This is a genomic window from Alteraurantiacibacter aquimixticola (assembly GCF_004965515.1).
Taxonomy (GTDB): Bacteria; Pseudomonadota; Alphaproteobacteria; order Sphingomonadales; family Sphingomonadaceae; genus Alteraurantiacibacter; species Alteraurantiacibacter aquimixticola.
In genome coordinates this window covers 109306-223279 of sequence record NZ_SSHH01000004.1, presented here as the reverse complement: position 1 = coordinate 223279, position 113974 = coordinate 109306, and the positions used below count along the sequence as shown (strand labels likewise).

Sequence of the window (113974 nt, the reverse complement as noted above, 5' to 3'; positions counted from 1 at the left end):
GACAAGCTGCGGACCATCGAAGAGTTGGAAACGCGCCTCAAGCTTACCGCTCTTGGCCAGACACCCTACGTGGCAGACGAGGTTTCCGACGATCTCGACAACCGCTTCAGCCCGATCAGCGAAGCCTATTCGTCCATCCGGGCATCGCTGGAATACTATCTCGGCGATGTGAAGGGTTCGGCGATCCAGTTCACGAGCAATTCGCCCGGCGAGGGCAAGACGACCTCGGCAAGTGCGGTGGCGCAGAAGTTTGCAGCCGTTGGCTACAAGGTACTGCTGGTCGACATGGACTTGCGGCGGCCCGCACTGGCTGCCCGTTTCGGGGTCGCCAGGCCGAAAAGCGGGCTGGTCGAAGTCCTGCATGGCCATCTGCCTCTGCAGAGCGCCATCATTCCCTCCGGCAAGGAAAACCTCGATCTGCTGCTGACCGCAAAGTCTCCGGCACAGCCCGTGGAAATTCTGTCATCGGGCCTGGTCCCGGCCATGCTGGCGCAGGCCAAAATGCGTTACGATCTGGTTATCGTCGACAGCTCTCCCGTGCTTGGCATCGCGGATGCTCCGCTGCTTTCCCGCTCGGTCGATGCCGTTGTGATGATAATCGAGGCTAACCGTGGCCATATGCGCGATGTGCGCACCGCTGTGCGGCGCCTGCAGGACATGAACGCAAACATCGTCGGCGCTATTATGACGAAGTACCGGGCGCTCGAAGCGGGCGAGAGCTACAACTACCAGTACCAGTATTACTCCTACAATGCAGAAGACTGACGCCATTCCCGAACTTTCGGGAATGGCAACGAAATCGCAGAGTACGGGCACGGGTTAAGTGGCAACCATCGCCCATCTGTCGGCGGATTTCCCGGACCCGGTTGTCGAGGGCAAGACTCGAGCGATCCGCACCATCGTCGAACTCGTCGACGACCGCTTCGATCAGTCCATAATCTCGATCAATCGCCGCGCACCCGGCTTCGCTGAGCTTGCGAGATCGTTGCTCGGCGGCGGCCTGCCGATCGAAACGCTCGCCTTCCCTGCGGGTGTGGCGATGACCTATGCCGCCCCGGGCAAGGGGATCCTGCACCGCGTCATGCTCGAAAAACTCGGCGATGCGATTTGCGCGCGATTGGCCGGTGAGCGTACACCGGATCTGCTGGTGGGCCACAAGCTCACCGTGGAAGGTTTCCCGGTCGCTCGCGCAGCAAGCCGGCTCGGCAAGCCCTATGCCCTTACGATACAGGGCGATACCGATTGCAAGATACTGGCACTGCGGCCGGACCTCCAACCTGCTCTGAAACGCATCTTCCACGGGGCAGCAATGGTGACGAGTTTCGCACCCTGGTCGCTTGAGGCAGTCGAGAGCAAGCTCGGCAAGCGGCAGGGGCCGACTTTCGTCATACCTTGTCCGACGGAGCTCGATCGGCCGCTTGCGCCTGATCCATCGGGCTCCGGTCTGCTCACGGTTTTCCACCTGAAATCCCAGCGGCGCAAGAATCTCGCGACCATGGCGCGGGCCATGGATATGCTCGCCGATCGGGGCGAGGCGCAGGAACTGGCAGTCGTCGGCGGTGGATCGCCAAAGGACATGGAAGTTGCCCGCAAAGTTGCATCGCGAGCCGAACACATCTTTTTCGAGGGCCCATCGGATCGTGCTGCAATTCAGGCAAGGATGAACCGTGCGGCCGCCTTTGTGCTGCCATCACGCCGGGAAAGTTTCGGTCTCGTCTTCGTCGAAGCCCTCTTTGCCGGCTGCCCGATCATCTATCCGCGGGGTCGCGCGGTTGATGGCTACTTCGATGGTATGCCTTTTGCGGTGGCGGTCGATCCCGGCGATCCTGCGGCGTTGGCCGATGCGATCTGCGAACTCACGCGATGCCAGGCGGAAGCCAAGGCGGCATTGGCCGAATGGCAGGCGTCCGATCATGCGCGGCGGTTCACCAGACCCGCAATAGCCGAAGACTATGGCAAAGCTCTGGAACAGGCTTTGCGTTTCGCGGATTAGTCGGCAGTTTGACTCTGACGGTCGGAACGATGCGCCATGCCCAGGCTGACGGTGATCCCCAGCAAGGCATAAAACCAGACAAGAGCCGAAAGCCAGATGGCGACGGAGATGATGCCCAGCGCAAAAATGCTGTAGCTGATCGCGACGCCCATGCGCAGATGGCGATCGGCACGCGGCGAGTGCGACGCTGCGCGTCCAAGCCGGTAAACGGCAACGACGGTGGCGGCCAGCAGCAGGATCGAGGGGAGCGCTCCATACTGAATGGCGAGCCACAGCCAGTAATTGTCGACCGATTCCAGCATCCAGAAGGGTCGTTCCCAGTCGTTGTAGCCGACACCGAAAAAGGGATGGTTCCGAACCGATGCCGAACCATGGTTCCAGATCAGGATGCGGTTATACGAGCTGACCGAGTTCAGCGCCGCATAGCGAACCAGCAACACGAATGCGCCGGACTTCGTGGCGAGTTCCAAAACGAACATGACGACGGCGCAAGCCAGGACGAACAGCCGCCAGCTGATGCCGCTAATCTGCTCGGTCAGCCACGAGTAAAAGATCAGACCGAAGCCGGCCAGAAGAGCGAGCAAGGCTGCCGAACTGATGGTGAAGAAACTGCAGAGCGAGGCGATAAACCCGGTGATTTTCGGCCAGCCGCGCAATCCCGAAAGGGCATATAGCGGCAGGAAGCTACCGAAGAATATCCCCGCCAGGATCGAATGGGGGAAGGGTCCCGGCGCCCGCATGAGGCCAAGGCGTTCGACAGCACCCAGGCGCACGGGCTGGCCCGTGACTGCCGATGCGAGAGGCTGGACAATGAAGGAATGGGTAATCGACTCCAGCGCCAGCATGAGAGCGATAAAGCCCAGGGCCGGGGCAATAAGCACGAGGAAGATCCTGAAGTCTCGCGGAGACCGTATGGCGATGCGGCCGCAGAGATAGGAAATTACGATGTCGATAAATTGCGAACCGCCACCTTGAATGGCTGTTTCCACGTCCATGGTGGCGAACAGGGCAATGATGATCCACAGCCCTATCCCGCAGACCAGTGTGTCGGGCAGGGTCCACCGCAGCTGCCCGCGAATGATGGTGATGATCACCAACAGCATCACCGCGAAGAGCAGGATGCGATACGCCGGCAGGACAACCGTACCGATCTGGGCGTTGAATTGCGGTGGCAGCAAGAGCACCCAGAAAAACGCGGCCATGGCGAGCACGCGGGTAGGCAGGGCTTTCTCGCTTGTTGGCCCGGATTCGGCCAAGCTGACCGTGGAAGGAGAAGTCGGCACAGAGGCCATCGGATATCCTGCTTTGCCGCAATTGCGAGAATAGTAGCTTGACTGCCATGGAACGCAAAAAGGAAAAAACGCTTTCCTACACGGGTTTGGACCGCAAATGGCTTTGTTCCCTTATTGTTCCAAGGAGCAGATGCACATGACCAACGACCCTTTCGCCAACTACAAGGACTCCCCAATCGCCCCTTCGACGAACTGCTTCGCCGTCCAGCCAAGCGACGATGAAGGGCTGCCGGTGCCGACCAAGGCGCTTTATGTCGGCCAAGCAGGCGACGTCATGCTGCTTGCCCTGCGCTCGGCGAGCCCGGTTCTGTTCGCCAACGTACCTGCCGGTACGATTCTCGATGTGCGCGCGCAGGCGGTGCATGCGACCGGGACCACCGCGTCGGACATCGTGGGGCTCGCCTGATGGGGCGCTTCGGCTTTGGCTTTGGCGCGGGCATGGCCTTACCCCCGCTCTCGTTTGGAGGACCGCACACCGCATTTACGCCCCTGGTCTCGCCATCTCCTGATTGGGACGGCTCGCTTGCGAGTGGTTTCGACGGGACTTATGGGGCCACGCCGGAAGACCCGGTGCGCACCACCTCGAAACCGGCATGCAGGCTGATCGTCCCGCCCCGCCAATGGTTTACCGATACGCTGACGGTCGGCGTCGCAGCCTACGCGCTCTTCGAAGGCTCGCTGATGGACAATTGCGGGATCGACTTCATCCGTGTCCATTTCGAGGGCGGTACGGTCGACATCGCTGCGCCGTCTTTCCATAGCTTCGCTTCCAAACGGGGCGATGTGGTCACCTATCTTGGCTGGTGGGTGCGGCTGAAGAAGCCTGCCGGTGTTGCCGGATATGGCCATGTCTATTTCGAGGCCATACCGAAGGATGCCACGATGCAAAGCCGTGTGATCGGCCCCTTCATCTTCGCGCCGCAGGACCAGCTGCACGATGGCAGCATCACCGTGGCGGCAAGCGGCGGCGCGGACTTCACCAACATGAACGATGCGACTAACCATGCCAAGGCGCAGGGCTGGCAGAACCCGCTCATCGCCATCACCGAGGCGGGCGACTACCTGATGACCGCCGATGACAACCCGGCGTATGCGGACCAGAACGGCTACATGAACATCGAGGCACGCGTGCCCGGCGTTTCCATCAGCGGCGGCGGCGTGGCATCGCGGATAGTCCATAACAAGTCTCGGCTTCACTTCATGGGGCCGCTGCTCACCATCGACATGCGCGGGATTATCGAGATCACTGGTAGCACAGGTCCGGATAATCTTGGCTTGCATTGGCTGGACGGGATTACGTTAACTTCCACCCACCCGGATGGCCGGTTCGAATTGTTCCGTGGCGAGAAGATCGACCAGTTCGGGTGGCGAGTGGAGCGAAACAGCTGGATGACGGAATGCACCGTGTCCAACCTCGCCGGGGCAGGTGGCGATTGCACGCTGGTGCGCGGCTGTACCTTCGAAGCGATCACTTATGATATCGTTTCGGGTGCGAAATGCGTGATCGATAACGTGGTGAACGACCACGCCGATACGTTCTGGGGCACCAATCATGCGGTATTCACCGCCAGCTATACCGGCGCGGAGGCCACTGCGACCTTGCGCCGGAACGGCGGTGCTGGCGGCGACGACATCTATTACTATGCGAACTGGGGCGCCAATGAGGCGGTGTTCCACACCGGTGGCAGCACTGATTATTACAACGGCAATGTCGGGGACGGCTACAGCGTTCAGGACGTGGTGGACTGGCTCAACACCTTGCCGGGCTGGAGCGCAGCGAGCAACAACTCCACGGTAGCCGATTATGTCGCCGGTCGCGTGTCGGCCACTACAGGTGCAGGATCACAGGGCTTTGCCGCAGTCGATATGAAAGATGTGACGCACCAGTTTTACATCCAGTGGTCGCGTCATTCGGATTTCTACCAGATTGCCAGCAATGGCTTCCAGAACGGGGTCTTCACCGGCAACCTTGTCAATGGAGCCAATGTGCAGTCAGTATTCTTGGGGCCTGCCGGTGGCGGGCTGATAGCCGACTGCTTCTTCATCAATGATATTTACCATACCGTGGCCGCTGGCGATAAGAAGAGCCAGTGGGGCAAGGCCAATTGCCAATTCTCCCATGTCGTCGCGATGCACAACACATGGACCAATCAGTCCGTGTCGATCCGCATGGACAGCGTCAACATGGACCTCGACAGCTATTGCGCCTTTGCCAACAATGCCTTGCCAGGCCTCGGCTATGCCGGTGCTGGCCCCGATCCTGACATGGTGCCGCGCGACAACCACGTGCATGGAGCGGGTGCCATCCCAGGCGGTTTGGAAACCACCAGTGGCGGCGATGAAGCGACCTTGTTCGCCGACGTTACGGCAGGCGATTTCACCCCTGCGGCGCAATTGGAGGCTAGCCCCAAGGCCCCCCGCTTCGCCTGGGATCGTAACCGACAGCTGCGTGCGGAAGTAGACGCCGTAGGCGCGCTCAAGGGTGTGATCGTCACGCCGGGCGCGTTTGCATTTGCCGCCGCGGCAGATGCCGAACTGGATACCGTCTATGTCAGCAACGCCGTGACGCTTGCGGGCATGGTCGCGCCAGGCCAGCTGTTCGTGACCGGCGGCGAATACCGCGTCAATGGCGGAGCATGGTCCTCGGCCAACACCACCGCGGACAATGGCGATACCGTGGAATTGCGAGTGACATCGAGCGACGCGAGCGAGGCAACGGTGACTGCAAGGCTGACTGTCGGCACGGTGAGCGAGGACTTCACTGTAACCACGAAGTTCGTCGCCAACCAAATGACGAGCTATGCCGCCACGCTGGGCTGGTGGGATTACACCAGGCCGCAGGACATGACGGCAGGCGACGGCGGTGCCGTAGTTCAGGGGGACAGCGACACTGTTGCGCTGGTTCCCAACCAGATGCCGGGCGGCTTGTTCGATCTGGAGCAGACCGACCCGGCGCTGCGCCCGATCTATGACAAAGGTATCTATCATGATCCGGTATTGACGGACCGCCTTACCATGCCGTTGTCCACCTCGAAGCCCGGCAATGCGACGCTGGTATTTGTGCAGAAGAGTGGCCGCGCTGATACCGACCTGTTCGTGAACTTCGCCAGTTCGACCAGGGTCCGCGCGCAGTCTGGAAACAGCGCTGCGGTATCCCCGCCCACATCAGTGAATGGTGTGGTGCAGGCCACTCGCGGCAATCTATCGACAGCGATCAGCACGAACACCGCCAACGTCATCGTGATCGACGGGGTGAACATGGGCAGTTGGGGCGGTATGAATGTTGGTGGCAATACCAGTGCCTATCGCACCTCCGCGCAATATTGGCTTGTCGCCATGCTGAACAAGGACGCGCCCGATTACGCCGATGCGCTGGCCTATGCCACCGGCACCGAGGCGCTGCGGCAGATCGCGGTGTTGGGATTGTAGCCAGCCCTATCGGCGATCTCGCAACATAATCGCCACTTAGTCCGCCGGCCTGTGTGTGACCTCGCGTTGACTGACGACGCGAGCAGGCGAGCCCGCAGCGATAGCCATCGCGGGTATCTCGCCCTTCACAACAGCGCCGGCGGCTATAATGGCGCCATCGCCGATCCTGGCGCCCGGCAACACCACGCACCGCGTTGCCAGCCACACATCGTTGCCGATCACGATGTCGCCTTCGCTCATCGGCTGTTCGGTGACCGGCGAACCCCGGTTGTAGTTGTAGCTTGCGGCGGTCAGCATGACATCGGGCCCGAACAGCACATCGTCGCCGACAATGATCCGCCCTTTTGCGGGGCCTGCCCATAAATGGCACCGCGAACCGATGCGCACGCGATCGCCAAGGACTATCCGCTCGCCATTGGCAAAGACCGCGTCGGGGCTGATGCTCGGTTCGGCCCCTATTTTCATTACCCGCAGCTGCGACACGTGCGAGTAATTGTAATAATTGATGATCTTGAAAAGATGCATCCAGGCGCGAGGATCGAAAGCGGAGCCGACAAGGCGCATCAGGCGCGAGCGGAGATCGAGGCTTTTCTTGTATGGGAGAGGCTCTTCGCTCATCTGATCCATAACCCTTCATCTTCGCGGCGCTGGGCAAACGCAAGCAGAACCCTGCCCTTCTGCCGTTCGCTCGACGCTATGACAGGATCCCGGCGCGCCTCATCCTGCCCCTGATCCGCCGGAAGACCGAATTGCGCGCCTTGCGCGTATTCGTGTGCACGAACGGCCCGGTTGGTGCACCCTCGATGCCCAGGAATGGCGCGAGCTTCTCCCATCCATCGCCTGCCTCCAGGCGCATCACCAGCAAATCATCTGGGCGGTCAGCGAAATAATCGAGCACCGCAGCATTATGCGCTTCATAGACCGCTCGATAGCGGTCTTCATTGCCTACGGGCGCCCCGGCATCCTCACCATAAGTCAATTGCTGCATAACATGGGCATTGTCGCGAAAATGGCCGACGATAGAACGGATCCATGCGTCCGCATCGCGCAAGGTCAGAATGAACTTCGAGCCTGGGAAGGCTGCGTCGAGCTCCCGAAACATCAGCGGCCAGGGCATGTCTTCCAGCGCGTCGTATTCCCGGGCAATTTCCAGGCCGCGATCGACATAGGTTGCCTTGAGTTCGTCATAGGTCAGGTCGCGACCGAAAACGCTTTTGACCCGGTATCCCACAGATTGCAGAGCATGTTCCAGGCTCGTGGTCCCGGTCTTCTGGAACCCGATGCAAAATACCTTTTGTTTCGGCACCCGACTTTGGTCCTCGCCTCTGTTGCGGTGCAACAAGCGCCGCGCCAATCACAATCCTGAATACCCGATGGGTGCACCAAGTGATAATGATAACGCAGGAGTTTGCGAGGAAAAAGGCACGGATTTCGTGGATTTTCCGGCATAATGTGCCAAGCGCGGAATCCCCTTTGCAATCGCACAATGACTTTGGGAAATGCGGCCCGGCATGCTAGCGGGGATGTATCAGAGGGTCCCGTCCAGGAGTTGAAATGCCGGTGCCGACATTCGACGTTTCGATTGCGGCGCATTACGTACCCGCACGTATCCCATATCTTGCAAAGGTGCTTGAAGCGATTGCCGGCTGGCGGCGCGAACAGGTCACAGTCACGGTCGTCACCAACGACCTTGCCATCGCTGACGAGGATCTGATCGGGCAAGCCAAACGCAAGTTGGAAGCTGCCGGCTTCGCCCTGAAATTCGACCGGGCCCACGGCATGGACCATCCCTGGCATCTGACCTGGTGGCACAAGCGACATCTTCGCGAATGGTTCGACAGGTCCGGGACCGCACAAGACCTGTTCATGTATATCGAAGACGATATCGTCGTCGATGCGGACAATATCGCCTATTTCGAGCGCTTCCTTCCGGGCGCCAAGGCGGCTGGCTGTATCCCGGGCTTCCTGCGTTACGAGGTGCTGCCGGACGGAACGCGCATGTCGCCCGACAGCCGCGGCTACCAGCCGGTACAGGATCGCGAGAAGCTGACAGTCGACGGACAAGCCTTCGTCGCCCCGCAATTTTCTTATTGGGCGGGCTTCGTGCTCGACCGGGAACTCTGCGCGGAATATTTCGCCTCGCCATGGTCGGATATCGACGAGGCGGACACCCTGCCCCAATCGCGCAACCACTCCTGCCGTGTGCAATCCGCCTGGGCGCTTACGTTTGAAAATGTCCCGCGCGGCCTGCCTTCGCGTTACGTAGTGCCGGTGGACCAGGAGCTCGCGCCGCTGCCGGAATGCATGGTCTGGCATTCGGCCAACAACTATACCGTATCCAAGACGCACAATTTCGGTACGGTTCGCATGCAGGATATGCTGCTTGAACCTGGACCGCTCGCATCGTTGCGCCAGGCGCATTGGGATGCGCAAGCACTCGCGCGGCGGCTGGTGGACAAGGTGAAGCGAGAGCTGGGCCGATCATGAATGCTGCGACGGCTACTGTCGCGGATCCTCCGCCGCATTCGCCGCGCGTGGCGATCATTACGCGGCGTTTCGACATCCTTTCGCAGACCTTCGTACGCGATCACGTGCGGGCGTTTCCGGCAGAAGTGCTGGCACTCGTCTCAACCGCGTCTCCACCGCCGGAGTTCGCGGATATTCCCCATCTCATGCTGGCCGATCCCGTATACGATCGATCATCGCGCTTGCGCATGCAGCTCAAGAAGCGGCTTCGGTTGCGGGCCTTCGCCTATCCTCAGCGACTGACGCAGCAAAACCGCGCCGCAATCGAATCGTTCCTGAGGCGACAGGATGTCGGGACCGTCCTGGTCGAATTCGGGGACTTTGCGATGGACGTACTTCCCGCCGTCCTGGCCGCCGGTGCGCGGGCCTATGTCTACTTCCATGGCTTCGACATCTTCATCCTCACCTGGACGGCGCGCTATGAAAGCGAATTGCGCAAGCTGCTGCAGCGCATCGACGGAGCGATTATCGGGTCCGAGATGATGCGGTGCCGGCTGATCGAGCTCGGCTGCGACCCCGGTAAAATCAGCAAGATTCCTTGCGGGGTGCGAATTCCTCCGATCGAAGACATGCCCGGGCAGCGCGGAGGCCGGGCAGTGATGGTTTCGCGGATGATACCGTGGAAAGGCCCCGATCTTGCGATAAGAAGTTTCGCGAAAGCGCTGGCGTTGGTGCCAGGCGCGACGCTCGAGATCATAGGCGAAGGGCCGCTGGAACCGGATTTGCGTCAATTGGTCCGTGATCTGGAGATCGGAGACAACGTCCTGTTCAGGGGCGGACTTTCCCACGCGGATACGCTCTCTGCCATCGCGAAATCCGACATGCTGATCCAGCATAATGTCTCGATCCCGAAGAGCGGCGTCGAAACGCTGGGCCTTTCCGTGCTCGAAGCGATGGCCTATGCCAAGCCAGTCGTCGTCACCCGTCACGGATCGTTTCGCGAAACCGTACTGGACGGGGAGACGGGCTTCCTCGTAGATGAACGCGATGTCGATGCAATGGGGCAAAAAATCGCCCTCCTGCTTCAGGACAAGGAGCTTGCTCGCAAGATGGGCCAGCAGGGAAGGCGGTCCGTTGCGGAGCGGTACGAGATGAAGCGGGCGAATATGCTCCTAAGATCACTTCTGATTGGCCATGATCCAAACATGGAAGACGAGCGATGAAGTCGCATAGCGCGAACGCTCCGGCACCAGAGGTGAGCGTTGTCATCCCGGCATATCGGGCAGCGCGCTTCATCTCCAACGCCATCGATTCTGTCTTGGCTCAAGAGGGTGTGAGCTATGAAGTCATTGTGGTCGACGATGAGTGCCCGGAGAGAACCGCTGACAAGGTGACTTCAACTTACGAGGGCGACACGCGAGTGCGCGCTATTCGGCTTGATCGCAACCAAGGCCCGGCGGGTGCGAGAAATGCCGGATTTCGTGAGGCAAAAGGAGAGTGGATCGCCGTGCTCGATGCCGATGACACCTTCGATCTCGGAAGATTGGCGCGGTTGGTGAGGGCGGGTCGTGAATTCCACGCAGATCTGGTTGCGGATAATGTGCGAGTCTACGATGCCGTGGCTGAAAAATTGAGTGGCCGGAAAATAACCAGCATAAACCAGCCAGAGTGGATCGACTTACCTGCACTTCTTCGGCAGTCGCGACCGGATACTGGCCAGCTCGATTACGGTTTGCTTAAACCTTGTTTCCGAAGCCAGTTTGTTGCGAGCCTTCCGGAGCTTTATCCCACCGCAGTCAGGCATGGCGAGGATTTCCAGTTCTATGTCCGCTGCCTGGTCGCAGGAGGGCGTTTCCTGCTCTTGCCCGAGCCAGGCTATCGCTGGACGTCGCGAAATTCCGGATTTAGCCAGACAAAAACCGACTACCTTGGCATGGCGCGGGACTCCCGAGCGCTAAAGAATGCGGCAGGTATAAGTGGCAATGCAGATTATGAAAAACTGCTCGAAGAACGGGCAGAAGCTCTCTCGGATTTTTTCTATGCCAGCGCTCAAAGGGGGTTCAAGGCAAGTCTTCAGCAACGCCGGTACTTAAGAGCGATCAGGTCTCTAATAAAGCACCCATTTCTCCGCAAAAATCTGATAGCTAACCTATTTAACAAAGGATAAATTGGTGGAGCTATTTTATTACAGAGGTACCAAGCCAAATTTTGGCGACGATCTGAATGAGCTGGTGTGGCCTGCGATCCTCTCTTCCGGCGTATTCGAGATCGATGATTTGGTCATTGTAGGCATTGGCAGCATACTTTCGGAAGAGTGGATCGGGAAATTTGAGGGTTCGGGGAAGACCGTAGTCATTCTTGGGGCAGGCACGTCTTATGACTTGCCTCCGAAAGCGGTTTCGAAATGGCTTGTGAAAGCCGTCAGGGGACCTCTGACAGCGAAAGTCATCGGCATGCCCGAAGCTGCTATTACCGACGGAGCAATCCTCCTGGCTGCCAAGCCCGGATTGCTGCCTGATCGCAGCGATGGCGGGGACGTGGTCTTCATGCCGCATCATCGCAGCATCAGAAGCGCGCGGTGGGAACATATTGCCGATCGAGCGGGAATGCGCTTCGTTTCCCCGCAGCAGCCGGTGGATGATGTTCTGCAAGCCTTTGCCGGGGCGAAGCTTGTCGTCACCGAGGCGATGCACGGGGCGATCGTCGCCGATACGATGCGGATACCGTGGGTTCCGGTCATGATCTCACCCGCATTCGACGAGTTCAAGTGGCGGGACTGGACCTCGTCGATGGAAGTTCCCCTGCGGCCCGCGACCATTTCGGCCGGACACGGAACGGACGAATGGGTCTATGCCCGGATGCAGACGATCCTCTCGCGGCACGGCATCGTTCCAGAGCGAACGCTGAATGAGGCGATCGCGCAGGATGCGCTGGTCGAATATCTGAAGAAGCGCTTCGATCCTTCATTAAAAAGGGCGCTCTTGCAGTGCCGCCCAAGCCGCGCACGGCGTGTCTTCGCGAAGCTCCTGTTCCCTGCGCGCCGCCTTGCCGAAAGCAGGGCGATAGCCGATCTGAAAAAGGTCGCCGTCGGCCCGACATTCCTCAGCGATCCGAAGGTCTTCGCCGCGAAATTGCAAGCGATGAAGGAAGCGGTTGCGGAAGTGGAGGATCTCGTCCGCAACGCGCGGGTCGATAGCGGCAAGCGTATCGCATCGAAATGAGACCATCGCCCGGCAGCCATCAGCAAAGCCATGCGTAGAAACATCTATTCTGCGTTGACCGCCCAATCCGTCGTGGCTGTTGTCAGCCTTGCGGCATCGATTGCCGTGGCGCGCATGATGCAGCCGGCAGAGTTTGGCGTCTTTTCCATCGGCCTCGCCGTCATCACGCTCGTCGGCGTTCTGCAGCGCGGCGTCGGCGAATATCTGCTTTATGCCAAGGATGACCTGATTGAGACAAGGCGCAGTGTTTTCGGCTTCGCGTTTCTGGGAACGCTGATCGGTGTAGTGGCGATTTTCGCCAGCCGTCCGCTGTTGCTCGAAATCTATGAAAGCCCCGGCGTCGCCGACATCACGATGGTTCTGCCGCTGGCGATGGTGGTCATCTTGTTCACCATGCCGATCACCAACATGCTGGCCCGCGAGGAACGCTTCGTCATCATCAACGTGGCGACGGCCATTTCCACCATTGTCATGTCGGCATTGCAGGTGGGCCTGGTCTGGCTCGGTTTTAGCTATATGGGCCTCGCCTATGCCACCGTGGCGGCAGCCTTCGCGCAGCTCCTGTTCCTGATTTTTGTCGCGCCCGAGCATGTGCTGCTTCGGCCATCTTTCGCGAACATGAGGAAGATCGCCAGTTTCGGTTCGATGATGATCGGATCCAACCTGTTGCAGACCATGACAAGCCAGGCCGGTCAAATGATCATCGGGGCCATGGCCAACGTGTCGCAGGCAGCGCTCTTCGCGCGCGCCGGCACGGTTTCGCGGCTTTATAACCAGACCATACCCAGAGCGATCGATCCGCTGATTCGCGCACGTATTGGCGCCCAGCAGCGCGATGGGCTGAATGGCCTCGAGACGGTGCTCAATTCCAGCATGGTCATGCTGACCGTATCGACCGCGTTCTTCGGTTTCCTGGCCGTGGCATCGGATTTGATCGTCCCCCTGGTCTATGGCGAGCAGTGGGCCCCGGCGGCGCCAGCGATGACGATCATCGCGCTTGGGCTCATCTTCTGGCCGATCACCAGCCCTGCCACGGCCTATCTCACGGCGTGCGATCGGCTGGACGTCGTCTTGCGCAACCGGATCTTCAATCTGGCCTTGCGGGTCGTTTTGCTGATCGTGCTGGTGCCATACGGCCTGGAGGCTGCGTGTCTGGCAATCATGGCGTCGGGCTACTTCAATGCCGGGCAACTGATCTACGCGTTAAAGCGCTATTGCGATACCGATGTCGCGAAGCTGCTGCGGGCTCTCATCCGGCCGTTCTTGACCGGCGCGATACCGGTGTTGATCACCTTCGTCGCGAAGCTGGCCCTGGCGCGTTTGGGAACGGAAGGCTGGGCACTGCTCGGTGCAATTGCCGCCGTCATGTCAGGCACTTCGCTGGCGAGCCTTTTCTTGTTGAAGCATCCGCTGGCGGATGAAATCCGCACGCTTATCAAGCGGAGGTGATGCAATTCGCGCTTAGGCTTACCGCGATTGCAGGGGCCGCCACCAGTCCTCATTGTTCAGATACCATCGCAAGGTATCGGCCAGGCCCTGTTCGAAATCGTGCTGCGGCACATAGCCCAGTTCGTCGCGCGCTTTCGTCTCGTCGATCGCATAGCGCCGATCGTGGCCCTTGCGGTCCTCGACGAATGTCTTGAGCCCGGCGGTCGGCTTCCCGCTGGCGGCCGGGGCATCGGGAAAGCGTGCTGCAAGCCCGTCGATCGTCGCGAAGGCGCGGTCTACTTCGGCGCAGATGCGGTCGATCACAGCCATGTTGGGCAATTCCTCGCCGCCGCCGATATTATAGGTCTCACCGGGCTTGCCCCGGTTGAGGCATGCATCGATCCCGCGGCAGTGATCCTCGACATAAAGCCAGTCGCGCACATTCATTCCGTCGCCGTAAATGGGCAGGTGGCGGCCATGCAGCGCGTTCAGCAGGAAGAGGGGGATCAGCTTTTCCGGATATTGATAGGGCCCGTAATTGTTCGAGCAATTGCTGGTCGTGACATCCAGGCCGAAGGTGTGGTGATAGGCACGCACCAGATGGTCGGAAGAGGCCTTTGACGCCGAATAGGGCGAATTGGGCGCGTAGGGAGTAGTCTCGCTGAAGGCGGGATCCTCGGGGCCGAGCGATCCGTAGACCTCGTCGGTGGAGATATGGTGGAAGCGGTGCGGCTTGCCGCTGCCATCGTCCAGCCAGACGGAACGGGCAGCCTTCAGCAGGCTGTTGGTGCCCAGGATATTGGTGTCGATAAAGGCATCGGGCCCGCTGATCGACCGGTCCACATGGCTTTCGGCGGCGAAGTGCACGATGGTTGCGATGTCGCGCGTTCGAAGCAGCTCTTCGACCAGGGCGGTATCGCGGATATCGCCGACGACCAGTTCGGCCTGCTCGACCCCGGCAATCGTAGACCTGTTGCCGGCATAGGTCAGGCAATCGAGCACGATAAGCGCATCGCCGGGGTGACGGTCCGCCCAGTAATGGACGAAGTTCCCGCCGATAAAACCGGCACCCCCAGTGACGAGCAGATTAGCCAAACTGTGCTTCCTCTTCCAACATCCTGCGCAGGTTGACGCGCCAGTGTACGTCGCCATCCTGCAGCAGGGCACGCGTAGCGCTGCAATCGAGTAGAGAAAAGGCTGGGCGGGTGGCCGGCGTGGGATAGTCTGCCGTGGCGATGGGGCGGATGGCGATGGCCCGCTTGAGCAAGCCAAGCGCCAGCGCCTCCTCCTGGATCGCAACGGCAAAATCATACCAGCTGGCCACGCCTGCATCGCTGTGATGGAAGGTGCCGCAGGCATTCTTGTCCAGCAGGCCCCAGATCGTGCGGGCAAGGCCGGGCGCCCAGGTTGGCGCGCCGATCTGGTCGGCGACCACGGCGAGCTCTTCCCTTTCGCGCATCAGCCGCAGCATGGTGCGCACGAAATTCGCGCCTCCGGCGGAATGGATCCAGCTGGTACGGACCAGCAGGTCACCCGGGCGCAAGGCGTCCTCGCCCGCGGCCTTGGTGCGGCCATAGGCTGACAGGGGGTTGCGCGGATCGTCCGGGCGATAGGCGCGGCTGGAGGTCCCGTCGAACACGAAATCGGTCGAGACATGGACGAGCTTGCCCTGATGTTCGGCCACGAGCGTGGCGACGGCTTCGGTATTGACGGCGCTGGCGGCTGCTTCGTCGCTTTCCGCGGCGTCGACCGCGGTGAAGGCGGCCGCATTGATGACGATGTCCGGCGAAACATGCCTGACCAGCTCACGCACGGCGCGCGGATCGGTCAGATCGCAATCGGTCCGGTCGACGTATGAAACGTGAACCCCTTCCGGCGCGGTGGCGAGCAGCGCCCGGCCCAGCTGGCCAGCGGCTCCGGTGATCAGGATGTTCACAGGAAGGCCGTCACATCGGCCAATGCCTGACCGTCACGGTCCTTGCCGGAAAGGATTGGCGAGAGGCCGTCGAGAGGCCACTCTATGCCGATTTCGGGATCGTCCCAGGCCAGCGTGTGTTCGTGCTGCGGCGCGTAGGGCGCATCGCATTTGTAGAGGAAGTCGGTCCCGTCCTCCAGCGTCAGGAAGCCGTGCGCAAAGCCGCGCGGAACCCAGAACAGGCGCTTGTTCGTTGCCGACAGTTCGACGCCCACCCATTTGCCGAAAGTGGGTGAACCCTTGCGCAGATCCACCGCGACATCGAACACCGCGCCGTGAACCACTCGCACCAGCTTGCCCTGCGCGCCGGGGTCCTGGAAATGGAGGCCGCGCAAGACGCCCTTTTGCGAGCGGCTGTGATTGTCCTGCACGAAATCCACGTCGAGGCCGGCTGCGGCGAATGCGGCGCGGTTCCAGCTTTCCATGAAGAAGCCGCGATCGTCGCCATAGACATCCGGTTCGATCACCAGCGGGCCGGGGATCGCGCAAGGCTCGACCTTCATGCGTAGCCCTTACTGTGCAGGAGTTGCATCAGGTATTCGCCATAGCCCGACTTGATCAGCGGCGCGGCGATACTTTCCAGCTGAGCGTCATCGATGAAGCCCTGCCGCCAGGCGATTTCCTCTGGGCAGCAGATCTTCAGCCCCTGCCGCTCCTCGGTAATGCGGACATAGCTTGCCGCATCGAGCAGCGACTGGTGCGTACCGGTATCGAGCCAGGCAAATCCGCGGCCCATGATTTCCACAGCCAGCTGTCCCTCTTCGAGGTAGAGGCGGTTGAGGTCGGTAATCTCGAGTTCGCCGCGAGCCGAAGGCGTCAGGTCCCGTGCGCGATCGACGACTGTGCCGTCATAGAAATAGAGGCCCGTCACCGCATAATTGGACTTGGGCCGGACCGGCTTTTCCTCGATCGAGATTGCCCTGCCGTCCGGACCGAATTCGACCACGCCATAGGCGCAGGGATCGTTCACGCGATAGGCGAAGACGCTCGCGCCGCTCTCCTGCCGGTTGGCGCTTGCGAGCAATTCGGGCAGGCCGTGGCCGTAAAAGATATTGTCGCCCAGGATCAGTGCGCTGGGATGTCCGGCAAGGAAATCCGCCCCGATGTGAAAGGCTTGTGCAAGCCCGTCCGGGCTCGGCTGGACGGCGTAGGACAGCTCCACGCCGAAGGACGATCCGTCACCCAGCACCCGGCGAAAGGCCTCCTCGTCCTCGGGTGTGGTGATGACGAGTATTTCGCGGATTCCGGCGAGCATGAGCGTGCTCAGCGGGTAATAGATCATCGGCTTGTCGAAGACGGGCATCAGCTGTTTTGAAACGCCCTTGGTCAGCGGATAGAGCCGCGTTCCCGTTCCCCCAGCCAGGATGATGCCTTTGCGTGCGGTCTGCTTCACGGATTATTCCCTTTTTGCAGACAGTTTCTCATGACCGATGGTTGCATTGCAGCAATCCGGAACCGGGTCAACGGTCTTGCCCGGCTGGCGCTTGGGGTTGGACATCCGCGTCGTCGCGGCGCATTTTGCCCCTCGACCTGCTGGCGATTCATGTACGGGCGCGGAGGGTCAGGAAAAGGCGGGGACCGTTTGCGATGCAGGCCAGTCGTGACGACAGGCAAACAGGCCAATTGCCGGAAGGCTCCCGCACACCACCGGTGGCGATAGCGAATATCGATGCCTTCCTTGCGCAAGCACTGGCCGCACCCGAAAGCACCGCATCGCCTGCCTTCGACCTCGATGTTGCTGCCGATAGCGTGTGGCAACGGATCGAGTTTCACGGCATTGCCCTTGCACTGTGCGACGCGGATGCGGGGTTGCGCTCATGGCCCGAAGACCTGCGCGAAAGTGTCCTCGAAGAAGCGCGGCACCAGGTCTTGTGGGAGGAATCGCATCGCGAGGTCGTCATCGCGCTTCTCGACCGGCTCGACGAGCAGGGAATCCCCGCGCTGGTGATGAAGGGAACCGCGCTCGCCTATTCTGTCTATGACAGGCCAGCGACCAGGCGGCGTGGCGATACCGACCTGCTGGTGGCGCGGAGCGATCTGCGCAAGGCGCGACAGGTGATGGCCGCCGCCGGACTGGAGCGCATAAGCGATGCCCATTTCGGGCAGGAGGTCTGGGTCCGCGACACCGGGATCGGCTTTGTCCATGCCATCGACCTGCATTGGGAGGTCATCGGTTCCCCGTCCCTGCGCCGCCTGATCGGCCATGACGAGTGTTTCGCGCATGCCATTCCGCTTGAGCGCCTTGCGGGACACGCCCGCACGCTGGATCCGGTATTGCAGCTCCTCAGGGGAGCCATCAATCGGGAGCTGCACATCGTCCATGGTTACATCGCAGGTGCGCAGAGGCATCATGAGGGCGACCGGCTGATCTGGCGGATGGACACGCATCTGCTGGCCCCCTCGCTGACCGAGGGGCAATGGCGGGAACTGGGTCGCCTCGCCTGCGAGCGGGGCCTGGCCGGCGCGATTCTGACGTCGTTGCGCGGCGCGCAGGCGTCTTTCGGCACGACCCTTTGCGAGTCTGCCGTCGCGGATCTCGAGGCGGCACAGGGGGCCAACCCGATCGCCGACCATCTTGCCGAAACCAATGCGCTCGCGCGATTGCGGGCCGATCTGGCGGCCCTGGAAACGCCCGAAGAAAAACTGGAACTGTTCAGGGTGCGGGTATTCCCGTCGCGGTCGCAGATAGAGCGCAGATATCCGGAAGCGAGCGGCTGGCCGATGCCGTTGCAGCATCTATACAGACTGCTTTCCGCCGGGCTGCGGCTGTTCACGGGAAGGCGGGGCCGATGAAGCTGCGCTCACTCCTGCGCCGGGCTGCGCCCTATCGCGGCCAGCTGCTGGCCATCAGCTTGCTGACCGTGCTGTCGTCCGTAACGACGCTCGCCATCCCCTGGCTGGCGGGTAGCGTCCTGGGCGGCGTGGTGGAGGGCGCGACAACCGACCAGACATGGGCCATAGTGCTGCTGGTGGTGGCTCTCGTCGTCATGACGGCGCTCACCATTGCCGTATCGATCCTGTCCGCCGCCGCATCGGGCCGCGCGCTGGCGGCGTTGCGCACCGAAGCGATCGAACATGTCCAGCGCCTGCCGATGGGTTACCATCATCGCAGTCACGCCGGCGACCTGCTGTCGGTTACCACCTGGGAAGTCGTCAATCTCAGCGAGTTTCTCTCGGCCACGATGGCGAAGGCGCCATCGCAGGTACTGACGGCTATCGGGGCCGTGATCCTGCTGTTTGCCATCGAGCCGAGAGTTGCACTGTTCGTACCGCTGGTGGTGCCGGTATTCTATATCGCGCTGCGATTGATCGGACGCAGGCTGCGCCTGCTTGGCGGTCAGGCACGCGATGCCGATGCCACCCTGATCTCATTTGCCGAGACTCAGCTTGAACTGGTGCCTGCGACCAAGTCCTTCGCGATGGAGGAGCAGATGGTCGCGCGCTTCGCGCAACACGCGGAAAGCTCGCGGCAGCTGAACCTGCAACAGGCCAGGCTCAGCGCCTTGCTGGGCCCGCTCATTGCGCTTCTCGCCGCGCTCGCCGCGATCGCGGTGATCCTCCTCGCGGGAGTGGCCATGGATCCGCAGCGCAGCCCCGCCGAGCTGTTCAGCTTTCTGCTCTATGCGGCCCTGCTCACGCGTCCTGTCGGCGCCCTTGCCGACCTTTACGGACGCTACCGCTTTGCCGGCGGAACGCTGGAGAAGCTCGAGGCGGTCCTGCATGAGGAGGAAGAGCCTGGATATGCCAGCGGCGAGACTGCGATCCCGCGGGGCGATATCGTGTTCGACGCGGTGTCCTTTGCCTATCCCGGTCGCCCGGAAGTCCTCACCGATTTCAGCCTGACTATTCCGCGGGGCCAGGTGATTGCGATTACCGGGGAGAACGGCGCGGGCAAATCGACCCTCATCAGCCTGCTGTTGCAGTTCTACAGGCCCGACGCAGGCCGGATCGCGCTGGACGGGCGGGATGTCGCCAGCTTTCAGGTGCAGGCGCTGCGTCAGTCTGTCGGGGTCGTCCCGCAAAGGGCGCTGCTGTTCGCTGGATCGGTGCGCGAGAATATCTGCTTCGGCCATCCCGATGCGGGGGCAAAAGTCCTCGAGCGTGCCTTGCGGCTTGCACAGGCGACGGACTTCGTCACGGCCCTGCCGCAAGGGCTGGATACACGGATCGGCGATCACGGTGTGCGCCTCTCGGGCGGTCAGCGCCAGCGTATCGCGCTCGCCCGCGCACTGCTTGCCGATCCGCCGGTCCTGGTCTTCGATGAGGCAACCGCGATGTTCGATTCCGAGGCCGAGCAGGCATTCGTGCAGCAATGCCGGGACGCGCTTGCCGGCCGGACGGTCATCCTGATCACCCATCGTCCCGCCAGCCTCGCCCTGGCCCATCGGATTATCCGCATGGAGCATGGCCGGGTAGTCGATGATCGACCGGGTGGGCAGGCCCGGTCATAGCTTTCCCTGTAGTCAGCTGCCAGCTCGGCGCGTCACCAGTTCGTGCTCTTCCAGATCCCCGGCGAGGGCGGCAATGTCGTGCTCGATAACATCGGCGGGGGCATCGAATTCGGTGACGATTGTCCTGCAGAGACCTGCCAGCGACTGCTCGCCTGCTTCCAGCAGCTGCCAGATGCGTGCGCCGACGGCATTCAACCCGAAATAGGTCCCGCTGGCGAGATGCATCAGCACCAGCTCGCCGCCGACCTCGCGGGCGATCGCGTCTTCGGAAGCTGTCAGGATGTCACTCGCTTTCATCGCCTGTCCGTTCTTCCCGGGCATGTCGCGCCAGCCCGTCGATGATCTGCGGCAGCGCATCGTAGTCGCGCGGGTAATCCAGCCTGTAGCACCTTGTATGCAGGGCAAGGTCGCTGCAGCGGCTGAAATGCGCCTGCAATCGTGGCTTGTCTTCCACATCGAGGATGAATGCATGCTGCATCAGTTCCGCCAGCGCGTCCTGGCTGCTCACGGGCTCGATCGTCAGCGCCTCGCATTCCCCGGGGCCAAGGATGTAGATCCCGCCCAGCGGCACGGGAGCATTCGCGAAAGGCAGAAGGCGGCTCGCATCGATTTCCCGCTTGGCATCCGTCCCGGCGCAAGCCGCGGCCTCGCCGAAGAGCTGTTCCTCGCTGTCGGAGAAGAGGCGGAGCGATGGCCGGGCCGGCGCGACGAGATATGTGCCATCCTCCCGCTTGGTGAGGGCGATGACGTCCTCGGTCAGGAAGGGGTATCCGGCGCGTGCGAAGGATGCGGCGAGCGTGGTCTTGCCCCGGCGCGAAAGGCCCGCAAACGCAATCCCAGTGCCATCGACCGCGACCGCGCTTCCATGCAGGTGCAGGCGTCCCGAATGGTTGCCGATCATCGGTTCCACCGCATTGTGGAGCAGGGCCATGGCAGCTCCCTCCATGTCCTCCGCAGCCGCGAAACAGCTGACCGCAAGACTTGCCGCTTCCACCTCGAAATCCGCCCGCCCCGGGAAGCGGATGAGATAGCGGCCGTCGAGGCGATAGAATTCCGCGATCGTATCGCCATCGGGCGAGCGCCAGCGATCGAAAGGCGCGCTTGCGATGGCATGCTGCGGGCGAATGGAGATCGTCGGCTGCTCGATCACCATTTCACGCAATTGCCCAGTTCGTGCCGCAGGAACCGGCGCCATTCCTCTGCGGTTGGGAACAGGTCCGCGTGATCGGCAAGGACCGCTTCCTCTATTTCCGCTGCCGTCCGCTTGCCATCGACCAGCTTGAGAACGGCCTTGCGCGCCTCGCCAATGCGATTGAGCGATAACGGCTTTGCGGAATCGGCAACCATGTCCGCCTGGGTGAGGATCTTGCTCTTCCAGGTCGACATGCTCTGCTTCGCGCCGCCATTGGCAGGCGTGACCGACCACGCGATCATTTCGCCGTCGTCGCGAAACCGCAAGTCCACCTCGATCAGGTCCCCGGCGGCGGCATCGAACGGTTCGTTGCATGGGAGGAACACATTGTTGCGCTCGATCGCTTCGGGGGAAAGAGGCGAGTTGGTCATGCGCACGCCTTCGGCCAGCTCGCAGTCGAACCAGCCGGCCAGCCCGTCGAAGCGGCAATCGCGCTCGACTTCCAGCGTCGCAGTCATGGCGAAGTGGTCGCTATTGTCGCTGTCCAGGCGGATCGTTCCCATCCGCACGGGCTGCGAGCACAGTTCCTCGGGCTTGAAGAGCCAAGGGTGCTTGGCATTGCGCGCATAGGAGTTAAGCCAGTGATATTCCTCGCGGAAAGTCTCGCCCGTCCATCCTTGCGCCAGCTTCCGGCAGCCATCGGAAGATACGCCCGCCATGATGAGATCGATGCTGCGCGGGATCATGGCGCCGCCCGGCTTGAGCAGCCTTCGCCTGGCATCGGCCATCATCTCGCCAATACCGTAATCGAAGCCGAAATAGCCGATATGGTCGCAGATGACGACGTCGACCCTTTCGGGCAATTCCACCCGGAAAGTCGATTCACGCAGGCAGCTATAGCGATCTTCCAGCCCGGCCCGGGCGACGGTTTCCCGCGTCAGTTCGATCGCGTCCGAATAGTCTATGCCATAGACATGCGCAGCACCTGCATCGAGGCATTGCAGGCCAAGAACGCCGACGCCGCAGCCCAGGTCCGCGACCGTATCGCCCGGGCGCAAGACAGCCCCGATAGCGCGGTCATATAGCTCCGACCGGCCAGCGAGGCTGAGATATCCGTGATGTTCGTCAAGCGGGGAAACCATGATGCGTGGCTATTCCCCGCCGGGGTGAAGGCGCCGATCAGGGCATCGCCATGAAGGTGCCCATCACATCCCCGTTCGGTCCGGCACTGCCACCCGTAAGGTTGCGGACCGATCCGAACACGGTGAGTTTGGGCTGCCTGTATTCCCGGCGGGCAGAAGCCGATGCAGAATGGGTGTTATTGGCCATTGTCACCTTCCTGAAAAAATGAAGCGCCCCCGGATATCCCCAAAATCGTGAAGATCACGTAGATGGGCCATAGTGCCAGCAGCGACCTATTGTCAATTGCTGCGCTGCAATACTCCCCGATCGTCCGTTCCAGTTCCTGTGGTACGATGAGCCTCGCCAGGCTTTGGCCTTCCGGCGATCGCAGCTGCGCTATCATGGGTTCGGAAAGGCGATGGAACACCTGGTCGGTGGTTCCCTCGCTGGTCCGCAGACGCACCTTTTCAGGCAGGATTCCGGCAAGGGCATCCCGGTGCAGGCATTTGCGCACGCCGCGTCGCAGCAGCAGGTGTTCGGGCACGGCGGCCATGAATTCGATATAGGGCCTGCTGAGCATGGGATGCCTTTGCGACAGGCCATTGAGCGCGGCCTGCCGGGAATTCATGTCATACATGCTCGACCAATAGGGGTGGGCGAGCTTTTCCAGCTTCAACCGCGCCTGGCGGTCGCTGGGCAGGCTGTCGAGATAACGCTGCCGGCGATCGCGCAATTCGGCAGCGGCCGGCGCGGTCAGTTCCAGTGCCTGGCTGGGCCTGGCGCGATGAGGCACAAGGGCCTTGATCCGGCGCGCGGCGGACCGAAGGCCGGGTGAGAGCATTGGGCTGACGCCGAAATGGGTCAGCGCGCGCGCCGTCCAGTGCCAGCCGCGTGCAGCGATGTCTCCGCGTACGGTGCGCGCCAGCTTGCGCCAGTCTCCTGCGCGCAGGAATTCGAGATAGTAATAGGCCGATCCGTCAAGCCACTGGTCGCCGCCAAGCCCGTTCATGCAAGCCCGGCAGCCGTCAGCGGCGATCGCCCTCTCCTCGGTCAGTGAAATGGCACCGTTGGGCGGCAATGGCAGGTCGCAGGACTGGCGGGCATTGGCTGCAAACCATTCAAGATCGGGCAGGAAATAGGGATGCTCCGCAACCGGCACGCCCAGTTCCTCGACCACGGCATGGACATATTCGATCTCGTCCGCAGGCGTTCCAGGAGGGCCGGCCATGGTGTAGCCGCGAACCTCCGGTGCGGGCAGCGTCCCGCTATCCTGCAATCGGTGGGCCATGCAGAACAAGGCGGTGGAATCCAGCCCCCCGCTGGCCTCGACGGCGAGCGGCCGGTCGGTGCGGGCGCAGCTGCGCACGGCTTCGGCCAGCAGTTCGCGATAGTGCTCGGCATAATCGTCCTCACGCGCATAGGTCAGGCGCCGGGACGTATCGAGCTGCCAGTATTGCCCGATCCGCAGGCCGCTGCCGCTTGCTTGCAGGCTGTGCGCCTGAGGCAGCCGCATGATGCCCGACCAGACAGTCTCGTCCCTGCTGTACCACTGAAAGGTGAGAACCTCGGTGAGAAATCCGGCATTGGGCGCGGGGCGATGCGGCAGGGCGGCCAGGATTGCCACGGCATCGGTGCCCAGCAGCAGCCGCCGGCCGTCGAAATGGTAGAGCAGGGGGCGCAGGCCCTGATGGTCGCGGGCGCAGAAAAGCTCACCGGACCGACCATCCCAGAGGATGAAGGCATACTCTCCCTCCAGCCTTTGCGGACAGTCCCTGCCCCACAATTCCCAGGCGCGCAGGACAATTTCGGCATCGGAGGAATTGCGCAGCACGATCTTCCGGTCGCGGAGTTCGCGCCGCAACGCGTCGATATTGGTCAGGTAGCCGTCGAGGACGAGCCGGACGCGCCCGTCTTCGCTTGCATGCGGCTGGATGGCCTCGCGCTCTTCCGCAGTCGAATATGTCGCGCAATGGCCGAGCGCGACCGGACCCTGGGTCCAGCAGGACATGCCGTCGAGCCCGCGATATTCCATCGCACGGGCCATCTGCTCGACGGCGCCGGCTTCCGCCTCGCCGCCGCATGTCTCGAAGATGGCGACGATGCCGCTCAACGCGCTGTCCTGCCCTGCCGATCGGTCAATTGAACTTCGGGCCCGCTTCGACAGATGGCTTGAACAGGCTGCAAAAGGGTTCCATCTCGAGGCCGATCGCAACGGCCAGCAGGTGCCTCTGCTGGAAGACCGGGTCGCTTAGGCGCTCCTTCAGGGCGGGCGGGAACATGGTCTACCTCCGTGCGACGCGCGAGCGATGCGGTCGGTCAGCTGTTAGCATGGGTAATGAGCTTTCCGGCCTGTGTCATCCCGCGCAGGCCCATATCGCCATTGGTCCTTGGCCGCCGGAAGCAAAAGTGGCAGTCGGGCGGGCATGCCGCGCTGGAACTCCCCGCAAACGACCCAGGCCGAGAAGGGATGGACGCTGGCCAAGTTCGCTTGGGTGGCGACGGGAACGGGCGCGGCCTTGCTGGAGATCGCCTTCGCGCGATGGCGCCTGCGCGGCCTTGTGGGGCGCGATTTGGTCGAGGCGAACGGGCAAGCCGTAACTCGCGGGCGAAACTGCCGCGAAGCAAGGTCAGGCGATGCCGAGGCGGTGGCGAGAGTGGCCTGGCTGGTGCCAAGGGTTGCCAAGCGTGTGCCCTGGCGGGCGGACTGCCTTGTGCAGGCGCTGGCAGGCCAGCAAATGCTTCTCCGGCGCGGGATCGCCAGCGAGATCGTTATCGGCGCCGACGGCAGGCCGGATGCCGGTTTCATACCACATGCCTGGCTGCGCTATGGCGAACGCACCGTGACGGGCGGCGAGATCGGGCATTTCGAGGTGCTGCTCGACCCGGACCGGCATAAAGACTGAACTTCTGCCATTTGCTGCACTTGCACCACGGCCTTGCGGGCCATAGTGTCTCCCAAACGGCGAAGATTTCGGCAAGGGCCTTCCATTTCGATGACAGAACAGCCGCATGCGCCGGACGTCAGCATCATTGTGGTCAACTACAAGACACGCGAGTTGACCTGCGCGGCCATCGAAACGGCGATCCGCGAGACGGTGAGCAGCTACGAAATCATTCTGGTCGACAACGCCTCGGACGACGGCACGGTCGAGGAAGTCGGGCGGCGCTTTCCTCAGGTTCGCATCCTGGCCAACCGCGACAACCTCGGCTTTGCCATGGCCAACAACCAGGCGGCGGAGATTGCGCAGGGGCGCTACCTCCTGCTGCTCAACAGCGATACGGTCACGCTCGACGGTGCCATCGACAAGCTGCTTTCCTTTGCCCGCCGGACTCCTGAGGCGCGTATCTGGGGCGGGCGCACCCTGTTCGGCGATCGCACCCTGAACGAGACATCCTGCGCCGACCGGATGACCTTGCGCAGCGTATTGTTCTCGACGCTGGGCATCAGCGAACTCTTCCGCAACAGTACCTTCTTCAATCCGGAGCGCATTGCCGGCTGGAAGCGGGACAGCGAAAGGCAGGTGGATATCGTCTCCGGCTGCTTCTTCCTGATCGAGCGCGATTTCTGGAACGAGCTGGGTGGGTTCGACCCCGCTTTCTTCATGTTTGGCGAGGAGACGGACCTGTGCCTGCGGGCGGCGGACCTTGGCGCGCGGCCGCGCATAACGCCCGAGGCGACCATCATCCATTATGGCGGCAAGAGCGTTCAGTTGCGCGCCATGCGTGCAACCTATGTCTATGCCGCGCGCATGGCCATTGCCCGCCGGCATTTGCCGAAAGTGGAAGGCTGGCTGGTGAGGCAGCTGATCGCATTGCGCATCCACCTGCGCTTTGCATGGTCGCTCATGGGCGGTGAAGCGAAACGGGAACTGCGCGGCTATTGGCGCGAGATCCGGGCCAATCTTCCCGCTATCCGCTCGGGGCCGATTCCCAGGGGCGAGGGTTAGCGACGATGGTGCTGGGGCGATTGGGGCGCGGCTGGCGGAATGTCCGCAAGGTCAGGCGTGACCTGAAACACAGGCTTCTCGGGCTTCCGTGGATGCAGGTCGAGCCGCGCGACCGCTTCCTCTTTTCCTATCCCCGTTCGGGCAACACCTGGCTGCGCCACGTCGTTCACCATGTCACGCATGGCGGCAATGTCGATGCGATGGATGCGTTAGAGGATGCGCAGCCGACGATCGATGCGCTCGAATTCGGCGAACGGCTGGCGCGGATGGGTGATGGCCCGCGTTTCTTCAAGTCGCACCTGCCCGCAGCGCCCTATTTCCTGGAAGGGAAGGTGGTCTATATTGTCCGCGACGGGCGGGATGTGACGCTCTCTTATTACGATTACTTCCGGCACATCCATTCCTATCCCGGCAGTTTCGACGAATTCATGAAAAAGGCGACGACCGGGTGGATGCGCTATGGCAGCTGGCGCGACAATGTCGGTTCCTGGCTGAAGTATCGCGACCATCCCAACATGTTGCTGATCCGCTATGAGGACATGCGGCGGGAGCCGGTCGCTACCGCTGCGAGCGTATTCGCTTTTTGCGAACTTGAAGTGAGCGATGAGGACATCCGGGCGGCGGTGGATGCCAGTTCGGTCGAGAAGGTCCATGCCACGCTCAGAAGCTGGAACGGCGCGCAGGGCACGCAGTTTTCCGGCGGCGCGAGTGGCGGTGGTAAAAAGGGCTGGCGCAGCAGGATGACGGAGGAGCAGAACAGGATCTTTGTCGATCATGCCGGAGATTTGCTCGTTTCCCTTGGGTACCCTACTGAATAACAAGCAAATTTGTCATTTCTCTGCATTCCGCGATGTCTGGCTGCCCTCGCCTTGTACAATGAGTGCCTGCGCGGTCGCCGCACCGTCTGACGCAAATTTGCCTCAACTTAAGTGTTTCTTCGTAGGTTTCGTTGCATTGCTTTGTGCATTGCGGTACAAGGATTTACGTATCCGCTTTACGGAGAAGCCATCATGTTCAAGTCTGCACTTGCCTGCGTCGCAGCCGCAGGACTGGTTCTGGCCCCGGTTGCCGCATCCGCCAATACGCGCGCGGCCGACAATGCCGTCTCGCTCGCTTCCATCGCGCAGGGCATGGACCGTTCGGCTTCACCCATTGGCGAGTCCGAGAATCTCAAGGGCAAGTCGGAATGGCTGCTCGTCCTGCTCTTCGGCGGGCTTGCTGCCGCAATCGTCCTGCTGATCGAAGATGGCGAAAAAGAGGTCGAGAACGGTGCATCGCCGGGAACCGGCAGCTGAAGGCACACGAAATCATCGTGACATCACGCATTACGTGACATCGAAGATAGGGCCGCATATCAGTTGCGGCCCTTTTCTTTTGCGGCTCTATTCTTTTACGGCTGGGGCAAGCCGGCCTGCAGCCGCTAACCGCCATCGAATGAGGCCGAGATGCTAGCCAGGTCCTCGACCGGCCCGTCAAGGATAGTCCCATCCGGGTCAGCCCTGTTGCGGGAGCCGGTGGTCCATTTACAGCTCCTGCTGCTGCTTGCGGTGATGCTGGGTGGAGGCGGCCTCGCCTATGCCTTCAACAATCTCGCGATCCAGCTCTTCGCCCTGCTGCTGCTTGCGGTCCATTACCGGCTTGCACGGCGCTTTCTCGCCGAAGCGTCACGCCCACAGCTGTTGCTGGTCGGGGCAACGCTGGCATTGCCGCTGCTGCAGCTTCTGCCGCTTCCTCCCGCAATCTGGACGGCCCTGCCCGGTCGCGAGCTGGTGGAGCAATCGCGTGCGCTGGCCGGTATCGACGCGGGAAGCTGGGCACCGGTCAGCCTCGACCGGGCGCGGACGCTGGTGGCCTTTTGCGGCCTTGTCGCCCCGGCCACGATCATCGTGCTCGGGCACGGCCTGCAAGCGCAGGAGCAGCGCAGGCTGGCCGTCACGCTCTTGGGTTGTATCGCCCTCGCCCTGACTATCGGCGTGGTGCAACTGGCATCGGCCAACAGCTTCGGCCTGTTCTACCCGGTCTCCGCCAGTCCCGATATTCTCTACGCCACATTCGCCAATCGTAACTCCACCGGGCTGTTGCTGGTGACCGGCGTTATTCTGGCGATCGGATTGCCCGCCGGCGGGCGCCAGGGGCAGGGCAGGCTGGCACTGACGGCGGCGGTGGCCGCGCTGCTGGCGATAGGGGTGGTATTGACGCAGTCGCGCTCCAGCATGGTGTTGCTGCTGGTGGCGCCTGCATTCCTGCTCCTGCGCCTTGGCTGGGCGTCCTTCGCCGGGAAGGCATCGCCGGACAGGCAGCGCAAGGGAGGGGTGATCGCGGTCATCGCATTGCTGGTGGTGCTGGGCGCCATCCTTGCCTCGGCACTATATGGCGGCCGTGCGGCCGACAGCTTCGCGCGCTTCGCCGCGATGGAAACGGACCGGCCGGAGATGTGGGACGATACCGCTTACGCCGCGACCCGCTATTTCCCCGTTGGCAGCGGGATGGGGACTTTCGACGAAGTGTTCCAGGTCCACGAATCGCTCGAATATGTCTCGGCAAGGCGGGCTGGGCGGGCACATAATGATTATCTCGAACTGGCGCTGGAGGCGGGCCTTGCCGGCGCCGTCCTGCTCGGCCTCTGGCTGCTGTGGGTGGCCGCGAACACACTTCGCCAGTTCCGCCATGGTCCCGAATGGCCGGGCGTTGCGGGTGGACTGGTGGCCGGTTGCATCGCGCTGCAATCGCTCCTCGATTATCCGCTGCGGAACCAGACCATGCTCTGCGTCGCCGGACTGATGATCGTGCTGCTGGCGGCCAAGCGGGAGGCGCGGCGATGATCGGGCGCGCCATCTGGACCGCCGCGATTGCGGGTGTCGCGCTGGTTGCGGTTTTCGCACAGATCGATCGTGCCGCGCGCTTCTCTCCCGGCTGGGCCGCCGCGGTTCCCGCCCCGTTTCGCGGCTTCGCGCAATATGAGCGGGCCCGCGTCCAGATCGTTGCCGGTAATGCCGAAAGCGCCCTGGCAGAATCCCGCCAGCTTGTGCGGGTCCGGCCCATGCCGGCGGAACACCTGGCCCTGCTGGCCCGCGCGGAGCTGCTCGCCGAAAATCCCGATAACGGGCTTGCCGCGCTGGAAGCCGCTGGCGGGCGAGGCTGGCGCGAGCCGGTTTCGCAGCTGGCCATGGTCGAGGCGGCGCTCGCCAGCCGGAACTATCCCGTGGCCGCCCAGCGCATCGCCGCGCTGATCGCGGTGCGGGAGGCCGACCGTGCGCAGCTGGCGCAGCTGGTGGGCAGGCTGGCCGCCGAGGCCGAGGGGCGCGAGGCACTGGCAGGCGTGCTGGCCATTGACGGCTATTGGCACCGCGAACTCTTGCTCCGGGCCTCGTTCGCGATGACGCCGCCGCAGTTTGCCGCAATGGTCGCAAGCGTCCGTGAACAAGGCCGTGAGCTGCCATGCAGTACGTTGGGACGGATTGCCCGGCGTTTCGCCAATCAGGGGGAGGAAGGGGCGGCTGCCTCACTCCGGCAGGCGGGCTGCCGTTAGGCCAGGCCTGCCTCAGTTCTGGTCGGGAACGGTGAAGGTGCCCGACACGCGGCCGCCTTCGCCGCGGCTGCCGGCTGCATTGCCATCGACACTGGAAATGCCCGAATTGAGGTCGATCACCAGACGCCCGCCATTGAGCGAATCATTGCCCCGGCGCAGCGCCACGCCGCCCGACAGGATGATGACGCGGCGGTTGAAGTCATAGACGCCCGCCGCCCCGCTCGCCCGTTCGTTCCCGCGCGAAACCACGACATTGCCTGTGGCGTCGAGGCGCTGGATCGTCAGGCCGCCATTGCTGGTGTAGGATACGGTGGTACGGTCGGCGCGCAGCTGCAGGTTGCCCTGCTGGATCACCACACCGCCCGACAGGACGACGCGGTTCTGCCGGTCGAGGATGTCGATATGGCCGGCATCGTAGCTCACCGGCTGGTTGGAATCGAAGCCTGCGATGTTCTGCGCGCCTGCCACCGATCCGAAGGACAGCGCGGCAATGCTGCCCGCAAGGGAGCCAGCCACGAGGCCGCGCAGGGCCAGCTTGCCAAGAGTGGGACGCGTCGCGCTCATCGCGCCATGCGATAGACGATCCGGGCGGCGAGGCAAGCGCATCATTGCACCCCCGCCGGCATGCGAAGGCGAGCGGGCACCATGCGCAGTTTCGCATTGCCATCCAGCGAAAGCGTGCGTTCATGCAGGTCGGCATGCAGCTGGTCGGCCGAGAAGCTGCCCGCCGGGACGGTCCCTTCCACCGGGCCGTTGCTGTGGATCGTGCGCGTCGGCAGGTCGATCTGCACGTTGCGCGCCGTCATGCGATAGCCGTCGGCAGCGGTGAATTCGACCATGCCGGGAATCGCCACCTGCTCCTCGTCGATATTGTAGGTTCCGGTCGCAGAGCTCAGCACTGCCGGGCCTTCGGGAAGCACGATGCGGGCGACCAGCTCATGCATTTCGACGATCGGCACGCTGTCAGAGGATTGCAGCGCATCGCCCGCCGCGATCGAGAAAGGACGGCCGCGCGAATCCTCGCCGCGATACATGGCATTGTCGACGCGCAGGCGGGTATCGGTGATTTCCACCTTGTTGCGATCGAGCAGGAAGCTGATCTCCGCCGTCGGGCTCAGCGGCGTGATCAGCATCATCGCCGCCACTACGCCTACCGCTGCGGGCAGGCCCACGGCCAGCACGCGGACGATCCGGTCGAGCGGGCTGCCCGGTGCGGCGAAGGCCTGGCGGCGATTGCGGATCTGGTCGGCTTGAGCGGTCATGGCAAAATGGTGATGCGCACTGGCGGCTTACTCGTGGCTGAAGATGTCCTTGTCGATCCATCCGGCCATGTCGAGCTTCGCGCGCGTGGGCAGGAAGTCGAAACAGGCCTGCGCGATCTCCAGCCGTCCTTCGCGTTCGAGACGGGTGATCAGGATCTCGCGCATGCGGTGGAGGAAGCGGACATCGGATGCGGCATATTCGCGCTGCGCATCGGTGAGCTGGTCCGCGCCCCAGTCGCTCGACTGCTGCTGCTTGGACATCTCCTCGCCCAGAAGCTCGCTGACGAGGTTCTTGAGGCCGTGGCGATCGGTATAGGTGCGGGTCAGCTTGCTGGCGATCTTGGTGCAGAACACCGGGGCCGCCACGACGCCGAGATAGTACTCGATCGCTGCGAGGTCGAAGCGGGCATAGTGATAGAGCTTCAGCCGCGCCGGATCGGCCAGCACCGCCTTCAGGTTCGGCGCATCGTAGCTGCTGCCATTGGCGAAACGCACGAGGTGTTCATCGCCATTGCCGTCACTGATCTGCACCACGCACAGGCGGTCGCGATGGGTGACGAGGCCCATGGTCTCGGTATCGACCGCGATGGGGCCGGGAGCCAGCACATCAGCCGGCAGGTCTTCTTCGTGGAAATGTACAGCCATATGCGGAACGCCTTAGGCGCATTGGGGAAAGAGGGAAAGGGGATGCTGGCTGCCCCGCGCGCAAGGCGGTAGGAAAGCCGGCATGGCAGATAGCGTTCCCGATAGCTGGCGCGGCGCGCTCGATCCCGCCCTTGCCGCGCCCGAAGCGCGCCGGCTGGGCGGCTGGCTGCGTGCGGAGGAGGAAGCGGGCAAGCAGATCTACCCGCCGCGCGGCAGCCGCCTGCGCGCGCTGGAGCTGACCCCGCTCGACCAGGTGAAAGTCGTGATCCTGGGGCAGGACCCCTATCACGGCCCGGGGCAGGCGCATGGCCTGTCCTTCTCCGTGCCGCCCGGCGTGCGCCAGCCACCCTCGCTGGTGAACATCCTCAAGGAGCTGGAGGCCGATCTCGGCATCACCCGCCCCGATCACGGCAATCTCGAAAGCTGGGCCAAGCAGGGCGTGCTGCTCCTGAACAACGCGCTGACCGTTGAAGCCGGGCAGGCGGGATCGCACCAGATGCGCGGGTGGGAGGCGATCACCGATGCTGCGGTGCGGGCCGTGGCGGAGCGGGCTGAACCTTCGGTCTTCATCCTCTGGGGCAGCCATGCGCAGAAGAAGGCGCGGAATGTTCCCGCACTCCACAATGGCAGGCACCTCGTCATCACCTCCCCGCATCCCAGCCCGCTGTCCGCCCACCGCGGCTTCTTCGGGTCGAAACCCTTCAGCAAGGCCAACACCTTCCTCGAAGCGCAGGGGCGCGGCGCGGTCGACTGGAGCCTTTGACTCGCGCAACAGGGCTGGATTCGTTAGAATGCTAACGATATAAGGGTTTCTCCAGGAGAGGAGATGCCTGCCATGCCCATTACCGTCACCCCGCTCAGCGAGCGTTTCGGAGCCGAGATCTCCGGCGTCGACATCACGCAGCCGCTCGACGAAGCGACACAGGCGGAGATTCGCGCGGCGCAGGACAAGTGGGGCGTAACCTTCTGGCGCAATACGGGCCTAGACGATGCCAGCCACGTCGCCTTCAGCCGCATCTTCGGCAAGGTCGAGCTGGCTCCCGTGCACAAGGGCAAGGCCCCGCGTTTTTCCGAACCCGAGCTGTTCGATGCCAGCAATGTCGATGCAGAGGGCAAGATCATCGACAATCCGATGCGCCGCTTCATCAATGCGGGCAACCGGCTGTGGCATATCGACAGTTCCTATATGGACGTTCGCTCCGCCCAGGCGCTGCTGCTGTGCCATTCCTCGCCGCCGGTGAAGGCGCCCACCCAGTTCGCCGATGCGCGCAGCGCCTATGACGACTTGCCGCAGGCGATGAAGGACCGGATCGACGGGCTGCAGGCGCGTCACTGCTACTTCTACTCGCGGATGAAGGCGGGCTATCCGACCACGGAGGAAGAGCTCGATACCATGCCGCATGCGACCCAGCCGGTGGTGCTCGACCACGTGGCGAGCGTTCGCAAGTCGCTCTATCTTGGCAACCATGCGCGCGACATTGTGGGCATGGACCGCGAGGAGGGCCGCGCGCTGATCGAGGAGCTGAACGACTGGGTCACGCAGGACCGCTATGTGATCGAAGTCGACTACCAGCCCGGCGACATGAGCATCTGGGACAATCTCTGCTGCTATCACCGCGCAGGCGACTTCGACGATACCGCCTATGCCCGCGACATGCGCCGCACGACCATTCGCGAGGCTGGCGTCGAGGCGGCGGACGATCACTTCACCACCATGTTTGCAGCGTCCAAGCGCAAGGCGGAGCCTGCCACGCAGGAATGAAAGTGACGAAGTTGACACTTCGCTACCCTGCCGGACTGTCACAAACCATTGAATCTAAGCAGAAACCGCCGATATCGCGAAGTTGACACTTCCACGGACGGAAACGCGCATAACCAATTTCAAAGAGCCATTTGCCCTTTGACAGCCGCGCTACGTGTAGGACAGCATGCCTTGCATGACCGAGGAGGATGCTCGCACGGCGCTCGCCGCAAGGCTTGGGGAGCTGGACCGGCTCGACGCGATCAGCGCCGAGGGTCGCGCGCCGGTGACGCTGCAGCAGGATGCGGTCGGCCGCCTCTCCCGAATGGACGCCCCAATTCCGTCATGCCAGCGAAAGCTGGCATCTCCCTCCACTTGCGCTAACGCCCAGCCAAATGGGCGGCTGGGTCTACATCCTCACGAACAAGCGCGATGGCGTGCTCTATATCGGCGTAACCTCGGGCCTTGCCGCGCGCATGATGCAGCATCGAGCGGGCACCGGCTCGGCATTCTGCCGCAAGTATGGCCTCAAGACACTTGTCTATGCTGAACGTCATGACCGCATCGAGGATGCGATCGCCCGCGAGAAGGCGATGAAAGCCTGGAAGCGCGCTTGGAAGATCGAGCTGATCGAAAAGACCAATCCCGGATGGGATGATCTCTTCGACACATTGGTCTAGCCGCAGGCGATCCCAGCTTTTGCTGGGATGAAGAGTCATCGGTCAGAAACCCCACCTCAGGCGGACCTTGGCCTCTACCCCGCTGCCGCCAAGCGGTCCCTCGACGGCGCCGCCGAGCGCGGTTGCATCTCCATGCTCGCCCAGCTTGACCTTGATGGCGCGAGGCAGTCCTAGCGCCGCAGCCTCGGCTGCGATCTCGGCCATGCGTTCGGCATTGGCGCAGATCACGATTTCGTCGTTTCCTGCGGCATTCTCGACCTCCTCGGCCTGTTCCGGCTGGCAATCAGCCTGTGCATTGAGGTCGATCACCAAGGTGCCATCGTTACGCAGCGTCTCGCCGGGCGCATTCGCCACAACCTCGGTCGCCGGACCGAGATCGATCGGAATACGCTCGCCATCATCCATGCGCCGTTCCTCCTGTGAAGGAAGGCGCAGGATACTCTTGATTCAGAAGATCACCAAACCGCCGCTCACCGCGGCAGGTCGGTCGCCCCCATTAGCGCTTCGTCCACCGCGCGGGCGGCCTGGCGGCCTTCGCGGATGGCCCAGACGACGAGGCTCTGGCCACGGCGCATGTCGCCGCAGGCCCAGATCTGCGGATCGGAGGTGTGATAGTCCTCCGTATTCGCCTTCACATTGCCGCGTTCGTCCAGCTCCACGCCCGACTGGTCGATCATGCCGGCCTTCTTCGGGCCGACAAAGCCCATGGCGAGCAGGATCAGGTCTGCGGGCAGGGTGAATTCGCTGTCGGGCACTTCGGTCAGCTTGCCTTCGGACCAGTCGGCGCGGACGCATTTGAGGCCGGTGACCTTGCCGTCTTCGCCCACCACTTCCTTGGTCAGCACGGCCCAGTCGCGGGTCACGCCTTCCTCGTGGCTGGAGGAGGTGCGCAGCTTCATCGGCCAGTCGGGCCAGGTCAGCAGCTTGTTCTCATGCTCGGGCGGTTGCGGCATGATCTCGATTTGCGTCACGCTCTTCGCGCCCTGGCGGTTGGAGGTGCCCACACAGTCGCTGCCGGTGTCGCCACCGCCGATCACGATCACGTCCTTGCCGGTGGCGGTCAGCGTTCCGCGCGGCGCGGCGCGTTCCTCGCTATCGCCGGCATTGCGCTTGTTCTGCTGGGTCAGGAACTCCATCGCCAGGCGCACGCCGGGAAGTTCCGCGCCGGGGATCTGCAGCTGACGGGCATCTTCGGATCCGCCCGCCATCACGATGGCATCGAAGTTTTCCTTCAGGCTCTTGATCGAAACGTCCACGCCCACTTCGGTGGAGGTCTTGAGCGACACGCCTTCGGCTTCCATCTGCACCGCGCGGCGGTTGATCAGGTGCTTTTCCATCTTGAAGTCGGGAATGCCGTAGCGCATCAGCCCGCCGATCCGGTCGCTCTTCTCGAACAGCGTCACCGAATGGCCGGCGCGTGCCAACTGCTGGGCGCAGGCCATGCCCGCCGGGCCGGAGCCGACCACGGCCACGCTCTTGCCGGTCTTCTTTTCCGGCACCTGCGGTTCGATCCAGCCTTCCTTCCAGCCGCGATCGACGATGGCGCATTCGATGCTCTTGATGGTCACCGGCTGGTCGGTGATGTTGAGCGTGCAGCTCGCCTCGCACGGGGCGGGGCAGATGCGGCCGGTGAATTCGGGGAAGTTGTTGGTCGAATGCAGCACTTCCAGCGCATTCTGCCAGTCGCCCTCATAGACCAAGTGGTTCCAGTCCGGGATGATGTTGTTCACCGGACAGCCATTGTGACAATAGGGAATGCCGCAATTCATGCAGCGCGAAGCCTGCGCCTTCAGCGCATCCTCGCTGTGCGGAACCACGAATTCCTTGTAATGCTTCAGCCGTTCCTTGGGATCGTCATAGGTGCGATCCTGCCGGTCCAGTTCCAGAAAGCCCGTCTCTTTACCCATCGTATCTAAACCCTACTCAGCCGCTACCGAGGCGGCTTCTTCGCGCTCGCCTTCGAGCTGCTTCAGCGCACGCTCGTAATCGAGCGGCATGACCTTGACGAATTTCGCCAGCGCATTGTCCCAATCGTCCAGCAGCGCCGCGGCCCGGGCGGAGCCGGTGTGCAGCTTGTGCCGCTCGACCAGGATCCTGAGGCGCTGCGCATCGTGATAGAGCGGATCGCCCACGCCGAAGTCGGTGACATTGCTGGGACGCTGGGCGGGGAAGCCCAGCCCTTCGGGATCCTGCGCATTGGCATCGATCTTCACCAGCTTCACCTGTGCCATGTTGCAGCGGTCCTCGAACGAACCGTCCTCGTCATAGACATAGGCGATGCCGCCGCTCATGCCCGCGGCGAAGTTGCGGCCGGTGCTGCCCAGCACGACGACGGTGCCGCCGGTCATGTATTCGCAGCAATGGTCGCCCGCGCCCTCGACCACCGCAATGGCGCCGGAGTTGCGGACGGCGAAGCGTTCACCGCCCACGCCGCTGAAATAGGCCTCGCCCGCAATGGCGCCAAACAGCACGGTGTTGCCGACGATGATATTGCCCGCCGCCTCGCGATCGACGCTTGTCGGCTGGCGCACGATGATGCGGCCGCCCGACAGGCCCTTGCCGACATAGTCATTGGCATCGCCGACGAGGTCCAGCGTGACACCATGCGCCAGCCATGCGCCGAAGCTCTGCCCGGCAACGCCGGTCAGGTTGATGCGCAGCTGGTCGGCCTGCAAGCCGGCATGGCCGAACTTGCGGGCGATCTCACCCGACAGCATCGTGCCGACGGTGCGGTTCACATTGCGCACGGGGAAGTCGAGCACCAGCGTCTCGCCATGATCGATCGCCGGACGCGCAGCCTGGATCAGCTCGTTGTCGAGCGCGGCTTCGAGGCCGTGATCCTGCCCTTCGGTGTGATAGAGCTGCTTGCCTTCGGGCACTTCGATCTTCGTCAGCAGGCGCGACAGGTCGATGCCCGCCGCCTTCCAGTGACGGTCCACCCGGCGCATGTCGATGCGATCGACGCGGCCGATCATCTCGTCCATCGTGCGGAAGCCCATCTCCGCCATGATCTGGCGCAGTTCCTCGGCAACGAAGAAGAAGTAGTTGATCACATGCTCGGGCGTGCCGACGAAGCGCTTGCGCAGCTCCGGGTTCTGCGTGGCGACGCCGACCGGGCAGGTGTTCAGGTGACACTTGCGCATCATGATGCAGCCCGCCGCGATCAGCGGGGCGGTGGCGAAGCCGAATTCGTCCGCGCCCAGCAACGCGCCCACGGCCACGTCGCGTCCGGTGCGAAGGCCGCCATCGACCTGCACCGCGATGCGGCTCCGCAGGTCGTTGAGCAGCAGCGTCTGCTGCGTTTCCGCGAGGCCGATCTCCCACGGGGAACCGGCATGGGTGAGCGAGGTCAGCGGCGAAGCGCCGGTGCCGCCTTCGTAACCGGAAATGGTCACATGGTCGGCACGCGCCTTGGAAACGCCCGCGGCCACCGTTCCCACGCCCACTTCGGACACCAGCTTCACCGAGATACGCGATGACGGGTTGGTGTTCTTGAGGTCGTGGATCAGCTGCGCCAGATCCTCGATCGAATAGATGTCATGATGCGGCGGCGGCGAGATCAGGCCGACGCCCGGCGTCGAGTGACGCGTCGCGCCGATGACCTTGTCGACCTTGTGGCCGGGCAGCTGGCCGCCCTCGCCGGGCTTTGCGCCCTGCGCCATCTTGATCTGGATGTCGTCCGCATTGACGAGATATTCGGTCGTCACGCCGAAGCGGCCGGAGGCGACCTGCTTGATGGCAGAGCGCATGGAATCGCCATTGGCCATGGGCAGGAAACGCTTGGGATCCTCGCCGCCTTCGCCCGTATTCGACTTGCCGCCGATGCGGTTCATGGCGAGCGCCAGCGTGGTATGCGCTTCCCAGCTGATCGAACCATAGCTCATCGCCCCGGTGGCGAAGCGCTTGACGATTTCCTCGACCGGTTCGACTTCGCTGATGTCGAGCGGCTCATCCGCCTTCTTCAGTTCCATCAGGCCGCGGATCGTCAGCAGGCGTTCGGACTGCTCGTTGATCGACTTGGCGAAAGCCTCGTAATTCTCGAAGCTGTTGCCGCGCACCGCGTGCTGCAGGCTGGCGACATTGGCCGGCGTCCAGGCGTGATCCTCGCCGCGCAGGCGGTACTGGTAGATACCGCCGACATCGAGCATGTTCTTGTAGATCGGGTTGTCCGAATAGGTGAGCGCATGGCGGCGCACCACTTCGGCGGCGACCTGTTCCAGGCCGATGCCTTCGATCGTGGTGGCGGTGCCGGTGAAGTACTTCTCGATGAAGTCGGAGGACAGGCCCACCGCATCGAAGATCTGCGCGCCGCAATAGGACTGGTAGGTCGAAATGCCCATCTTGGACATGACCTTCTGGATGCCCTTGCCGACCGCCTTGATATAGTTCTTCTGCACCTGTTCGCTGGCCAGCTCAGGGTGCTTGGTGGCGCGGATATGCTCCAGTGTCTCGAAGGCGAGATAGGGGTTGATCGCTTCCGCGCCATATCCCGCCAGCGCGCAGAAGTGGTGCACTTCGCGCGCTTCGCCGGTTTCGACCACCAGGCCCGTCTGCATGCGCAGGCCCTGGCGGACGAGGTGATGGTGCACCGCCGCCGTCGCCAGCAAAGCGGGCATGGGGATGCGGTCCTTGGAGGCCGCGCGGTCGGACAGGATCAGGATGTTCTTGTCCTGCAGCACCGCCTCGGTCGCGGCCCAGCACATTTCCTTGATCGCCATCTCCAGGCCCTCGGCCCCGGTGCTGGCATCCCAGGTCATGTCCACCGTCTCGGTCCGGAAGGCGCCGTCGAGATTCTCCTCGACCGAGCGGATCTTCTCGACATCCTTGTTGGTGAGGATCGGCTGGTCGACTTCCAGGCGCTTGTGCGTGCCGGCATCGTGGCCCAGCAGGTTGGGGCGCGGGCCGATCATCGACAGCAGGCTCATCACCAGCTCCTCGCGGATCGGGTCGATCGGCGGGTTGGTGACCTGGGCGAAGTTCTGCTTGAAATAGTCGTAGAGCAGGCGGCTGCGGTTCGACAGCACGGCGATGGGCGTATCGGTGCCCATCGATCCGATCGGATCGTCGCCATTCACCGCCATCGGCTCGAGGAACTTGCCGATATCTTCCTGCGTGTAGCCGAAGGCCTGCTGGCGCTTGAGCAGCGTATCCTCGGGATCGCGAACCGCATCCTTGTCGGTCTCGATCGCCTCGATATCCTTGAGCTTGTACTGCGCCTGCTTCAGCCACTTGTCATAGGGCTGCGCGGCGGCGAGCTGGGCCTTCAGCTCCTCATCCTCGATGATGCGGCCTTCCTCGAGGTCGATCAACAGCATCTTGCCCGGCTGCAGGCGCCACTTGCGGGTGATGTCCTCTTCCTTGAACGGCAGCACGCCGCTTTCGGAAGCGAGACAGACGATATCGTCCTTCGTCACGCAGAAACGCGCAGGGCGCAGGCCGTTGCGGTCCAGCGTGGCGGCGATCTGGCGGCCATCGGTAAAGGCGACGGCTGCGGGGCCGTCCCACGGCTCCATCAGCGCGGCGTGATATTCGTAGAAAGCCCGGCGCGCCGGATCCATCAGCGGGTTGCGCGCCCAGGCTTCGGGGATCAGCATCATCATCGCATGGGCGAGGCTGAAGCCGCCCAGCAGCAGCAGTTCGAGCGCATTGTCGAGACACGCTGTGTCCGACTGGCCATGCGGCACGATCGGCCACAGCTTGTCGAGGTCCGCGCCAAGCAGGTCGCTTTCCATCGTGCGGCGGCGCGCATTCATCCAGTTCACATTGCCGCGAACCGTGTTGATTTCGCCATTATGGGCGATCAGCCGGAAGGGCTGCGCCAGCCGCCAGCTGGGGAAGGTGTTGGTGGAGAAGCGCTGGTGGACGAGGCCGAGCGCGCTCTCGCAATCGGGATCGCGCAAATCGTCGTAAAAGCTCTTCACCTGGTTCGCCAGCAGCAGGCCCTTATAGACCACGGTGCGGCTGGAGAAGCTGGGCATGTAGAGCTTCAGCAGGCCCGGCATGTCGTGCTTGACGGCCAGTTCCTTCAGCGGGTTCTGCGTCTGCTTGCGGATCACGATCAGCTTGCGCTCGAACGCGTCCTGGTCCTCGCAATTTGCGCCGCGTGCGATGAAGCACTGGCGGATCACCGGCATGGAATCGAGCACGGCCTTGCCCAGACCTTCCAGCGTGACGGGCACGTCGCGCCAGCCGATCAGCTGCTGGCCTTCTTTCTTGATGAACTTTTCGAACTGCGCGGTGATGAAATCGCGCGCCGCATCGTCCTGCGGCAGGAAGCACATGGCCACCGCATAATCGCCCGCCGGCGGCAGGGTCAGGCCTTCGCCAGCGGCCCATTTGCGATAGAGCTTGTCCGGGATCTGCATCAGCAGGCCGGCGCCGTCACCCAGCAGCGGATCAGCGCCCACCGCGCCGCGATGGTCGATATTCTCCAGAATTTGCAGCGCCTGGCTCACGATTTCGTGCGATTTGAGGCCCTTGATATGGGCAACAAAGCCCACACCGCAGTTATCGTGCTCATTGCGCGGATCGTAGAGGCCCTGGCGGGCTGGCAGCTCGGTCAACGTATCTGGTCCTGTCTCAGGCCGATGGTGAGGGGGCGCTTCGACGCCCTCTGTTGCGGGCAGCGAAACGCGACTCACCCGGCATGGGTGCATGGCGAAAATGTCGCGAATGCCCCCCCATGGCGACACGAAAGTGTTTTTGCAAGGTGGCTGGCACTGCAAAATGACCGCCAAGGGGGGAATCGGCAGGGTTTTTGGGGCTTTAGCCGCCTGCGGCCTGCCTCAAGTCCCGTATCGAGACCATATAGGGCATGTATCCTGAAATGGGAGGCCCGGCGTCAGGCACTGCGGCTCATCCGTTGCAGGTTGAGCAGGGCTTCACGCAGGGCCCGCTCGTTTTCCTCGGTGTCGCGCGGGGACGGGGCAGGGGCTGCGCCTTCGTCCTCTTCCACCGGCATGGGCGGATCGAACGGGCGCATGGGCTGTTCGACGGGCTCGCTTTCGGCTGCCTGCTTTTCGCGTTGGGAGGGAAATACCACCGCCGCCTCGGTCAGGCCCTCCTCGTCGCCGGGCTCGTCCTCGATGCGCACGACTTCCTCGGTGCGGCCGGCAAAGGGATTGCGCGGGGCGAGCAGCGAACCGAACTTGTCGTCTTCCGAAACGTCCTCGTCCCTTTCGTCAGGGTCGAAATCCGCAGGCGGATCGAAGCTGCGCGCCGGGGCGGCGGGTTCCTCTTCCGGTTTCAAGCGCGGCAGGGTGAAGGACGCGGCGATATCCGCCATCTCCTCATCCTCGTCCTCGTCCTCGTCATCCCCGACATCGAGCGAATCGAAAGCGAAGGGGACGAAGCCGTTGAGCGGGCGGAAGCCGAACTCTTCGGTGTTTTCCTCGGCCGGAGCAGGTTCGGCAGCACTGACGGGCTCTTGGTAGGTGACGGGTCCGGTGGGCTCGTCCTCGAAAGCCTCGAAGGAGGGGACGGCCAGCGGCGGGGCGGCGGCTTCCTCTTCGGTCTCGGGCTGGACCTCTTCCTCGGCCTCGAGCCAGGCGTCTTCGGCGGGTTCCTCGAAGGCTACCGGCTCTTCCGTCATGATCCCGCCATTGGCGAAATAGGCGGCCATCGCAGCCGCAGCCTCGTCGGGGGCCGCGGCATTGGGTTCGGCACTGCCAAAGGGCTCCGGCGCGGGTTCTGCCGCGGTTTCCGGGGGTGGCGGAGCGAATTGCGGGGTGGGCACGTCGGCTTCGGCCTGTGCGGCGATCATTGCGCGGCGCTTGCGGATGGAATCGCCCAGGCGCTGGGCCAGCTGGACCAGGCCAAGGTCTTCCAGTTCAGGTTTCGCCGTTTCCGGCTCGACCCAGGCGCTGTCGAATGCTGCCTCGTCAGCGGGCTCTTCGGTGAAGGTGTGGTCCGCAACAGGAAGGCCGTACGGTTCGAGGAAGGTGTCCTCCTCCGCGATGTCGACCGCTTCGGACGCGTCATCGAAAGCCACTTCCTCAATCGGCTCCGGTTCCGGCGGGGCAAATGCCTCTGCCTCGGGCTCGGCCAACTCTTCCGGTAGCTCGCTCTCGGCAGGGCCGGGCTCCGCGATCATTTCCACACTCTCCTCCGCCTCGACCGGAACGGCGGGCAGTGGCGCGGCTTCGTCGAAATCGCGGGACTGGGTTCCGGCATCGAGCGCCAGTGCGCGACGGCGGCTGCGCGGTGCGGGACCGTCGAACCCTTCGTCACCCAGTTCTTCATGGGCGGAGATCGGGGCGCGCGCATGGGAAATGGCGCGCTGGCCGTGGATCTGGCCGATACGGCGGGCGATGGTGAGGCCGGCCAGGCCGCCGAGCACGGTGAAAGCGATGGCGATCATCGCGCGGGCGGTGAAGCCCAGCGGCGGCGCGGCGGCGGAGACAATCGAGGAAATGCCGGTCTTCACCACCAGCATCTCGACCAGGGCGACGGGAACCACCAGGCTGCCGAGGCCCAGCAGCGCGGCGAACCAGAGCGCCACGATGAAGGGGAAGGCGGGATGCGTGCTGACAGGCGCCTTGCGCGGCGCGTCTTCCATCATGTCATCCTCGGCAAAAGTCGCCACTGTCGTGTCCTGTCCTGTGCCTCTGCCTGCGACTCACGCGGCTGCGCCTGCATGGCGCGTAGGGACTGGCCCTATCACCCGTTGGTAAACGGCTTGATAACGCTCGGCATTGCGTGCCCAGTCGCGATGCTCGGCCACATACTCGCGCGCGGCGCCGCGGATAGCCTCCCACTCGCCGCGCCGGTCGAGCAGGTCGGCCAGCGCAGCGGCGCAGGCGGCAGGATCATCGGGCGTGAAAAGCACGCCGGTCCTGGCGTGAGTGACAAGCTCGCGATGGCCGCCCACATCGCTTGCCGCGACCAGCTTGCCCTGCGCCATGGCCTCGAGCGGCTTCAATGGCGTCACGAGGTCGGTCAGGCGCGACTTCTTGCGCGGATAGGCCATGATGTCGGTGAGCGCGTAATAGCGATCGACATGCTCATGCGGCACGCGGCCGGTGAAGCGGATGGCGTGGCGGGCGGAGGAGGCGAGCGCCTGCGCTTCCACAGCCTCTGCCATCGGCCCGCCGCCCACCAGCAGCAGCCGCGCTTCCGGGTGGCGTTCCAGCAGGCGCGGCATGGAAGAGACGAGGTCGTCCAGCCCCTCATAGTCGTAGAAGCTGCCGATGAAGCCGATCACCGGCCCGGTGCCGAGCGACAACTCGTCCGCCAGCGCGCGGGCGAGCGCGTCCCCGCGCTCCACCGGATTGCCGAAGAGGGAGAGGTCGACGCCATTGGGCATGATGGTGATTTTCCCGGCATCAAAGCCGCGTGCGAGGAGGTCGGTGCGCAGGCCCTCGCAAATCGTCACCACGTGATCGGCCTGTCCGACGACATGGTTCTCCAGAGCGCGGGTCAGGCGGTATTTGAGCGATCCGGCGCTGCCCGTGCCATTGCCGACCGCCGCATCTTCCCAGAAGGCGCGGATTTCGTAGACGACAGGAATGCCCAGCCGCTGCCCGGCGCGCAGGGCGGCCATGCCGTCCATGGCGGGCGAATGGGCATGCAGCACGTCGGGACGCCATTCCTGCGCCAGCGCGCAGATGGCATCGGCAAGCGCCGATATCTCGCGCCATTCGCGCAGGCCTGCCGGCCCCGATATCTCGCCGCGCGTGCGATGGAAGGTGAGGCCGTCCGCCTCCTCCCGGTCCGGGCCGTCCTTGGTATGGCGCAATCCGGTAATCCCGCGCACATCCAGCCCCAGCTTCATCTGCGCATGCATGATTGCACGGGTGCGGAAGGCATAGCCGCTATGCAGCGGAAGCGAGTGATCGAGGATGTGGAGAACGCGCGTCATTGGCGGAAATCCATACGGGTACAAGCTTAACGGCGCGTCAATTCCTCGCCGGTAGGATCGCGCAGAACGCTGGCGGAAAAGCATCTCGGAAAGCCGATCTTGGTCAATTTCATCACCCTCATCCTCACGCATGGGCTGATGGCGCTCGCCGCCATCATGCTGCTGTCGCGCGATGAGCTGGATGAGGAGGGCGAGGCGGACGACAAGCCCAGGCGCAAGCCCTGGCAGCGGGCCAAGGGGGAATAGGGCGATGCTCGACCTGTTCCTGCTCGGCTTTATCGGCCTGCTGCTCGCCTGCGGGCTGAAGCGGCCCTTCATCTGGGTGCTCGCCTATATCTACATCGACATCGTTGCGCCGCAGAAGATCGGCTGGTCGATCATCCAGGCGATCCCGGTCTCGCTAATCGCCTTTCTGGCCGCCTTCGCCGGCTGGGTGCTGCTCGACGGGAAGAAGGGCAGCCGCTTCACCTTCCGCCAGGGGCTGATGCTCGCCCTGCTGCTCTATTGCGGGATGACGACGCTGACCGCCGCTTTCCCCGACAGCGCGTGGGACAAGTGGGACTGGGTGTGGAAGGCGCTGCTCTTTGCCATCTTCCTGCCGCTGACCCTGCGCACCAAGCTGCGGCTGGAGGCGGCGGTGCTGTTCATCGTGCTCGCCGTGGGTACGATCGCCATCAATGGCGGGATCAAGACGATCTTCGGCGGCGGCGGCTACGGCACGCTGAGCCTGCTGGTGGACGAGAATGCCGGCCTCTACGAAGGTTCGATCATCTCCACCGTGGCGATCTGCATCATCCCGCTGGCACTGTGGCTGGCGCGGCACGGCACCATCTTCAAGCCCGACTGGAAAGTGTGGGGCTTCACCGCCGGCCTCATCTTCGCCTGCCTGCTGATCCCGGTGGGCACGGGCGCGCGCACGGGCCTCGTCTGCATTGCCGTGCTGGGCGTGCTGCTGCTGCGCTCAGTGCGCTATCGCTTCGTCTATGCGGGAGCTGCCGCGCTGGCGATGATGGCGGCGATCCCCTTCCTGCCGCAAAGCTACCTCGAACGGATGGGCACGATCGCGGGGTATGAGAGCGACCAGTCCGCCTCCACCCGCCTTGCCGTGTGGGAATGGACGATCGGCTATGCCAAGGCCAACCCATTGGGCGGCGGCTTCGATGCCTATCGCGCCAACTCCTTCACCTACCAGACGCGCACCGTTTCGGGCGAGGGCGCCAGCCGCCAGGTCACCTACAATACGGTGACCGAGGAAGGCCGCGCCTATCACTCCTCCTATTTCGAGCTGCTGGGCGAGCAGGGCTGGATCGGCCTAGGCCTGTGGCTGTGGCTGCAGGCGCTGGGGCTGTGGCACATGGAGCGGCTGCGCTGGCGTCTCGGCAAGCTGGAGGGCGGCAAGCGAAGCTGGCAATGGGGCCTCGCCACGGCATTGCAGCAGGCGCATATCGTCTTCCTTGTCGGCGCGCTGTTCGTCGGTATCGCCTACCAGCCCTTCCTCTTCATGCTCGTGGGGCTGCAATGCGGGCTGTGGAGCTACGTCCGGCGCACCGAGGAACCAGCGAGCCGCGCGAAGTTCAAGCCCTGCGAACCCAAGCCTGAAGCGCCCGCTCCGGCCGCCTGAGGCGCCCCCTATCGACAGGATGGCCTGCTCGCGCCTAGTCTGGCGGGATGGACGCCCCTGCTTCGCTCGGTATCGTCGAGATTCTCGGCATTGCCACCAGCGCCAGCCTGCTGGCGGGCTGGCGGCTCTACCTTGTGGTGCTTGCCACGGGGATCGCGATGAACAGTGGCGTGGTGCCGCTGCCCGACCATTTGCAGAGCTTGCAGGTGCTCGCCAATCCCTGGGTGATGGGCTTCGCCGCCATCGGCGCGCTGTGCGAATTCTTCGCCGACAAGATCATGTGGCTCGATTCGATCTGGGACACGGTGCACACGCTGGTGCGCCCGGTGGGTGGTGCGTTGCTGGCGTTGGCGATCGTCGACCCGGCCGATCCGGCGCTACAGGTGGTCGCCTTCCTGCTGGGCGGAGGCGGGGCGCTGATTGCGCATGGCGGCAAGGCCAGCGCGCGTGCCGTGGTCAATACGAGCCCCGAGCCGGTCAGCAATGCCGTGGTCTCTACCGCGGAGGATGTGGCGACCGTGGGCCTGCTCTGGCTCGCCTACGAATATCCCTGGGTCGCGGCCGGGGTTGCCGTACTGGTGCTGGCGGCTTGCATCTACCTGCTGGTGCTGGCCCGGCGCATATTGCACCGGCTGTTCTGGCGCACGGGCGAGCAGACGCAGCACCCTCTGAGCGAAACTGCGGACGGCTGATCAGCGCGCGTGGGCGCGCATCCAGTCCTCAACCACAGGCGCGATCTGCTTGCGCCACTTGGAGCCGTTGAAGATGCCGTAATGCCCGACTGCGGGGGCGAGGTGGTATTTCTTCTTCTCCGTGGACAGGTGCGGGGCCAGGTCCAGTGCGGCGCGCGTCTGGCCGATGCCCGAGATATCGTCCCGCTCCCCTTCGATCGCCAGCAGCGCGGTGTCGCGAATGGCATCGGGATCGATCGCCTTGCCGCGATGGACGAACTCGCCCTTGGGCAGCGAGTGTTCCTGGAACACATGCTCGATCGTCTGCAGGTAGAATTCGGAAGTCATGTCGCAGACCGAGAGATATTCGTCATAGAACTTCTTGGTCGCGTCGGCGCTTTCCTGGTCGCCCACGGTGAGATGCTTGTACATTTCGTAGTGGCTCATCATGTGGCTTTCGAGGTTCATCGAGATGAAGCCCGCCAGCTGCAGGAAGCCGGGATAGACCTTGCGGCCCGCGCCCGGATAGTTGAGCGGCACGGTGGCGATCACATTGTTGCGGAACCAGCTCAGCGGCCGTTCCATCGCCACGTCGTTCACGCTGGTCGGGCTGGCGCGCGTATCGATCGGCCCGCCCATCATGGTGAGGCTTGAAGGGCGGCACGGATCCTTGTCCGCCCCCATCACCGCCGCGGCGGCAAAGGCGGGGACCGAAGGCTGGCACACGGCCAGCATATGCGTGTCCTCACCGATGAAGCGCAGGAAATCGATCAGGTAATCGATATAGTCGTCGAGGTCGAAATGCCCGGCGGAGACCGGCACCAGCTTCGCATCGGCCCAGTCGGTGATCCAGACTTCCTGGTTTTCCACCATGCGCGCCACCGTGCCGCGCAGCAGCGAGGCATAGTGCCCGCTCATCGGCGCGACGATCAGCAGCTTGGGCGCATCCTTGGGCAGGTCCTGCCGCTTGAAATGCCGTAGCGAGGCAAAGGGCTTTTGCAGCACCACCTCCTCGATCACCGGGTGGTCCACCCCGTCATAGCTGACGGTTTCGATGCCGAAATCGGGCTTGCCGCGCTCCTCATAGACATGGGCGAACACTTCGAGCGCACTGGCCATGGCCGGGCCCATCCCGAAATAGCCGATCGGCAGCGCCGGGTTGGACAGCATCTGTGCGCCCACCGATGCCCAGCTGCTGGCCGTGTGCATCATGGTGCGGTGCATTTCATAGGCGGAATAAAGCATTCATGTCCCCTGCGGGCGGTGCGACCCATTCGTCAAGACGCGCGGGTAGCGCGGCCCTTGCTGGCCTGGCTGGCGGCGAGTGGTCCCGCTCTTGTCCGGCCTGCCCAGAATCAGACTTTGCCCTCAAATAGGGCATCACCGTTAAGATAGGCTATGTTGCAATGCAGCAAAAGGGGTCTTGTGCCCGCTTTTTCTTCTTCCGTCGCGAAATTGGCCTTTCTCTCTCGCGAACGAATGGGCTAGGCGCTTGCGCCATGGCGACCTCGACCGATCGCGACGATGCCCCTCCGGCTCGCACCCTGGGACCCCTGCGCATGATTTGGCGCGAGGCGATGAATTATCCTGCACAGCTGGTGTTCGCCGCCATTGCGCTGATGATCACCGCCGTCGTCACCTCGCTGGCAGTGCCCTCGGCGCTGCGGCTGATCGTCGATCGCGGCTTTACCGGCGATGGCGATATCGGGCGCTGGTTTCGTTACCTGCTGATGCTGGTCGGCGCGCTGGGCGTGGGCACGGCGCTGCGCTTCTATTTCGTCAGCTGGCTGGGTGAGCGTGTGGTGGCCGATATCCGCGCCAAGGTCTATGACAACCTGCTGCGCCTTTCGCCGGGCTTCTTCGAGGAGAACAGCCCGAAGGAAATCAGCAGCCGCATGACGGCCGATACCGCGATTATCGAGCAGGTGGTGGGCACCACCGTCTCGGTCGCATTGCGCAATGTGGTGATCGCGGTGCTGGGCACGGGCTACCTCTTCTGGCTCGCCCCGCAACTGGCGATCTGGCTGCTGGCGGGCATTCCCGTGGTGATCATCCCCATCGCCGTGTTCGGCCGCAAGCTGCGCGATATCAGCAAGGACAGCCAGGACCGCGTGGCCGATGTCGGCGCGACTGTGACCGAAGTGCTCTCGGCGATGAAGATCGTCCAGGGCTTCAACCAGGAAAGGCGTGAGAGCGCCCGTTTCGGTGAGGCGGTGGAGCGTACTTTCGATACCGCGCGCGTGCGCATCCTGATCCGCGCGGTGATGACGGCGCTGCTGATCACGCTGATCTTCGGCGCGATTACCATCCTGCTGTGGCGCGGGGCGCTCATGGTGCAGCAGGGCACGATCAGCGGCGGCACCATCGCCGCCTTCATCTTCGCCGGCGTGATCGTCGCGGGCGCATTCGGCGCGTTGACCGAGGTGTTCGGCGACCTCCTGCGCGGCGCCGGCGCGGCCTCGCGCCTCAGCGAGCTGATGCAGGAAAAGCCGAGCATCGAGGCGCCCGCGCGCCCCGTCGCCCTGCCCGATCCGCCGCGCGGCAGCCTGGCCTTCCAGAAAGTCACTTTCAGCTATCCCACGCGCCCCAGCGAGAACGCCATCGAGGATTTCAACCTGACCGTGGAGCCGGGCGAGACCGTCGCCATTGTCGGCCCCTCCGGCGCGGGCAAATCGACGATCTTCCAGCTGGCGGAGCGCTTCTACGATCCGCAGGCGGGCACCATCCGCATTGACGGCGTGGCGCTGACGCAGGCCGATCCCGCCGCCATCCGCAAGCGCATGGCGCTGGTCCCGCAGGAAGGCACGCTCTTCGCTGCCAGCGCACGCGACAATTTGCGCTACGGCGCATGGGACGCGGATGAGGAGGCGATCTGGGAAGCTGCCCGCGCGGCCAATGCGGAAGAGTTCCTGCGTGCCCTGCCCGACGGGCTCGAAACCTTCCTCGGCGAAGGCGGGGCGCGGCTTTCCGGCGGCCAGCGCCAGCGCATGGCGATCGCCCGCGCGCTGCTGCGCGATGCACCGATCCTGCTGCTGGACGAGGCGACCAGCGCGCTCGATGCCGAAAGCGAGCGGCTGGTGCAGGATGCGCTCGAGCATTTGATGCAGGACCGCACGACGTTGGTCATCGCCCACCGCCTCGCCACCGTGCGCGCGGCGGACCGGATCGTGGTGATGGATGGCGGCCGCATCGTCGAGGAAGGCGATCATGGATCGCTGGTCGCGCAAGGCGGCCTCTATGCTCGCCTCGCCGCGCTGCAGTTCGACGATCGGGCTGCGGCCGATGGCATGCTTGCCACCCCGGACGTCGGACCTACTTGAGACAGCCGCCAACGGCTGATAATCGACGAAGTATCACATGTAACCGACCAGCGGCATCCAGCGGCGGGAGAGACGCGCTATGGACCGCATAGATACAACCTCGCGCACCATCCGCGTGCACCGGGACTATTACGAGGCTGAGACATGATCCGACAGACACTGGCCGCCGGCATTTCCGCGCTGGCTCTTACCATTGCGCTTCCCGCGCAGGCACAGGCAGACGATGCACAGGCCGCCGATACACCCACGATGGAGTTCGGCACCTGGGGCGTCGACACCACCCAGCTCGACCCGGCAGTCGATCCGGGCGCCGACTTCAATGCTTATGTCAACGGCAAGTGGGTGGCAGCGAACGAGATCCCGGCCGACCGCTCGCGCTACGGCGCCTTCGACATGCTGGCCGAACAATCGGTGTCAGACGTCGAGAAGCTGGTGGCGGATCTCGTCGCTTCCGATCCAGCGCCCGGCACCACGGCGCGCCGCGTGGTCGATGCCTATAACGCCTTCCTCGATACCGATGCGATCAATGCTGCGGGTCTGGCGCCGGCCTATCCCTACCTCTCCGACATCTTCGCCGCGCCCGACCTCACCTCGCTGGTCGGCCTGTTCCAGAAGCCGGGCTATCCCGCGCTGGTTTCGGTCGGTGTGACCATCGACGACAAGGATCCGGACAGCCACGCCGCTGGGGTCAACTTCGGCGGCATGGGCCTGCCCGATCGCGACTATTACCTGGTCGATTCGGAGCGCAATTTGGAAGTGCGCGCGGCCTATATGGAATACCTCACCTTCATGCTGGGCCAGGCCGGCTATGAAGATCCCGCGGAGGCTGCGCGCCACGTCTATGCCTTCGAGCACCGGGTGGCCGAGCTCGAATGGGATGGCCAGATGCTGCGCAATCCGGAGATCACCTATAACGAGCTGACGCTGGACGAACTGCGCGCGCTCGCCCCCGAATTCCCCGTCGACGTGCTGCTGGAAACCGGCGGCTTCGGCGATGTCGAACGCTTCCTGGCAACGCAGATCCTGCCCACCGACGAAGAGGTGGAAGAGCTGGGCCTGACGCAGGAACAGATGGACCTGATGGGCGGCGGCCTGCCGACCATGATGGAGCTGGTGACCGAAACCCCGCTCGCCAATCTCAAGGCCTGGATGGCGGTGCGCTTCCTTTCCGGCAATGCCGCCGTGCTGCCGAGCGAGATCGACGATGCGCAGTTCGCATTCTTCGGCAAGGTGCTGGGCGGCCAGACCGAACAGCGTCCGCGCTGGAAGCGCGCCATCGGCGAGGTCGAGGGCCTGCTGGGCGAGAGGCTGGGCGAGCTCTACGTGGCCCGCTACTTCCCGCCCGAAAGCAAGGCGCAGATGGAGGAGCTGGTCGCCAACCTCATGCGCGCGATGCGGGCCGACCTTGCGGAAAACGAATGGATGACGGAGGCGACCGTGGCCGAGGCGGTGGCGAAGCTGGAAGGCTTTACCACCCAGATCGGCTATCCGGATGAATTCGAGACCTATGATGGGCTGCAAATCACTCCCGGCACCCCGCTCGCCAACCGCATCAGCAGCACCGCTTGGGCGATCGCGGACTCGCTGTCCGAGCTCAACGAGCCGGTCGACCGCATGGAATGGCTGATGCTGCCGCAGACGGTGAATGCCTATTACATGCCGCCCTTCAACCAGATCGTCTTCCCCGCCGCGATCCTGCAGCAGCCCTTCTTCGGCCCCGATGTCGATCCGGCGGTGAATTACGGCGCCATCGGCGCGGTGATCGGGCACGAGATCGGCCATGGCTTCGACGACCAGGGCTCGCGCTATGACGGCACGGGCACGCTGCGCAACTGGTGGCAGCCGGAGGACCTCGAAGGTTTCCGCGGCGAGACCGGCAAGCTGCTGACGCTGCTGGAGAGCTATTGCATCGAGGATGGCGAGCTGTGCCTGACCAGCCGCGGCATGGGTGAGACGCTGGGCGATGTTGTCGGCCTGCAGATGGCCTATCGTGCCTATCGCCTGTCGCTCAACGGCGAGGAGGCGCCGGTGATCGACGGGCTGACCGCCGACCAGCGCTTCTTCATGGGCTATGCGCAGGTCTGGCGCGGCATGTGGCGTCCCGAGGCAAAGCGCGCGCAGATGATTTCGGGCACCCACCCGCCCAGCGACTTCCGCCTCAACAATGCCGTACGGCACGTTGACGCCTGGTATGCGGCCTTCGATGTGGGTCCGGAAGATGCGCTCTACCTGCCGCCGGAACAGCGCGTTTCTATCTGGTAACTGGGCAGGCGGCACGCTCGCCGCTTGACTTCGCGGCCACGCTTGTGGAGGTCGCCAAAGGAGGGCGGGCTGTAGTGGCCCGCCCCTTAGCTTGCCGGAGCTGCACCAACGCATGACCCTATTCCAGCAATTGCTGATCGCCGTGGTCCAGGGGATCACCGAATTCCTGCCGATCTCCTCGTCGGGACACCTGATCCTCATCCCCTATTTCACCGATTTCCCCGACCAGGGGCCGATGATCGACGTGGCGGTGCATGTGGGATCGCTGCTCGCCATCATCATCTATTTCTGGCGCGACGTGATGGGGCTGGCGCGCGGCGGTTTCGCCGCCGTCGGCATCGGCAAGGACCCGTTGCAGCGGCGCCTGTTCTGGTGGGTGGTCATCGGCACCATTCCCGCCGTGGCGCTGGGACTGTTCCTCAAGCTCGGCGGCTATCTCGACAGTTTTCGCATTACCGATCTCGTGGCGGTGAACCTCATCGTCTACGGCGTGCTGCTGGGCCTTGCGGACCGTTTCGGAAGCCAGGAGAAGAGCTTCGAGGACGTGACCTTGCGCGATGCCATCCTGGTTGGATTGGCACAGGCGCTGGCGCTGATCCCCGGCACCAGCCGCTCGGGCGCGACGATGACCGCCGCGCGCGCACTCGGCTACAAGCGCGTGGAAGCGGCGCGCTTTTCCTTCCTGCTGGCGATCCCGGCGGTGGCGGGTGCGGGCCTGCTGGCCGTGCTCGATCTGGCGGAGGCCTCGGCGCAGATGCAGTGGGATGCGCTGGTCACCGGCGTGTTCACTTTCATCGCCGCCTTTGCCACCATGGCCTTCCTGATGAACTTCCTCAAACGCGCCTCAATGATGGTGTTCGTCGCCTATCGCGTCCTGCTCGGCGCAGGATTGCTCCTGTTCTTCTGAAACAGCCGACATCGGTGGAACCGGCCCGCCCGGCCCGCGTTGTGACCTTGTTATGAGCAAGGCGTTTCACCGATGGGACTGATATTCCTGATCCTGCTGGGGGCCGTCCTTGGCTGGCTGGTGACAATTGTCGTGAGCCGCGGCCGCATGCGTGAATTGAAGCTCAACGTGTTGCTCGGCACGGGCGGTTCGCTGCTGACCGGACTGGTCATCAATCCGCTGATAGGCGTGGGTAGTCTGCTGCGCGGAACCTACAGCGTGGAGGCGCTGCTCATTTCGTTTGTCGGTTCGCTCTTGCTGCTGGTATCTGTCAATTTGTTGCGGCGCAGCGAAATGCGCTGAACCGTTTTTCGATGGGCATTCGTGTCCAACAGTCCGGGGCGGCATTTGTCGCCTCTTTTTTGAAGGGGAATTGAAATGAAGAAGATTATTGCTGCCGCTTCCGCTGCTGCCCTTGGCCTGGGCCTCGCTGCCTGTGCTTCGGAAGAAGAAGCTGCCGTCGAGGAGTCGCAGGAAGTGGCTGAAGACGTGATGGAAGAGACGGCGGACGCGATGGAAGAATCCGCTGACGCCATGGACGAAGCCGGCATGGAAGCCGAAGCTGAAACCATGGACGCCGAAGCTGACGCGATGGATGAAGCTGCCGACGCAATGTAATCGGCGGCTCCATCTGGAGCTTTTGTGAAAGGCCGGTCCCGCACGGAGCGGGGCCGGCCTTTCTCTTATGCCTATTCGCTTTCCGCCTTGGCAGGTATCGGCTCGGCGGAAGGCTCACCCGGTTCGGTCAGTGCTTCCTCGGGCAGGCGCTGGGAATCGAGCATTTCCGCCGCTTCATCCAGCGCGCGCGCTTCGCCTACGCTGACGCCGCCCGGGCCGGGGGCGTTGTCCGCCGGGCCGCAGGCTGCCAGCAGAGCGCAGGCAAAGGCTGGGGCCAGCACCCTGGCCCGCGGCAGGATCACTCGGCCGCCGCCTCGGCGTCCTCGGCCACGATCTCTTCAGCCGTTTCGGCCGCTTCCATCGCATCCATGCCTTCGCCTTCCTCGGCCAGCGCGGTCTCGTCTTCGGTGAGTGCAGCCTCGTCCTCGACCGGCATGGGCGTATCGGTCAGCGCCTGGTCGGCCGGCATTTCGACATTGTCGGCGATCGCATCCTCGGACGCGTCGGTGGTCGATCCACAGGCGGTCAGCGCCAGAGTGGCGGCGGTGAGAATGGCGATACGGGCAGTGGTCTTCATGGCTTTGTCTCTCCGGTGAATGGGTCCCGGTGAGGCGAATACCGCAGCGCGCCGGGGAAGAAAATCGCAAAAAGCCGCTGCGCCGGTTCCGCCCGCCGCCCGCCTGTGGCAGGTCAGCGCAGATGGCCTCCCACCCCGCCCCCATGTCCGATGCGCTTGAGAGTGCGCGAGAGGCGCTGCGCCGCGTCTTTGGTTTCGAGGCGTTTCGCGGGCGGCAGGCGAATGTCGTTGCGCGGGTGCTGGCGGGGCAATCGACGCTGGCGATCATGCCCACAGGCGCGGGCAAGTCGCTCACCTACCAGCTGCCCGCCACGCTGCTGGAGGGGACCTGTGTTGTCATTTCCCCGTTGATCGCGCTGATGCATGACCAGCTGCGCTCTGCGCGCGCCAATGGCATTCGCGCCGCCACACTCACCAGCGTGGACGAGGACTGGCGCGAAACGCAGGACGCTTTCAGGGCGGGCGAGCTGGACCTGCTCTATGTCGCGCCCGAACGCGCCAGCCAGCCGCATTTCCGCGAGCTGCTCTCGCAAGGGCGCATTGCGCTGTTCGCGGTGGATGAGGCGCATTGCGTCTCCGAATGGGGCCACGATTTCCGGCCCGACTATCGCATGCTGGCCCCGCTGATGGATGCCTTTGCCGATGTCCCGCGCCTGGCGCTGACGGCCACGGCGGACGAACATACGCGCAAGGATATCCTCCACCAGCTCGGGATTCCGGAAGAGGGCATGGTCGTCGCCGGCTTCGACCGGCCGAATATCCGCTATGCCATCCGTCACCGGCAGGGGTTGCAGGGCCAGCTGGAAAGGCTGCTGGAGGAGCATCCCGGCCCAGGTATCATCTACGCTCCCACGCGCCGCAAGGTGGAGGAACTGGCGGAGAAGCTCGCCGCCGCCACCGGGCGCACGGTGCTGCCCTATCACGCTGGCCTGCCGCCCGAACGGCGCGCAGGCAACCAGTCCGCTTTCGTGGCGAGCGAGGACATGGTGGTGGTCGCCACCATCGCTTTCGGCATGGGGATCGACAAGCCGGACGTGCGCTTCGTCGCCCATGCGGGCATCCCCAAATCGATCGAGGCCTATTATCAGGAGACGGGCCGCGCGGGCCGTGACGGTGATCCTGCCCAAGCGGTGATGTTCTGGAGCGCGGGCGATTTCGCGCAGGCCCGCCAGAGGCTGGGCGAAGTAGAGGAAGCGCGCCAGCAGGGCGAGCGCGCGCGACTCGATGCGCTGGCCGGATTGGTCGAGACCTCCACCTGCCGCCGTGCCGTGCTGCTCAGGCATTTCGGCGAGGATCCGCCCGAAACCTGCGGCAATTGCGACAATTGCCTCGACCCGCCGCAAGTGGTGGAGGCGACAGAGCTGGCCCGCAAGTTGCTCTCCGCCGTCTACCGCACCGGGCAGACCTACGGCTTCGGCCATGTGCAGAAGGTGCTGACGGGCGCGAGTGACGAACGGGTGGAGCAGCGCGGGCATGACCGGCTGTCGGTCTTCGGGATCGTCGAGGGCGAGGAAGCGCGCCTCCTCCAGCCGCTCGCCCGCGCCTTGCAGGCCCGCGGCGCGCTGGTGCAGACCGAACATGGCGGGCTGGCGCTGGGCGGCGATGCGCGCGACATCCTGAAAGGCGAGGCCGAGGTGACGATCACCCGCCCGCCCGAACGCCAGCAAAGGCGCGGCGGCCGCAAGGGCCGCAATTCCGCGCCCAACCCGGTCGGCGATCCGCTGTTCGATGCGCTGCGCGAACTCCGCCGCGAACTGGCGACCGAGGCGCAGGTGCCGCCCTATGTCATTTTCCACGATGCGACCCTGCGCGAGATGGCCGCGACCCGCCCCTCCTCGCTTGCCGAACTGGGCAGCATTGGCGGGATCGGGGCGAAGAAGCTCGAAGCCTATGGCGACGCCTTTCTCGGTGTGATCCGCCAGCATTGACCTCCACGCGCGTCCGGTTTCTCTTGCCCGGCCAGCCTGTTTGATATAATTATGATATCATATTTATTCGAACAGGAGGACCATATGACCCAGATCGCCACTTCGATGACCCGCAGTCGGGAAGACCCAGCCAATACGTTCAGCGGCTATCCCATGCTGCTCGTCCTGCTGGCCGTCATCGCGGTCCTGGTGATGGGAATCTTTGCTGGCATCCCGCCTGCGGGGTCGTCCAAGCTGGCCAAGATCCTGTTCGTGCTGCAGATTTTCGGATCGGGGTTCGTTGCCCTGATGGTTGCCATCGGATTCTACATGATCCAGCCCAACCAGGGTGCGGTGATTACGCTGTTCGGCGAATATCGCGGGACCGACCGCAAGGAGGGCCTGCGCTGGCGCTGGCCGTGGATGGGGCGCAACAAGGTGTCCGTGCGTGCGCACAACATTCATTCGGAACGGGTGAAGATCAACGATCTGCGCGGCAATCCGGTCGATATCGCCTGCAATGTCGTCTGGCGCGTGCAGGATACGGCGCAGGCCGTGTTCGATGTCGACGACTATCGCGAATTCGTGAACATCCAGATCGAGGCCGGCCTGCGGACCGTTGGCGCGCGCCATCCCTATGACGACATGAGCGAGGACGACCAGACCACGCTGCGCGGCAGCGCCGATGTGATCAATTCGGAGTTGCAGGCCGAATTGAACGAGCGCCTCGCGGTGGCAGGCATCGTGGTGGACGAGGCGGGTCTGACTCACCTTGCCTATGCGCAGGAAATCGCCGGCGCCATGCTCCGCCGCCAGCAGGCCGAGGCGATCATCGCCGCGCGCACCAAGATCGTGATGGGCGCGGTCAGCATGGTCGAGGACGCCCTGACCAAGCTGGGGCAGGACGGAGTTGTCGAACTGGATGACGAACGCCGTGCGGCGATGGTCTCCAACCTCATGGTCGTATTGTGCGGCGATCGCGAGGCCCAGCCTGTCGTCAATGCCGGAACGCTCTACCAGTAGGACCCATGCCCAAGGCATCGAAGAAAGCTTTCGCCCTGCGGCTCGACCCGGCGCTCCACGATGCGGTGGAGCGCCTCGCCGCAAGCGAACTTCGCTCGGTGAATGCCGAGATCGAGATGCTCTTGCGCGAAGCCCTGAAGCGGCGCGGCGTTGAGGTGCCCGTCAGCGAAAGGCCGCGGCGCGGGCGTCCGCCCAAGGCGGAGTGATAGCCGGCATTGCCCTCCCGCTCCGCCGCGCTAATCTGCGCTTTGGGGAGAGGACATCACATGCAATTCGGCATTTTCGACCATGTGGACGATAGCGGCCTGCCGCTTTCCGACCATTTCGAAGCACGGCTGCAAATGGTCGAGGCGTACGAGGAAGCGGGCTTTTCGCGCTATCACGTGGCCGAACATCACGGCACGCCGCTGGGCCATGCGCCCAGCCCGGGCCTCTGGCTCGCCGCGGTCAGCCAGCGCACCAGCCGCATCCGCTTCGGCCCGCTGGTCTACCTCCTGCCGCTCTACCACCCGCTGCGGCTGGTGGAGGAGATCGGCATGCTCGATGCGCTGTCGGGCGGGCGGCTCGAATTCGGATATGGCCGCGGCATTTCGCCGATCGAGATGGGGTTCTACGGCGTCGACAGGGCCGAACAGGCCGATCGCGCGGCGGAGGTGCTGGAGGTGGTCAGGAAAGGGCTGACGCAGGATCGCCTTTCGCACCAGGGCCGCTTCTTCACTTTCGACGATGTGCCGATGATGCAAAGGCCCGTGCAGCAGCCGCACCCGCCGCTATGGTATGGTACCAATTCGCCCGGATCGGTGGAGCGTTGCGCGCAGGACCGGCTCAACATGGTCACGCTGCTGGCAGGCGAACCGATGCGCCAGATGGTGGCAGGCTACAAGGCGGCCTATGCCGCATCGGGAGGCGCGCCGGAAGACATGCCGCTTGTCGGCGTAGGACGGCACATCGTGGTGGCGGACAGCGACGAGGAGGCGCTCGCCATCGCCCGCCCCGCATTCGCCCGCTGGCGCGCCAGCTTCGTGCATTTGTGGGAGCAACGCGGGGCCGACAATCCCTTCGTCGCCAATTTCCCGAAGGACTGGGACGCAGTGGCCGCGGCAGGCACCGCCTGTGCCGGATCGCCCGCCACGGTGCGCGACTTCCTGCTGAAGGACGCCGAACAGGGCGGCTACACCTATTGCATGGCGCAATTGGCTTTCGGCGACATGGGCGTGGAGCAGGTGCGCCGATCCGCGCAGATCTTCGGCAGCGAGGTGATGCCGGCTTTCGGCTGAGCCTTTGCGGAGCATTAACCACTACCTGCTAAGCGGGCACGATGAGCCAGAATGCTCCCCCTCGCCTGCGTCGCCCGTCGGTGAAATGGGCGCTGTTGCTTGGTGCTATCGCGGTCGCGGCGATTCCGCTGACCGCGCTGTTGGCGCAGGGGCGCGCCGCACCATTCACAGTGGTCGAGACCGGGCAGGGGTTTGCACGGCTTCAGGACGCGGTCGATGCCATCGGCGATTCGCGCGGCACCATCGCCATTGCGCCCGGCACCTATCGCCAATGCGCTGTGCAGGGCGCCGGCGACGTCTCCTATCTCTCCGAAATGCCCGGACAGGCGGTGTTCGATGCGGTGACCTGCGAAGGCAAGGCGGCGCTGGTGCTGCGCGGGCGCGCGGCGAATGTCTCCGGCGTGGTGTTCAAGAGCATGCATGTGCGCGATTACAACGGCGCGGGCATTCGCCTGGAGGCGGGCGATCTCACCGTGGCGCAAAGCTGGTTCCGCGACAGCCAGCAGGGCATCCTTACCGCCAACGATCCCAATGCGACGCTCGTCATCGACCGCTCCACCTTCACCCGGCTGGGCACGTGCGAGGGTTCGGGCGGCTGCGCGCATTCGGTCTATACCGGCTCGCTCGGCCATGTGCGGATCACCAATAGCCGCTTCGAGCAGGGACGTGGCGGACATTACGTCAAGGTCCGGTCCCCACGTGTCGATATCGCCGCCTCCAGCTTCGACGATGCGGCTGGCCGCGCGACCAATTACATGATCGACCTGCCGGCGGGCGCCAGCGGGCAGATCTCCAACAACTGGTTCGTGCAAGGGCGCGACAAGGAAAACTACTCCGCCTTCATCGCCGTCGCCGCCGAAAGCCGCGAGAATTCCAGCGCGGGGCTGGTGGTGGCAGGCAACAATGCCCGCTTCGCACCCGGCGTCGACCGCCGCAGCGTGTTCGTGGCGGACTGGTCGGGCGAGGTGCGCCAGATCGAAGACAACCAGCTCGCCGCCAATCTGGACCGTTACGAGATCCGCTAGCCTGCCAACTGCCGGAACCCTGCGGTTTCCTACGGGTTGATAAGGCAGGAGACAGCACATGGCAGGCGGATGGACGCGCGATGGCGCGGTACAGGACCAGATAGACGATACGGTGAAGGACGCGGTAGCCGCAGCACGTGCGCGCCTGTCAGGCGGCGAAAGCGCGAAATATTGCGACGAGTGCGGCGAACCGATCCCTGAAAAGCGCAGGCAGGCTGTCCCCGGCGTGCGTCGCTGTGTGGCTTGCCAGTCCGGACAGGATAGCGCCGTGCGTCACAGCGCGATCAACCGTCGCGGCAGCAAGGACAGCCAGCTGCGCTAGCCGAGCAAATGCCCCGAACGGTCGCGCTTGGTGGCGAGATAGCGTTCATTGTGGGGGTTGGCGGGCAATTGGTGCGCCACGCGTTCGCTGACGGTCACGCCCGCTTCGACAAGCGCATTGACCTTGGCCGGGTTGTTGGTCAGCAGCCGCACGCTGTCGATTCCCAGCAGTTCCAGCATACGCGCGGCCGTTGGGAAATCGCGAGCCTCCACCGGCAGGCCCAGCCGTGCATTGGCATCCACCGTGTCGAACCCTGCATCCTGCAGGCGATAGGCGCGCATCTTGTTGATGAGACCGATGCCGCGCCCCTCCTGCCGCATATAGAGCAGCACGCCCCAGCCACCCTGCTGCGCCTCTTCCGCCATGGCTGCCAAAGCACCGTCGAGCTGCGGGCCGCAATCGCATTTGAGGCTGCCGAAGATATCGCCCGTCAGGCATTCGGAATGCAGGCGCACCAGCGGCGCACGGTCGAAATCGGGCTCTCCGATCACCAGCGCGACATGTTCGCGCATATCGTCGGGCTTGCGGAAGGCGACCAGTTCCGCCTCCTCCTTGGCGGAAATCGGCAGGCGCGCGCGGGTGGCGATGGCGAGGCGTTGAGGGTCGGCCCATTCGGCAAGATCCGCCGCTTCCAGCGCCACCGGCTCGCCTTCGGGGCGCGGATCACAGAGGAAGGCGGGCAGGATTCCGGCAATGCGCGCCAGCTCCATCGCCGCCTCGGCCTCTGCCATGAAGGTAATCTTCTCGACTTTGAACGGGCCTTTCAACGGATGGACGAGGTCGAGCGCGGGATCGGCGATCGGCCGCGCTTCCTCCAGCCCCAGCGGATCGGCGGCGCGGATCAGCACCGGATGATGCCCGTCCGCCGCCTCACGCTGGTTGGTGAGCTTGAGCGTGGCCGCACGCGCGGCAGAGATCAGCGCATGATCCGCCGTTACGCCGCCATCCAGCGCGGTTTCGACCGGCAGCAGGACCGGCGCTTCACCAACCCTGATCGGCCATCCATGGCGCAGCGCGTCCACCGCCTGCGCCACCCGGCGGGAAGGCGAGGACGCGGCCATGGTCAGAGCGCGAATTCCGTGGTGATCGGGATATGGTCGGAAGGCTTTTCCCAATCGCGCGCATCTTCGAGCACGCGGTGGCCGGTGGCCTGCTTCGCCAGTTCGGGGCTCGCCCACATATGGTCCAATCGCCGTCCGCGATCATTCGCGCGCCAGTCCTTGGAGCGATAGCTCCACCAGCTGAAATAGCGATCGGGATCGCGGATATGCTCGCGGCCGATATCGGTCCAGCCATGCGCGTCCTTGAAGCGCTGCAGCGTCTCCACCTCAATCGGAGTGTGGGAAACGACCTTCAGCAGCTGCTTATGGCTCCACACATCGCTTTCCAGCGGGGCGATGTTGAAATCGCCGACGATCATGGTCGGGCGGTCCACCTTGTCGGCCCAGCGCGTCATCCGCTCGAGGAAATCGAGCTTCTGGCCGAACTTCACATTGACCTCGCGGTCGGGCTCGTCACCGCCGGCGGGGACGTAGACGTTTTCAAGGATCATGCCCTGTCCGGGGCCGAGCAGCTCCACGCCCACATGGCGCGCCTCGCCATTGTCCTGCCAGTCATGGCGGGAGAATTCCTTCAGCGGGATGCGGCTGACCGTGGCGACGCCGTGATAGCCCTTCTGCCCGTGCACGGCAAAGTGGGTGTAGCCCAGCTCCTCGAACGCCTTGTAGGGGAACTGGTGCTCCTGGCACTTGATCTCCTGCAGGCAGAGCACGTCGGGCGCCTCCTCCTGCAGGAAGCGCTCCACGATGGGCATGCGCAGGCGGACGGAATTGATGTTCCAGCTTGTTATCGAAACCATGGGGAAGCTGCTTAGGTGCGATGCGCACGCGCGGCAAGCGGCGCGGGCGCATCGGCCCCGAACGGACATGGCAGGAAAAGGAAAACCCCCGTCCCGGGGGCAAGAGGGACGGGGGCTCCTTTTTTAGCGTTCGTCACGCCTAGCGATCAGGCCTTGCGGAAGTTCGGGCAACAGGGGGGAAACCCGTAACCACCAGCCGTTTCGCTAATTATGAATATAGGGGCTTTCGCCTGTCACGTGAATGAATGAACGGCCGCAATTTGTCGCGTTTCTCCAACCGTTCGCCTGACAAACGTTTAGCCGGGGCGACGGGACGAAGAACGCGGATCTCGATAGCGGAAAGTGCTGTCGGGTACGTCGATGCCGTATCGGTGGTTCGAAAGGCGCACCGTAGTACGTTGATTCTGCGTGTCGCGGGCCACCCAGGCGGTCAGTTCCAGCCCGCCGGGGGCGGAGGACTTTTCCGTGAAAACCAGCGTCAGCTCGGGGAATTCGGGCTTGTTCGGATCGGCCACGGCGATGCTCACCACATTGGGCGAATTGGTCGCCACAACCCTGCCGTAGCGGGTGATGTCACGCTCCGGATCGAGCAGCGCGCCCAGCGGGGAATCGCTGATCGGATAGCGTTCCAGCTGCTGCACATCGTAATCGGCGATCGACAGCGTGCGCCCGTTGGAGACGATCAGCATGTTCACGTCGTCGCCATATTCGAAGCGGATGCGGCCGGGATTGCGCATGGTCAGCGTGCCGCCGACCGTCTGGCCGGAGCGGTCGCTCTGCGTGAAGCTGGCGCGCATGGTGGTAATCGCGCGCAGGGCACTGGCGGCCCTGTTCAGCTGGTTGGAGGTTTGTGCGGCCACCGGCGCGGCGGGCAGGGCCAGCGCGACGGGGACGGCAACGGCAAGGGCGCCGGCAAATGCGGCGCCCAGCGGCTTTTTCGTGATGCGATACAAGGCGTTCATGCTCCCATTCCTAGCGGTGGAGCGTTGAACTGTCACTGAACCCGGTTCGTTCCCGGTATTCATATACGCTTCCCGCGAGGGGCAGCTTACTTGATCTTGCCTTCCTTGTACTCGACGTGCTTCTTCACGACCGGGTCGTACTTGCGGAAGGACAGCTTCTCGGTGATGTTCCGGGGGTTCTTCTTCGTCACGTAGAAGTGGCCGGATTCGGTCGAGTTCAGCCGGACTTTGACGGTTGCGGGCTTCGCCATGTCTCTATTCCCAAAAGGTCTGGTTGAGGGCGTCACGGCCCTGAAAAACAACAGGCGACGCACTGAGCGCCGCCCCGTGGGCGCGCCTTTGCGAGAGAATCGGGGAAAAGTCAAGCAAGAGCGGGCCTGGATTGCCCTACCACTCCACCTTGCCGCGATTGGCCTTCTTCTGGCTGTGTTCCTTCTTGTGTTGCAGCCGCTTCACCTTGCCCACGCGGTTTACGCGCACCTTCTTGCGCTGCTTGGGCGGCTTGCACGCCTCGTCGATCAGCGCCGTCAGTCGTTCGCGTGCTTCGCGCCTATTGGCTTCCTGCGTGCGGTGGTTGCGCGCATCGATCACGATGTCGCCGGCATTGTTGAGGCGGCTTCCTGCCAGCTCCTTCAGCCGGTGGAAGATCTGCGGTGGCAGGCCGAGCGCGTAGATATTCACCCGCAGCTGCACCGCGGTCGCCACCTTGTTGACGTTCTGCCCGCCGGGGCCGGAGGCGGCGATGAAGCTCTCCTCGGCTTGCGCCATCGCGCGATCGAGGATGGCGCCCATCGGTTCAGAAACCCAGCGCGGTGAAATCGGCGGGCATCGGGGCGGAAGCGGCGATCGGCGGCTTGCCCTCGCGCGGCAGTTCCAGCGCGCTGGCATGCAGCATGGTGCGGGCAAAGGCATTGCGCTGGCCATAGACCGGATCGCCCAGCAGCGGGATGCCGATGCCGCTGGCCGCATGGACGCGGATCTGGTGCGTGCGGCCGGTCTCCGGGCGGAATTCCACCAGCGCGCGGCCCTTCTCCTCGGCGATGACGCGCCAATGCGTCTGCGAAGGCTTGCCCTTTTTCGCCGGGATCATCCGCCAGCCCTTCTCCGCGCTGGAGATCTTGGTGAGGGCGAGGTCGACCGTTCCTTCCTTCTCCTGCGGAATGCTGGCGAGGATGCCGAGATAGGTCTTGCCGACCAGCTTTTCCTCGAACGCCTTGTTGAAGCGCTTCAGCGCCTTGGGATTGCGCGCCAGCAGCAGGCAGCCCGACGTATCGGTATCAAGCCGGTGGACGGGCGCGGGCGCGCGCTGGAAGCCGAGCTTCAATTGCTCCCAATGATCCTCCAGCGAGGGGCCGCCCTTGCGCGGCGTCTCGATCGGCAGGCCGCCCGGCTTGTCGATCACCAGAGCTTCGCCGTCTTCGAAGAGGATGGGGATTTCGGTCATGCGAGAGCCGCGCCAATCCGCCGGATCGCTTCTTCCAGCACCGCCTCGTCGGTGGCGAAGGAGATGCGGAAGCCGTTCTTGCCGCCGAATGCGCTGGCGGCGACCACCGCTACGCCATGGTCGAGCAGGTGCAGCGCCAGCTTGCGGTCGTCCCCGCCGAAGCGGTCCATGAGTTCGCTGGCATCGATGAAGCAGTAGAAGGCGCCATCGGGCACGGGGGTGGAAAGGCCGGGGATCGCATTGATTGCCGCCACCACCATGTCGCGCCGGGCGCGGAAACGTTCGCGCCAGTCCGCGAGGAAATCCTGGGGTCCCTCGAAAGCGGCGACGGCTGCGGCCTGGCTGATACTGGCGGGGTTGCCGCTGGAATTGCTCTGCAGCTTGCCCATCGCATCGATCAGCCATTTCGGCCCGGTGGCAACACCGATGCGAAAGCCGGTCATCGCATGGCTCTTCGACACGCCCGAAACGGTGCAGATGCGGTCGGCGAGGTCCGGGCAGAGATTCGCCAGCGTGGCATGCGGCCCGTCGGTATAGTTGAGCGGCGCGTAGATATCGTCTGACAGCACCATCACCTGCGGGTGGTGACGCAGCACTTCGCCAATGCCCTTGAGCATTTCCGCCGGATAGACGGCGCCTGTCGGGTTGCCCGGCGAATTGAGCATCAGCCAGTTGGTCGAAGGCGTGATCAGCGCCTCGAACTCGCCCGGATCGAAGCGGAAATTGCGGTGCGCATGGGTGCGAAGCGGCACCACCGTGCCACCTGCAAAGCGCACCATTTGCGGATAGCTGACCCACCAGGGCGAAGGTACGATCACCTCGTCCCCATGGCTGACCGTGGCGACGATGGCTTCGAACAGGGCCTGCTTGCCGCCGGCGGTGACGATCACCTGCGAGGGATCGGTGGCGATGCCGAGGTCGCGCTGGAAATGGAGCGCGGCGGCCTTCTTCAGCGCCATGGTGCCGGTGACCGGCGTATATTTCGTATCGCCCGCATCGAGCGCGGCCTTGGCCGCCTCGATCACATGCGGCGGTGTGGCGAAATCGGGTTCGCCGACGGAGAGCGAGATGATGTCCTTGCCCTCGGCGCGCAATTCGGTGGCGCGATCGGTCATCGCCGTGGTCGGCGAAGCCTCGATCCGCTGGAGCATTTCACTAAGCGATTCCGTCATTTGAGCACCGCCTTCATCAATCCGCGCACCGAATTGCCGAGCAGGAAGCCGTCGGACAGATCCTCCAGCGTGAGCCTGGCTTCGGTGGCGCGCCCCTCCTCGATCAGATGCCGCCGCTGCACGCCGGGTAGAAGGCCCAGCGACAGGGGCGGCGTGAGCAGCTTGCCATCGCGCTCGACGAAGATGCTGGAATGGCTCGCTTCGGTTACCAATCCGTCATCGCGCACGAAAATCGCTTCCGCAGCGCCTGCGGCCTGCGCGGCTTCGCGGGCGCGGTCATAGAAAGCGCGGTCGGTGCTTTTGTGCTTGAGGCGCCAGTCGCCGGGCACCACGGGCAGCGGCAGGGCGAGACACGTCACCGGCTCTGCCAAAGCGCCAGCGCCCAGCGGAACGGCCTGCAGGGTCACATCGCCATTGCGGGCGAGCAGGATGCGCAGCTTCGCCGCCTCCTCCAGCTCGAAGCACAGCGCCTGGATGCGGTTCCTCGTATCGTGCCGGTCGAAGGAAAAGCCCAGCTCCGCCGCGCTCGCCTTCATGCGTTCGAGATGGAGTTCGAGCAGCGGGATACCGTCCTCGGGATCGAACAGCATGCTTTCGATGAGGTCCGCCCCGGAAGCTTCGCGGCGCAGGAAGCTGCCCTTCACAAGGCATTCGCGCCATTCGCTCATGCCCTCGCTATCCGCGACGATGGCGCCACCGACGCCAGCGACCACCTTGTGGCGATTGTTCTCGCCCGGCGTCAGCCGCACGGTGCGGATGGCGACGTTGAAGGCCGCATCGCCATTGGCCCCGATCCGCCCGATCGCCCCGCAATAGGGGCCGCGTGCATCGGGCTCGACTTCGTGGATCAGTTCCATCGCACGGATCTTGGGTGCGCCGGTGATCGATCCGCAGGGGAACAGCGCGCGCAGCATGTCCATCGCCCCCTTGCCCGGCTGCAGCGTGGCGCGCACGGTGGAGACCATCTGGTGCACCGTGGGATAGCTTTCGATCGCAAAGGGCCGGTCGACGCGCACCGTGCCCGCATCGGCCACGCGGGAAAGGTCGTTGCGCATAAGGTCGACGATCATCAGGTTTTCGGCCTTGTCCTTGACCGATGCGGCCAGCTCTGCGGCCAGCGCCTTGTCCTCCGCCTCGGTCGCGCCGCGCGGGCGCGTGCCCTTCATCGGCTTCACCTTGGCCTCGCGCCCGTTGAGGGTGAAGAACAGTTCGGGGCTGAAGGAGAGCAGCCAGTGCGACCCGTCGAAGATCACGCCGCCATATCCGGCAGCGCCAGCCGGGCGGATCGCGCGATAGATCGCCAGCGGCTCGCCATCGGCGGCGCCTGCCAGCATCATGGTGTAATTGGCCTGGTAGATATCGCCCGCGCGGATCGCTTCCTGCAGCCGGTCGAATTGCTGGAGATAGGCGCCGGTGGAGATTTGCGGCTCCATCGGCCCGATCGAGGCATGGCCGGTGCCGCCGCGCGCTTCCAGCCATGCGGGAACCTGCGCTGCGGGAATGCGCGTCACCTGGTCGAACAGGCCGAACCACACCAGCGGGCCCGACGCGCCGCTGCGGCCATCGGCCAGCACTTGCAGCTTGGGCTCCAGCGCCAGCCCCGCCTCATAGGCGAGATAGCCCGCCAGCGTGCCGCCGGATTCTTCCTGCGCCGCCTGCGCTTCGGCCAGCACGCGATCGACATCGGCCGGGCGATGGGCGACGAAAATGGCGCGCGGGCTCTCATAGAGCTGCGCGTCGCTAGCCCCTTCTGCGCGGGCATCGTCCAGCAGTACGAAAGGTTCGCTTGCGGCCATCCGCCCCGCTCTAGCCGGAAATCCTCACATGTCTATTGCTTGACCGCGAACACCGCCCTGCGCCAAGCAGGGGGCAAGACGAATTGCAGCAAAGACAAGGCAAAACACCATGGGTGAGATTTTCATCGGCAACGACCTCGACGGCGACAAGCTGAGCCTGAACCTCGGGCGCGCCAACCGCCACGGGCTGATCGCGGGCGCAACCGGTACCGGCAAGACGGTGACGTTGCAGGGCCTTGCCGAGAGCTTCTCCGCCAATGGCGTGCCGGTCTTCGTTGCCGACGTGAAAGGCGACCTGTCAGGCATTTCGATGCCGGGCTCCCCCACCTTCAAGCATGCCGACAAGCTGGAGGGTCGGGCGAAGGAACTGGGCATGGACGATTATGCCTATTCCGATAACCCGACGATCTTCTGGGACCTTTACGGTGAGCAGGGCCATCCGGTGCGCACCACCGTTTCCGAAATGGGGCCGCTGCTGCTGTCGCGCCTGCTCGATTTGAACGACACGCAGGAAGGCGTGCTGCAGATCATCTTCCGCCATGCCGACGACGAAGGCCTGCTGCTGCTCGATTTCGGCGATTTGCAGTCGGTGCTCGCCTGGGCGTCGGAGAACGCCAAGGAGCTGTCGGGCGAATATGGCAATGTCACCAAGGCCAGCGTCGGCGCGATCCAGCGCCAGTTGCTGAGCTTCGAGAGCCAGGGCGCGGACCTGTTCTTCGGCGAGCCCGCGCTGGAGATCGACGACTTCCTCCAGACCGACGAGCAGGGGCGCGGCTACATCAACGTGCTCGCCGCCGACAAGCTGATGCGCAGCCCCAAGCTCTATGCCACCTTCCTGCTGTGGCTACTGGCCGAATTGTTCGAAACGCTGCCCGAAGTGGGCGATCCGGAAAAGCCCAAGCTGGTCTTCTTCTTCGACGAGGCGCACCTCCTCTTCGACGATGCTCCAAAGGCGCTGGAGGACAAGATCGAGCAGGTCGTGCGCCTGATCCGCTCGAAGGGCGTGGGCGTCTATTTCGTGACGCAGAACCCGATCGACATTCCCGAGGAAGTTGCCGGACAGCTGGGCAACCGCATTCAGCACGCGCTGCGCGCCTTCACTCCGCGCGACAAGCGGGCGATCAAGGCGGCCGCCGAGACCTTCCGCATCAATCCCGATCTCGACGTCGAGCAAGCGATCACCGAATTGCGCGTGGGCGAAGCGCTGGTGTCGACCCTGATGGAGGACGGCGCGCCTTCCATCGTTGAGCGCACGCTGGTGAAGCCGCCGCGCAGCCGCCTCGGCCCGGTGACCGCGAAGGAGCGCGCGATCATCTCCTCGGTCAGCCCGGTCGATGGCAAATATGACACGGCAGTGGATCGCGAGAGCGCGGAGGAAGTGCTCCTCGCCAAGGCCGCCGATGCTGCCGAAACGGCGAAAGAAGTGGAGGAGGAAGGCGAGGAGGAAGTGCGCAAGCGCAGCCGCAAGCACACCTCGCTGTGGGAAAAGGCGAGCAAGGCCGCGATGGGCGCCGCCGCCGGATCGCTGGCCTCGGTCGCCGCTGCCGCCGTGACCGGGCGCAAGTCCCGCGCCAACCCGATGCGGACCGCGGCAACCTCTGCCGCCGGAACGATCGCCACCGAACTGGGCGGCGGCGTGGCGGGACGCTTCGTGCGCAACCTGATCGGGGGGTTGATGCGGTAGGGCTGGCAGGCCGCGCTTTGGCCTRCCCCCTCCATGTGCTACATTCCCGGCAAGACATAATGGTTTGACGGTCGCATCCTTGGATCAAGGGGGAGGATGCCGTGGAACATGTTTTTGTCGACCTGCCGCCGGATTACGGCAAGGTCTATCTTTATGATCGCCATGAACTGACATCTTCGGGCAAGCCAAAGAAGTACAAGCAGGTCTTGTGGGGCGACTTCCTGTGGGTGGACGATGTCGCGCCCTCGGATGCCGAGTGGACGATGATCGTCTGGCATCCGAACAATCCGGAAAAGCGCAAGGAGCTGAGAATCCGCACCGCGCATGTGGTGCCAAAGCGCCCGCTCGAAATCATCTTCGTCGATGTCGGGCAGGGTGACGGATCGATCATGATCAGCCCGGAGCGGGGCGAGGATGAGCGGATAATCGTGATCGATGCGGGGGAGCGCGATCACATGCTGGAATTCCTCGGCGAGCGTTTCGGGGGTTACCGCAAGGACCTGCTGTTCCATGCCGCGGTGATCACCCATCCGGACAAGGACCATTACCTTGGGTTTCTCAACATCTTCGGCAACGACAAGGTCCGCTTCGAGAACATCTATCACAACGGCATTGTCGAGCGTCCGAAACTGTCGGGCTGGGATCAGGTCGGCGGATTGACCGAGGACCCGCAGACCAGTGTCGATTACCTCGAGGAGCTGGCGACCGATCATGCGGATATCGAGGCCATTTTCGCTGCGCCCGTGGATGTGCCCATGGGCAGCGGCGAAAAGCTCTTCCCGCAGGTCATGCGCACCGCGCTGGACAATGGCACATTCACGCGGCCCGGCGGCGGGCAGGGTCGGGTCAATATCCAGATGCTCTCCACCGAACATGGCGAGATCGACGCCGACGGGCTGAGCTGGATGCCGGGCTTTCGCCATGGCGGCGGGCGGGACTACTCGATCCGTGTGATCGGCCCCGTGGTGGAAACCGCGCCTACCGGAAAGAAGCGGCTGCGGCGCCTGTCCTCCTATGGCAAGACGAAGAACGGCCATTCCGTGCTGCTGAAGCTGCGATATGGCGAATTCGACATCTTGTTCGGCGGCGATCTCAATTCGGTCGCCGAGAAATTCCTGCTCAAGCACTATACCGACACGACGCGATGGCCGAGCAGTGCTGCTGCGCGCAAGGCGATGATCGACAAGGCGCGCGAGGTCTTCGAATGCGACGTGATGAAGGTCTGCCACCACGGCGCGACCGATGTGACCGACGAATTCCTCGAAGCGGTCAATCCGGCGGCCTTCGTCATCTCTTCGGGCGACCAGGAAGGCCATGTCCACCCGCGCCCGGACCTGCTTGGCCGGCTGGGCCGTGTGGGCAGGGGCGATTCGCCGGTGCTTCTGTCCACCGAGCTGCAGCGCTCCACGCGGGAAAAGGAGGATGCCAAGCTGGTCGCACGGCTCAAGGGCGATATCGAGAAGCAGCTTGCCAGCGTTACCGAGGCGCGCGGCAAGCGCATTGCCGAGGCGATCGAGGTACTGGGCGGCAGCAACGTGCTGGTCGATGGCGCGATCTATGTGAAAACCGATGGCCAGCGTCTGATCGCCGCTTTCCGCACCGAGACGGGGAGCGAGCTGAAGAAGTGGTTCTATTTCGGCTATGAGATGGATGGCGGCGAGCTGAAGCTGGCCAAGAACTAGCTGTCGAGCGGCAGGCGAATGGTCGCCACCAGCCCGACCACAGTGCCCGCATCGCCCAACCGGTTCGCCAGCGTCAGCGTACCGCCATGCTGTTCGGCGATCGCGCGCGCAAGAGTTAGGCCGAGGCCTGCCCCGCCCGTTTCGCGATTGCGCGATGCCTCGCCGCGCTTGAAGGGCTCGAGCATGGACATGATGTCGCCATCGGGAATGCCGGGCCCTTCATCCTCGATCCGGATCACCGCCTCGCCATTCTCTCGCGCGAGGCTGACTACCGGCTTTTCGCCATAGCGCAGCGCATTGCCGATGAGGTTGCGCAGGGCGCGGCGCAGCCATGTCGCGCGCAGGCGCAAGGCCGTTCGCTGCGTTTCGCCCAGCGTCACGTCCTCGCCCATGTCCTCATATTCCTCGACCACCGAGGCGACGAGGGCGGATAGTTCGGTGCGTTCCAGCGGGTCGCTCGGCCGGCCGACGCGGGCGAGCGAGAGGATATCGTCGAGCGAATTGGTGATGTCCTCGATCGTGCGGGCCATCTTCAGCCGCTCGGCATCGTCCTCCACCGATTCGATGCGCACGCGCAGTGCGGCGAGCGGGGTCTTCAGGTCATGCCCGATCGCACCCAGCATCACGTCCTTTTCATCGAGCAGCGCGGCAATGCGCGCTTCCATCGCGTTATGCGCGGTGATCAGCTGGCGCGTATCCTCGGGGCCGGAAGGTTCGAGCTGGCCGGCTGTCTCACGCGTATTGCCGAAGGTCTCCATCCGCGTGCGCAGCGCCGCCAGCGGGCGCGTGATCCGGCGCAGCAGCCAGTAGAGGCCGCCCACGAGGATGACATAGATCAGGAGCGTCTGGATGATGATGCCTATATACCGCCCGTGCTCGGGTCCGGGCAGCGGGACGCGGGCGACCAGCCACTCCTCCTCGCCCACGCGTTTGAGGCCGGCAATCAGCATATCGCCCTCGACATCCCAGCCATCGCGATTGGCGATCTGCGAATCGGTGCGGATGCGCTTGAGGCCGCGCATGATGTAATCGTCGCGGCTGACTGGGCGGGAGAGCACCACCAGGTCGTCGATCGCCACGCCCTGGTCGGTCAGCACATCGGTAAGGCGTTCCAGCCGCTCCGGATCGGTGAATTCGCCGCGCAGGACCGGTGATTCCAGGGCGCGCTCTATCCGCAGGCGGCGGCGTTCGCGGCGATTGTGGTCCCGGCCGTCGCGAAAGCGGTATTCGACGCGCGGATCGGCCACCAGCTGGAAGGCCAGCGTGTTGATGAGGCCGTTCTCGCGCCGCAATTCCTCCGCCCGGAAGCGCAGGATGCCGGACAGGGTTTGTGCCGCCAGCAGCGCCAGCGCCACCGCCAGCAGCATCTGCCCCAACAGGCTTTTGGGCAGGAAGCGGCGCATCAATCCTCGCCCTGCGGCAGGCGGCGAACGTCGGCGGCAAGGCGGTATCCGCCGCCCCACACGGTCTGGATCAGCTTGGGATCGCGGCTGTCTTCCTCGATCTTGCGCCTGAGGCGGCTGACCTGGTTGTCCACCGCGCGATCGAACAGATGCGCCTCGCGCCCCTGCACCATGTCGAGCAGCCGGTCACGGTCGAGCACCTGGCGCGGATGGTCGAGAAAGGCGGAGAGCAGGCGGAATTCGGCCGAGGAAATGGGGATCACCGTGCCTTCCGGGTCGCTCAGGCGGCGCTTCAGCGGATCGAGCGTCCAGCCTTCGAATTCGTACATCGCATCGACTTCGGTCGGCGCAGCCTGTTTGTTCGCGCGGCGCAGGACGGAGCGGATGCGGGCAACCAGTTCGCGCGGTTCGAAGGGTTTGACCACATAGTCGTCCGCGCCGATTTCGAGGCCGACGATACGGTCGGTCGCCTCGCCCTTGGCGGAAAGGAAGATCACCGGCAGATGCTTCGATTCGATGAGGTGGCGGCAGAGCGACAGGCCGTCCTCGCCCGGCATCATGATGTCGAGCAGGACCAGATCGGGCTTGCTGTCGACGAGGAAGGATCGCGCCTTGGCGGCATCGGGGGCCTGATGCACGACGAACCCCTGGCGGGTCAGGTAATCCGCCAGGGGTTCGCGCAGGCTGGCCTCGTCATCGACCAGCAGGATTGTGATATCGGCTTGTTCGCTCATGTCTTTTGCCCCCGGTGGGAGGCAGCTTAGCCGATCATGCGCCCACGTCCACGCCTGCCGTCCCTCTGGCCTTCCGGACGGGCATTGCGGCGTTCGTCGCGCGTGACGGTGCCGTCATTGTCGGCATCGGCGGCATCGAAGCGGGCGAGCATGGCGGAGGTGAATTCCTCCTGGCTGATCTTGCCATCTTCATTGGCGTCGGCCTGGCCCAGCAGGGCGCGACCGCCGCGCATCCCGCGCATGCCACGCATTCCGCGGCGGCCTTCACGACGGGCAAAGCGTTCGCCTTCCTGCGCACCGCGCTCGGTCCGGGCTTCGCGGCGTTCCTTGCGCTGTTCGCCGCGGGCCTCACGCATGGCGGCGAATTCCTCGCGGCTGATCGTGCCGTCGCCATTGGCGTCGACGCGGTCGAAGCGCTCATCGGCACGGGCGTCGCGATCGGCATCGGACAGTTCGCCATCGCTGTTGGCATCGAGCCGGGCGAACATCTGCGCCGCGCGCTCTTCGGCCATTGCGCGGGTCATGTCGGCACCGCGCTCGGGACGTTCAGGGGCCTGCGCGGCCGCAGTGCCCGCAGCAAGCGTGGCAATGGCGGCGAGGGACAAGGTCAGGGTCTTACGCATATTTCTCTCCAGTTATCTTGGTGCCTGGAGAGCAACGCGATGCCGCTTTATTGGTGGGAGGGGGGAGTGCGCCACCGCGTTGCTCATGACACCCTTCTAGGCTCGCAATGTCGCAATTCTATGCCGGAAAACGGCCTTTGTGTCGCAATTTGTCGCTTCCGGGGATGTGTGTTCATCCCGCGGAAATCCGCGGTTTAGCGGGCGTTCAGGAAAGCTCCGTCAGCGCGGCCTGTGCTGCGTTCCCATACCGGCGGTGATGAACCGGCTGCTCGCCGCATCGGCTACATTGGCCGTGTGCCAGACACCCGCCGGGTTGATCGCATATTCGCCAGCTTCGAGCCGGGTCGTGCGCGTCTCCCCATCGGGCAGTTCCTGGATCAGTTCCAGGGTTCCCGAGAGGCAGACCACCACCTCGTCGCCCGCCGGATGCATTTCCCAGCCGGACCAGTCCTCGGTGAAGTGGTACATCGAGACGAGCCGCCCCTCATTGCCATCCTCCGCGTTCCGCTCGCCATAGTCGGCATACCATTGCATGGCGCGTTCATCATGCGGGAACTCCGGCTGCGCGAGGGCGCGGGCACCGAGGCCGAGATGGATGGGATGGGTCTCGAGCCGATTGATGCTCATAGCGGTGCGCAAGCCTCCTCCAGCCATTCCAGCGCCTCGCCTTCAAGCTGCGGAGCGACCACTTCCCGCACGCGGGCGTGATAGGTGTTCCACCAGGCGATCTCCGCCTCGGTCAGCAGGTCCGTATCCACCAGCGTCGCATCGATCGGCGCGAGGGTCAGCGTCTCGAAGCCGAGCCATTCGCCTTCCCCGCCTTCGATCTGCCGCTCTTCCACCAGCACCAAATTCTCGATCCGGATGCCGAATTCGCCGGTCTTGTAGTAGCCCGGCTCGTTGGAAAGGATCATGCCCGGGAGCAATTCCTGCTCGGTTCCCGCCTGCCCGCCGCGCGGCTTGGCGATCCGTTGCGGCCCTTCGTGGACGGAGAGGAAGCTTCCGACGCCGTGGCCCGTGCCATGCGCATAATCGACGCCCGCCGCCCACAGGAATTGCCGTGCCAGGCTGTCGAGCTGCGATCCGGCGGTACCCTTGGGGAAGGTCTGCGTGGCGAGGGCGATGTGTCCCTTCAGCACGCGCGTATAGCGGTCCTTCACCTCGGCGGGCGGGGCATCGGGGCCGATCCACACGGTGCGCGTGATGTCGGTCGTGCCGTCCGGATACTGCCCGCCACTGTCGACGAGGTAGACGCTGTTGGGCTCGAGCGTGCGATTGGTCTCCTCGCTCACGCGGTAATGAACGATCGCGCCATTGGGCCCAGCGCCGCTGATCGTGTCGAAGGACAGGTCGCGCAGGTCGCCGCAAGCTTCGCGAAAGCCCTGCAGCTTGGCGGCGGCGGAGAGCTCGTCCACCTTGCCTTGGGGAGCTTCGACCGAGAGCCAGTGGAGGAAGTTCGAGACGGCCGCCCCGTCGCGATGCTGCGCGGCGCGGTGTCCGGCTTGCTCGGCTTCGGTCTTGGTCGCCTTGGGAAGCACGGCGGGGTCGGTTTCGGGAACGACGGTTGCGCCGCCCGTTTCCAGCGCATCGAAGATCGCCGCGACCGAGCGGGCGGGATCGGTCGACACGCGCTTGCCCTTGAACTCCGCGAGCGAGGCAGCGAACTCGCGGCGATCGCGAATGCGCACTGCATTGCCGAGCGCGGCGGCGACATCGGCAGGCACCTTCTCCGGCGCGATGAACCAGTCCGCCGTCCCGTCGCCATGGACAGTGAGATAGGATAGCGCCACCGGCGTGCGTTCGACGTCTTGCCCGCGGATATTGAGCAGCCAGGCGACCGAATCGAGCGCCGAGATCACCACTGCGTCCAGCTTCTCTTCCTTGAGCCACTCGGCAATCGCGCCGCGCTTGTCCGCGCTGGAACGGCCGGTCAGCGCCTCGTCCTGCAGGAAGGCGGGGGCAGCGGAAGGTTCGGGCTGGTCTTCCCATACCGCATCGACCGGATTGCTTTCCACCGGCACCAGCTTGGCGCCAGCCTTCTCCAGCCGCTTGCGCGCGGTTTTGGCCCAGCCCTGCGTGTGCAGCCAGGGGTCGAAGCCGACTTCGGCCCCTTCGGAGACATTCTGAGCCAGCCAGTCGGCAATCGAATCGCCGGGTACCGATTTGTATTCGTAGAGCTTGCCGTCCACCTGGTCGCGCACCTGCAGGGTGTAGCGCCCGTCGACGAAGATCGCCGCATTGCCCTTCGTCACCGCTACCGTCCCTGCGGAGCCGCCGAAACCGGTCAGCCAGGCGAGCCGCTGGGCATAGCCGCCGACATATTCGGACAGGTGTTCGTCGCTGATCGGGATGACGAAGCCTTCCAGCCCGCGCCGCTCCAGCTCCTTGCGCAGGGCGGCGAGTCGGGCTTCGTGAGTATGCATCAGCATGTGAATTGCGTCCGGTTGTGAATGTAACTAAGCCTCCTATCACATATGTGGATCGAGGCCACTGCCGGTGCAATGCACTTTTCAGCCTTCGCCCATCCTGCCAAGGAGCGCGTTCCTTTATGAAACCATCCTTCCTTCTTGCCGCCGCCGCCCTGCTGCTTCCTGCCCTTGGCGCGGCCGCCCAGTCCAGTGAGAGTTCCAGCGTGAGCGAAACCACTCCCACCGCGCCGCCGATTGCCGAACAGCGCCCCCATTCCTATTCCCGACACGGCATCACGATCGAGGATCCGTATCACTGGCTGAAGGACCAGTCCTACCCGACCATCGATGACGAGGACGTGCTCGACTACGTGCGCGCGGAAAATGCCTGGTTCGAGGCGCAGATGGCGCCTCACCAGAAGCTGGTGGAAGAGCTGTTCGCCGAAATGCGCGCGCGGCTGAAGGAAGACGATTCCACCGTGCCGCAGAAGGATGGCGACTGGGTCTACTGGTCCGAATTCGAACCCGGCGCGGAGTACCGCAAATATTACCGCCGCCCCGTTTCAGGTGGCGAGCCGCAGCTTTTCCTCGACGCCGTGGCCTTGGCCGAGGGGCACGAATATCTCTCGATCAACGATATCTCGATCAGCAAGAGCGGCCGCTATGTCGCCTATTCGATCGATACCAGCGGGGCGGAACGCTACACCGTCCATATCAAGGATCTCGAGACGGGCGAAATGCTGCCCGACGTGATCGAAGAGACCAATACCGGCCTGATCTGGGCGGCAAACGACACCATGCTCGTCTATGGCCGCGCGAATGAGAACTGGCGGGTAGAGAATGTCCGCGTCCACCGCATCGGCACGCCTGCCAGCGATGATGTGGAGATCTACAAGGAGGAGCAGCTGGGCTTCACCGTCGACAGCGGCCTGTCGGCGGAGGAGGATTATCTGCTGATCGCCACGGGCGACAATGAGACGAGCGAATATTGGGTGCTGCCCGCCGCCGATCCGCTGGGTGAGCCGCAGCTGATCCGGGCGCGCGAGAAGGGCGTGGAATACTCCGTCGATATCCGCGACGGCCTGCTCTACATCCTCTCGAACCGCGACCATGTGAATTTCGGCCTCTACACCGCGCCGCTCTCCAACCCTACCGAATGGACGCCGCTGATCGAGGGTTCGGACGAATTCTACCTCACCGATTTCAGCCTGTTCAAGGACTTCTACGTCACCGAGGGACGACTGAACGGGCTCGACCAGGTGCAGCTGCGCGATTACGCCGATCCTGCGAAAGTTCAGCCGATCGCCTTCCCAGAGGCGAGCTACACCGCTGGTCTCTCGAACAATCCCGAATACGATGTCGACAAGCTGCGGCTCGCCTACGAATCCCCGATCACGCCCGACACGGTCTATGATTACCACGTCGCCAGCGGCGAGCTGGAAGTGCTCAAGGTGCAGGAGATTCCGAGCGGCTATGACGCTTCGCTCTACACGGTAGACCGGCTGTCGATCCGCGCACGCGACGGGGCCATGGTGCCGGTGACGGTGCTTTATCGCAAGGATCGACCGATGGCCAATGAGTCCGATTCTGCCCCGCTGCACCTCTATGCCTATGGCGCCTACGGCTTCGCCTATCCGCCCAATTTCTCCACCACCCGCTTCAGCATGGTCGATCGCGGCATGGCCTATGCCATCGCGCATATCCGTGGTGGCGACGATCTGGGCCGCAACTGGTACCTGCAAGGCAAGATGGAGGAGCGGACCAACACCTTCAACGACTTCGTCGATGTCGGGCGCGGGCTGGTGGAACTCGGCTACACGGCTGAAGGTCAGGTCAGTGCCAGCGGCGGCTCCGCCGGGGGCGAGCTGATGGGTGCGGTGATCAACCAGGACCCGGCGCTGTTCGGCGCGGTGGTGGCACATGTGCCCTTTGTGGACGTGCTCAACACCATGCTCGATGAAAGCCTGCCGCTGACGCCGGGCGAATGGCCCGAATGGGGCAATCCCATCGAGAGCAAGGCGGCCTTCACCCATATCCTGAGCTATTCGCCCTACGATCAGGTAGTGGCGCAGGACTATCCGCCCATGCTCGTCACCGCCGGGCTCAACGATCCACGCGTCACCTATTGGGAGCCCGCCAAATGGGTCGCCAAGCTGCGCGTTACCAAGACGGACGACAATGTGCTGCTGCTGAAGACCAATATGGGCGCAGGCCATGGCGGCCGCTCGGGCCGGTTCGAGGGCCTGCGCGAGACGGCCGAGGAAGCCGCCTTCATCCTGTGGCAGCTCGGGATATCCGAGTGAGCAACACTTTCAGCATGACCTTTACCGCGCTGCCGGAGCACATCGACGAGATGGGCCACGTCAACAATGCGGTGTGGGTGGGCTGGATGGAGGACGTCGCCACCTCCCACTGGAAGCAGGACGGACGGCCGCAGGACGTGGAAGCCTATGCCTGGGTCGTGACGCGGCACGAGATCGATTATCGCGGCAATGTGCGCAAGGGCGATACGGTGTCCGCGCTCACCGAAATCCGCGAGGGGCCTTCGGGTGCGCGCTTCGACCGGCACATCACCTTTTCCGATACTTCCGGCAAGGCGATCGTACGGGCGAAGACGACCTGGGCGATGGTGGACCGGCAGACGGGGCGGCTGATGCGCGTTCCTGCAGAAGTCGCCGCGCCGTTCATGGCTGGCGCGCCGCAGGAAGGCTAGGCCGCCTCTACCGCTTTGTTGCGGAAGGCTGACCTCCGTTCGGTCGGGGCCGGGAAACGACCCACCTTCTCCGACACCATGCGGTTACGGCCTGCCGCCTTCGCTTCGTAGAGCAGGCGGTCGGCATGACGGAAGATCGTCTCCAGCTCCACCGCCGGAAGCACGTCCATCGGGATATCGCACACGCCCATGCTGGCGGTAACGATGCGGTCGATCTCGACCGAAGCGCTGACATGGCGCGGTATGGCGAGGCGCAGGCGCTCGACCCTTTTCACCGCATCCTGCCCGCGCAGCAGCAGGGCGAACTCCTCGCCGCCCATGCGCACGGCCAGTGCATCCCCGTCCTCCTGCAAGGCAAGCGCCACGGCGCGAAGCACGTCATCCCCCACGCTATGGCCGAACGTGTCATTGATGGTCTTGAACCTGTCGATATCGAGCAGGGCGAACACCGAATAGCCCTGGTTCCGCAGTTCCGGGAAGCGGTCTTCCAGCAAGCGGCGATTATAGAGGCCCGTGAGCGAATCATGTTCGGTCATGTGCTCGAGCATCTGCGCTTCGGTCCGGGCGCGGTCGCGCTGGTGCTTGAGCAGCATGAAGCGGTCGGTCACGCCCAGCGTCGTGGCGATGACTTCGAACACGCAGCCGACATAGAACAGCATCATCGCATCGGTGGCTGGCAAGGCATCGACGAACTGGCTGACGAGGCGCGTGACCCCTACGAACAGCAGCGGCGTCCAGCCCACCAGCTGGAACTTCGCCGCGCGGCTGCCCAGGCGCAGCGAATTGGCGACCGCTGCGATGTAGAGCAGCAGCACCGGCAGGAAGGCGGCGTAGTAGGCATCGGTTTGCCACGCACGGCCGACGAACGGGAAGAAGGCGTGGAACATGGACAGTGCCAGCGACCATATCGCCGCCATTGGCAGCAGGCGACGCAGGCGCGGATTCATCTTGCCCGGCTCGATAAAGCTGTAGGCGAACATGCCGCCCGCCGCCACGGAGGTTCCGAAAGCCAGCGTCGTCAGTTTGCTCAGCTGGGAATTGGAGAGATCGACCAGGATCACCGAGAGCCCTGAGTTGAAGAAGATCGTCAGCATCAGCGTCACGGTCAGCGCGGCATGCCACAGCACGAAGGGTTCGCGCAGCACGCGGTAGAAGGCCGCATTGAATAGCACCGGCATCAGCAGCATTCCGCTGAGCGCTGCCAGCATGGTCAGCAGCGGCTGGACGGAGGGGTGCTCGCCCGGGTCGTTGGGAGAAAGATGCGCCTGCTCCATCGTCATGGCATGCGTTGGGCGATCGAGCGTGACGATAACTTCGCGCGTCTGGTCCGTGACCGGCGGAAGCCCTGCATGGAAGAAGCCGTTGACGGCAGAAGGCCGGGCGGTCTCCGGCGTGTAGCTGAGGGTCCGCCGCGTGCCATCGAAATCGACTGCGTCAATCCGCAGGGATTCGTAGGGGCTGCGGCGGGTGACGAGGTATCGGGGAAGCGTGCGCGTATGGTCCAGTTCGAAGCGCAGCACATTGCGTTCGGGCTTCAGGGAATAGCGCGGTGCGGCGCAATTCCATCCCTTTGCAGCGACGATCTGCTCCGGGGTGCGGGCGATATCGCCGCTCGCCAGGCAGCTTGCATATTGGCGTGCCGAATCCACCGCTACCGGTGCGGCCTGGAGGGCTCCGGGCACAACTATTGCCAGCAGCCAGGCCATCAGCTGCAGTGCAAATGTCCGAGAAACCCCAAGTCTCATGGAGCCAGCATAGAGCAGGCACCTTATGACCCGGTTAACTCCCGCCTAGGGGCATCAAGACAATAAGTCTTTTGTTTCAACTACTTCGTAACCCAACTCTCGCGCCACCGCGGGATACGTTACCGCGCCAGCATGCACGTTGAGCCCTTGTGCGAGATGCGGATCGGCCCGCATCGCCTCGCGCCAGCCCATATCGGCAATCCGCAGTGCATGGGGCAGGGTCACGTTGTTGAGCGCATAGGTGCTGGTGCGCGCCACCGCGCCGGGCATGTTGGCGACACAGTAATGGACGATTTCGTCGACGATATAGGTGGGGTCGTCATGCGTGGTCGGACGGCTGGTCTCGAAACACCCGCCCTGGTCGATCGCGACATCCACCAGCACCGCGCCCGGCTTCATGTCCTTCAACATTTCGCGCGTCACCAGCTTGGGTGCCGCGGCACCGGGGATCAGCACAGCCCCGATCACCAGATCCGCCTGGCAGACGGCGTCATAGAGGTTGGCCTCGTTGGAAAAACGCGTTGCTGCGCGCGATTCGAAGAAGGTGCCGACGCGTTCAAGCACTTCGGGATCGCGATCGAGAATGGTGGTATGCCCGCCCATCCCGGCGGACATCTGCGCCGCGTTGAAGCCGACGACGCCGCCGCCGATCACCACCACATTGGCGGGCAGCACGCCGGGCACGCCGCCGATCAGCACACCGCGCCCGCCATGCACTTTCTCCAGCGCATTGGCCCCTGCATGCACGCTCATGCGCCCGGCCACCTGGCTCATGGGTTTCAGCAGCGGCAGCGTGCCGCCCGGGCCGGTCACGGTCTCATAGGCGATGCAGGTCGTGCCAGACTTGACCAGGTCGGCGGTCTGTTCGGGATCGGGGGCGAGGTGGAGATAGGTGTAGAGGATCTGTCCTTCGCGCAGCTGCGCACGCTCGTCAGGCTGCGGTTCCTTCACCTTCACCACCATGTCGCATTCGGCGAAGATCGGCGCGGGGCCGTCGACGATCCGCGAACCGGCGGCCGTGTACTCGGCATCCGTCGCACCGATGCCCAGGCCCGCGCCGGTCTCGATCCACACTTCGTGGCTATGCGCGACCAGCTCCTTGGCGCTCTCGGGCGTCAGGCCGACACGATATTCGCGGTTCTTGATTTCCTTGGGGCAGCCAATGCGCATGGGATCGATACTCCAAAAAGCTGTGAGCCGCGCGGGAGGTATTCCGAGATCGTCTCATTTGCAACAATTCCGCCGACGCCCAGTCGTGACTTAATAGCGGCGAGTGGATATTTTTAGTAAATCTACGAGCTGGACAGTACTCTCAATTGAGATGATGCTCCGCATTGAAATCGAGTCGCCATAGCAATCGATAGACAAATAATTACAGATCTAACGATTTACAACCACCGCAATGCGGAGGGCAATTATGGCTGGAATATTGAAAGAAGCCATGTGGATACATGGCCATAGCATGAAAATCGAATATGAAAGCCGGATCGAGCGCAGTTGGCGCGCGGGCTTTTACATTCGTGTTGTCGGCAGGCCAGGAACAACCAACTGGTTCCATTTCCACATTCCCACCCCTGTAATCGTCAAGGACAAGCGCTTGATGGTCGATTCGGCCATGCTGCGCTTTCGCTGCGGATCGAATCGCACCGCAGTCACCAATGTCCACGTCTATGACGGCGAACGGAAGATCGTCTCCTATGACGGGCTGAGCGAACGCCCGACCGGGAGCTTTGCCTTCCGCCGCTACAATGTACCGGGCAAGCCGGATATTCGCTGGGGTGCAGGCATTTCCGTGGGGGTGAGCTTTGGCACCGGGACCGATGCTGAGCGAACGATCGAGTTCAGCTCTGCCGGGGTCGACTTCAATCTCTACGAGACGCTGAACGTTCATGTGAAGACGCTCACCGCGCCCAATATTCCCATCGACACCATGTTCGATGCCATGCGCCAGGTTTACGAGCCGACCGGCATCCGCGTTGTGCGGGCGAGCGACGAGACGCTCAATCTTCCCGCGCTCAATATCTGCGATGTCGGTAGCTGCGTAAGCGGCAGTACTACGGCGGAGCAGAATACGTTGTTCGGCAACCGTAACAATGTGGGCAACGACGATGTGGTGATCTATTTCGTTCAGGCGACAAACCCGCCCTTCTTTGGCTGCGCGGCGCATCCCAACAACCGCCCTGGCGCGGTGGTGGCGCAGACAGCGACGCAATGGACCATGGCGCATGAGATCGGCCATGTACTCGGCCTCAACCACGTCTCCAACTCCGATCGGCTGATGACCGGGGGAGGTACCAACAACATCACCAACCCGCCGCCTGACCTGACCTCCGGAGAGATCGGGACCATGAAGGGCAGCAACCTGACCATCAATCCGTAACGGGAGGGAATGATGCCGATATCCGAAGAAGACTTGCGGCGCATCCTGACGGTGGAGGAGCCTGTTTACCAGGAAATCGTCGCGCAGCTCAGTGAAGCGGACATTCCCGTCCTCCAGCGTATCGCGCGCGACGAGGGCACGCAGGCAGCAGCAGCGGCGGTCTATACCGCCAGCCTGATGCAGGCGGACCGTGCGCGGGAGATTGTCGTGGAAGCAGCGGAAAGCCCCGACCCGATCCAGCGCGCGGCCGCAGCGAGCGGTATGGAAAACCTTCCCGAACCGATGCTGCTGCGCGCCGCACTGTCGCTGCTCGACCGCGAGGATGCAGCGGTGACCAAGCTTGTGATGCGCGCCGTCGGCACGCCGACGGGGGCCGTTGAACGGCGCCTGCGTGAACTGGGAGAAGGGGCGCAGACACCCGAGCTGCGCGAAATGGTGCGCGAGCGGCTCGGCATGGACAACAATTAAGCAAGGAGGCGTGTGATGCTTGAAAAGGCAATGTGGGCCCATGGTCATTCCATGGTGATAGAATACGAATCTCGCATCGCCTTGACCTGGCGGGCAGGGTTCTACATCAGGGTGGTCGGGCGTGCGGGAACAACCAATTGGTTTCATTTCGCGATCCCGACTGCCGTCATCGTGAATGACAACCGGCTGCGGATCGATTCCGCCATGCTGCGATATCGCTGCAAGTCCAGCCACGCGGATGTGACCAACCTGCACGTCTTCGATGGTGAAACCAAGGTGCTGTCGCGCGACGGCCTCAACCTCTCGCCCACGGCCTGGGACTTCGAACGCTTCGTCTTGCCGGACAAGCCCGAAGTGCGCTGGGGCGTCGGGGTGACCGTCGGGGTGCGCTTCAACGGCACGTCCAACACCGACAACACCATGGAGTTCGCCTCGGCCGGAGTCGATTTCCTGCCCTGAGCCGTGCAATTGAAGCTAGCTGGCGAATTCCTCCAGCCCCGGCACGCTGATCGAACGCTCGCCGCCGAAATCCTCGCGCACCACGATAAGCCCGGTCTTTTCGAGATGGTCGAGCAGGCGGCGGATGCGGCCGGGTGAGGAGGTGCCGTAGACGCGCGCAAGCTCGTCCTCGTCGGGCGCGGTGCGGCCTTCCGCAGCGGCTGCCGCGATGGCGAGATAGGGGGCGAGCACATCGTCCGCCACGCCCTCGGCCAGCTGCTCGACGGCGGCGCGCTGCGCCTCGTCCAGCCGCTCAAGGCCCGCGCTGGCGATGGCGAAGAGGCGCTTGAACTCGGTCATGTCGATATGCGCGGACGCAACGCCGCGCTCGCGGCAGCGTATGGCGAAATTGCGGAACAGGTTGGCGGCGGGCTGGAAGGTTGCACCCTCTTCCTGCGCCATTTCGGCGAGGATGGATTCCACGCCGCCTGCATCCTCGGCGGGAGCTTGCGGTGACGTGCCTGCGGGCCGATCCGCCCGCTCGGCCTTCTCCGCGATGGTCTCTTCCAGCTCCTGCACAGGCGGCTTGGCTACGGGCGCGGGACGCGGCGGGGCGGGCTCGGCAGCTTCCTCCTTCAGCGATGCATGCAGCAAGGCTTCCATCTCGTCTGCGGCCGCCGTGGGCAGGGGCATCAGCCCGGCTGAGGCATTCTTGCCGCCCGTCTTCACCGATCCGATCTTCACCGCCACCGGGCGGCGGCTGATCGCGGGGCCGAGGCCGAGGAAATGGCCGCGTTCGAGATCGCGGATACGCTCGGCCTGCTTGCGGTCCATGCCCAGGAGGTCAGCCGCGCGCTGCATGTCGATATCGAGGAAGGTGCGCCCCATCAGGAAGTTGCTGGCTTCCGCCGCGACATTCTTGGCGAGCTTCGCCAGCCGCTGCGTCGCGACGATCCCGGCAAGCCCGCGCTTGCGTCCGCGGCACATGAGGTTGGTCATGGCGGACAGCGTCATGCGGCGCGTATCCTCGGCAATCTCGCCCGCGGCAGAGGGGGCGAACATCTGCGCCTCGTCCACCGCGACAAGCGCCGGATACCAATGCTCGCGCGGGGCATCGAACAGGGCGGTCAGGAATTGCGCGGCGCAGCGGATCTGCTGCTCGACCTCAAGGTCATCCAGCGAGAGGACCACGGAGGCGCGGTGCTGGCGGATACGCGCGGCCAGCGCCTCGATCTCACGCTGGGTATAACTGCCGCCATCGATCACGATATGGCCGAAATGATCGGCAAGGCTGACGAAATCGCCCTCCGGGTCGATCACCACTTGCTGGACCAGCCCGGCGCTTTCCTCCAGCAGGCGGCGCAGCAGGTGCGACTTGCCGCTGCCCGAATTGCCCTGCACCAGCAGGCGCGTGGCGAGCAGCTCCTCCACGTCGATCATGACGGGTTGCCCGCCCGAATCCCTGCCTATTTCGATTTGCGCCCTCACAGGAGGGAAATTAGGCGAGGCAGGAGCGGGCGGGAAGGCGCTTGCGGCGAGTTATCCAGTGATTGCGACCACCGCACTCACGTCATTCCCGCGCAGGCGGGAATCCAGAGCCACACTCCTCAAGCCAATCGCGTGGCAAGACATTCGCTGCGACCTGTGGAGGCAGGGGATAGAAGCCCATGTCGCGATAGCTCCAACCATAGGGCATGCAGTCCTTCATCGCGGCGCCGTGGAAGTAGAGCTGGAATTCCTTGGGGGCCTCACGGATCGAGCGGAAGAAGCTGTGCTGTAACTCCTGATCGGCTTCGAATTCCGCGAAGGCCTGCGCCCGCAGATGGTCCGCATAGAGGCCGACCAAGAGCGTCGGTATGGCGAGGGCGAGCGCCGCGAATAGCGGGAGCTTCCATTGCGACCATCGGGCGAAGGCCGCAGCGGCAAGGGCAAGCCCACCCAGAGCGATGGCAGGCCAATATGGCGCTCCCAGCCGCGGCGTTCCGTAAGATGCCAACAGCAGTGGCTTGAACGGGCTGCCGAACAGCACCGTCGCCACCAGCAGGAAGGCGATTGCGGAGAGGCCGAGGCTGCCCGGAGTGACTGCGTTACGCAATCGCCTGCCCCTTATCCGCCCGCAAACAGCCCCAGATCGATAATCTCGCCCACGGCCTTCAACCCGGCGTCCGATCCATGCAGGAAGTCCCCCATGTGATAGCCCTCGCGCATCTGTGCCGGGTCGGCGGGGTCGGCGAAGGCCGTGTCCAGCCGCACGGTCGCATCGAACTCGCCCGAATTGAGGATCCAGTTGTTGATCGTCTGGCGCGCGGCTTCGCCTTCCTCGCTCCAGTAGCTCGCGCCCTTATAGGGGCCGATGGGGGAGCCGATCACCTTGATGCCTTTTTCATGCGCGCGGGCGATCAGCTGGCGGTAGCCGGCGATCATTTGGCTAGCGTCGATCTGCGGCTGGTCGAGTGTGAACCCGCCCACGCCGCCCTGCACCGGGCCGTAGCGGTTGCCGATATCGTTGACGCCGACGAAGATGATCATGTGCGTGACATTGGGCAGGCTCAGCACGTCCTCGTCGAAACGCGACAGCGCGCTTTCGCCCATGCCGGGGCTGAGCACGCGATTGCCCGAAATGCCTGCATTGGCGACGGCATATTCCATGCCCGCCGCTTCCAGCCTCTCCGCCAGCACGTCGGGCCAGCGGCGGTCTGCGCCCGGCGTCGAGCCAACGCCGTCGGTGATCGAATCGCCATAGGTCACGATGGTGCCCTGCGCGTCGGGTGACAGCACTTCCACCGTGTGCAGGAAGGCGCGATACATGGCGGTGGAGGCAGGCTCGAAATCCGCGCCCACATGGTTGCCGGGGGCGGAGACGGCGAGCGTGTCGAGGCCCGTGAGGTGGCAGGTGCAGGGGCCGGTATCCTCGGGCAGGTAGAAGACCAGTTTGGCCTTCTGAAAATCCTGCGTTTCAAGGTCGACCACGTCGCTCGCGAAAGGCGCACCGCGCGGGATCACCGCGCCTGCTTCTCCTCCGAAGGTCAGTGGGCGGCTCGATCCGGCAACCTCGTTTCCATCATCGTCGAGCAGGACGATCCGCGCCTCGCCAATGGCGAGCGGCGCGGGGCCATAGCGATTGGTGAAGCGCACGCGCAGCTTGCTGCCGCCTTCGGACAGGCGGATCACCTGGCTGATCGTCACATCTTCATAGGATGCCGCGGCAAAGGGGCCTTCGGTGGTGAGCGGCGCATGCGGACTGGCGGTCCAGCTGCCTACCCATGTGCCCTCGGCGTGATGCTCCGCCAAGGCGGGGGAGGCGGCGGCGAGCAGGCCGGCGGCGATGGCGAGACGGATCATGCGGCTACTCCTTCACGCTGCCACACCCAGTAATTCGCGCCCCAGCGCTCCTCCAGATCGGCGAGGCATTCGCGGTGGATTTCGCGCACGCGTTCGGGCGTCATGTAGTCCGCCGGGTCGATCTCCTCGATGGTGAGGGTCGACTTGTCCTCATAGAGATGTTCGCCCTTCAGCAGCGCGTTCTCGTCATAGGGCCAGATGAAGGCCTGCAGCGAATGGACGAGGTAGAGCCCGTCATCCTTCTCCACCTTGTGGCCCAGCTTCTTCAGCTCGGCACCGGTGGACATCTGGTGAAACCACATCTCGTCGGCAATACCCCAGTCGGCCACGGCGACCTTGTCGCCCGAATTCCACAGCACGATCTCGCCGATGCTGGAGTAGAAATCGAACACGCCCTTGCGCCCCTTCACCTGGAAGGGGCTGTCGCCCCAGGTGATGTGATAGACCGGATCGTCCGCCATCATGTCGGGCGCGGTGATCTCCTCGAACATGGCCGCGCCTTCCAGGTGCACGTGGCGGCAATAGTTCTTCAAGATCGCGCGGTGATGCGGGTTGGTGGTCTTCTCGAGCAGGTCGAGCGTGGGGTTCATGCAGTCATAGACCGCCTGTTCGTATTTGCTGGCCATGGATGTCCTCTCCTCTTGGCAAAGAGGTTGGCACAGCCGAGCCGCAGGTGGAAGAGGCCTTGTCGGCGGTGCCCTAGAGCGGGTTGCCATCCCGGTCGCGGTAGATTTCGCGGCGGCCGACATGGTTGGCGGGGCCGACGATGCCATCCTCCTCCATCCGCTCGATCAGCTTGGCGGCGGTGTTGTAGCCTACGCCCAGCTGGCGCTGCAGCCACGATCCGGAGGCCTTCTGGTTCTCCCACACGATCTGGCAGGCTTGCAGGTATTTGCGCTCTTCCGGATTGTCGGAGGCGGTGAACTCGTCCTCGAAATTGAAGCCGCCATCTTCCGGCTCCTCGGTCACGGAATCGACGTAATCGGGCTCACCCTGCCCGCGCCAGTGGCTGGCGACCTGCTCCACCTCCTCGTCGGAGACGAAGGGGCCGTGAACGCGCTTCAACGCGCCCGAAGTGGGCTTGAACAGCATGTCACCCTTGCCGAGCAGCTGTTCAGCGCCCTGTTCGCCCAGGATGGTGCGGGAATCGATGCGGCTGGTGACGTTGAAGGCGATGCGGGTGGGCAGGTTGGCCTTGATGACGCCGGTGATCACGTCGACCGAGGGGCGCTGCGTCGCCATGATCAAGTGGATGCCGGCGGCGCGGCTCTTCTGCGCCAGGCGCTGGATAAGCACCTCGATCTCCTTGCCGACGGTGACCATCAAATCGGCCAGCTCGTCCACGATCACCACGATCTGCGGCAGCACTTCGTAATCGAGCTGGCTCTCCTCGAACAGTTCCTCGCCCGTGTCGGGATCGAAGCCGGTCTGCACGCGGCGGCCGAGCGGCTTGCCCTTGGCGGCGGCGGCCTTCACGCGTTCGTTGAAGCCGCCGATATTGCGCGCGCCGATATCCGACATCATGCGATAGCGCTTCTCCATCTCCTCGACCGCCCATTTCAGCGCACGGACCGACTTGTGCGGCTCGGTCACCACCGGGCTCAGGAGATGAGGGATATCGTCATAGCTCTTGAGCTCCAGCACCTTGGGATCGATCAGGATCATGCGGCATTCGGTGGGGCTGAAGCGGTAGAGCAGCGACAAGAGGATGCAGTTGAGGCCGACCGACTTGCCCGAACCGGTGGTGCCGGCGACCAGCAGATGCGGCATCGCGGCAAGGTCCGCCACCACGGGTTCGCCTGCGATATCCTTGCCGAGGATGATCGGCAGGCTGCCCTTGGAATCGGCGAAGGCTTCCGATGCGACCATTTCCTTGAAGCTGACCATCTGCCGGTCGGCATTGGGCAGTTCGATGCCCATCACCGTCTTGCCCGGAATGGGCGAGACGCGGGCGGAGATGGCGGACATGTTGCGCGCAATATCCTCGGCAAGGCCGACCACGCGGCTGGCCTTGATGCCGGGTGCGGGCTCCAGCTCGTACATGGTCACCACCGGGCCGGTGCGCACGGCGGTAATCTCGCCCTTCACGTTGAAATCGTCGAGCACGTTTTCGAGCAGGCGGGCATTCCTCTCCAGCGCCAGCTTGTCGAGCGCGGGGGCCTGATTCTTCGGCGGATCCTCCAGCAGGTCAAGGCTGGGCAGGTCGTATTCGGCGAACAGGTCCTTCTGCTTGGCCGTGTTCTGCTTGGCAGGCTTGGGCGGGGCGGAGGGATCGACGATTTCGGGCGGCTTGCGGTCCGACGGGGCGAGCGTCACCGGCTCCGGCTTCTTCTCCGCCGCTGCCTTGCGTTTCTCGGCCTGTTCCTTGAACGGATTGGCGGTGCTGCGCGGCAGGGCAGGGGCGCGCTTCAGCCATTCGGGCAGGGTCAGCAGGCCCGCCCAGTCGATCGCGAAGACCTTGCCCGCAAGCAGCGCGCCGCCCAGCAGCGAGGCCGCACCGCCTGCAAGGATGGTCCAGAATTGCGCAGCTTCGGGCAGCCGTCCGGCCAGCGCGTGCAGGCCGCCTTCACCCAGCAGGCCGATGATGCCGCCGGGTCCTGCGGGAAGCGGCCAGCCCTGCGATTCGCTCGTCAAAGCGAGTGCGACCGAAAGCAGCGTCATGCCCGCGAGCAGCACCAGCACGGTATGCCACCACTTGCGCTGGACGATGGGATCCTCCTCCTCGTCCAACCGCTCGGAATCGCGCCACAGCTTGCGCGCGAAGGCGTAGAGCAGCGGCAGCAGCAGGACGGAGACGAAGCCGAAGGACCACAGCGCCCGTTCGGCCGCCCATGCACCGGGCTTGCCCATCCAGTTCTGCACCACCTCGCCCGCAGCGGTGGACGGCGAGGGATCGGTCTGGCTGTAGCTGATCAGCGACAGGGTGAGGAAAGCGAGCAGCGCGAACAGGATCACTGACCCGCTCATCTGCATGATGCGCGCCAGCGAGCGGCGAAACGCCACTTTCCAGTCACTTGCCTGCGCCGAATTGCGGGCGCGTGTCGCCATGATCGATGTTCCTATTTCGTCCCGCGGGCGCGCATTGTGAATCCTTGGCGAGTCCGCGTCAAATCTTTTGCTTTTCGCCTGCCCATCCGGGCAGGCGTCCTCGCTAGACGGGCAGGCAAGCTGCCCCCGCTGCGGGCGGCCGTTCGGCCTATGACTGCCGTGACTTCAAATTTCCGTCATTGTGAGGACCCCGGACTAGTTCCAGGGGACGCGGCAATCCAGGGCGGGATTGTACAGCGGTCAGCTCAACCCATCGATGGCGGCCCAGTGTTGCCAATCGAGCCGCCTCGCCTTGGCCGCATCCATCCCGCCCAGCGCGATCACCGGCATCTGCGCATGCTTTGCCAGCATGCGGAAGCGCAAGGGGCTGAGCGATGGCGCGCCTGGGTGGCTGCGGGTGGCAAAGGCGGGGGAGAGCAGCGCGGCATCGGCGCCCATGCGGTTGGCCTGCGCGATCTCCGCCATGTCATGCACTGTCGCCAGCCGCAGCAAATCGTCGCGGCGCGGATAGAGCGCCAGTGGTGCGCCATAGATCCCGTCCGCGCCCCATTCGCGCGCCGTCAGGGCGCTGTCGGCCAGCACCACCACATGTCCGCGCCGCCGGGCAAGGGCAGCGAGCTGGAAATAGCGTTCCACCCGCTCGGCATCGGGCAGGTGGTAGTGGCGATAGATAAAGCCGCTCCCGCGCGGCAGGCGGGCGAGAGCTGCCTCCAGCGCGGCGTCGTTGCGCTGGTCTGACACCAGCCAGAGATCGGGGAAGGACTGGATCAAAGCCATGGCCGCGCTATAGCGCGCGCATGAGCGCAAATGCATCCCATCTTCTGGCCGAAGTACAGGGCGAGATCGCCAAGGCCTGCACAATCGCCCGCCGCGAGCCTTCCGAGGTCACGCTGATTGCCATCAGCAAGACGCATGATGCCGACGCCATCGCCCCGCTGCTCGATGCCGGGCACCGCGTCTTCGGCGAGAACCGCGTGCAGGAAGCGCAGGGTAAGTGGCCGCAGCTCAAGCAGCGTTACGAGGGCGTGGAGCTGCACCTCGTCGGCCAGCTGCAATCGAACAAGGCCGATGATGCGGTGGCGCTGTTTGATTGCATCCACTCGCTCGACCGGCCGAGCCTGGTGAAGGCGCTGGCGAAAGCGATGGAAAAGGCTGGCCGCCGCATTCCCTGCTTCATCCAGGTCAATATCGGCGATGAGGAGCAAAAGGGCGGCTGCGCGATCGCCGATGTTCCCGCCTTGGTGGAACAGGCGCGCGAAGCCGATATCCCGCTCGCCGGCCTGATGTGCGTTCCGCCCCTCGGGATCGAACCCGCGCCCTTCTTCGCCCTGCTCGACAAGCTGGCGCGCGACGATGGCCTGACCGGCCTCAGCATGGGCATGAGCGGGGACTACCCCACCGCCATCATGCTAGGCGCAACGCATGTGCGCGTGGGCACCGCGCTGTTCGGGGAGCGGGGTTAGCGGCTTTCAGCGCTGGGGAGGCGTTGCTTGAGCCATGCGATGGCGATTTCCGCTTCGGCTTCGTCCAACCCATGCATCACGGTCACGCTTCTCCCACCATAGCTGAAACGGATGCCACCCTGCTGGAATGGAAAGAAGGGCGGCGCACTTGGCTGCAATGATGGAATATGCATTCCGAACATGCTGCCTGCCGGCCTAAGGTTTCTCATCTCGCGCACGTTATAACGACGGATGCCGGAGAGCAGGGGCATGGCCCAGCGGAACTCCAGCCCGCCATGGCGAACTGCCAAACGCATTTTTCCAGCCAGCAACCAGCCCAGCCAGGAGAGGGCAAAGGCGAGGCCAATGACCCAGCCAACCAGCCAGACGAGCAGGAAAAGCTGGAATTTCTCCGAATTGAAGAGCGCATTTATCGCTGCGATGCCGCCGAACGACCAGCCTGTCAGCCAAAGCGCCAGAAAGGGTATCACGAACAGCTTCACGACCCAGCCGTTTTGGCCTCTCGCAACCAGCCATTCACCTTCGCCATCTTGCAGGATATCGAAGCGTGGGCCGCGGACGGGTTCGAACTCTTCTTTACCACTCATGCCTGTCCCCCCAATTCCATGCGTGTGCTCGGCGCACTCTACTCCGCCGCCTCCACCTTCGGCTCGCCCGCCGCAATCGCATCGAGCAGCGCCTGTTCGACCTTGGCCAGACGGTCCTTGCTGTAGATCTTGTCGCCCAACAGGTCGGTCACATAGAAGGTGTCCACCGCGCGCTCGCCATATTGGGTGATGTGGGCGGAGTTGATGATCAGGCTGCATTCGAACATCGCGCGCGTCAGGCGGTTGAGCAGCGCGGGGCGGTCGGTGGCGTTGACCTCGATCACAGTGAAGCGTTCGGACGCCTCATTGTCGAACAGGATCAGCGGGGCGATGCGGAAATGCTCCGCCCGCGTGCGCGGCAGCGGGCGTGCGGCGAGGCTGCCGACCATGTCGATCTTGCCCATCAGCGCATCCTCGATCTTCTTCTTCAATCGAGTGAGCTGCTGCTCTTCCTTGAACGGCTTGCCGAGCGGGTCCTGCACCAGGAAGTTGTCGACCGCCTTGCCGACCTTGGTGGTATGGATGCGCGCGTCGATGATGTTCGCGCCCGCCAGGCTGATAGCGCCGGCGATGCGGAAGAACAGGCCGGGATGGTCGTCGCCCATCACGGTGATCAGCGTGGCGCCGCGCGCCGGGTAATATTCGGTGTGGATGGAGAGTGAGTCCTCCAGCCGCTTGGCCGCGGCATAATGCGGCAGGTTGATGGCGATGATGTCGGCAGGTTCGGCCATCCAGTAATCGCGATCGAACCGGCTATCGAGCTCGCCGATTAGGTGCCTGTGTTCGTCACCCAGCAATTCGGCCACCGCGGCGCGCTTCGCCTCGAAACGCTTCTGCCGCCGCGCCTCGTCATCCTCGCCCAACCGCAGGTTCTCCTCGGCCAGCGTGTAGAGCTCGCCCAGCAGCTGCCGCTTCCAGCTGTTCCAGATGCCAGGGCCGACTGCGCGGATATCGACGATGGTGAGCACGGTCAGCTGGCCGAGATGTTCGAGGTCGTCCACCTCCTCGACGAAATCCTCGATCGTCTTGGGATCGGACAGGTCGCGCTTGAAGGCGGTGGCGCTCATCAGCAGGTGATAGCGCACCAGCCAGCTGACCAGCTCGGTCTCCGCCTTGGTCAGCCCCATGCGCGGGCAGATGCGCAGCGCGAGTTCCGCGCCCAGCACCGAGTGATCGCCGCCGCGCCCCTTGGCGATATCGTGCAGCAGCGTGGCGACATAGAGCGCGCGGCGATATTTGAGGCCGGGCAGGATCCTGGTGGCGAGCGGGTGGTCCTCCTCCAGCTCGCCGCGTTCGATCTGGCTGAGCAGGCCGATCGCGCGGATCGTGTGCTCGTCCACCGTATAGTGGTGGTACATGTCGAACTGCATCTGCCCGCCGACCTTGCCGAAATCGGGGATGAAGCGGCCGAACACGCCCGCCTCGTTCATCCAGCGCAGCACGGTTTCAGGGTCCTTGCGCCCGCTCAGCAACTCTAGGAAGGCGGCATTGGCGCGCTCGTCCTTGCGGATATTGCCCTGGATCAGCCCGGCATCGCGGCGTGCCATGCGGATCGTTTCGGGGTGGATTTCCAGCCCCTCGCGCTCGGCAATGGTGAATACCTCGACCAGCCGCACCGGATCGTCGCGGAACCAGCGGTCGTCGGGCGCGGAGAGCTTGTTGCCGCGCAGCATGTAGCCTTCCACCGTGGTTCGCTCGCGCCGGTTGATGAAGCGGTCGAGCAAGCCGCCGCGGCGGACTTTCTTCTGGCTCGTGCGCTCCTCCAGCTGGGCGAGGAAGATGCCGGTCAGATTGCCGACATGCTGGGCCTGCAGGAAATAGAACTGCATGAAGCGTTCGACTGCGCTCTTGCCCGGCCGGTCGGCGTAATTCATCCGCTTGGCGACTTCGCGCTGCAGGTCGAAAGTCAGCCGGTCCTCGCCGCGTTTGGCGATGGTGTGGAGGTGGCTGCGGACCGCCAGCAGGAAGCCCTCGGCACGGCGGAAGGTGCGGTACTCCTGCTGCGTGAACAGCCCCTTGTCGACCAGTTCTTCGGCACTGCGCACGCGGTAGACATATTTGCCGATCCAGTAGAGCGTCTGCAAATCGCGCAGGCCCCCCTTGCCGTCCTTCACATTGGGTTCGACGACATAGCGGCTGTCACCCATGCGCTTGTGCCGCGCCTCGCGCTCGGCCAGCTTTTCGGTGACGAATTGCGCTTCGGAGCCGGGCACCACATCGCCCCAGAAGCGGTCCTCGGCCATCTGGTAGACGTCCCTGTCGCCCCACAAATAGCGGCCTTCGAGGATCGCGGTGCGGATCGTGAGGTCGGATTTCGCCATCCGCACCATTTCGTCGAGCGAACGGCTGGAATGGCCGACGGTGAGGCCGAGGTCCCACAGGAAATAGAGCATCGCCTCGATCACCTGTTCGCACCAGGCGGTGGGCTTGGCCGGCGTGATGAAGGCGATGTCGACATCCGAATAGGGCGCCATTTCGCCGCGCCCGTATCCGCCCACGGCCAGCAAGGCCAGCCGCTCGCCCGCCGTGCGGTTGGCGACGGGGTAGAGGTCGCCCGTCACATGGTCGTGCACCACGCGGATGATCTGGTCGACCAGGAAGGCATAGCCATTGGTGATTTCGTGCCCGGCGGCGGGCTTGTCGGCCAGCCGCTTCGTCAGCTCCTGGCGGCCCTTGTCGAGCGCTGCCCGCAGCAGTTCCACGATCGTCTGGCGCGCGGCTTCGGCGCCATGCTCCTCGATCACCTCTTCAATGGCGGTGGCAAGGGCGCGGCGATCGATGATGGCGCGCTGGCGAGTGACTTTCAGCTGTGACACGGGAGTGCAGATAATGCGGACGCGCGCAATGTGCAAAGCCGATGGGGCCGCAACGCTTCGCCGCCAAGGGCTTTCGCCCTGACGCGTGCTGTGCCATGGCACGAAGCCTGAACCGCAATGGCCCTCCTCTGGAGGCCGGCAGACTTGCAAAAGGCTGACAATGCTCGATTTTCTCGCCGCGAGTGGCGCCAATGTGATCAACTGGGCCGACCTGGGGCTGAAGGAAGGCATCGATCTCGGCTTCTTCACCCTGCGCTATTATTCGCTCGCCTATCTCGCCGGGCTGATCGTCGGCTACTGGCACCTGCGCAAGATGCTCGATGCACCCGGTGCACCCATGGCCAAGCGCCATGCGGACGACCTGTTCTTCTACTGCATGATCGGCATCATCGTCGGCGGAAGGCTGGGCTATGTCGTCTTCTACCGGCCGGACATGCTGGGCACGTGGGAGATGTTCAACACGCTGGGCGGGGGCATGAGCTTCCATGGCGGGCTGATCGGCACGGTGCTGGCGATCGCCTTCGTCTCCTGGCGCGGCGGGCTCTCCTTCATCCGCGTGTGCGATTATATCGCGGTCAATGTCGGCTTCGGCATGTTCTTCGGTCGCATCGCCAATTTCATCAATGGCGAGCTGTGGGGACGCCCGGTCGAATCCGCCGTGCCCTGGGCCATGCGCTTTCCCGGCGCCGGGCCGGAACCGCGCCATCCCAGCCAGCTCTACGAGGCCGGGTTGGAAGGCCTGCTGGTAGTGGTGGTTATGCTTGCGCTCTTCTGGCTCACCCGCGCGCGCTATCGCCCCGCACTGCTGGTGGGCGTGTTCACCGCGGTGATTTCCGCCGGCCGCTTCGTGGTGGAATTCTTCCGCGAGCCCGATGCGCACCTGTCCGAATTCGCCGCGCAGAGCGGACTCAATATGGGCCAGTGGCTGACGATCCCGCTGATCCTGCTCGGCCTTGGCCTCGTGGCCTGGGCGCTGTCGCGCCCGCCGCTCTCCAGCGGCTACGTGCCCTCCGGAGAGGCGAAGGAACCGGAGACCGCATGAGCGAGAGGAGACTCGCCGACAGTTTCCGGCGGCTGATATCCGCCACCGGCCCGATCAGCCTGATGCAGTTCATGGGGGAGAGCAATGCCCGCTATTATGCGGGGCGTGACGCTTTGGGTGCGGAAGGCGACTTCATCACCGCGCCCGAAATCAGCCAAATGTTCGGGGAACTGATCGGGCTGTGGCTGGCCGATCTGTGGATCAAGGCCGGCCGCACAGAGCCGGTGCATTATGTCGAGCTGGGGCCGGGGCGCGGTTTCCTCGCCCGTGATGCGCAGAGGTCGATGAAGCGTTACGGGCTGGTGCCGCGTATCCACCTCGTCGAAGGCTCCACCCGCCTGCGCGACGAGCAGCTGAAGCAGGTGCCGGACGCGATCTTCCATGACGACCTGTCCACCGTGCCGATGCGCGGGCCGATCCTGCTGGTCGCCAATGAGTTCCTCGATGCGCTGCCGATCCGCCAGCTGGTGATGACCGGCGCGGGCTGGCGCGAGGTCATGGTCGATCACGATGGCGAGAAGTTCGCGCTTGTCGCCGGTCGCCAGCCGATGGATGCCGCCGTACCCGAAGCGCGGCGCAAGGCGGAGGTGGGGACGGTGCTCGAGACTTGTCCGGCCGCTGCCGCCAATATGCTCGAAGTCGCCGGTCGGCTGGTGACACAGGGCGGTGCGGCGCTGTTCATCGATTATGGCCATGTCGATCCGCGTTTCGGCTCCACGCTGCAGGCGGTGCGCGCGCACACAAAGCTCGATCCGCTGGAAGCACCGGGGGAGGCGGACCTCACCGCCCATGTCGATTTCGACCAGATGAAGCAGGTCGCCCTCTCGCGCGGGGCGAAATGGGCTGGCACGACCACGCAGGGCGCATGGCTGAAAGCCTTGGGTATCGATCAGCGCGCCGATGCGCTGGCGGAATTCGCCCCGCAGCATCGCGAGGCGCTGTTCTCCGCGCGCGACCGGCTGGTCGATGCGGACCAGATGGGCGAATTGTTCAAGGTAATGGCGCTGGTCGGCCCCGAATGGCCCGATGCGGTGGGTTTCGCCGCCAGCTGAAGCGCGGCGCTAGGGGGCGATCGCTTCGCGTGGCAGGTCGAAGCTGACGGCCAGCCCGTCGCCCTCGAAGCGCCGCTCCCACTTGCCCTGCAGCTGCCCGGTCACGGCGAGCTCCACCATGCGCGAGCCGAAGCCGTTTTCGCCATTGTCCTGCGGGGGCGGGCCTCCCTGTTCCTTCCAGTCGAGCCGCAACGCATCGCCCTCGGCCGAAATCGTCAGCGAAACCCTCCCCTCCTCGGTCGAAAGTGCGCCATATTTGGCGGAGTTGGTGGCGAGCTCATGGAACACCAGCGCCAGCGGAGTGGCCGCCCGGTGGCCGATCGCGCCATCATCGCCATCGACCGCCACGCGCGGCGATCCCTCTCCATCGCGATAAGGAGCGAAGAGGACGTCGAGCAGGCCCAGCAGGCTCTCCCCCGTGCTGCCGTCGGCGGGCCGGACGAAATCATGCGCCCGGCCCAGCGCGCGCAGCGTCTCGTTCACCTTGGCGGCAAATTCGGCATGTTCGGGCTGCTTGCGCGATTCCAGCGAGATCAGCCCGCTGACCACCGCGAAGATGTTCTTGATCCGGTGCGACAGCTCCTTTGCCAGCATGTCGCGCGATTCGGACAGCTTGTGCGCTTCGTCCACATCGGTGATGGTGCCGAACCAGCGGCGGCGGCCTTCGGCGACATTGGCAGGCAGGGCGCGGATCAGCATCCAGCGCCATTCGCCATCGGCGCGGCGCAGGCGGTTTTCCTGTTCGTATGGCTCGCCATTGGCGACCGCCTTGCCCCAGCGTTCCATGATGGCATCGTATTCATCGGGATGGAGGACCCGCTTTCCCGCCTCTTCGTCGAAGGTGCCGAAGCCGGTGAACTCCTTCCACCGCTCATTGAAGTAATCGAACTTGCCTTCGTGGTTCGCGGAAAAGGCCATGTCGGGCATGGAATCGGCCAGTGCCCGGAAGCGTTCCTCGCTGCGGGCGATCTCGCGGCTGGCGGCGCGTTCCTCGCGCCGGGCGGACATGCGGCGCATGGCGGCCTGCGCCAGTACGGCCAGCCCCTCGCGCTGGAATGCGGTGAGCGGCTGCGCATGCGCCTTGGTGTCGATCACGCACAGCGTGCCGAGCGGGGCGCCTTCATCGGAGACGAGCGGCTGGCCGGCATAATAGCGTATGCCCGGGTCGCCGGTGACCAGCGGATTGTCCGCAAAGCGCGAATCGCTGGTGGCGTCGGGCACTTCCAGCATGTCGGCCTGGCCCAGCGCATGGGTGCAGAAGGAGATCTCGCGCGGTGTCTCACGCTCCTCCAGGCCCGTGCGGGCGATGAAGAACTGCCGCTCCCCTTCGACCAGCGAGACTACCGAAACCGGCGCATTGCACAGCTGCGCGGCGAAATTGACGATCGCCTGCAGTTCGGGATCGTCCTCCAGCGCCTCGGCCTCGAATTCCCGCAACACGCGCAGGCGTGCCTCGTCACCCGTGTACTCGGGCGCCGGTTCGCGCATGGCCGCTTGGGGGTGGGAATCGAGCATCGTCTGGGGGACCGTCCTGCCGCGATCTTAGGGCAGGCGGGGCAGAGATGCCAGTATACAACGGCTTGGGCGGGTGAAGCCTGCGCTTTGGTGCTCGCGCGACACGCAAAGATGCTGGACATTGGCACGGCAAGCCATGACAGTCGCGCCCATGCCGATCGGCCGGCCGCTCAGGCGATTCCGGCCCATGGCTGCAAGAGGGGAGAACTATGCTGAAATCGCTCACCGCCGCGCTGGGCGCGGCCAGCCTGCTGGTCGCCGCACCCGCCTTCGCGCAGGAAGAGGCGCGGATCGAACTGATGACGTTCCATTCGCCGTCGGTCGAGGGGAACCTCGAAGGCAATGATGCCAATCGCAAGGTCTATGTCGTGACCCCGCCAGGCTATGACGAGAATACCGATCACCGCTATCCGGTGGTCTATTACCTGCACGGCTACTGGGCGCCGGTCGAAGCGCAGCAGGAAGGCTTCCAGATCCAGGAAGCGGTGCAGGCGGCCTCCGAGGTGGGCGACGATTTCATCATGGTCATGCCCGATGGCTTTTCGAAGCAGCGCGGCGGTTTCTACTCCAGCGGTCCGACCGTGGGCGATTACGAGAATATGGTGGCGCGCGACCTGGTGGGCTGGGTCGATGCCAATTTCCGCACTATCGCGGCGCGCGAGAGCCGTGGCCTGGCCGGCCATTCCATGGGCGGTTACGGCACCATTCGCGTGGCGATGAAGCATCCGGATGTCTTCTCCAGCATCTACATGATGAGCGCCTGCTGCCTGCCGCCGCAGCCGGTCACGGCAGGGCAGGCCGCCGCGATCGAGCAAATGAGCGAGGAGGATGTTGCCAATGCCGATTTCGGCACGCTGGCAAATGTCTCCACGCTGGCGACCTGGTCGCCCGATCCCACCGCCGACAACTTTCTGAAGGTCGACACCGGCCTTCGCGAGGACGGCACGATGGACCCGCTGGTGGTTTATCGCATGGCCGCCAATTCGCCGATGGTGCTGCTTCCGCAATACCTCCCCGCACTGGAATCGCTGGAAGGCTTCGCGATCGATATCGGCGATGCGGACTTCCTGCTCGAAGGCAATCGCGCCTTCATGGCGGAGCTCGACCGCTTTGGCGTCGACTATGAGTTCGAGCTTTACGAAGGCGATCACGGCAACCGCATTCGCGAACGTATCCGCACCCATGTGATGCCCTTCTTCGCGCAGCACCTCGACGTGATGGCGCGGCCGCTGACCGGGGAGTGAGCAGCATGAACAGCACGAAATGGCTCGCCGCTGCGGCGCTGGCTTCGCTCGCCCTTCCCGCCGCCGCGCAGAATATCACCGCGCCCGATGCGGTGGTGCCGGCTGGCATTACCGTTGAAGCGCCGATGGTCCATGGCGCCTCGCTTGAAGGAAACCTCGAAGGCAATGCGCTTGCGCGCGAGGTGATGGTGGTGCTCCCGCCCAGCTATGATGAGGATCCGACGCGGCGTTATCCGGTTGTCTATTACCTCCACGGCTTCGCCATCTCGGGTCGCGATTTCTACGACTATATGCAGGTGCCGACGGCCGTGGCGGAGAATGCCGCTGCGGGGCGCGAGTTCATCGTCGTTGTGCCCGATACGCTGACCGCCATGGGCGGTTCGATGTATTCGAACAGCGTCACCACGGGCAATTTCCGCGATTTCGTCGCCACCGATCTCGTCGCCTATATCGATGCGAACTACCGCACGATCCCGACGCGCGAGGGGCGCGGCCTCGTCGGCCATTCGATGGGCGGATACGGTACCTGGGTCGTCGCCATGACGCATCCGGAAGTGTTCGATAGCATCTGGGCGCAGAGCGCCTGCTGCGTCTCCGCCCGCCGCGAGACGGTGGAGAGCGCCACCGCCATGGCCAGCGTGCCGCGCGATGGCGTCGACCAGTCCGGCTTCGGCATGCGCGCGGGGCTCGCCTCGGCCGTCGCCTGGTCGCCCAATCCCAACAAGCCGCCCTTCTATGTCGACTGGGCGGTGACCGCAGATGGCGAGCTGGACGAAGCGGTGCTGGCGCGCTGGGCCAACAACTCACCGCTCGCCATGGTCTCCAGCCACGTCTCCGCCCTCGAAAGCTTCGACGGCATCGCGCTCGACGTGGGCGAACAGGACGGCCTCATCCGTGACGACACTCTGATCCATCAGGAGTTGGAGAAGTTCGGCATCGACCACTTTTGGGAAACCTACGAAGGCACGCATACCGACAAGATCGGGCCGCGCTTCAAGGACCTCGTCCTGCCATGGATGGCCGAGCACCTGGATATGGGCGAGTGATGGCAGGCAGGACTGACGTTCTGTGACCGGGCCCCGCCTCTCGCTGCTCTCCCGCATCACGCGCCGTTTGCTGGTGTGGCTGTTCAAGGTCCGCGGCTGGCGGGTGGAGGGGCATCCGGTTCCGGAGGGGCGGCGCTGCGTCTTCGTGGCGGTGCCGCATACCTCCAACTGGGACTTCATCGTCTTCATGGGCATTGCCAATGGTGTCGGGATGACGCCTGCCTTCATGGGCAAGCATACTTTGTTCAAATGGCCGATGGGCGGTTTCATGCGCGAGATGGGCGGCGTGCCGGTGGATCGCAGCGCGCCGGGCGGCATTGCCGGCCAGATGGTCGAGGAATTCGGCAAGCGCGAGGAGTTCATGCTGGTCATCGCGCCCGAAGGGACACGCAGCACCACCTCTCGCTGGAAGACCGGTTTCTACCGCATTGCGATGGAGGCGGGCGTGCCGCTCGTCTGCGGCTTTTCCGACAATGCGCGCAAGGTGGCTGGGCTGGGGCCGGCGGTGATGCCGACGGGCGATTACCATGCCGACATGGCGAAGCTCTTTGCCTTCCTTGATGAGGAGACTGCGATCGATGCCAAGGCCATGATCGCCGCCGCCACGGCGGGTCAGGAGCGGATGCAGGGCTGAGGCCGCGTCTCAGGCGATCTCGGCTTCGCGCTGCGCGGCCAGTTCCTTCCATGCGGCGATGAACAGGCCCGCCACCAGCGGGCCGAGCACGATGCCCGAAAGGCCCAGCGCGGCAATGCCGCCCAAAGTCGTCACCAGAATCATCCAGTCGGGAATGCCCGTGTCGCGGCCCACCAGGATCGGGCGCAGCACATTGTCGGCCATACCGATCACCGCGACGCCCGATACGATCACCAGCACGCCCTGCCAGATCTCGCCAATCGCCAGCAGGTAGATCGCCGCCGGCACCCAGACGAGTGCGGGGCCAAGCGCGGGCAGCAGCGAGCAGATCGCCATGATCACGGCGAACAGGATCGCCGATGGCACGCCCGCGATCCAGAAGGTGATCCCGCCCAGCGCGCCTTGCACCAGCCCGACCACCACCGATCCCTTGATCGTGGCGCGCACGATGGTGAGGAAACGTTCGGCCATGCGCGCCGTGATGTCCGCATCCATCGGCATGGCGGCGAGCACGCGCGGCGCAAGCGCCTTGCCGTCTCGCAGCAGGAAGAAGGTGACGTAGAGGCCGACGCCGAAAGCCAGCACCCAGCCGAACACGCCGCCGCCAATGGCGAGAGCATGGCGCGCGATCAGCCCCACGCTCTGTTCGGCGAATTCCTGCGCGCGTTCGGTGACGGCGGCGAGATTGCCAAAGCCGGATTCGGTGAGCGAGGATTGCACGCTTGCAGGAAGCGCGGCGATCACCTGGTCGAGCCATCCGGCCACGTCGATCCGCCCCTCGCGAAAGGCGGTGAACACGCCCACCGCCTCATCCACCACCATGCTGCCGATAATGATCGAGGGGATGATGACCGCGACGGTGATCACCAGGAGGGACAGGATCGCCGCCTGGTTCTCCCGTCCCTTCCGCCAGGCCAGCATGCGCTGGTAGAGCGGCTGGAACATGATCGCAGCCAGCGTCGCCCACAGGAGCGGCGCGACGAAGGGCCAGACCACCGCCAGCATGGCGGCGCTGACAAGGGCGAGGAAAAGCAGGAAGCCGCCGCGCTCTATCGCCTTGGTCTGTCCTGCCTCTGCCATGTCCTCCCCCTTGGATGCGATCAGATATCGAGGTTCGCCACGTTCAGCGCCCCAAGCGGTTCTCGATATCGTCAGATATCGAGATTAGCGACATTGAGGGCGTTGTCCTGGATGAACTCGCGGCGCGGTTCGACCACATCGCCCATCAGGCGGGTGAAGATCTCGTCCGTAACGTCGGCATCCTCGACCTTCACCTGCAGCAGCACGCGGACATCGGGATCGAGCGTGGTCTCCCACAGCTGGTCCGCATTCATCTCGCCCAGACCCTTGTAGCGCTGGATCGACAGGCCCTTGCGCCCGGCGGCCATCACCGTATCGACCAGCTGGGTGGGCAGGATGATCGCATCCTCCGCGACGACGGTGGGGGTCTCGGCCTCCTCAGCCTCGTCCTCAGTCTCGGGTTGGGCTTCGGTCTCGGCGCTGGAGCGGACCAGCCGCACGGGCGAGGCATAGACGCCGCCCTGCTCCTCGGCGCGGGCATGGAGCTTGCGCGCCTCGGCACTGTCGAGGAACTTGGGCTCGATCAGATGCGCGTCGGTGACGCCGCGCCACACGCGGTCGAAGCGGACATAGCCCTCCTCGGTCATGCGGCCCGACCACTCGGCCTCGGCGTCGCCCAGCTGCAAATGCGCGGCGGCCTTCTCGATCAGCGGAGTCCGCTCGGCGGCGGATAGGCCCGGGGTCAGCGCGCCGGCCAGCGCCATCGCCTCGACCACCGGCAGCTCGTATTTGCGCGGCACGAAGGCGAGCGTGTTCTTGAAGCGAAGCGCCTTGGCGACCACGTCGTCCAGATCGGAGCCGCTGCGCGCGCCGCCTGCCGTTTCCAGCACGCGGTTCTGCAGGCCCGCTTCGACCAGGTAGCGATCGAGCGCGGCCTGGTCCTTCAGGTAAACCTCGCTACGGCCCTTGGCGACTTTGTAGAGCGGCGGCTGGGCGATGTAGAGGTGCCCGGCCTTGATGATCTCCGGCATCTGCCGGTGGAAGAAGGTCAGCAGCAGCGTGCGGATATGCGCGCCGTCGACGTCGGCGTCGGTCATGATCACGATCTTGTGATAGCGCAGCTTTTCGAGGTTGAACTCGTCGCGCAGGCCCGTGCCCATCGCCTGGATCAGCGTGCCGACTTCCTTCGAGCTAATGATCCGGTCGAAGCGCGCACGCTCGACATTGAGGATCTTGCCCTTCAGCGGCAGGATCGCCTGCGTCTTGCGGTCACGGCCCTGCTTGGCGCTGCCGCCTGCCGAGTCACCCTCGACCAGGAAGATTTCGGACTTGGCCGGATCGCGTTCCTGGCAATCGGCGAGCTTGCCGGGGAGCGAGGCCACCGACATCGCGCCCTTGCGGCTCATTTCGCGCGCCTTGCGGGCGGCTTCGCGCGCGGCGGCGGCATCGATGATCTTCTGGATGATCGACTTCGCGTCGGCCGGGTTTTCCTCCAGCCATTCGGTCATCTTCTCGCCCATCAGGCTTTCCAGCGGCTGGCGCACTTCGGAGCTGACCAGCTTGTCCTTGGTCTGGCTGGAGAACTTGGGGTCGGGCAGCTTGACCGAGACGATCGCGGTCAGGCCTTCGCGCATGTCCTCACCCGAAAGCGTGACCTTTTCCTTCTTCAGGAGGCCTGCGGCGTTGGCGTAATTGTTCAGCGTGCGCGTCAGGGCGGCGCGGAAGGCCGCGATATGCGTGCCGCCGTCGCGCTGCGGGATGTTGTTCGTGAAGGCGAGGACGTTCTCGTAATAGGAATCGTTCCATTCCAGCGCCACGTCGATCCCGATGCCTTCCTTTTCCGCGGAAACGGAGATCGGCTCGGCAATCAGCGCCTGCTTGTTGCGGTCGAGCCATTTCACGAAAGCCGCGATGCCGCCTTCGTAGAACATGTCATGCTCGGCCACTTCCTCGTGCCGGTTGTCGCGGATGAGGATGCGCACGCCCGAATTGAGGAAGGCGAGCTCGCGATAGCGGTGCTCCAGCTTGTCGAAATCGAATTCGATGACGTTCTTGAAGGTCTCCTCACTGGCCTTGAAGGTGACGCGGGTTCCCTTCTTGAAGCCGTTGTCGTCGGGGTTCCGGTCCACCTTGGGCGCATCGCCACGCACTTCCAGCGGGGCGACGGCATCGCCATGCTCGAAGCGCATCCAGTGCTCCTTGCCCTCGCGCCAGATGACCAGTTCCAGCCATTCGGACAACGCGTTCACGACGGAGACGCCCACGCCGTGGAGGCCGCCCGAGACCTTGTAGGCATTGTCGTCGCTGGTGTTCTCGAACTTACCGCCGGCATGCAGCTGGGTCATGATGACCTCTGCCGCCGACACGCCTTCTTCCTTGTGCATGCCCACGGGGATGCCGCGGCCATTGTCCTCGACCGAGACGGAGCCATCGGCATTCAGTTCGATCAGCACCAGGTCGCAATGGCCCGCCAGCGCCTCGTCGATCGCGTTGTCGGACACCTCGAACACCATGTGGTGCAGGCCCGATCCATCGTCCGTATCGCCGATATACATGCCGGGACGCTTGCGCACTGCGTCGAGGCCCTTGAGGACCTTGATGCTGTCGGCGCCATATTCGCCCATGCGCTTGCCGGAATCGGGGGTATTTTCGGTATTGTCAGTCATCCAGCACATATAGGGACGACAGGCCCGATTCCCAAGCAATCCGCCCCTTGCGCACCGCTGTTTTCCACGGCGGCAGGCAGGCGCTGGCGGTAGCCATTTTCACATGTTCGCGACGACCGGCGCCGGGCGGGCTTTGTCACGGCGATCGATGCGATCCTGCCGACGCTGCCTGACTTCGTTGCTGCGGGTTAGCTTGCCCGCTTCCGCTCGTTCAGCCGGGGGAGGGCGAAGGCGGCAATATCGCCCGAATAGCGGGACATTGCCGCCTGTTCCCCGGTGCCGGGCTGGCCGTTGCGCAGCGCGGTTTCGAGGTCCTTGGCCGCAATGGCCACCCGGTACAATCCGAGCGCTCCGGCCTGCGACACGATCTTGTGCGCCGTCGCCTCCAGCTGCGGGTCGCCGGGCGAGGCGGCCGCCACCTCGCGCACCATGGCGTCGAGCACTTGCAGATGGTGATGCAGCTTCTCCGGCGGAAGGATCGCGGCGATGCGGGTGAAGACCTCGGCATCGAAGGGCTGCTCGCTCTCCTCCTGCAAGCCGGATGCGGCGCTTGGGCGCTCGTCAGCTCCAAGGGCAAGCTGGATCGCCTTTTCCAGCGGCGCCTGCCGGATCGGCTTGGCGACATGCCCGTCCATTCCGGCATCGAGATAGCTGCGCACCTGTTCGGGCAGGATATTGGCCGTCATCGCCAGGATCGGAACCGCTCCGCGCGGTCCCGCGAAGGAACGGATGCGGCGCGTGACTTCCAGGCCGTCCATGCCGGGCATCTGGATATCCATCAGGATGAGGTCGAAATCGCGCGCCGATGCAAGCTCGAGCGCGGCAAGGCCGCTCGCGGCGGCAATTACCCGGTGGCCCGCCTTCGCCAGCATGGCGCAGGCGATCTCCTGGTTCATCGGCAGGTCCTCCACCAGCAGGATCTGCGCCTTGCGGGCAGGTTCGCTTTCGGGCGGCGCCTCCAGGCTAAGGCTGGCGGATACGGGAAGCTCGACTGTCACGGTGAAGATGGTGCCGACGCCTTCCTCGCTCTCGACCTCGATCGTGCCCTCCATGGCGCGCATGAGACGGCTGCAGATCGCCAGGCCGAGGCCGCTTCCGCCGAACTTCTTTGCGATCCCGCTGTCGGCCTGGACGAAGGGATCGAACAGCCGATCCCTGAATTCGGCCGGAATACCGATGCCGGTGTCGCGCACCGAAATGGCAATGCGGTCCCGTCCTTCTAACGTGCCGATGCGCTTTGCGGCGAGTTGGATGCTGCCCGAATGGGTGAATTTCACCGCATTGTTGAGCAGGTTCAGCAGGACTTGCCGCAGCCTGTCGCCATCGCCCGAATAATAGGCCGCGAGTTCCGGATCGATGGTGAGTTCGGCGTGGAGGTGTTTCTCGTCGATCATCGGCCTGAGGATCGACATGCACTGGTCGAGCATCGGCTCCAGCGCGAAAGGCTCGCAGTGGAGTTCCAGTCTGCCCGCCTCGAGCCGCGAATAGTCGAGGATATCGTCCACCAGTGTCAGCAGCATCGATCCGGCGGTCTGGATCAGGCTGACCTGGCGGTGCTGCGAGGGGTCGAGCGTCCTGTTGTCGAGCAGGATGTCGGCAAAACCGATCACGCTGTTGAGCGGCGTGCGGATTTCATGGCTCATTGCGGCGACGAAGTCCGCCTTCGCCTGTGCTGCGGCGCGCGCTTTCCTTTCCATCCGGGTCATCTGCCGGGCCCAGGCGCGTGTCCGGCGAATGAGCAGGAACAGCGATCCGGCTAGGAGGAGGATAGCGAAGGCATTGGCGGCGAGGTTGCCTTTCAGCCAAAGATCGGCCTTGGACTGGCTGGAGGTAACGAAATTGTAGGACCGCATCTCGATCTCGTCGATCCGCCGCAGGAAGGCCTCGCGGGCCAGCTGCAACTCGCGGCTGCTGTCCACTGCCCTCGCCTCGTCGATCCGGCCCTCGGCCACCAGCGCCGCCTGCCTGTCCTCCACCGCCCGCAAAGCGCCCTCGGCGCTGTAGGCGTTGCGAAAGGCGATGCGGTTTTCCGGCAGTTCGATGGCACGCTCCAGCTTCAGGAGGCTGTCCTGGAGGTGCTGCTGCAGGGACAGGCCCTGCTCCAGATAGGCGGGATCACCCGTCGCAATGGCGAGATCGAGCGCGCTTTCCTTCTGCGCGCTGAAGAAGACCACTTCCTGCGTCGCGCTGAGGACATCGAGCTGGGAGCTGGTGATCGTGCGTATCCGCTCGCTCATCATCAGGTTCAGCGCAAGGCCGGCGGTCCCGACCAGCAGGATAGCGGCCAGGACGAGCGCCATGGCCGATTTCGGGAAGGAAGGTGTGGAAGCGTCGGTCATGTGCGCCGACTCCTGGGCATGGTCCACCCGCTGTCAGCCGGCCCGGCGAAGGCCTGGCGGCAACAGCGCTTCGACATGCACGATCAGCTTTTCCGGATCGACCGGTTTGTACAGGTAATCATCCGCGCCCGCCTGGTAGGCGATCATCTCGTCTTCGCGCGCGGCCCTGCCGGTCAGCATCATGACGGGGACGTCGATTCCCGGCGTCGAGCGGACTTCGCGCAATGCGATGATGCCCGCCTTTCCGGGCATTGAGCAATCGAGGATCAGCAAGTCGGGCTGCTTGTTCTTCACCACGGCTTTTACATCGACCCCGTCGGGCAGGGCGCCAACCACGTGACCCAGGGGTTCGAGCACCGCGCGGACGAGATCGACAAAGAACTCGTCATCGTCGGCAATGATGATGCGGGCCATTTATGTTCCTATTGTCTTGCCCAGCGCGACCATGCGGGGCCAAGATGCATTATATACAGCCGGTTTGGTTAACGCCGTGTTGAGAAATTTTGCGATTTGAAGGAGGTCGGCGAAACGCCCGAACGCAAACGGCCGCCCGATCGCTCGGGCGGCCGTTGTGCTGTGTCGCTTTGTCCGTTCTGTCTCAGGCGATCCAGATCGTCGGATAGGGCAGGCGGGCGACGCTATCGAGATAGGCCTTGAAGAGGCGCGCTGCGAAGGTCTTCATTGTAGTTGCTCCGTTAGGAAGGAGGTCGATCAGACGATGATCGCGTTCAGCATGGTGGCGCTGACGGTCATTGCGGCGATCGAGGCGATGAGGGTGGTTGCGAGATTGCGCATGGTATGTGCTCCAGTCCGGGGAGGGTTGGGAGAGAGGGGTTCCCCGGGTTCGAAGGCTACATATGCGCGCAAGAAAATTGTGCAATTGCGAAGAATTCGACAACTGTTGCAAGTTTTGCAATTAAACTTTTGCAAGCTGTTTCAAGGTGTTGCCGGCGGATCGGCTGGGTGGGAGAGGAGAGAGCCCAGCCGGTCCGCCGACGAACCTGTCAGCGCTGGCTTAGCGCAGCAGCGCCAGCTCCATGCCCGCTGCCTTGCGTGCGGCCAGGATGGCTTCGGCTTCGGCGCGCGCATCGGTGATGCATACAGCGTAGAGCGACCAGCCCTTCAGGTCGCGGATGAAGGGCTTTTCGCAGGCGTTTTCCGCGGCAAGCTGGATCATCCGTTCTTCCGTCATCGGGGCGGTGATGGTGATGCGGCCGCCGTCGCCGTTCTCGATGATCAGCGGCATGGTCTGCGCAGCGGCGGGCGCCGCAGCGAGAAGGGCGAGAGTGGTGAAAATTGCGGTCTTCATGGCGTTTGTTCCATTTCTTTCAAAAAGGGTCAGACGCCTTTCGGTTCATCCCGACCGGATGGCTTCCGGCGCTGTTCTTTCGTGTATTGTTGTGCACTGCACAATTGAATTGTGCAAATGCGAAAACAGCGACATATGTTGCGGAAATTGCAAGAGAGTTCTTAATCCGGCTTTCACAATCCCGGCGCCATTCTTGCTTAAGGTGCCGGAGTTGCAGCCTTTCTCCGCAAGCCCTTGCCAGCCTGTGTCCGACAAACAAAAACGGCCGCCCGAAGGCGGCCGTTCGCTGTGTTGATGTGCTGGTGCGCCGAAGCGTTTAGCGCATGGCGATCGTATCTTCCTGTGCCCGTGCCAGCTCGAGCTGGCGAAGTTCCTCGACTTCCTCGGTGGCGAGTGCGATCAGTTCTTCGCGGCAGATGGTCCTTGCCCGGCCAAACACGTCGCTCGCAGAGCTGTTGCGACGGCAAGCCGAACGCGCGGCGCGTTCGATGCGGGCCTGGATCTCGGCCAGATCCTGCTCGTTATTGACGTCGAGGCCGGTGATGTCGATTTCGATGGTCACATCGCCCGCTGCCGCAGCCGGAGCTGCCAGGCCTGCAGTCGCGATGGCGGCGAGAAGAGTAAGTGCTGTCTTACGCATGATATGATCCCTTGGTTGCGGTAATTGTACCGCCTAGTCAGTTCATCCCCGTTTGAACTTATCGTCGGCGATTGTGCACAAGCGAAGGGGTTGCTGCAATTGCGAAGGTCGCCACGAGTGTTGCGGTAATTGCACCTGCGGTTTTTACCGAAATGTAAGGATTCGCGCGTTGCAGTGTATCGCAGTGGCGCATCGGCTGGACAGCGCGGCCCATAGCGGGCAAGCGCTCTGCGCATGGACGCAGAACATCTCCCCGATTCCATCCTTATCGTCGATTTCGGCAGCCAGGTGACCCAGCTGATCGCGCGCCGCGTGCGCGAAGCGGGCGTCTATTCCGAGATCGCGCCCTTCAGCCTGGCCGAAGAGGCATTCCACCGGATGAAGCCCAAGGGCATCATCCTGTCGGGCTCTCCCGCCAGCGTTCCCGAAGAGGGCAGCCCCCGCGCTCCGGACGTGTTGTTCGAAGCGGGCGTGCCGATCCTCGGTATCTGTTATGGCCAGCAGGTGATGAGCCACCAGCTCGGCGGCGAAGTGCGCCCCGGCCACGAGACCGGCGAAGGTGGCGAGTTCGGCCGTGCCTTCCTCACCGTCACCAAGTCCTGCGCGCTGTTCGATGGCCTCTGGGCCGAAGGCGAGCGTCACCAGGTGTGGATGAGCCATGGCGACAAGGTCACCAAATTCGCTCCCGGCTTCGAGATCGTCGCCACCAGCGACGGCGCGCCCTTCGCGGTGATCGCGGATGAGAGCCGCCAGTTCTACGGCACGCAGTTCCACCCCGAAGTCGTCCACACACCCGATGGCGGCAAGCTGCTGGCCAATTTCGTGCACAAGGTTTGCGGCCTTGCGGGCGACTGGACCATGGCCGCCTATCGCGAAACGAAGGTTGCCGAAATCCGCGCGCAAGTGGGTGACGGCAAGGTGATTTGCGGCCTGTCCGGCGGCGTCGATTCCTCCGTCGCTGCCATCCTGATCCATGAGGCGATCGGCGATCAGCTGACCTGCGTCTTCGTCGACCACGGCCTGCTGCGCCTCAATGAACGCGAGCAGGTGGAGAGCCTGTTCCGCGACCATTACAATATCCCGCTCGTCGTGGTGGATGCGGAGGAACGCTTCATGGCGGGCCTCGCCGGCGTCACCGACCCGGAAAAGAAGCGCAAGTTCATTGGCGCAGAATTCATCAATGTGTTCGAGGAAGAGGCGGAAAAGATCGGCGGGGCGGACTTCCTTGCGCAAGGCACGCTCTATCCCGACGTGATCGAGAGCGTCTCCTTCACCGGCGGACCTTCGGTGACGATCAAGAGCCACCACAATGTTGGCGGCCTGCCCGAGCGGATGAACATGAAGCTGGTCGAGCCGCTTCGCGAGCTGTTCAAGGACGAGGTGCGCGAACTGGGCCGCGAGCTGGGCCTCAACGAGCTGTTCGTCGGCCGCCACCCCTTCCCCGGCCCCGGCCTCGCCATCCGCATCCCGGGCGAGGTGAGCAAGGAGCGCTGCGACATATTGCGCAAGGCCGATGCGATCTATCTCGACGAGATCCGCAAGGCAGGCCTCTATGACGCGATCTGGCAGGCATTCGCCGTGCTGCTGCCGGTCAAGACCGTGGGCGTGATGGGCGACGGGCGCACCTATGATTCGGTCTGCGGCCTGCGCGCCGTGACCAGCACCGACGGCATGACGGCAGACGTCTATCCCTTCGACCCGCACTTCCTGACCGGTTGCGCCACGCGCATCGTCAATGAAGTGCAGGGCATCAACCGCGTGGTCTACGACTATACGTCCAAACCGCCGGGGACGATCGAGTGGGAGTGAACCGCGACTGGTTTACTCCGCGACGGTAGGAGCCGCGGCACAACAGCACATGTCTGGCCTGCTCCCCCTCGATGATCCCCGTACCGACCAGCTGCGCCGCATCCATGCCGCGCTGATCGAGCGGTTCGGGCGGATTGTCAGGCCGCCGGACAAGCGGCGCTCTCCCGAATGGACGCTGGTGCAGGGCGTGGTCGGCGCGCAGACGCGGACGGCGATTTCCAACCGCTCCACCGATGCGCTGCTGGAGCGCTACGGATCGTGGGACGCGGTCGCCGATGTGCCGGTGGAGGAGCTGGAGGCGATGCTGGTCGAGCAGACCTTTCCGCGCGTCTCCGCCGAACGCCTGCTGGCTTGCTTCAATGCCATCCGCGAACAGCGCGGCAGCGTGACGCTCACCCATCTCTCCAACCAGCCGACCGAGGAGGCGATGGCGTGGCTGGAGGCGCTGCCGGGCGTGGCGCGCAAGATCAGCGCGCAGGTGATGAATACCAGCACGTTCAATCGCCCGGTCATGGTGATCGAGGGGCACCACCGCCGCACCATGGCCCGCCTCGGGCTGGTGCCGGAAAAGGCAGATACTTTGCGCTGCTATCAGATCCTGATGCCGGTCTTCCCGCCCGAATGGACCTCCGCCGACATGGACGAGCATCATTTGCTGCTGAAGAAGCTGGGGCAGAACCACTGCCGCCCGCGCTTCCTCGATTGCCCGAATTGCCCGGTGCTGGCCGAGTGCCGCACGGGGGCAGAGCGCGTCAGTCGAGCGGGATGAAGCGGCCCGCCGCGCGGTCCTTTTTCACCTTCACTCCGTTGAATACCTGCCCGCTCATGGCAATCCACACGCCGGGGCTTGCCGTCTGTGCGGCGGCGAAGGCCATGCCGAGATTGAAGGGCGCATCGGTTTCGGCAAAGCGCGCAGGCGAAAGCGCGCCTGTCAGCACGATCACCTTGTCCGGCACGTCGGCCAGCGCCTTGGCTGTCTCGGTCATCGTGTCGGTTCCATGCGTGATGACGATGCGGCTCTCCGGCGCCTCGCGCACGGCGGCGGCGATCAGGGTGCGGTCGGCATCGGTCAGTTCCAGGCTGTCCTTGCGCATCAGCTCGACCACGCGGAAGGGCAGTGCCACGCGCGCCTCCTTCAGCAGGTCGGGAATGCCGCTGTCGGTGATCTGGTATTCACTCAGCGCGTCGAAATAGTTCTTGTCGATCGTGCCGCCGGTGGTGAGGACGAGGATGGGGTCTGCGCTCATGCCTTCGCCCATACTCCGCTCAGGCGGGAGGTAAAGCGCTCAGGCCGCTGGCTTGCCCCGCAAGGCCATGACGAGGCCGATCAGCAGGATGATGCCCGGATAGGCGAGCGTGATCATCCCCATCGTGCCATTGGCGAAGGGCACGATATACCAGAAGAACCACATGGCCGCCGCCCAGACCGCGATCCCGGCGGCATAGGCCTTCACCGGAGCGCCTGCGAAGGGATTGGCGAAGAGGCTGTTGTAATGCTCGCCCGCAGCAGCACCCTCGCCATCGGCAAGCCCGCCGCCATCGGCGCCGCTTTTCAGCACGCCCGCGTAATAGGGAAGATGCGCCAGCATGAGCAACGCGTTCAAGGCCAGGACGGCGAGTGCGAGGAATGCGATCAGCGGAGCGCCCTCGAGTACAAGTGCGATATAGGCGGCGCAGACATGCACCGGCATCACCGCCGCCAGTGCAAAGGGCGTCATACGGTTGACGATCAGCAGCACCCCGCCCGCCAGCTGGATGAACTTGGCAACGGCGAGGAGGCCGCTGGCGGTGAAGACCTCGACCAGCCGTATAGCCATCGGATCGCTCCATTCGCGATCGGGCATGAAGGGCATGAGGTTGGGCAGGAACCAGTCGAGCGCGGTGACGACCAGCACGACGCCCAGGAGGATGCGCAGGGAGGCAAAGATGCTCATGCCTGCACCTCCATCGGCGAACCCTCAACTTCGCTTGAGCTTGCCTGCCAGGGCCATTGCGGCTGCGCCTCACGGGCGAAGAAGTCGCGATAGCTGCCCCAATAGGCGGCGAGCAGCACCAGGTTGCAGCCGACCACTGCCCAGCCATAGACGGCGGAGGCCGTCCACCAGCCCTGCAATTCGGTATCCCAGTACCAGACGGTGAAGCTGACCGGCAGCACCATGATCAACGCCAGCGGCACGCGCCAGCCAACCAGCAGCATCACGCCCGCAAGCAGTTCCACCGCCTTCACCAGCGTGAACAACCCGCTGTTGAGCAATGCGGTGAAGACCGCGATGGACAGCGGCTCGTTCCCCAGCGGCTGGGGGTAAAGCTGGTAGAAATGGTTGAGGCCCGCCGGGATCATCCACCCGGCATAGACAAGGCGCACGAACCAAACGGCATATCGCAGGACCATCGCATCCCCTCCGCTCCGTGGCGGGCCGCTCTGTTGGCGGCTCCGCTGGAGGGGGGAGACTAGGCGCGCCTGGTCACGCTGGCAATCCGCCTGTGGCCGGGTCAGCCGTTGGCTGCGTCTGCCTTGGTGTAGGGCACGAAGTCCTCAAGGAACAGCGCGCCGGTGGTGAAGCCCGAATAGCGATCCACGGTACGGATCACGTCCTGACGGCACAGCTGGCTGCCGAAGCGTTCGATGATCGGCACATCCCAATCGCGCAGGCGTTCGGGCCGGGTGGCCCGTGCGACATAGATCGTGTCGCCCGCATCATAGACCACGCCGACATAGGGAATGACCTGGATCCGGTTGGAGCGAATGGCGGTGATGCAGCTCTGCGGGTCGCCCGCAACGCGGCCTTCGATCATTTCGGCAAGGCGAGCTTCGTTGCGTTCCTGGCGGGTTTCGGCCTGGGCCGCAGTGGCGCCAAGCGCAAGGGCTGTCGTCGCGGCGGCAATGGTCAGAAATTTCTTCATCTCGTATTCTCCCATTGATGGGAGAATGTCACATGCGACCCCTGAACGGAAGCTGACCGGTCCGTCCCGCAGCGATCAGGCAGCCTTGCTGTCCGCCGGACCGCCCTTCAGCACGAAACGCCGGTCGCAATAGCCGCAATCGACATACCCCTTCTCGTCGATCTCCATCCACACGCGCGGATGGCCCAGCGATGCGGAGCGGAAGTTTTCGCCATTGCGGATATCGCCTGCGCCATCGCACCAGGCG

Annotated in this window: 108 protein-coding genes (2 of these 108 running past the window's edge); 49 read left to right on the top strand and 59 right to left on the bottom strand. The window is 64.0% G+C overall.

All coding sequences use genetic code 11. The annotated features are described in order from the left end of the window. Both E5222_RS14715 and E5222_RS14710 read left to right on the top strand, forming a co-directional pair. Positions 1–765: the end of a GumC family protein gene (locus E5222_RS14715; RefSeq protein WP_136694557.1), read on the top strand. Its footprint begins 1431 nt before the window's first position; only the last 765 of its 2196 coding nucleotides appear in the window; its start codon lies off the left edge, out of view; its stop codon occupies positions 763–765. Positions 766–823: 58 nt separating this feature from the next. Then, positions 824–1993, top strand: a complete 1170-nt coding sequence (locus E5222_RS14710) for a glycosyltransferase family 4 protein (protein ID WP_136694556.1) — start codon at positions 824–826, stop codon at positions 1991–1993. Here the strand turns inward: E5222_RS14710 and E5222_RS14705 are convergent. Further along, positions 1990–3249: an O-antigen ligase family protein gene (locus E5222_RS14705; protein ID WP_169053624.1), complete on the bottom strand. Its 1260-nt coding sequence runs from the start codon at positions 3247–3249 to the stop codon at positions 1990–1992. The genes E5222_RS14710 and E5222_RS14705 overlap by 4 nt on opposite strands. 172 nt (positions 3250–3421) lie before the next feature. On the opposite strand from E5222_RS14705, the gene E5222_RS14700 reads away from it, so the two are divergent. Both E5222_RS14700 and E5222_RS14695 read left to right on the top strand, forming a co-directional pair. After that, the gene (locus E5222_RS14700; protein WP_136694554.1) at positions 3422–3691 is read left to right on the top strand and encodes a spike base protein, RCAP_Rcc01079 family; all 270 of its coding nucleotides are present in this window, start codon (positions 3422–3424) and stop codon (positions 3689–3691) included. Between the two features lie 164 nt (positions 3692–3855). Then, entirely contained in the window at positions 3856–6714 is a 2859-nt protein-coding gene (locus tag E5222_RS14695) for a hypothetical protein (protein WP_136694553.1), read from the top strand. Positions 6715–6750: 36 nt separating this feature from the next. Here E5222_RS14695 and E5222_RS14690 read toward each other — a convergent pair whose 3' ends face one another. After that, a complete protein-coding gene (locus E5222_RS14690; RefSeq protein ID WP_211196168.1) occupies positions 6751–7341 on the bottom strand; it encodes an acyltransferase in 591 nt (196 codons plus the stop codon). Positions 7342–7408: 67 nt separating this feature from the next. Continuing rightward, positions 7409–8068 carry a sulfotransferase family protein gene (locus tag E5222_RS14685; RefSeq protein ID WP_136694552.1) on the bottom strand — a complete coding sequence of 220 codons (660 nt, stop codon included), beginning with the start codon at positions 8066–8068 and terminating at the stop codon, positions 7409–7411. A 200-nt stretch (positions 8069–8268) separates the two neighbouring features. Between E5222_RS14685 and E5222_RS14680 the strand changes: the two genes are divergently transcribed. The 5 genes from E5222_RS14680 to E5222_RS14660 are packed head-to-tail and all read left to right on the top strand — an operon-like array spanning position 8269 to position 13850. Then, positions 8269–9201, top strand: a complete 933-nt coding sequence (locus tag E5222_RS14680; RefSeq protein WP_136694551.1) for a hypothetical protein — start codon at positions 8269–8271, stop codon at positions 9199–9201. 47 nt (positions 9202–9248) lie between these two features. Further along, positions 9249–10403, top strand: a complete 1155-nt coding sequence (locus E5222_RS14675; protein WP_169053623.1) for a glycosyltransferase family 4 protein — start codon at positions 9249–9251, stop codon at positions 10401–10403. Next, positions 10400–11347: a glycosyltransferase family 2 protein gene (locus E5222_RS14670; protein WP_136694549.1), complete on the top strand. Its 948-nt coding sequence runs from the start codon at positions 10400–10402 to the stop codon at positions 11345–11347. The genes E5222_RS14675 and E5222_RS14670 overlap by 4 nt, the downstream gene beginning before the upstream one ends. 4 nt (positions 11348–11351) lie before the next feature. Then, positions 11352–12401, top strand: coding sequence for a polysaccharide pyruvyl transferase family protein (locus tag E5222_RS14665; protein WP_246021839.1), 1050 nt, complete (start codon positions 11352–11354; stop codon positions 12399–12401). A 30-nt stretch (positions 12402–12431) separates the two neighbouring features. After that, positions 12432–13850: an oligosaccharide flippase family protein gene (locus E5222_RS14660; protein ID WP_136694547.1), complete on the top strand. Its 1419-nt coding sequence runs from the start codon at positions 12432–12434 to the stop codon at positions 13848–13850. 18 nt (positions 13851–13868) lie between these two features. Here the strand turns inward: E5222_RS14660 and rfbB are convergent, their stop codons facing one another. From rfbB to rfbA, 4 genes are read right to left on the bottom strand one after another with little or no spacing between them, the layout of a single operon-like run. Then, a complete protein-coding gene (gene rfbB, locus E5222_RS14655) occupies positions 13869–14924 on the bottom strand; it encodes a dTDP-glucose 4,6-dehydratase (RefSeq protein WP_136694546.1) in 1056 nt (351 codons plus the stop codon). Next, positions 14917–15765, bottom strand: coding sequence for a dTDP-4-dehydrorhamnose reductase (rfbD, locus tag E5222_RS14650; RefSeq protein WP_136694545.1), 849 nt, complete (start codon positions 15763–15765; stop codon positions 14917–14919). Before rfbD ends, rfbB begins: the two co-directional genes overlap by 8 nt. Continuing rightward, positions 15762–16307, bottom strand: coding sequence for a dTDP-4-dehydrorhamnose 3,5-epimerase (gene rfbC, locus E5222_RS14645; RefSeq protein WP_136694544.1), 546 nt, complete (start codon positions 16305–16307; stop codon positions 15762–15764). Before rfbC ends, rfbD begins: the two co-directional genes overlap by 4 nt. Further along, positions 16304–17197 (bottom strand): glucose-1-phosphate thymidylyltransferase RfbA, encoded by an 894-nt coding sequence (rfbA, locus tag E5222_RS14640; protein WP_246021810.1) that lies wholly within the window; start codon positions 17195–17197, stop codon positions 16304–16306. Before rfbA ends, rfbC begins: the two co-directional genes overlap by 4 nt. Positions 17198–17322: 125 nt before the next feature. Between rfbA and E5222_RS14635 the strand changes: the two genes are divergently transcribed. Both E5222_RS14635 and E5222_RS14630 read left to right on the top strand, forming a co-directional pair. Then, a complete protein-coding gene (locus tag E5222_RS14635) occupies positions 17323–18597 on the top strand; it encodes a nucleotidyltransferase family protein (RefSeq protein ID WP_136694543.1) in 1275 nt (424 codons plus the stop codon). Beyond that, a complete protein-coding gene (locus E5222_RS14630; RefSeq protein WP_136694542.1) occupies positions 18594–20255 on the top strand; it encodes an ABC transporter ATP-binding protein in 1662 nt (553 codons plus the stop codon). The genes E5222_RS14635 and E5222_RS14630 overlap by 4 nt, the downstream gene beginning before the upstream one ends. A gap of 12 nt (positions 20256–20267) precedes the next feature. Here E5222_RS14630 and E5222_RS14625 read toward each other — a convergent pair whose 3' ends face one another. The 6 genes from E5222_RS14625 to E5222_RS16635 are packed head-to-tail and all read right to left on the bottom strand — an operon-like array spanning position 20268 to position 24788. Further along, the gene (locus E5222_RS14625) at positions 20268–20576 is read right to left on the bottom strand and encodes a PqqD family protein (RefSeq protein ID WP_169053621.1); all 309 of its coding nucleotides are present in this window, start codon (positions 20574–20576) and stop codon (positions 20268–20270) included. Further along, entirely contained in the window at positions 20539–21450 is a 912-nt protein-coding gene (locus E5222_RS16645; protein ID WP_169053620.1) for a phosphoenolpyruvate carboxykinase (ATP), read from the bottom strand. Before E5222_RS16645 ends, E5222_RS14625 begins: the two co-directional genes overlap by 38 nt. Then, positions 21402–22529: a methyltransferase domain-containing protein gene (locus E5222_RS14620; protein WP_136694540.1), complete on the bottom strand. Its 1128-nt coding sequence runs from the start codon at positions 22527–22529 to the stop codon at positions 21402–21404. The genes E5222_RS16645 and E5222_RS14620 overlap by 49 nt, the downstream gene beginning before the upstream one ends. Positions 22530–22566: 37 nt before the next feature. Then, positions 22567–22716 (bottom strand): hypothetical protein, encoded by a 150-nt coding sequence (locus tag E5222_RS16640; RefSeq protein ID WP_169053619.1) that lies wholly within the window; start codon positions 22714–22716, stop codon positions 22567–22569. Continuing rightward, positions 22706–24619, bottom strand: a complete 1914-nt coding sequence (locus E5222_RS14615) for an asparagine synthetase B family protein (RefSeq protein WP_136694539.1) — start codon at positions 24617–24619, stop codon at positions 22706–22708. The genes E5222_RS16640 and E5222_RS14615 overlap by 11 nt, the downstream gene beginning before the upstream one ends. Positions 24620–24644: 25 nt before the next feature. Beyond that, entirely contained in the window at positions 24645–24788 is a 144-nt protein-coding gene (locus tag E5222_RS16635) for a hypothetical protein (RefSeq protein WP_169053618.1), read from the bottom strand. Between the two features lie 144 nt (positions 24789–24932). On the opposite strand from E5222_RS16635, the gene E5222_RS14610 reads away from it, so the two are divergent. The 6 genes from E5222_RS14610 (at position 24933) to E5222_RS14585 (ending at position 29985) form a co-directional block, all read left to right on the top strand. Then, the gene (locus E5222_RS14610) at positions 24933–25412 is read left to right on the top strand and encodes a lasso peptide biosynthesis B2 protein (RefSeq protein ID WP_136694538.1); all 480 of its coding nucleotides are present in this window, start codon (positions 24933–24935) and stop codon (positions 25410–25412) included. 90 nt (positions 25413–25502) lie between these two features. Continuing rightward, positions 25503–26456, top strand: a complete 954-nt coding sequence (locus tag E5222_RS14605; protein ID WP_136694537.1) for a glycosyltransferase family 2 protein — start codon at positions 25503–25505, stop codon at positions 26454–26456. Positions 26457–26548: 92 nt separating this feature from the next. Then, positions 26549–27274, top strand: coding sequence for a sulfotransferase domain-containing protein (locus tag E5222_RS14600; protein ID WP_169053617.1), 726 nt, complete (start codon positions 26549–26551; stop codon positions 27272–27274). Positions 27275–27466: 192 nt separating this feature from the next. Beyond that, entirely contained in the window at positions 27467–27751 is a 285-nt protein-coding gene (locus tag E5222_RS14595) for a hypothetical protein (RefSeq protein ID WP_136694535.1), read from the top strand. Between the two features lie 219 nt (positions 27752–27970). Next, entirely contained in the window at positions 27971–29278 is a 1308-nt protein-coding gene (locus E5222_RS14590) for an O-antigen ligase family protein (protein WP_169053616.1), read from the top strand. Continuing rightward, on the top strand, positions 29275–29985 hold the full coding sequence (locus tag E5222_RS14585) for a hypothetical protein (protein ID WP_136694533.1): 711 nt from the start codon (positions 29275–29277) through the stop codon (positions 29983–29985). Before E5222_RS14590 ends, E5222_RS14585 begins: the two co-directional genes overlap by 4 nt. 12 nt (positions 29986–29997) lie before the next feature. Here E5222_RS14585 and E5222_RS14580 read toward each other — a convergent pair whose 3' ends face one another. From E5222_RS14580 to E5222_RS14570, 3 genes are read right to left on the bottom strand one after another with little or no spacing between them, the layout of a single operon-like run. Further along, positions 29998–30549, bottom strand: coding sequence for an LptA/OstA family protein (locus E5222_RS14580; RefSeq protein ID WP_136694532.1), 552 nt, complete (start codon positions 30547–30549; stop codon positions 29998–30000). A 41-nt stretch (positions 30550–30590) separates the two neighbouring features. Next, positions 30591–31247: an LPS export ABC transporter periplasmic protein LptC gene (gene lptC / locus E5222_RS14575; protein ID WP_136694531.1), complete on the bottom strand. Its 657-nt coding sequence runs from the start codon at positions 31245–31247 to the stop codon at positions 30591–30593. Positions 31248–31274: 27 nt separating this feature from the next. Continuing rightward, complete coding sequence (locus E5222_RS14570; protein ID WP_136694530.1) at positions 31275–31892, bottom strand: ribonuclease D; 618 nt, start codon at positions 31890–31892, stop codon at positions 31275–31277. Between the two features lie 82 nt (positions 31893–31974). On the opposite strand from E5222_RS14570, the gene ung reads away from it, so the two are divergent. The 3 genes from ung (at position 31975) to E5222_RS14550 (ending at position 34313) form a co-directional block, all read left to right on the top strand. Then, positions 31975–32655, top strand: coding sequence for a uracil-DNA glycosylase (gene ung / locus E5222_RS14565; RefSeq protein ID WP_136694529.1), 681 nt, complete (start codon positions 31975–31977; stop codon positions 32653–32655). 72 nt (positions 32656–32727) lie between these two features. Next, entirely contained in the window at positions 32728–33654 is a 927-nt protein-coding gene (locus E5222_RS14560) for a TauD/TfdA dioxygenase family protein (RefSeq protein WP_136694528.1), read from the top strand. A gap of 374 nt (positions 33655–34028) precedes the next feature. Continuing rightward, positions 34029–34313, top strand: coding sequence for a GIY-YIG nuclease family protein (locus tag E5222_RS14550; protein ID WP_136694527.1), 285 nt, complete (start codon positions 34029–34031; stop codon positions 34311–34313). A gap of 42 nt (positions 34314–34355) precedes the next feature. Here E5222_RS14550 and E5222_RS14545 read toward each other — a convergent pair whose 3' ends face one another. The 5 genes from E5222_RS14545 to E5222_RS14525 form a co-directional block, all read right to left on the bottom strand. Next, entirely contained in the window at positions 34356–34718 is a 363-nt protein-coding gene (locus E5222_RS14545; protein WP_136694526.1) for a hypothetical protein, read from the bottom strand. Positions 34719–34783: 65 nt separating this feature from the next. After that, positions 34784–36220 (bottom strand): glutamate synthase subunit beta, encoded by a 1437-nt coding sequence (locus E5222_RS14540; RefSeq protein WP_136694525.1) that lies wholly within the window; start codon positions 36218–36220, stop codon positions 34784–34786. 12 nt (positions 36221–36232) lie between these two features. Then, the gene (gene gltB / locus E5222_RS14535) at positions 36233–40876 is read right to left on the bottom strand and encodes a glutamate synthase large subunit (protein WP_246021808.1); all 4644 of its coding nucleotides are present in this window, start codon (positions 40874–40876) and stop codon (positions 36233–36235) included. A 278-nt stretch (positions 40877–41154) separates the two neighbouring features. Continuing rightward, positions 41155–42897, bottom strand: coding sequence for a hypothetical protein (locus tag E5222_RS14530; protein WP_136694524.1), 1743 nt, complete (start codon positions 42895–42897; stop codon positions 41155–41157). A 33-nt stretch (positions 42898–42930) separates the two neighbouring features. After that, entirely contained in the window at positions 42931–44172 is a 1242-nt protein-coding gene (locus tag E5222_RS14525; RefSeq protein ID WP_136694523.1) for a TIGR04063 family PEP-CTERM/XrtA system glycosyltransferase, read from the bottom strand. A gap of 99 nt (positions 44173–44271) precedes the next feature. Here E5222_RS14525 and E5222_RS16630 point away from each other — a divergent pair, with 99 nt between their 5' ends. The 3 genes from E5222_RS16630 to E5222_RS14515 are packed head-to-tail and all read left to right on the top strand — an operon-like array spanning position 44272 to position 46485. Then, entirely contained in the window at positions 44272–44418 is a 147-nt protein-coding gene (locus tag E5222_RS16630; RefSeq protein WP_169053615.1) for a hypothetical protein, read from the top strand. Positions 44419–44422: 4 nt separating this feature from the next. Continuing rightward, positions 44423–45793 carry a putative O-glycosylation ligase, exosortase A system-associated gene (locus E5222_RS14520; RefSeq protein WP_136694522.1) on the top strand — a complete coding sequence of 457 codons (1371 nt, stop codon included), beginning with the start codon at positions 44423–44425 and terminating at the stop codon, positions 45791–45793. A 47-nt stretch (positions 45794–45840) separates the two neighbouring features. Then, positions 45841–46485: a DUF4126 domain-containing protein gene (locus E5222_RS14515; RefSeq protein WP_136694521.1), complete on the top strand. Its 645-nt coding sequence runs from the start codon at positions 45841–45843 to the stop codon at positions 46483–46485. Here E5222_RS14515 and E5222_RS14510 read toward each other — a convergent pair whose 3' ends face one another. Beyond that, on the bottom strand, positions 46486–47709 hold the full coding sequence (locus tag E5222_RS14510) for a polyhydroxyalkanoate depolymerase (RefSeq protein ID WP_136694520.1): 1224 nt from the start codon (positions 47707–47709) through the stop codon (positions 46486–46488). Between the two features lie 254 nt (positions 47710–47963). Between E5222_RS14510 and E5222_RS14505 the strand changes: the two genes are divergently transcribed. The 5 genes from E5222_RS14505 to E5222_RS14485 all read left to right on the top strand — a co-directional run bounded on the left by E5222_RS14505 (position 47964) and on the right by E5222_RS14485 (position 53610). Then, positions 47964–49784 (top strand): ABC transporter transmembrane domain-containing protein, encoded by a 1821-nt coding sequence (locus E5222_RS14505; protein ID WP_211196167.1) that lies wholly within the window; start codon positions 47964–47966, stop codon positions 49782–49784. A 144-nt stretch (positions 49785–49928) separates the two neighbouring features. Beyond that, positions 49929–52046, top strand: a complete 2118-nt coding sequence (locus E5222_RS14500) for a M13 family metallopeptidase (protein ID WP_136694518.1) — start codon at positions 49929–49931, stop codon at positions 52044–52046. Positions 52047–52158: 112 nt separating this feature from the next. Further along, entirely contained in the window at positions 52159–52953 is a 795-nt protein-coding gene (locus E5222_RS14495) for an undecaprenyl-diphosphate phosphatase (RefSeq protein ID WP_136694517.1), read from the top strand. 72 nt (positions 52954–53025) lie between these two features. Continuing rightward, positions 53026–53295 (top strand): GlsB/YeaQ/YmgE family stress response membrane protein, encoded by a 270-nt coding sequence (locus E5222_RS14490; protein WP_136694516.1) that lies wholly within the window; start codon positions 53026–53028, stop codon positions 53293–53295. A gap of 75 nt (positions 53296–53370) precedes the next feature. After that, complete coding sequence (locus E5222_RS14485) at positions 53371–53610, top strand: hypothetical protein (RefSeq protein WP_136694515.1); 240 nt, start codon at positions 53371–53373, stop codon at positions 53608–53610. Between the two features lie 71 nt (positions 53611–53681). On the opposite strand, the gene E5222_RS14480 is transcribed toward E5222_RS14485, so the two are convergent. After that, complete coding sequence (locus E5222_RS14480; protein ID WP_246021807.1) at positions 53682–53912, bottom strand: hypothetical protein; 231 nt, start codon at positions 53910–53912, stop codon at positions 53682–53684. Beyond that, positions 53909–54187, bottom strand: coding sequence for a hypothetical protein (locus E5222_RS14475; RefSeq protein ID WP_136694514.1), 279 nt, complete (start codon positions 54185–54187; stop codon positions 53909–53911). The genes E5222_RS14480 and E5222_RS14475 overlap by 4 nt, the downstream gene beginning before the upstream one ends. Positions 54188–54330: 143 nt before the next feature. On the opposite strand from E5222_RS14475, the gene recQ reads away from it, so the two are divergent. The 6 genes from recQ to E5222_RS14445 all read left to right on the top strand — a co-directional run bounded on the left by recQ (position 54331) and on the right by E5222_RS14445 (position 59741). Then, positions 54331–56115, top strand: a complete 1785-nt coding sequence (recQ, locus tag E5222_RS14470) for a DNA helicase RecQ (protein WP_136694513.1) — start codon at positions 54331–54333, stop codon at positions 56113–56115. An 84-nt stretch (positions 56116–56199) separates the two neighbouring features. Next, entirely contained in the window at positions 56200–57117 is a 918-nt protein-coding gene (locus E5222_RS14465) for an SPFH domain-containing protein (protein WP_246021806.1), read from the top strand. 5 nt (positions 57118–57122) lie between these two features. Beyond that, on the top strand, positions 57123–57323 hold the full coding sequence (locus tag E5222_RS14460) for a type II toxin-antitoxin system antitoxin (protein WP_136694512.1): 201 nt from the start codon (positions 57123–57125) through the stop codon (positions 57321–57323). Between the two features lie 60 nt (positions 57324–57383). Beyond that, complete coding sequence (locus E5222_RS14455) at positions 57384–58394, top strand: LLM class flavin-dependent oxidoreductase (RefSeq protein WP_136694511.1); 1011 nt, start codon at positions 57384–57386, stop codon at positions 58392–58394. A gap of 41 nt (positions 58395–58435) precedes the next feature. Further along, positions 58436–59419 (top strand): right-handed parallel beta-helix repeat-containing protein, encoded by a 984-nt coding sequence (locus tag E5222_RS14450; protein ID WP_136694510.1) that lies wholly within the window; start codon positions 58436–58438, stop codon positions 59417–59419. Between the two features lie 58 nt (positions 59420–59477). Beyond that, entirely contained in the window at positions 59478–59741 is a 264-nt protein-coding gene (locus E5222_RS14445) for a DksA/TraR family C4-type zinc finger protein (RefSeq protein ID WP_136694509.1), read from the top strand. Here E5222_RS14445 and ribA read toward each other — a convergent pair. From ribA to pabB, 8 genes are all read right to left on the bottom strand, one after another. Continuing rightward, positions 59738–60802 carry a GTP cyclohydrolase II gene (ribA, locus tag E5222_RS14440; protein WP_136694508.1) on the bottom strand — a complete coding sequence of 355 codons (1065 nt, stop codon included), beginning with the start codon at positions 60800–60802 and terminating at the stop codon, positions 59738–59740. The genes E5222_RS14445 and ribA overlap by 4 nt on opposite strands. A 2-nt stretch (positions 60803–60804) precedes the next feature. Continuing rightward, positions 60805–61599, bottom strand: coding sequence for an exodeoxyribonuclease III (gene xth / locus E5222_RS14435; RefSeq protein ID WP_136694507.1), 795 nt, complete (start codon positions 61597–61599; stop codon positions 60805–60807). Between the two features lie 296 nt (positions 61600–61895). Beyond that, positions 61896–62561 carry a LolA family protein gene (locus E5222_RS14430; protein WP_136694506.1) on the bottom strand — a complete coding sequence of 222 codons (666 nt, stop codon included), beginning with the start codon at positions 62559–62561 and terminating at the stop codon, positions 61896–61898. An 86-nt stretch (positions 62562–62647) separates the two neighbouring features. Further along, complete coding sequence (gene rpmG, locus E5222_RS14425) at positions 62648–62812, bottom strand: 50S ribosomal protein L33 (protein WP_136694505.1); 165 nt, start codon at positions 62810–62812, stop codon at positions 62648–62650. A gap of 136 nt (positions 62813–62948) precedes the next feature. Next, positions 62949–63353, bottom strand: a complete 405-nt coding sequence (gene arfB / locus E5222_RS14420) for an alternative ribosome rescue aminoacyl-tRNA hydrolase ArfB (protein WP_136694504.1) — start codon at positions 63351–63353, stop codon at positions 62949–62951. A 4-nt stretch (positions 63354–63357) separates the two neighbouring features. Beyond that, entirely contained in the window at positions 63358–64005 is a 648-nt protein-coding gene (locus tag E5222_RS14415; protein ID WP_136694503.1) for an RluA family pseudouridine synthase, read from the bottom strand. Then, positions 64002–65177 (bottom strand): pyridoxal phosphate-dependent aminotransferase, encoded by a 1176-nt coding sequence (locus E5222_RS14410; RefSeq protein ID WP_246021805.1) that lies wholly within the window; start codon positions 65175–65177, stop codon positions 64002–64004. Before E5222_RS14410 ends, E5222_RS14415 begins: the two co-directional genes overlap by 4 nt. After that, complete coding sequence (pabB, locus tag E5222_RS14405) at positions 65174–66973, bottom strand: aminodeoxychorismate synthase component I (protein ID WP_136694502.1); 1800 nt, start codon at positions 66971–66973, stop codon at positions 65174–65176. The genes E5222_RS14410 and pabB overlap by 4 nt, the downstream gene beginning before the upstream one ends. A gap of 109 nt (positions 66974–67082) precedes the next feature. Between pabB and E5222_RS14400 the strand changes: the two genes are divergently transcribed. Together E5222_RS14400 and E5222_RS14395 are read left to right on the top strand one after the other, a co-directional pair. Continuing rightward, positions 67083–68657 (top strand): helicase HerA-like domain-containing protein, encoded by a 1575-nt coding sequence (locus E5222_RS14400; protein WP_136694501.1) that lies wholly within the window; start codon positions 67083–67085, stop codon positions 68655–68657. A gap of 101 nt (positions 68658–68758) precedes the next feature. Beyond that, positions 68759–70339, top strand: coding sequence for a ComEC/Rec2 family competence protein (locus E5222_RS14395; RefSeq protein ID WP_136694500.1), 1581 nt, complete (start codon positions 68759–68761; stop codon positions 70337–70339). Here the strand turns inward: E5222_RS14395 and E5222_RS14390 are convergent. From E5222_RS14390 to E5222_RS14370, 5 genes are all read right to left on the bottom strand, one after another. Beyond that, complete coding sequence (locus tag E5222_RS14390) at positions 70336–71742, bottom strand: sensor histidine kinase (protein ID WP_136694499.1); 1407 nt, start codon at positions 71740–71742, stop codon at positions 70336–70338. The two genes, E5222_RS14395 and E5222_RS14390, sit on opposite strands and share 4 nt — an antisense overlap. After that, positions 71742–72476: a response regulator gene (locus tag E5222_RS14385; protein ID WP_136694498.1), complete on the bottom strand. Its 735-nt coding sequence runs from the start codon at positions 72474–72476 to the stop codon at positions 71742–71744. Before E5222_RS14385 ends, E5222_RS14390 begins: the two co-directional genes overlap by 1 nt. Before the next feature lie 26 nt (positions 72477–72502). Further along, complete coding sequence (locus E5222_RS14380; protein WP_136694497.1) at positions 72503–73099, bottom strand: EF-hand domain-containing protein; 597 nt, start codon at positions 73097–73099, stop codon at positions 72503–72505. A gap of 219 nt (positions 73100–73318) precedes the next feature. Continuing rightward, complete coding sequence (locus tag E5222_RS14375) at positions 73319–73726, bottom strand: cupin domain-containing protein (RefSeq protein ID WP_136694496.1); 408 nt, start codon at positions 73724–73726, stop codon at positions 73319–73321. Next, on the bottom strand, positions 73723–75528 hold the full coding sequence (locus E5222_RS14370; protein ID WP_136694495.1) for an aminopeptidase P family protein: 1806 nt from the start codon (positions 75526–75528) through the stop codon (positions 73723–73725). The genes E5222_RS14375 and E5222_RS14370 overlap by 4 nt, the downstream gene beginning before the upstream one ends. A gap of 119 nt (positions 75529–75647) precedes the next feature. On the opposite strand from E5222_RS14370, the gene E5222_RS14365 reads away from it, so the two are divergent. Next, complete coding sequence (locus E5222_RS14365; protein ID WP_136694494.1) at positions 75648–77810, top strand: S9 family peptidase; 2163 nt, start codon at positions 75648–75650, stop codon at positions 77808–77810. Further along, the gene (locus E5222_RS14360; RefSeq protein ID WP_136694493.1) at positions 77807–78220 is read left to right on the top strand and encodes an acyl-CoA thioesterase; all 414 of its coding nucleotides are present in this window, start codon (positions 77807–77809) and stop codon (positions 78218–78220) included. The genes E5222_RS14365 and E5222_RS14360 overlap by 4 nt, the downstream gene beginning before the upstream one ends. On the opposite strand, the gene E5222_RS14355 is transcribed toward E5222_RS14360, so the two are convergent. Together E5222_RS14355 and ald are read right to left on the bottom strand one after the other, a co-directional pair. Further along, positions 78217–79926 carry a sensor domain-containing diguanylate cyclase gene (locus E5222_RS14355; RefSeq protein ID WP_211196166.1) on the bottom strand — a complete coding sequence of 570 codons (1710 nt, stop codon included), beginning with the start codon at positions 79924–79926 and terminating at the stop codon, positions 78217–78219. The two genes, E5222_RS14360 and E5222_RS14355, sit on opposite strands and share 4 nt — an antisense overlap. 93 nt (positions 79927–80019) lie before the next feature. Then, complete coding sequence (gene ald / locus E5222_RS14350; protein WP_136694491.1) at positions 80020–81135, bottom strand: alanine dehydrogenase; 1116 nt, start codon at positions 81133–81135, stop codon at positions 80020–80022. A 232-nt stretch (positions 81136–81367) separates the two neighbouring features. Here ald and E5222_RS14345 point away from each other — a divergent pair, with 232 nt between their 5' ends. From E5222_RS14345 to E5222_RS14335, 3 genes are read left to right on the top strand one after another with little or no spacing between them, the layout of a single operon-like run. Next, positions 81368–82345, top strand: coding sequence for a DUF6623 family protein (locus tag E5222_RS14345; protein WP_136694490.1), 978 nt, complete (start codon positions 81368–81370; stop codon positions 82343–82345). A 12-nt stretch (positions 82346–82357) separates the two neighbouring features. Then, complete coding sequence (locus E5222_RS14340) at positions 82358–82813, top strand: hypothetical protein (protein WP_136694489.1); 456 nt, start codon at positions 82358–82360, stop codon at positions 82811–82813. 15 nt (positions 82814–82828) lie between these two features. Then, positions 82829–83272: a DUF6623 family protein gene (locus tag E5222_RS14335; RefSeq protein ID WP_136694488.1), complete on the top strand. Its 444-nt coding sequence runs from the start codon at positions 82829–82831 to the stop codon at positions 83270–83272. Positions 83273–83287: 15 nt separating this feature from the next. On the opposite strand, the gene E5222_RS14330 is transcribed toward E5222_RS14335, so the two are convergent. The 6 genes from E5222_RS14330 to E5222_RS14305 form a co-directional block, all read right to left on the bottom strand. Beyond that, the gene (locus E5222_RS14330) at positions 83288–84739 is read right to left on the bottom strand and encodes a helicase HerA domain-containing protein (protein ID WP_136694487.1); all 1452 of its coding nucleotides are present in this window, start codon (positions 84737–84739) and stop codon (positions 83288–83290) included. A gap of 82 nt (positions 84740–84821) precedes the next feature. Further along, a complete protein-coding gene (locus tag E5222_RS14325; protein ID WP_136694486.1) occupies positions 84822–85346 on the bottom strand; it encodes a hypothetical protein in 525 nt (174 codons plus the stop codon). An 11-nt stretch (positions 85347–85357) separates the two neighbouring features. Next, entirely contained in the window at positions 85358–86593 is a 1236-nt protein-coding gene (locus E5222_RS14320; protein WP_136694485.1) for an SGNH/GDSL hydrolase family protein, read from the bottom strand. After that, on the bottom strand, positions 86590–87219 hold the full coding sequence (locus tag E5222_RS14315) for a hypothetical protein (RefSeq protein WP_136694484.1): 630 nt from the start codon (positions 87217–87219) through the stop codon (positions 86590–86592). The genes E5222_RS14320 and E5222_RS14315 overlap by 4 nt, the downstream gene beginning before the upstream one ends. Before the next feature lie 73 nt (positions 87220–87292). Then, positions 87293–89641 (bottom strand): FtsK/SpoIIIE family DNA translocase, encoded by a 2349-nt coding sequence (locus E5222_RS14310; protein ID WP_136694483.1) that lies wholly within the window; start codon positions 89639–89641, stop codon positions 87293–87295. Between the two features lie 240 nt (positions 89642–89881). Then, positions 89882–90418 carry a thiamine phosphate synthase gene (locus tag E5222_RS14305; RefSeq protein WP_136694482.1) on the bottom strand — a complete coding sequence of 179 codons (537 nt, stop codon included), beginning with the start codon at positions 90416–90418 and terminating at the stop codon, positions 89882–89884. A gap of 20 nt (positions 90419–90438) precedes the next feature. Here E5222_RS14305 and E5222_RS14300 point away from each other — a divergent pair, with 20 nt between their 5' ends. Continuing rightward, positions 90439–91104: a YggS family pyridoxal phosphate-dependent enzyme gene (locus E5222_RS14300; protein ID WP_136694481.1), complete on the top strand. Its 666-nt coding sequence runs from the start codon at positions 90439–90441 to the stop codon at positions 91102–91104. On the opposite strand, the gene E5222_RS14295 is transcribed toward E5222_RS14300, so the two are convergent. Further along, complete coding sequence (locus E5222_RS14295) at positions 91101–91691, bottom strand: hypothetical protein (protein WP_136694480.1); 591 nt, start codon at positions 91689–91691, stop codon at positions 91101–91103. The genes E5222_RS14300 and E5222_RS14295 overlap by 4 nt on opposite strands. A 38-nt stretch (positions 91692–91729) precedes the next feature. Then, a complete protein-coding gene (locus E5222_RS14290) occupies positions 91730–94507 on the bottom strand; it encodes a [protein-PII] uridylyltransferase (protein WP_136694479.1) in 2778 nt (925 codons plus the stop codon). Between the two features lie 160 nt (positions 94508–94667). Here E5222_RS14290 and lgt point away from each other — a divergent pair, with 160 nt between their 5' ends. Together lgt and E5222_RS14280 are read left to right on the top strand one after the other, a co-directional pair. Next, positions 94668–95549, top strand: coding sequence for a prolipoprotein diacylglyceryl transferase (gene lgt, locus E5222_RS14285; RefSeq protein WP_136694478.1), 882 nt, complete (start codon positions 94668–94670; stop codon positions 95547–95549). Then, entirely contained in the window at positions 95546–96601 is a 1056-nt protein-coding gene (locus E5222_RS14280) for a class I SAM-dependent methyltransferase (RefSeq protein ID WP_136694477.1), read from the top strand. Before lgt ends, E5222_RS14280 begins: the two co-directional genes overlap by 4 nt. 9 nt (positions 96602–96610) lie before the next feature. Here E5222_RS14280 and E5222_RS14275 read toward each other — a convergent pair whose 3' ends face one another. Next, on the bottom strand, positions 96611–98116 hold the full coding sequence (locus E5222_RS14275) for a PAS domain S-box protein (RefSeq protein ID WP_246021804.1): 1506 nt from the start codon (positions 98114–98116) through the stop codon (positions 96611–96613). A 209-nt stretch (positions 98117–98325) separates the two neighbouring features. Between E5222_RS14275 and E5222_RS14270 the strand changes: the two genes are divergently transcribed. From E5222_RS14270 to E5222_RS14260, 3 genes are read left to right on the top strand one after another with little or no spacing between them, the layout of a single operon-like run. After that, on the top strand, positions 98326–99360 hold the full coding sequence (locus E5222_RS14270; RefSeq protein WP_136694476.1) for an alpha/beta hydrolase: 1035 nt from the start codon (positions 98326–98328) through the stop codon (positions 99358–99360). Positions 99361–99365: 5 nt separating this feature from the next. Beyond that, positions 99366–100406 carry an alpha/beta hydrolase gene (locus tag E5222_RS14265; protein WP_136694475.1) on the top strand — a complete coding sequence of 347 codons (1041 nt, stop codon included), beginning with the start codon at positions 99366–99368 and terminating at the stop codon, positions 100404–100406. A gap of 22 nt (positions 100407–100428) precedes the next feature. Beyond that, positions 100429–101040, top strand: coding sequence for a lysophospholipid acyltransferase family protein (locus E5222_RS14260; RefSeq protein WP_246021803.1), 612 nt, complete (start codon positions 100429–100431; stop codon positions 101038–101040). Positions 101041–101049: 9 nt separating this feature from the next. Here the strand turns inward: E5222_RS14260 and E5222_RS14255 are convergent, their stop codons facing one another. The 6 genes from E5222_RS14255 to E5222_RS14230 all read right to left on the bottom strand — a co-directional run bounded on the left by E5222_RS14255 (position 101050) and on the right by E5222_RS14230 (position 109014). Beyond that, entirely contained in the window at positions 101050–102120 is a 1071-nt protein-coding gene (locus tag E5222_RS14255; protein ID WP_136694474.1) for an AI-2E family transporter, read from the bottom strand. Between the two features lie 71 nt (positions 102121–102191). After that, positions 102192–104726 (bottom strand): DNA topoisomerase (ATP-hydrolyzing) subunit B, encoded by a 2535-nt coding sequence (gene gyrB, locus E5222_RS14250; RefSeq protein WP_136694473.1) that lies wholly within the window; start codon positions 104724–104726, stop codon positions 102192–102194. A gap of 188 nt (positions 104727–104914) precedes the next feature. Beyond that, positions 104915–107065 carry an ATP-binding protein gene (locus tag E5222_RS14245; protein WP_136694472.1) on the bottom strand — a complete coding sequence of 717 codons (2151 nt, stop codon included), beginning with the start codon at positions 107063–107065 and terminating at the stop codon, positions 104915–104917. A 33-nt stretch (positions 107066–107098) separates the two neighbouring features. Beyond that, positions 107099–107479, bottom strand: coding sequence for a response regulator transcription factor (locus tag E5222_RS14240; RefSeq protein WP_136694471.1), 381 nt, complete (start codon positions 107477–107479; stop codon positions 107099–107101). 601 nt (positions 107480–108080) lie between these two features. Then, positions 108081–108374 (bottom strand): hypothetical protein, encoded by a 294-nt coding sequence (locus E5222_RS14235; protein ID WP_136694470.1) that lies wholly within the window; start codon positions 108372–108374, stop codon positions 108081–108083. 316 nt (positions 108375–108690) lie between these two features. Further along, positions 108691–109014, bottom strand: coding sequence for a UrcA family protein (locus tag E5222_RS14230; RefSeq protein ID WP_136694469.1), 324 nt, complete (start codon positions 109012–109014; stop codon positions 108691–108693). A gap of 234 nt (positions 109015–109248) precedes the next feature. On the opposite strand from E5222_RS14230, the gene guaA reads away from it, so the two are divergent. Both guaA and E5222_RS14220 read left to right on the top strand, forming a co-directional pair. After that, complete coding sequence (gene guaA / locus E5222_RS14225) at positions 109249–110823, top strand: glutamine-hydrolyzing GMP synthase (RefSeq protein ID WP_136694468.1); 1575 nt, start codon at positions 109249–109251, stop codon at positions 110821–110823. A 49-nt stretch (positions 110824–110872) separates the two neighbouring features. Next, positions 110873–111592: an endonuclease III domain-containing protein gene (locus tag E5222_RS14220; protein WP_136694467.1), complete on the top strand. Its 720-nt coding sequence runs from the start codon at positions 110873–110875 to the stop codon at positions 111590–111592. On the opposite strand, the gene E5222_RS14215 is transcribed toward E5222_RS14220, so the two are convergent. The 5 genes from E5222_RS14215 to E5222_RS14195 all read right to left on the bottom strand — a co-directional run. After that, positions 111576–112070, bottom strand: a complete 495-nt coding sequence (locus tag E5222_RS14215) for an asparaginase domain-containing protein (protein ID WP_136694466.1) — start codon at positions 112068–112070, stop codon at positions 111576–111578. The two genes, E5222_RS14220 and E5222_RS14215, sit on opposite strands and share 17 nt — an antisense overlap. Positions 112071–112109: 39 nt before the next feature. After that, positions 112110–112757 carry a hypothetical protein gene (locus tag E5222_RS14210; RefSeq protein WP_136694465.1) on the bottom strand — a complete coding sequence of 216 codons (648 nt, stop codon included), beginning with the start codon at positions 112755–112757 and terminating at the stop codon, positions 112110–112112. Beyond that, entirely contained in the window at positions 112754–113215 is a 462-nt protein-coding gene (locus tag E5222_RS14205; protein WP_136694464.1) for a hypothetical protein, read from the bottom strand. The genes E5222_RS14210 and E5222_RS14205 overlap by 4 nt, the downstream gene beginning before the upstream one ends. Positions 113216–113316: 101 nt before the next feature. Next, a complete protein-coding gene (locus tag E5222_RS14200) occupies positions 113317–113727 on the bottom strand; it encodes a hypothetical protein (protein ID WP_136694463.1) in 411 nt (136 codons plus the stop codon). Positions 113728–113802: 75 nt separating this feature from the next. Then, positions 113803–113974, bottom strand: partial view of a zinc-finger domain-containing protein gene (locus E5222_RS14195; RefSeq protein WP_136694462.1) — the 3' portion only. 41 nt of this gene lie beyond the right edge of the window; only the last 172 of its 213 coding nucleotides appear in the window; the start codon falls outside the window, past its right edge; the stop codon is at positions 113803–113805.

Coding starts and splice junctions, on each gene's coding strand:
- E5222_RS14320 (WP_136694485.1), bottom strand. CDS start 86,593: ATGATCCGTCTCGCCATCGCCGCCGGCCTGCTCGCCGCCGCCTCCCCC.
- E5222_RS14390 (WP_136694499.1), bottom strand. CDS start 71,742: ATGCGCCGCTTCCTGCCCAAAAGCCTGTTGGGGCAGATGCTGCTGGCG.
- E5222_RS16645 (WP_169053620.1), bottom strand. CDS start 21,450: ATGGCGCCGGTTCCTGCGGCACGAACTGGGCAATTGCGTGAAATGGTG.
- E5222_RS14515 (WP_136694521.1), top strand. CDS start 45,841: ATGGACGCCCCTGCTTCGCTCGGTATCGTCGAGATTCTCGGCATTGCC.
- E5222_RS14700 (WP_136694554.1), top strand. CDS start 3,422: ATGACCAACGACCCTTTCGCCAACTACAAGGACTCCCCAATCGCCCCT.
- E5222_RS14200 (WP_136694463.1), bottom strand. CDS start 113,727: ATGAAGAAATTTCTGACCATTGCCGCCGCGACGACAGCCCTTGCGCTT.
- rfbC (WP_136694544.1), bottom strand. CDS start 16,307: ATGAAGGTCGAGCCTTGCGCGATCCCCGGCCCGCTGGTGATCGAACCG.
- E5222_RS14270 (WP_136694476.1), top strand. CDS start 98,326: ATGCTGAAATCGCTCACCGCCGCGCTGGGCGCGGCCAGCCTGCTGGTC.
- E5222_RS14670 (WP_136694549.1), top strand. CDS start 10,400: ATGAAGTCGCATAGCGCGAACGCTCCGGCACCAGAGGTGAGCGTTGTC.
- E5222_RS14520 (WP_136694522.1), top strand. CDS start 44,423: ATGCTCGACCTGTTCCTGCTCGGCTTTATCGGCCTGCTGCTCGCCTGC.
- E5222_RS14220 (WP_136694467.1), top strand. CDS start 110,873: ATGTCTGGCCTGCTCCCCCTCGATGATCCCCGTACCGACCAGCTGCGC.
- E5222_RS14660 (WP_136694547.1), top strand. CDS start 12,432: ATGCGTAGAAACATCTATTCTGCGTTGACCGCCCAATCCGTCGTGGCT.
- E5222_RS14550 (WP_136694527.1), top strand. CDS start 34,029: ATGGGCGGCTGGGTCTACATCCTCACGAACAAGCGCGATGGCGTGCTC.
- E5222_RS14605 (WP_136694537.1), top strand. CDS start 25,503: ATGACAGAACAGCCGCATGCGCCGGACGTCAGCATCATTGTGGTCAAC.
- pabB (WP_136694502.1), bottom strand. CDS start 66,973: ATGGCCGCAAGCGAACCTTTCGTACTGCTGGACGATGCCCGCGCAGAA.
- E5222_RS14505 (WP_211196167.1), top strand. CDS start 47,964: ATGGCGACCTCGACCGATCGCGACGATGCCCCTCCGGCTCGCACCCTG.
- E5222_RS14600 (WP_169053617.1), top strand. CDS start 26,549: ATGCAGGTCGAGCCGCGCGACCGCTTCCTCTTTTCCTATCCCCGTTCG.
- E5222_RS14450 (WP_136694510.1), top strand. CDS start 58,436: ATGAGCCAGAATGCTCCCCCTCGCCTGCGTCGCCCGTCGGTGAAATGG.
- E5222_RS14525 (WP_136694523.1), bottom strand. CDS start 44,172: ATGACGCGCGTTCTCCACATCCTCGATCACTCGCTTCCGCTGCATAGC.
- guaA (WP_136694468.1), top strand. CDS start 109,249: ATGGACGCAGAACATCTCCCCGATTCCATCCTTATCGTCGATTTCGGC.
- lgt (WP_136694478.1), top strand. CDS start 94,668: ATGCTCGATTTTCTCGCCGCGAGTGGCGCCAATGTGATCAACTGGGCC.
- E5222_RS14375 (WP_136694496.1), bottom strand. CDS start 73,726: ATGAGCATCAATCGGCTCGAGACCCATCCCATCCATCTCGGCCTCGGT.
- E5222_RS14205 (WP_136694464.1), bottom strand. CDS start 113,215: ATGGTCCTGCGATATGCCGTTTGGTTCGTGCGCCTTGTCTATGCCGGG.
- E5222_RS14560 (WP_136694528.1), top strand. CDS start 32,728: ATGCCCATTACCGTCACCCCGCTCAGCGAGCGTTTCGGAGCCGAGATC.
- recQ (WP_136694513.1), top strand. CDS start 54,331: ATGTCCGATGCGCTTGAGAGTGCGCGAGAGGCGCTGCGCCGCGTCTTT.
- E5222_RS14210 (WP_136694465.1), bottom strand. CDS start 112,757: ATGAGCATCTTTGCCTCCCTGCGCATCCTCCTGGGCGTCGTGCTGGTC.
- E5222_RS14620 (WP_136694540.1), bottom strand. CDS start 22,529: ATGGTTTCCCCGCTTGACGAACATCACGGATATCTCAGCCTCGCTGGC.
- arfB (WP_136694504.1), bottom strand. CDS start 63,353: ATGGGCGCCATCCTCGATCGCGCGATGGCGCAAGCCGAGGAGAGCTTC.
- E5222_RS16635 (WP_169053618.1), bottom strand. CDS start 24,788: ATGTTCCCGCCCGCCCTGAAGGAGCGCCTAAGCGACCCGGTCTTCCAG.
- E5222_RS14410 (WP_246021805.1), bottom strand. CDS start 65,177: ATGACGGAATCGCTTAGTGAAATGCTCCAGCGGATCGAGGCTTCGCCG.
- E5222_RS14485 (WP_136694515.1), top strand. CDS start 53,371: ATGAAGAAGATTATTGCTGCCGCTTCCGCTGCTGCCCTTGGCCTGGGC.
- lptC (WP_136694531.1), bottom strand. CDS start 31,247: ATGACCGCTCAAGCCGACCAGATCCGCAATCGCCGCCAGGCCTTCGCC.
- E5222_RS14385 (WP_136694498.1), bottom strand. CDS start 72,476: ATGAGCGAACAAGCCGATATCACAATCCTGCTGGTCGATGACGAGGCC.
- E5222_RS14275 (WP_246021804.1), bottom strand. CDS start 98,116: ATGCTCGATTCCCACCCCCAAGCGGCCATGCGCGAACCGGCGCCCGAG.
- E5222_RS14370 (WP_136694495.1), bottom strand. CDS start 75,528: ATGCTGATGCATACTCACGAAGCCCGACTCGCCGCCCTGCGCAAGGAG.
- E5222_RS14680 (WP_136694551.1), top strand. CDS start 8,269: ATGCCGGTGCCGACATTCGACGTTTCGATTGCGGCGCATTACGTACCC.
- E5222_RS14280 (WP_136694477.1), top strand. CDS start 95,546: ATGAGCGAGAGGAGACTCGCCGACAGTTTCCGGCGGCTGATATCCGCC.
- E5222_RS14625 (WP_169053621.1), bottom strand. CDS start 20,576: ATGCCCGGGAAGAACGGACAGGCGATGAAAGCGAGTGACATCCTGACA.
- E5222_RS16640 (WP_169053619.1), bottom strand. CDS start 22,716: ATGGCCAATAACACCCATTCTGCATCGGCTTCTGCCCGCCGGGAATAC.
- E5222_RS14215 (WP_136694466.1), bottom strand. CDS start 112,070: ATGAGCGCAGACCCCATCCTCGTCCTCACCACCGGCGGCACGATCGAC.
- E5222_RS14465 (WP_246021806.1), top strand. CDS start 56,200: ATGACCCAGATCGCCACTTCGATGACCCGCAGTCGGGAAGACCCAGCC.
- E5222_RS14310 (WP_136694483.1), bottom strand. CDS start 89,641: ATGGCGACACGCGCCCGCAATTCGGCGCAGGCAAGTGACTGGAAAGTG.
- E5222_RS14580 (WP_136694532.1), bottom strand. CDS start 30,549: ATGAGCGCGACGCGTCCCACTCTTGGCAAGCTGGCCCTGCGCGGCCTC.
- E5222_RS14300 (WP_136694481.1), top strand. CDS start 90,439: ATGAGCGCAAATGCATCCCATCTTCTGGCCGAAGTACAGGGCGAGATC.
- E5222_RS14400 (WP_136694501.1), top strand. CDS start 67,083: ATGGGTGAGATTTTCATCGGCAACGACCTCGACGGCGACAAGCTGAGC.
- E5222_RS14245 (WP_136694472.1), bottom strand. CDS start 107,065: ATGACCGACGCTTCCACACCTTCCTTCCCGAAATCGGCCATGGCGCTC.
- E5222_RS14365 (WP_136694494.1), top strand. CDS start 75,648: ATGAAACCATCCTTCCTTCTTGCCGCCGCCGCCCTGCTGCTTCCTGCC.
- E5222_RS14240 (WP_136694471.1), bottom strand. CDS start 107,479: ATGGCCCGCATCATCATTGCCGACGATGACGAGTTCTTTGTCGATCTC.
- E5222_RS14295 (WP_136694480.1), bottom strand. CDS start 91,691: ATGAGTGGTAAAGAAGAGTTCGAACCCGTCCGCGGCCCACGCTTCGAT.
- E5222_RS14545 (WP_136694526.1), bottom strand. CDS start 34,718: ATGGATGATGGCGAGCGTATTCCGATCGATCTCGGTCCGGCGACCGAG.
- E5222_RS14230 (WP_136694469.1), bottom strand. CDS start 109,014: ATGCGTAAGACAGCACTTACTCTTCTCGCCGCCATCGCGACTGCAGGC.
- E5222_RS14345 (WP_136694490.1), top strand. CDS start 81,368: ATGCGGAGGGCAATTATGGCTGGAATATTGAAAGAAGCCATGTGGATA.
- E5222_RS14335 (WP_136694488.1), top strand. CDS start 82,829: ATGCTTGAAAAGGCAATGTGGGCCCATGGTCATTCCATGGTGATAGAA.
- E5222_RS14255 (WP_136694474.1), bottom strand. CDS start 102,120: ATGGCAGAGGCAGGACAGACCAAGGCGATAGAGCGCGGCGGCTTCCTG.
- E5222_RS14305 (WP_136694482.1), bottom strand. CDS start 90,418: ATGGCTTTGATCCAGTCCTTCCCCGATCTCTGGCTGGTGTCAGACCAG.
- E5222_RS14540 (WP_136694525.1), bottom strand. CDS start 36,220: ATGGGTAAAGAGACGGGCTTTCTGGAACTGGACCGGCAGGATCGCACC.
- E5222_RS14495 (WP_136694517.1), top strand. CDS start 52,159: ATGACCCTATTCCAGCAATTGCTGATCGCCGTGGTCCAGGGGATCACC.
- E5222_RS14585 (WP_136694533.1), top strand. CDS start 29,275: ATGATCGGGCGCGCCATCTGGACCGCCGCGATTGCGGGTGTCGCGCTG.
- gyrB (WP_136694473.1), bottom strand. CDS start 104,726: ATGACTGACAATACCGAAAATACCCCCGATTCCGGCAAGCGCATGGGC.
- E5222_RS14490 (WP_136694516.1), top strand. CDS start 53,026: ATGGGACTGATATTCCTGATCCTGCTGGGGGCCGTCCTTGGCTGGCTG.
- E5222_RS14475 (WP_136694514.1), bottom strand. CDS start 54,187: ATGAAGACCACTGCCCGTATCGCCATTCTCACCGCCGCCACTCTGGCG.
- rpmG (WP_136694505.1), bottom strand. CDS start 62,812: ATGGCGAAGCCCGCAACCGTCAAAGTCCGGCTGAACTCGACCGAATCC.
- E5222_RS14455 (WP_136694511.1), top strand. CDS start 57,384: ATGCAATTCGGCATTTTCGACCATGTGGACGATAGCGGCCTGCCGCTT.
- E5222_RS14415 (WP_136694503.1), bottom strand. CDS start 64,005: ATGACCGAAATCCCCATCCTCTTCGAAGACGGCGAAGCTCTGGTGATC.
- E5222_RS14340 (WP_136694489.1), top strand. CDS start 82,358: ATGCCGATATCCGAAGAAGACTTGCGGCGCATCCTGACGGTGGAGGAG.
- E5222_RS14690 (WP_211196168.1), bottom strand. CDS start 7,341: ATGGATCAGATGAGCGAAGAGCCTCTCCCATACAAGAAAAGCCTCGAT.
- E5222_RS14235 (WP_136694470.1), bottom strand. CDS start 108,374: ATGAAGACCGCAATTTTCACCACTCTCGCCCTTCTCGCTGCGGCGCCC.
- E5222_RS14265 (WP_136694475.1), top strand. CDS start 99,366: ATGAACAGCACGAAATGGCTCGCCGCTGCGGCGCTGGCTTCGCTCGCC.
- ald (WP_136694491.1), bottom strand. CDS start 81,135: ATGCGCATTGGCTGCCCCAAGGAAATCAAGAACCGCGAATATCGTGTC.
- xth (WP_136694507.1), bottom strand. CDS start 61,599: ATGGTTTCGATAACAAGCTGGAACATCAATTCCGTCCGCCTGCGCATG.
- E5222_RS14610 (WP_136694538.1), top strand. CDS start 24,933: ATGCCGCGCTGGAACTCCCCGCAAACGACCCAGGCCGAGAAGGGATGG.
- E5222_RS14570 (WP_136694530.1), bottom strand. CDS start 31,892: ATGGCTGTACATTTCCACGAAGAAGACCTGCCGGCTGATGTGCTGGCT.
- E5222_RS14380 (WP_136694497.1), bottom strand. CDS start 73,099: ATGCGTAAGACCCTGACCTTGTCCCTCGCCGCCATTGCCACGCTTGCT.
- E5222_RS14445 (WP_136694509.1), top strand. CDS start 59,478: ATGGCAGGCGGATGGACGCGCGATGGCGCGGTACAGGACCAGATAGAC.
- E5222_RS14315 (WP_136694484.1), bottom strand. CDS start 87,219: ATGGCCAGCAAATACGAACAGGCGGTCTATGACTGCATGAACCCCACG.
- E5222_RS14595 (WP_136694535.1), top strand. CDS start 27,467: ATGTTCAAGTCTGCACTTGCCTGCGTCGCAGCCGCAGGACTGGTTCTG.
- ribA (WP_136694508.1), bottom strand. CDS start 60,802: ATGGCCGCGTCCTCGCCTTCCCGCCGGGTGGCGCAGGCGGTGGACGCG.
- E5222_RS14630 (WP_136694542.1), top strand. CDS start 18,594: ATGAAGCTGCGCTCACTCCTGCGCCGGGCTGCGCCCTATCGCGGCCAG.
- E5222_RS14500 (WP_136694518.1), top strand. CDS start 49,929: ATGATCCGACAGACACTGGCCGCCGGCATTTCCGCGCTGGCTCTTACC.
- E5222_RS14460 (WP_136694512.1), top strand. CDS start 57,123: ATGCCCAAGGCATCGAAGAAAGCTTTCGCCCTGCGGCTCGACCCGGCG.
- E5222_RS14355 (WP_211196166.1), bottom strand. CDS start 79,926: ATGGCCTGGCTGCTGGCAATAGTTGTGCCCGGAGCCCTCCAGGCCGCA.
- E5222_RS14430 (WP_136694506.1), bottom strand. CDS start 62,561: ATGAACGCCTTGTATCGCATCACGAAAAAGCCGCTGGGCGCCGCATTT.
- E5222_RS14510 (WP_136694520.1), bottom strand. CDS start 47,709: ATGCTTTATTCCGCCTATGAAATGCACCGCACCATGATGCACACGGCC.
- ung (WP_136694529.1), top strand. CDS start 31,975: ATGGCAGATAGCGTTCCCGATAGCTGGCGCGGCGCGCTCGATCCCGCC.